The organism is Aerococcus sp. HMSC062A02, from assembly GCF_001809535.1.
GTDB lineage: Bacteria > Bacillota > Bacilli > Lactobacillales > Aerococcaceae > Aerococcus.
The window spans coordinates 84,560-199,074 of record NZ_KV797910.1 but is presented as its reverse complement, the minus strand read 5'-3'; the positions used below and the strand labels follow the sequence as shown (position 1 = coordinate 199,074).

Annotated in this window: 121 protein-coding genes (1 of these 121 cut by a window edge); 19 read left to right on the top strand and 102 right to left on the bottom strand. The window is 43.8% G+C overall.

Annotated features, from left to right (window positions below; all coding sequences use genetic code 11):
* Nucleotides 1-674: the 5' portion of a glutamate racemase gene (gene racE, locus HMPREF2626_RS01810; RefSeq protein WP_070616950.1), read on the bottom strand. 127 nt of this gene lie to the left of the window's left edge; only the first 674 of its 801 coding nucleotides appear in the window; the start codon lies at nt 672-674; the stop codon falls past the left edge of the window.
* Nucleotides 675-765: 91 nt separating this feature from the next.
* On the opposite strand from racE, the gene mgsA reads away from it, so the two are divergent.
* Nucleotides 766-1,227, top strand: a complete 462-nt coding sequence (gene mgsA / locus HMPREF2626_RS01805) for a methylglyoxal synthase (protein ID WP_070616949.1) — start codon at nt 766-768, stop codon at nt 1,225-1,227.
* A 254-nt stretch (nt 1,228-1,481) separates the two neighbouring features.
* Here the strand turns inward: mgsA and trxA are convergent, their stop codons facing one another.
* The 3 genes from trxA to zapA all read right to left on the bottom strand — a co-directional run bounded on the left by trxA (nt 1,482) and on the right by zapA (nt 5,379).
* Entirely contained in the window at nt 1,482-1,793 is a 312-nt protein-coding gene (gene trxA / locus HMPREF2626_RS01800) for a thioredoxin (protein ID WP_070616948.1), read from the bottom strand.
* An 82-nt stretch (nt 1,794-1,875) separates the two neighbouring features.
* Nucleotides 1,876-4,278, bottom strand: coding sequence for an endonuclease MutS2 (locus HMPREF2626_RS01795; protein WP_070616947.1), 2,403 nt, complete (start codon nt 4,276-4,278; stop codon nt 1,876-1,878).
* 621 nt (nt 4,279-4,899) lie between these two features.
* Nucleotides 4,900-5,379, bottom strand: a complete 480-nt coding sequence (gene zapA / locus HMPREF2626_RS01785) for a cell division protein ZapA (protein WP_168162690.1) — start codon at nt 5,377-5,379, stop codon at nt 4,900-4,902.
* Nucleotides 5,380-5,608: 229 nt separating this feature from the next.
* Between zapA and HMPREF2626_RS01780 the strand changes: the two genes are divergently transcribed.
* Nucleotides 5,609-7,249 carry an ABC transporter permease subunit gene (locus tag HMPREF2626_RS01780; protein ID WP_070616944.1) on the top strand — a complete coding sequence of 547 codons (1,641 nt, stop codon included), beginning with the start codon at nt 5,609-5,611 and terminating at the stop codon, nt 7,247-7,249.
* Nucleotides 7,242-7,985 carry an amino acid ABC transporter ATP-binding protein gene (locus tag HMPREF2626_RS01775; RefSeq protein ID WP_070616943.1) on the top strand — a complete coding sequence of 248 codons (744 nt, stop codon included), beginning with the start codon at nt 7,242-7,244 and terminating at the stop codon, nt 7,983-7,985. The genes HMPREF2626_RS01780 and HMPREF2626_RS01775 overlap by 8 nt, the downstream gene beginning before the upstream one ends.
* Before the next feature lie 45 nt (nt 7,986-8,030).
* Here HMPREF2626_RS01775 and HMPREF2626_RS01770 read toward each other — a convergent pair whose 3' ends face one another.
* From HMPREF2626_RS01770 to HMPREF2626_RS09905, 69 genes are all read right to left on the bottom strand, one after another.
* Entirely contained in the window at nt 8,031-8,915 is an 885-nt protein-coding gene (locus HMPREF2626_RS01770; protein WP_210382775.1) for a DUF368 domain-containing protein, read from the bottom strand.
* 146 nt (nt 8,916-9,061) lie between these two features.
* Nucleotides 9,062-10,867: a DUF2207 family protein gene (locus tag HMPREF2626_RS01765; protein WP_070616942.1), complete on the bottom strand. Its 1,806-nt coding sequence runs from the start codon at nt 10,865-10,867 to the stop codon at nt 9,062-9,064.
* Nucleotides 10,861-11,412 (bottom strand): LemA family protein, encoded by a 552-nt coding sequence (locus tag HMPREF2626_RS01760; protein WP_246818912.1) that lies wholly within the window; start codon nt 11,410-11,412, stop codon nt 10,861-10,863. The genes HMPREF2626_RS01765 and HMPREF2626_RS01760 overlap by 7 nt, the downstream gene beginning before the upstream one ends.
* A gap of 20 nt (nt 11,413-11,432) precedes the next feature.
* On the bottom strand, nt 11,433-12,119 hold the full coding sequence (gene tsaA / locus HMPREF2626_RS01755; protein WP_070616941.1) for a tRNA (N6-threonylcarbamoyladenosine(37)-N6)-methyltransferase TrmO: 687 nt from the start codon (nt 12,117-12,119) through the stop codon (nt 11,433-11,435).
* 61 nt (nt 12,120-12,180) lie between these two features.
* Nucleotides 12,181-13,104: a pseudouridine-5'-phosphate glycosidase gene (locus HMPREF2626_RS01750; protein WP_070616940.1), complete on the bottom strand. Its 924-nt coding sequence runs from the start codon at nt 13,102-13,104 to the stop codon at nt 12,181-12,183.
* Nucleotides 13,105-13,221: 117 nt separating this feature from the next.
* Nucleotides 13,222-14,193, bottom strand: a complete 972-nt coding sequence (locus tag HMPREF2626_RS01745; protein ID WP_070616939.1) for a diaminopimelate dehydrogenase — start codon at nt 14,191-14,193, stop codon at nt 13,222-13,224.
* 15 nt (nt 14,194-14,208) lie between these two features.
* Nucleotides 14,209-15,522 carry a diaminopimelate decarboxylase gene (gene lysA / locus HMPREF2626_RS01740; protein ID WP_070616938.1) on the bottom strand — a complete coding sequence of 438 codons (1,314 nt, stop codon included), beginning with the start codon at nt 15,520-15,522 and terminating at the stop codon, nt 14,209-14,211.
* Between the two features lie 181 nt (nt 15,523-15,703).
* Nucleotides 15,704-16,615, bottom strand: a complete 912-nt coding sequence (locus HMPREF2626_RS01735) for a magnesium transporter CorA family protein (RefSeq protein ID WP_070616937.1) — start codon at nt 16,613-16,615, stop codon at nt 15,704-15,706.
* 391 nt (nt 16,616-17,006) lie between these two features.
* Nucleotides 17,007-17,576: a serine O-acetyltransferase EpsC gene (epsC, locus tag HMPREF2626_RS01730; RefSeq protein WP_070616936.1), complete on the bottom strand. Its 570-nt coding sequence runs from the start codon at nt 17,574-17,576 to the stop codon at nt 17,007-17,009.
* Nucleotides 17,566-18,480: a cysteine synthase A gene (gene cysK / locus HMPREF2626_RS01725; protein ID WP_070616935.1), complete on the bottom strand. Its 915-nt coding sequence runs from the start codon at nt 18,478-18,480 to the stop codon at nt 17,566-17,568. The genes epsC and cysK overlap by 11 nt, the downstream gene beginning before the upstream one ends.
* 193 nt (nt 18,481-18,673) lie before the next feature.
* Nucleotides 18,674-20,950 (bottom strand): CAMP factor family pore-forming toxin, encoded by a 2,277-nt coding sequence (locus HMPREF2626_RS01720; protein WP_070616934.1) that lies wholly within the window; start codon nt 20,948-20,950, stop codon nt 18,674-18,676.
* A gap of 337 nt (nt 20,951-21,287) precedes the next feature.
* On the bottom strand, nt 21,288-22,511 hold the full coding sequence (locus HMPREF2626_RS01715; RefSeq protein WP_070616933.1) for a mechanosensitive ion channel: 1,224 nt from the start codon (nt 22,509-22,511) through the stop codon (nt 21,288-21,290).
* A 339-nt stretch (nt 22,512-22,850) separates the two neighbouring features.
* Entirely contained in the window at nt 22,851-23,387 is a 537-nt protein-coding gene (locus tag HMPREF2626_RS01710; RefSeq protein ID WP_070616932.1) for a PBECR4 domain-containing protein, read from the bottom strand.
* 280 nt (nt 23,388-23,667) lie between these two features.
* Nucleotides 23,668-25,182, bottom strand: coding sequence for a CHAP domain-containing protein (locus HMPREF2626_RS01705; RefSeq protein ID WP_070616931.1), 1,515 nt, complete (start codon nt 25,180-25,182; stop codon nt 23,668-23,670).
* Nucleotides 25,182-25,538, bottom strand: coding sequence for a phage holin, LLH family (locus HMPREF2626_RS01700; RefSeq protein ID WP_070616930.1), 357 nt, complete (start codon nt 25,536-25,538; stop codon nt 25,182-25,184). The genes HMPREF2626_RS01705 and HMPREF2626_RS01700 overlap by 1 nt, the downstream gene beginning before the upstream one ends.
* A gap of 15 nt (nt 25,539-25,553) precedes the next feature.
* On the bottom strand, nt 25,554-25,691 hold the full coding sequence (locus tag HMPREF2626_RS10080; protein ID WP_168162689.1) for a hypothetical protein: 138 nt from the start codon (nt 25,689-25,691) through the stop codon (nt 25,554-25,556).
* Entirely contained in the window at nt 25,684-26,085 is a 402-nt protein-coding gene (locus HMPREF2626_RS01695) for a hypothetical protein (protein WP_070616929.1), read from the bottom strand. The genes HMPREF2626_RS10080 and HMPREF2626_RS01695 overlap by 8 nt, the downstream gene beginning before the upstream one ends.
* A gap of 17 nt (nt 26,086-26,102) precedes the next feature.
* A complete protein-coding gene (locus tag HMPREF2626_RS01690) occupies nt 26,103-26,366 on the bottom strand; it encodes a hypothetical protein (protein ID WP_070616928.1) in 264 nt (87 codons plus the stop codon).
* Between the two features lie 320 nt (nt 26,367-26,686).
* The gene (locus HMPREF2626_RS01685) at nt 26,687-27,007 is read right to left on the bottom strand and encodes a hypothetical protein (RefSeq protein ID WP_141744560.1); all 321 of its coding nucleotides are present in this window, start codon (nt 27,005-27,007) and stop codon (nt 26,687-26,689) included.
* Nucleotides 27,008-27,160: 153 nt separating this feature from the next.
* The gene (locus HMPREF2626_RS01680; RefSeq protein WP_070616926.1) at nt 27,161-27,439 is read right to left on the bottom strand and encodes a hypothetical protein; all 279 of its coding nucleotides are present in this window, start codon (nt 27,437-27,439) and stop codon (nt 27,161-27,163) included.
* A 250-nt stretch (nt 27,440-27,689) separates the two neighbouring features.
* Complete coding sequence (locus tag HMPREF2626_RS01675; RefSeq protein WP_070616925.1) at nt 27,690-28,274, bottom strand: carbohydrate binding domain-containing protein; 585 nt, start codon at nt 28,272-28,274, stop codon at nt 27,690-27,692.
* Between the two features lie 11 nt (nt 28,275-28,285).
* Nucleotides 28,286-28,585, bottom strand: a complete 300-nt coding sequence (locus HMPREF2626_RS01670) for a hypothetical protein (protein WP_070616924.1) — start codon at nt 28,583-28,585, stop codon at nt 28,286-28,288.
* An 11-nt stretch (nt 28,586-28,596) separates the two neighbouring features.
* Nucleotides 28,597-29,538, bottom strand: a complete 942-nt coding sequence (locus HMPREF2626_RS10365; protein ID WP_070616923.1) for a collagen-like protein — start codon at nt 29,536-29,538, stop codon at nt 28,597-28,599.
* Complete coding sequence (locus HMPREF2626_RS01660) at nt 29,528-29,827, bottom strand: hypothetical protein (protein ID WP_070616922.1); 300 nt, start codon at nt 29,825-29,827, stop codon at nt 29,528-29,530. The genes HMPREF2626_RS10365 and HMPREF2626_RS01660 overlap by 11 nt, the downstream gene beginning before the upstream one ends.
* Entirely contained in the window at nt 29,808-30,170 is a 363-nt protein-coding gene (locus tag HMPREF2626_RS01655; RefSeq protein WP_070616921.1) for a hypothetical protein, read from the bottom strand. Before HMPREF2626_RS01655 ends, HMPREF2626_RS01660 begins: the two co-directional genes overlap by 20 nt.
* Before the next feature lie 12 nt (nt 30,171-30,182).
* A complete protein-coding gene (locus tag HMPREF2626_RS01650) occupies nt 30,183-30,596 on the bottom strand; it encodes a hypothetical protein (RefSeq protein ID WP_141744558.1) in 414 nt (137 codons plus the stop codon).
* A 3-nt stretch (nt 30,597-30,599) separates the two neighbouring features.
* Nucleotides 30,600-32,585 carry a DUF859 family phage minor structural protein gene (locus HMPREF2626_RS01645; RefSeq protein ID WP_070616919.1) on the bottom strand — a complete coding sequence of 662 codons (1,986 nt, stop codon included), beginning with the start codon at nt 32,583-32,585 and terminating at the stop codon, nt 30,600-30,602.
* Nucleotides 32,585-35,833, bottom strand: a complete 3,249-nt coding sequence (locus HMPREF2626_RS01640) for a glycoside hydrolase family 73 protein (protein WP_070616918.1) — start codon at nt 35,831-35,833, stop codon at nt 32,585-32,587. The genes HMPREF2626_RS01645 and HMPREF2626_RS01640 overlap by 1 nt, the downstream gene beginning before the upstream one ends.
* Nucleotides 35,834-37,156 carry an NlpC/P60 family protein gene (locus HMPREF2626_RS01635; protein ID WP_070616917.1) on the bottom strand — a complete coding sequence of 441 codons (1,323 nt, stop codon included), beginning with the start codon at nt 37,154-37,156 and terminating at the stop codon, nt 35,834-35,836. It abuts the gene before it with no gap.
* 12 nt (nt 37,157-37,168) lie between these two features.
* Entirely contained in the window at nt 37,169-39,025 is a 1,857-nt protein-coding gene (locus HMPREF2626_RS01630) for a distal tail protein Dit (RefSeq protein WP_070616916.1), read from the bottom strand.
* Between the two features lie 19 nt (nt 39,026-39,044).
* Nucleotides 39,045-41,741, bottom strand: a complete 2,697-nt coding sequence (locus HMPREF2626_RS01625) for a tape measure protein (RefSeq protein WP_070616915.1) — start codon at nt 41,739-41,741, stop codon at nt 39,045-39,047.
* A complete protein-coding gene (locus HMPREF2626_RS01620) occupies nt 41,734-42,003 on the bottom strand; it encodes a hypothetical protein (protein ID WP_246818911.1) in 270 nt (89 codons plus the stop codon). The genes HMPREF2626_RS01625 and HMPREF2626_RS01620 overlap by 8 nt, the downstream gene beginning before the upstream one ends.
* A 164-nt stretch (nt 42,004-42,167) precedes the next feature.
* On the bottom strand, nt 42,168-42,533 hold the full coding sequence (locus tag HMPREF2626_RS01615) for a hypothetical protein (protein ID WP_070616913.1): 366 nt from the start codon (nt 42,531-42,533) through the stop codon (nt 42,168-42,170).
* Between the two features lie 14 nt (nt 42,534-42,547).
* On the bottom strand, nt 42,548-43,051 hold the full coding sequence (locus HMPREF2626_RS01610) for a phage major tail protein, TP901-1 family (RefSeq protein ID WP_070616912.1): 504 nt from the start codon (nt 43,049-43,051) through the stop codon (nt 42,548-42,550).
* Between the two features lie 16 nt (nt 43,052-43,067).
* Nucleotides 43,068-43,475 carry a DUF5072 family protein gene (locus tag HMPREF2626_RS01605; protein ID WP_070616911.1) on the bottom strand — a complete coding sequence of 136 codons (408 nt, stop codon included), beginning with the start codon at nt 43,473-43,475 and terminating at the stop codon, nt 43,068-43,070.
* 8 nt (nt 43,476-43,483) lie between these two features.
* Nucleotides 43,484-43,876, bottom strand: a complete 393-nt coding sequence (locus HMPREF2626_RS01600; protein WP_070616910.1) for an HK97 gp10 family phage protein — start codon at nt 43,874-43,876, stop codon at nt 43,484-43,486.
* Nucleotides 43,876-44,190 carry a hypothetical protein gene (locus HMPREF2626_RS01595; RefSeq protein ID WP_070616909.1) on the bottom strand — a complete coding sequence of 105 codons (315 nt, stop codon included), beginning with the start codon at nt 44,188-44,190 and terminating at the stop codon, nt 43,876-43,878. The genes HMPREF2626_RS01600 and HMPREF2626_RS01595 overlap by 1 nt, the downstream gene beginning before the upstream one ends.
* Nucleotides 44,187-44,549 carry a phage head-tail connector protein gene (locus HMPREF2626_RS01590; RefSeq protein WP_070616908.1) on the bottom strand — a complete coding sequence of 121 codons (363 nt, stop codon included), beginning with the start codon at nt 44,547-44,549 and terminating at the stop codon, nt 44,187-44,189. Before HMPREF2626_RS01590 ends, HMPREF2626_RS01595 begins: the two co-directional genes overlap by 4 nt.
* A 9-nt stretch (nt 44,550-44,558) precedes the next feature.
* On the bottom strand, nt 44,559-44,858 hold the full coding sequence (locus HMPREF2626_RS01585) for a Rho termination factor N-terminal domain-containing protein (protein WP_070616907.1): 300 nt from the start codon (nt 44,856-44,858) through the stop codon (nt 44,559-44,561).
* 50 nt (nt 44,859-44,908) lie between these two features.
* Entirely contained in the window at nt 44,909-45,949 is a 1,041-nt protein-coding gene (locus HMPREF2626_RS01580; RefSeq protein ID WP_070616906.1) for a major capsid protein, read from the bottom strand.
* Between the two features lie 15 nt (nt 45,950-45,964).
* Nucleotides 45,965-46,270: a hypothetical protein gene (locus HMPREF2626_RS01575; RefSeq protein WP_070616905.1), complete on the bottom strand. Its 306-nt coding sequence runs from the start codon at nt 46,268-46,270 to the stop codon at nt 45,965-45,967.
* Between the two features lie 17 nt (nt 46,271-46,287).
* Complete coding sequence (locus HMPREF2626_RS01570; RefSeq protein ID WP_070616904.1) at nt 46,288-46,896, bottom strand: capsid assembly scaffolding protein Gp46 family protein; 609 nt, start codon at nt 46,894-46,896, stop codon at nt 46,288-46,290.
* Nucleotides 46,897-47,382: 486 nt separating this feature from the next.
* Entirely contained in the window at nt 47,383-47,715 is a 333-nt protein-coding gene (locus HMPREF2626_RS01560; protein WP_070616902.1) for a YjcQ family protein, read from the bottom strand.
* Between the two features lie 31 nt (nt 47,716-47,746).
* The gene (locus HMPREF2626_RS01555) at nt 47,747-47,926 is read right to left on the bottom strand and encodes a hypothetical protein (protein ID WP_070616901.1); all 180 of its coding nucleotides are present in this window, start codon (nt 47,924-47,926) and stop codon (nt 47,747-47,749) included.
* Between the two features lies 1 nt (nt 47,927).
* Nucleotides 47,928-49,607 (bottom strand): minor capsid protein, encoded by a 1,680-nt coding sequence (locus HMPREF2626_RS01550; RefSeq protein WP_070616900.1) that lies wholly within the window; start codon nt 49,605-49,607, stop codon nt 47,928-47,930.
* Nucleotides 49,591-50,979 carry a phage portal protein gene (locus HMPREF2626_RS01545; RefSeq protein ID WP_070616899.1) on the bottom strand — a complete coding sequence of 463 codons (1,389 nt, stop codon included), beginning with the start codon at nt 50,977-50,979 and terminating at the stop codon, nt 49,591-49,593. The genes HMPREF2626_RS01550 and HMPREF2626_RS01545 overlap by 17 nt, the downstream gene beginning before the upstream one ends.
* A complete protein-coding gene (gene terL / locus HMPREF2626_RS01540) occupies nt 50,980-52,173 on the bottom strand; it encodes a phage terminase large subunit (RefSeq protein ID WP_371440385.1) in 1,194 nt (397 codons plus the stop codon).
* A 27-nt stretch (nt 52,174-52,200) separates the two neighbouring features.
* Entirely contained in the window at nt 52,201-52,395 is a 195-nt protein-coding gene (locus tag HMPREF2626_RS10250) for a hypothetical protein (protein WP_070616897.1), read from the bottom strand.
* A 17-nt stretch (nt 52,396-52,412) separates the two neighbouring features.
* Entirely contained in the window at nt 52,413-52,877 is a 465-nt protein-coding gene (locus HMPREF2626_RS01530; protein WP_070616896.1) for a transposase, read from the bottom strand.
* Nucleotides 52,878-52,941: 64 nt separating this feature from the next.
* Nucleotides 52,942-53,271, bottom strand: coding sequence for a hypothetical protein (locus tag HMPREF2626_RS01525; protein ID WP_070616895.1), 330 nt, complete (start codon nt 53,269-53,271; stop codon nt 52,942-52,944).
* Between the two features lie 217 nt (nt 53,272-53,488).
* Nucleotides 53,489-53,914: an ArpU family phage packaging/lysis transcriptional regulator gene (locus HMPREF2626_RS01520; RefSeq protein WP_168162688.1), complete on the bottom strand. Its 426-nt coding sequence runs from the start codon at nt 53,912-53,914 to the stop codon at nt 53,489-53,491.
* A 29-nt stretch (nt 53,915-53,943) separates the two neighbouring features.
* Nucleotides 53,944-54,174, bottom strand: coding sequence for a glutaredoxin-like protein NrdH (gene nrdH / locus HMPREF2626_RS01515; protein ID WP_070616894.1), 231 nt, complete (start codon nt 54,172-54,174; stop codon nt 53,944-53,946).
* Nucleotides 54,171-54,962 (bottom strand): MazG-like family protein, encoded by a 792-nt coding sequence (locus HMPREF2626_RS10395; RefSeq protein WP_371440384.1) that lies wholly within the window; start codon nt 54,960-54,962, stop codon nt 54,171-54,173. The genes nrdH and HMPREF2626_RS10395 overlap by 4 nt, the downstream gene beginning before the upstream one ends.
* Complete coding sequence (locus HMPREF2626_RS01505; RefSeq protein ID WP_070616893.1) at nt 54,952-55,326, bottom strand: helix-turn-helix domain-containing protein; 375 nt, start codon at nt 55,324-55,326, stop codon at nt 54,952-54,954. The genes HMPREF2626_RS10395 and HMPREF2626_RS01505 overlap by 11 nt, the downstream gene beginning before the upstream one ends.
* Nucleotides 55,311-55,595 (bottom strand): hypothetical protein, encoded by a 285-nt coding sequence (locus HMPREF2626_RS01500; RefSeq protein ID WP_070616892.1) that lies wholly within the window; start codon nt 55,593-55,595, stop codon nt 55,311-55,313. Before HMPREF2626_RS01500 ends, HMPREF2626_RS01505 begins: the two co-directional genes overlap by 16 nt.
* Nucleotides 55,596-56,393 (bottom strand): winged helix-turn-helix domain-containing protein, encoded by a 798-nt coding sequence (locus HMPREF2626_RS01495; RefSeq protein WP_070616891.1) that lies wholly within the window; start codon nt 56,391-56,393, stop codon nt 55,596-55,598.
* Nucleotides 56,390-56,734, bottom strand: a complete 345-nt coding sequence (locus tag HMPREF2626_RS01490) for a nucleotide modification associated domain-containing protein (protein ID WP_070616890.1) — start codon at nt 56,732-56,734, stop codon at nt 56,390-56,392. The genes HMPREF2626_RS01495 and HMPREF2626_RS01490 overlap by 4 nt, the downstream gene beginning before the upstream one ends.
* Nucleotides 56,735-56,762: 28 nt before the next feature.
* Nucleotides 56,763-57,239, bottom strand: a complete 477-nt coding sequence (gene ssb / locus HMPREF2626_RS01485) for a single-stranded DNA-binding protein (protein ID WP_070616889.1) — start codon at nt 57,237-57,239, stop codon at nt 56,763-56,765.
* A gap of 121 nt (nt 57,240-57,360) precedes the next feature.
* Nucleotides 57,361-57,609, bottom strand: a complete 249-nt coding sequence (locus tag HMPREF2626_RS01480) for a hypothetical protein (RefSeq protein WP_070616888.1) — start codon at nt 57,607-57,609, stop codon at nt 57,361-57,363.
* A complete protein-coding gene (locus HMPREF2626_RS01475) occupies nt 57,606-58,058 on the bottom strand; it encodes a RusA family crossover junction endodeoxyribonuclease (RefSeq protein WP_070616886.1) in 453 nt (150 codons plus the stop codon). Before HMPREF2626_RS01475 ends, HMPREF2626_RS01480 begins: the two co-directional genes overlap by 4 nt.
* Nucleotides 58,051-59,055, bottom strand: coding sequence for a Lin1244/Lin1753 domain-containing protein (locus tag HMPREF2626_RS10075; RefSeq protein ID WP_070616884.1), 1,005 nt, complete (start codon nt 59,053-59,055; stop codon nt 58,051-58,053). Before HMPREF2626_RS10075 ends, HMPREF2626_RS01475 begins: the two co-directional genes overlap by 8 nt.
* Before the next feature lie 12 nt (nt 59,056-59,067).
* Complete coding sequence (locus HMPREF2626_RS01465) at nt 59,068-59,991, bottom strand: PD-(D/E)XK nuclease-like domain-containing protein (protein ID WP_070616882.1); 924 nt, start codon at nt 59,989-59,991, stop codon at nt 59,068-59,070.
* Nucleotides 59,984-61,012 (bottom strand): recombinase RecT, encoded by a 1,029-nt coding sequence (locus HMPREF2626_RS01460; protein ID WP_070616880.1) that lies wholly within the window; start codon nt 61,010-61,012, stop codon nt 59,984-59,986. Before HMPREF2626_RS01460 ends, HMPREF2626_RS01465 begins: the two co-directional genes overlap by 8 nt.
* Complete coding sequence (locus tag HMPREF2626_RS01455) at nt 61,012-61,302, bottom strand: hypothetical protein (protein WP_070616879.1); 291 nt, start codon at nt 61,300-61,302, stop codon at nt 61,012-61,014. Before HMPREF2626_RS01455 ends, HMPREF2626_RS01460 begins: the two co-directional genes overlap by 1 nt.
* 47 nt (nt 61,303-61,349) lie before the next feature.
* Complete coding sequence (locus tag HMPREF2626_RS01450) at nt 61,350-62,276, bottom strand: hypothetical protein (RefSeq protein WP_070616877.1); 927 nt, start codon at nt 62,274-62,276, stop codon at nt 61,350-61,352.
* 278 nt (nt 62,277-62,554) lie between these two features.
* Nucleotides 62,555-62,695 (bottom strand): hypothetical protein, encoded by a 141-nt coding sequence (locus tag HMPREF2626_RS10070; RefSeq protein WP_168162687.1) that lies wholly within the window; start codon nt 62,693-62,695, stop codon nt 62,555-62,557.
* Between the two features lie 2 nt (nt 62,696-62,697).
* Complete coding sequence (locus HMPREF2626_RS10065; RefSeq protein ID WP_168162686.1) at nt 62,698-62,868, bottom strand: hypothetical protein; 171 nt, start codon at nt 62,866-62,868, stop codon at nt 62,698-62,700.
* A gap of 2 nt (nt 62,869-62,870) precedes the next feature.
* Nucleotides 62,871-63,068, bottom strand: coding sequence for a hypothetical protein (locus HMPREF2626_RS01440; protein WP_070616873.1), 198 nt, complete (start codon nt 63,066-63,068; stop codon nt 62,871-62,873).
* Between the two features lie 99 nt (nt 63,069-63,167).
* Nucleotides 63,168-63,341 (bottom strand): helix-turn-helix domain-containing protein, encoded by a 174-nt coding sequence (locus HMPREF2626_RS09905; RefSeq protein WP_083294285.1) that lies wholly within the window; start codon nt 63,339-63,341, stop codon nt 63,168-63,170.
* 118 nt (nt 63,342-63,459) lie between these two features.
* Between HMPREF2626_RS09905 and HMPREF2626_RS01435 the strand changes: the two genes are divergently transcribed.
* Nucleotides 63,460-63,669 (top strand): hypothetical protein, encoded by a 210-nt coding sequence (locus tag HMPREF2626_RS01435; RefSeq protein ID WP_070616871.1) that lies wholly within the window; start codon nt 63,460-63,462, stop codon nt 63,667-63,669.
* A gap of 194 nt (nt 63,670-63,863) precedes the next feature.
* Here HMPREF2626_RS01435 and HMPREF2626_RS10060 read toward each other — a convergent pair whose 3' ends face one another.
* Both HMPREF2626_RS10060 and HMPREF2626_RS01430 read right to left on the bottom strand, forming a co-directional pair.
* Complete coding sequence (locus HMPREF2626_RS10060) at nt 63,864-64,022, bottom strand: hypothetical protein (RefSeq protein WP_168162685.1); 159 nt, start codon at nt 64,020-64,022, stop codon at nt 63,864-63,866.
* A gap of 16 nt (nt 64,023-64,038) precedes the next feature.
* Nucleotides 64,039-64,269, bottom strand: coding sequence for a helix-turn-helix domain-containing protein (locus tag HMPREF2626_RS01430; protein WP_070616869.1), 231 nt, complete (start codon nt 64,267-64,269; stop codon nt 64,039-64,041).
* A 151-nt stretch (nt 64,270-64,420) separates the two neighbouring features.
* On the opposite strand from HMPREF2626_RS01430, the gene HMPREF2626_RS01425 reads away from it, so the two are divergent.
* The 5 genes from HMPREF2626_RS01425 to HMPREF2626_RS10320 all read left to right on the top strand — a co-directional run bounded on the left by HMPREF2626_RS01425 (nt 64,421) and on the right by HMPREF2626_RS10320 (nt 69,395).
* Nucleotides 64,421-65,146, top strand: coding sequence for an XRE family transcriptional regulator (locus tag HMPREF2626_RS01425; protein WP_070616867.1), 726 nt, complete (start codon nt 64,421-64,423; stop codon nt 65,144-65,146).
* A 53-nt stretch (nt 65,147-65,199) separates the two neighbouring features.
* A complete protein-coding gene (locus HMPREF2626_RS01420) occupies nt 65,200-66,570 on the top strand; it encodes an SNIPE associated domain-containing protein (RefSeq protein WP_246818910.1) in 1,371 nt (456 codons plus the stop codon).
* Nucleotides 66,571-66,765: 195 nt separating this feature from the next.
* Nucleotides 66,766-67,620: a hypothetical protein gene (locus tag HMPREF2626_RS01415; RefSeq protein WP_070616865.1), complete on the top strand. Its 855-nt coding sequence runs from the start codon at nt 66,766-66,768 to the stop codon at nt 67,618-67,620.
* Between the two features lie 676 nt (nt 67,621-68,296).
* A complete protein-coding gene (locus HMPREF2626_RS01405; protein WP_083294283.1) occupies nt 68,297-69,205 on the top strand; it encodes a site-specific integrase in 909 nt (302 codons plus the stop codon).
* A gap of 10 nt (nt 69,206-69,215) precedes the next feature.
* Nucleotides 69,216-69,395 carry a tyrosine-type recombinase/integrase gene (locus HMPREF2626_RS10320; RefSeq protein WP_371440383.1) on the top strand — a complete coding sequence of 60 codons (180 nt, stop codon included), beginning with the start codon at nt 69,216-69,218 and terminating at the stop codon, nt 69,393-69,395.
* Nucleotides 69,396-69,445: 50 nt separating this feature from the next.
* On the opposite strand, the gene guaA is transcribed toward HMPREF2626_RS10320, so the two are convergent.
* Nucleotides 69,446-70,987 carry a glutamine-hydrolyzing GMP synthase gene (guaA, locus tag HMPREF2626_RS01400; RefSeq protein ID WP_070617117.1) on the bottom strand — a complete coding sequence of 514 codons (1,542 nt, stop codon included), beginning with the start codon at nt 70,985-70,987 and terminating at the stop codon, nt 69,446-69,448.
* Nucleotides 70,988-71,202: 215 nt separating this feature from the next.
* Between guaA and mvk the strand changes: the two genes are divergently transcribed.
* From mvk to fni, 4 genes are read left to right on the top strand one after another with little or no spacing between them, the layout of a single operon-like run.
* Entirely contained in the window at nt 71,203-72,165 is a 963-nt protein-coding gene (gene mvk / locus HMPREF2626_RS01395; protein ID WP_070616862.1) for a mevalonate kinase, read from the top strand.
* A 10-nt stretch (nt 72,166-72,175) separates the two neighbouring features.
* Entirely contained in the window at nt 72,176-73,165 is a 990-nt protein-coding gene (gene mvaD / locus HMPREF2626_RS01390; RefSeq protein WP_070616860.1) for a diphosphomevalonate decarboxylase, read from the top strand.
* Between the two features lie 28 nt (nt 73,166-73,193).
* Nucleotides 73,194-74,279, top strand: coding sequence for a phosphomevalonate kinase (locus tag HMPREF2626_RS01385; protein ID WP_083294281.1), 1,086 nt, complete (start codon nt 73,194-73,196; stop codon nt 74,277-74,279).
* Between the two features lie 22 nt (nt 74,280-74,301).
* Nucleotides 74,302-75,366, top strand: a complete 1,065-nt coding sequence (gene fni / locus HMPREF2626_RS01380) for a type 2 isopentenyl-diphosphate Delta-isomerase (RefSeq protein WP_070616858.1) — start codon at nt 74,302-74,304, stop codon at nt 75,364-75,366.
* 61 nt (nt 75,367-75,427) lie between these two features.
* Here the strand turns inward: fni and HMPREF2626_RS01375 are convergent, their stop codons facing one another.
* The 4 genes from HMPREF2626_RS01375 to murB all read right to left on the bottom strand — a co-directional run bounded on the left by HMPREF2626_RS01375 (nt 75,428) and on the right by murB (nt 79,193).
* Nucleotides 75,428-75,745 (bottom strand): AzlD domain-containing protein, encoded by a 318-nt coding sequence (locus HMPREF2626_RS01375; RefSeq protein ID WP_070616857.1) that lies wholly within the window; start codon nt 75,743-75,745, stop codon nt 75,428-75,430.
* The gene (locus HMPREF2626_RS01370; RefSeq protein WP_070616855.1) at nt 75,742-76,455 is read right to left on the bottom strand and encodes an AzlC family ABC transporter permease; all 714 of its coding nucleotides are present in this window, start codon (nt 76,453-76,455) and stop codon (nt 75,742-75,744) included. The genes HMPREF2626_RS01375 and HMPREF2626_RS01370 overlap by 4 nt, the downstream gene beginning before the upstream one ends.
* Before the next feature lie 15 nt (nt 76,456-76,470).
* Complete coding sequence (locus HMPREF2626_RS01365) at nt 76,471-78,141, bottom strand: ABC transporter ATP-binding protein (RefSeq protein WP_070616853.1); 1,671 nt, start codon at nt 78,139-78,141, stop codon at nt 76,471-76,473.
* A gap of 152 nt (nt 78,142-78,293) precedes the next feature.
* Nucleotides 78,294-79,193, bottom strand: coding sequence for a UDP-N-acetylmuramate dehydrogenase (gene murB / locus HMPREF2626_RS01360; protein ID WP_168162684.1), 900 nt, complete (start codon nt 79,191-79,193; stop codon nt 78,294-78,296).
* A 178-nt stretch (nt 79,194-79,371) separates the two neighbouring features.
* Between murB and HMPREF2626_RS01355 the strand changes: the two genes are divergently transcribed.
* Complete coding sequence (locus HMPREF2626_RS01355) at nt 79,372-79,614, top strand: hypothetical protein (protein WP_070616850.1); 243 nt, start codon at nt 79,372-79,374, stop codon at nt 79,612-79,614.
* A 71-nt stretch (nt 79,615-79,685) separates the two neighbouring features.
* Here HMPREF2626_RS01355 and HMPREF2626_RS01350 read toward each other — a convergent pair whose 3' ends face one another.
* From HMPREF2626_RS01350 to HMPREF2626_RS01285, 14 genes are all read right to left on the bottom strand, one after another.
* The gene (locus HMPREF2626_RS01350) at nt 79,686-80,225 is read right to left on the bottom strand and encodes a GNAT family N-acetyltransferase (protein ID WP_070616848.1); all 540 of its coding nucleotides are present in this window, start codon (nt 80,223-80,225) and stop codon (nt 79,686-79,688) included.
* Between the two features lie 2 nt (nt 80,226-80,227).
* Nucleotides 80,228-80,695: a tRNA (adenosine(37)-N6)-threonylcarbamoyltransferase complex ATPase subunit type 1 TsaE gene (gene tsaE / locus HMPREF2626_RS01345; protein WP_070616846.1), complete on the bottom strand. Its 468-nt coding sequence runs from the start codon at nt 80,693-80,695 to the stop codon at nt 80,228-80,230.
* A gap of 123 nt (nt 80,696-80,818) precedes the next feature.
* A complete protein-coding gene (gene pta, locus HMPREF2626_RS01340) occupies nt 80,819-81,799 on the bottom strand; it encodes a phosphate acetyltransferase (protein ID WP_070616844.1) in 981 nt (326 codons plus the stop codon).
* Nucleotides 81,800-81,895: 96 nt separating this feature from the next.
* Nucleotides 81,896-84,325, bottom strand: coding sequence for a phenylalanine--tRNA ligase subunit beta (pheT, locus tag HMPREF2626_RS01335; RefSeq protein ID WP_070616843.1), 2,430 nt, complete (start codon nt 84,323-84,325; stop codon nt 81,896-81,898).
* A gap of 8 nt (nt 84,326-84,333) precedes the next feature.
* Complete coding sequence (gene pheS, locus HMPREF2626_RS01330) at nt 84,334-85,380, bottom strand: phenylalanine--tRNA ligase subunit alpha (RefSeq protein ID WP_070616841.1); 1,047 nt, start codon at nt 85,378-85,380, stop codon at nt 84,334-84,336.
* A gap of 427 nt (nt 85,381-85,807) precedes the next feature.
* Nucleotides 85,808-86,149 carry a winged helix-turn-helix transcriptional regulator gene (locus HMPREF2626_RS01325; protein WP_067975730.1) on the bottom strand — a complete coding sequence of 114 codons (342 nt, stop codon included), beginning with the start codon at nt 86,147-86,149 and terminating at the stop codon, nt 85,808-85,810.
* Between the two features lies 1 nt (nt 86,150).
* Complete coding sequence (locus HMPREF2626_RS01320; RefSeq protein ID WP_070616839.1) at nt 86,151-86,690, bottom strand: HD domain-containing protein; 540 nt, start codon at nt 86,688-86,690, stop codon at nt 86,151-86,153.
* Between the two features lie 23 nt (nt 86,691-86,713).
* Complete coding sequence (locus HMPREF2626_RS01315) at nt 86,714-87,472, bottom strand: TrmH family RNA methyltransferase (RefSeq protein WP_070617115.1); 759 nt, start codon at nt 87,470-87,472, stop codon at nt 86,714-86,716.
* Nucleotides 87,473-87,476: 4 nt separating this feature from the next.
* Nucleotides 87,477-88,871, bottom strand: coding sequence for a dipeptidase PepV (pepV, locus tag HMPREF2626_RS01310; RefSeq protein ID WP_070616836.1), 1,395 nt, complete (start codon nt 88,869-88,871; stop codon nt 87,477-87,479).
* A gap of 204 nt (nt 88,872-89,075) precedes the next feature.
* A complete protein-coding gene (locus tag HMPREF2626_RS01305; RefSeq protein WP_070616834.1) occupies nt 89,076-90,803 on the bottom strand; it encodes a muramidase family protein in 1,728 nt (575 codons plus the stop codon).
* A gap of 253 nt (nt 90,804-91,056) precedes the next feature.
* Nucleotides 91,057-92,739, bottom strand: coding sequence for a putative polysaccharide biosynthesis protein (locus HMPREF2626_RS01300; RefSeq protein ID WP_070616832.1), 1,683 nt, complete (start codon nt 92,737-92,739; stop codon nt 91,057-91,059).
* 320 nt (nt 92,740-93,059) lie between these two features.
* A complete protein-coding gene (locus HMPREF2626_RS01295) occupies nt 93,060-93,923 on the bottom strand; it encodes a pyridoxamine kinase (protein ID WP_070616830.1) in 864 nt (287 codons plus the stop codon).
* 11 nt (nt 93,924-93,934) lie between these two features.
* The gene (leuS, locus tag HMPREF2626_RS01290; protein ID WP_070616829.1) at nt 93,935-96,349 is read right to left on the bottom strand and encodes a leucine--tRNA ligase; all 2,415 of its coding nucleotides are present in this window, start codon (nt 96,347-96,349) and stop codon (nt 93,935-93,937) included.
* A 357-nt stretch (nt 96,350-96,706) separates the two neighbouring features.
* Nucleotides 96,707-98,677, bottom strand: a complete 1,971-nt coding sequence (locus tag HMPREF2626_RS01285) for a muramidase family protein (RefSeq protein WP_070616827.1) — start codon at nt 98,675-98,677, stop codon at nt 96,707-96,709.
* Nucleotides 98,678-98,853: 176 nt separating this feature from the next.
* On the opposite strand from HMPREF2626_RS01285, the gene HMPREF2626_RS01280 reads away from it, so the two are divergent.
* The 4 genes from HMPREF2626_RS01280 (at nt 98,854) to HMPREF2626_RS01265 (ending at nt 101,299) form a co-directional block, all read left to right on the top strand.
* Entirely contained in the window at nt 98,854-99,438 is a 585-nt protein-coding gene (locus HMPREF2626_RS01280) for a tRNA 5-(aminomethyl)-2-thiouridylate-methyltransferase MnmM (protein WP_070616825.1), read from the top strand.
* Nucleotides 99,425-100,105, top strand: coding sequence for a hypothetical protein (locus HMPREF2626_RS01275; protein WP_070616822.1), 681 nt, complete (start codon nt 99,425-99,427; stop codon nt 100,103-100,105). Before HMPREF2626_RS01280 ends, HMPREF2626_RS01275 begins: the two co-directional genes overlap by 14 nt.
* A 114-nt stretch (nt 100,106-100,219) precedes the next feature.
* Complete coding sequence (radC, locus tag HMPREF2626_RS01270; protein WP_070616821.1) at nt 100,220-100,918, top strand: RadC family protein; 699 nt, start codon at nt 100,220-100,222, stop codon at nt 100,916-100,918.
* A gap of 180 nt (nt 100,919-101,098) precedes the next feature.
* Nucleotides 101,099-101,299 (top strand): cold-shock protein, encoded by a 201-nt coding sequence (locus tag HMPREF2626_RS01265; RefSeq protein WP_067975685.1) that lies wholly within the window; start codon nt 101,099-101,101, stop codon nt 101,297-101,299.
* Between the two features lie 106 nt (nt 101,300-101,405).
* On the opposite strand, the gene glmS is transcribed toward HMPREF2626_RS01265, so the two are convergent.
* The 8 genes from glmS to HMPREF2626_RS01225 form a co-directional block, all read right to left on the bottom strand.
* Nucleotides 101,406-103,214: a glutamine--fructose-6-phosphate transaminase (isomerizing) gene (gene glmS / locus HMPREF2626_RS01260; RefSeq protein WP_070616819.1), complete on the bottom strand. Its 1,809-nt coding sequence runs from the start codon at nt 103,212-103,214 to the stop codon at nt 101,406-101,408.
* Nucleotides 103,215-103,513: 299 nt separating this feature from the next.
* A complete protein-coding gene (locus HMPREF2626_RS01255; protein ID WP_070616817.1) occupies nt 103,514-106,153 on the bottom strand; it encodes a valine--tRNA ligase in 2,640 nt (879 codons plus the stop codon).
* Nucleotides 106,154-106,439: 286 nt separating this feature from the next.
* Nucleotides 106,440-107,084, bottom strand: coding sequence for a DNA-3-methyladenine glycosylase (locus HMPREF2626_RS01250; RefSeq protein ID WP_070616815.1), 645 nt, complete (start codon nt 107,082-107,084; stop codon nt 106,440-106,442).
* Nucleotides 107,084-107,479: a rhodanese-like domain-containing protein gene (locus HMPREF2626_RS01245; protein ID WP_070616813.1), complete on the bottom strand. Its 396-nt coding sequence runs from the start codon at nt 107,477-107,479 to the stop codon at nt 107,084-107,086. Before HMPREF2626_RS01245 ends, HMPREF2626_RS01250 begins: the two co-directional genes overlap by 1 nt.
* Before the next feature lie 6 nt (nt 107,480-107,485).
* Entirely contained in the window at nt 107,486-108,460 is a 975-nt protein-coding gene (locus tag HMPREF2626_RS01240) for an ROK family glucokinase (protein ID WP_070616811.1), read from the bottom strand.
* Between the two features lie 31 nt (nt 108,461-108,491).
* The gene (locus HMPREF2626_RS01235; protein ID WP_070616809.1) at nt 108,492-109,154 is read right to left on the bottom strand and encodes a rhomboid family intramembrane serine protease; all 663 of its coding nucleotides are present in this window, start codon (nt 109,152-109,154) and stop codon (nt 108,492-108,494) included.
* 140 nt (nt 109,155-109,294) lie between these two features.
* A complete protein-coding gene (gene rpmG, locus HMPREF2626_RS01230; RefSeq protein ID WP_067975665.1) occupies nt 109,295-109,450 on the bottom strand; it encodes a 50S ribosomal protein L33 in 156 nt (51 codons plus the stop codon).
* Between the two features lie 93 nt (nt 109,451-109,543).
* Nucleotides 109,544-111,631 carry a penicillin-binding transpeptidase domain-containing protein gene (locus HMPREF2626_RS01225; RefSeq protein WP_070616807.1) on the bottom strand — a complete coding sequence of 696 codons (2,088 nt, stop codon included), beginning with the start codon at nt 111,629-111,631 and terminating at the stop codon, nt 109,544-109,546.
* 160 nt (nt 111,632-111,791) lie between these two features.
* On the opposite strand from HMPREF2626_RS01225, the gene HMPREF2626_RS01220 reads away from it, so the two are divergent.
* Nucleotides 111,792-114,470, top strand: a complete 2,679-nt coding sequence (locus HMPREF2626_RS01220) for a YfhO family protein (RefSeq protein ID WP_083294279.1) — start codon at nt 111,792-111,794, stop codon at nt 114,468-114,470.
* Nucleotides 114,471-114,515: the final 45 nt, after the last annotated feature.

Here is a 114,515-nt window from a genome sequence, read left to right as displayed (position 1 = left end):
TCTGCCAAGCCCAGATAGTCCAACAAAATCGATAATTCTGACACGGCTTCCGCCCCTGAATCGATCAAAGTAACTTCTTTCCCCATAACATGTTGGATGGTTTGTTCTAATAGAGGAAAATGGGTACAACCTAGGATCAGGGTATCGAGATCTTTTTTGCGCAAATCTGCTAGGGTCTCAGCCACTAATTTCTTAGCTAAAGAGGACTGGTATTGGTGACTTTCGACTAAAGGGACAAAAGCGGGGCAAGCCAAGGGAAAAAGCTCTAAGTGGTTATTTTTAGCCCATAAAGCTTCCTGGTAGGCCCCGCTTTCGATCGTTCCCTGGGTGCCCAAGATCCCGATGCGTCCCTTACGTGTGGCTTTATTGGCGGCTCGGGCACCAGGCTGGATCATCCCAATTACCGGGATATCCAAGCGCTTGCGCACCTCTTCCAGACACACCGCAGAGGCCGTATTGCAGGCAATAACGAGCATTTTAGCCCCCTGCTTGACCAGGAAATCGACCAATTGATTGGTAAAGAAAGAAACTTCCTCCTCAGGTCTCGGGCCATAGGGGCAACGAGCATTATCACCGATATAGATTAGGGACTCATTGGGCAGTTGACGCATGGCTTCTTTAACAACCGTTAGGCCCCCGACCCCCGAATCCAGAAAGGCAATAGGTAAATTCATAAACTTCTCAAATCCTTTATTTTCAAATTCGTGTTACAATTGATTAGAAGATGATTATAGATTTTTTACTTAATTGAAAGGTGGCTTTTAAATGAAAATTGCTTTAATTGCTCACGATAGCAAGAAAGATCTTATGATTGCTTTCACGACAGCCTACAAGGAAATTTTACAGGAACATGAGCTTTTTGCAACCGGCACGACAGGAAAGAAGATCCAAGAGGCAACAGGACTCAAGGTTCATCGTTACCAATCTGGCCCCCTCGGTGGTGACCAACAGATCGGTGCAGCGGTCTCGCAAAATGAAATGGACTTAGTGGTATTCCTTCGCGATCCCCTAGCTGCCATGCCCCATGAGCCTGATGTCAATGCGCTAATTCGTCTCTGCGACGTCTACAATGTGCCGCTAGCAACTAACATCGGAACAGCAGAAGTTCTCATCCGCGGCCTTGAAGCAGGTTACCTAGACTGGCGGACCCAATACGACCAAGGCGCTATCAACAAAGACATCCGCGCCAACCTCGCCCACGGCAACCCAGACCGACCAATCAAATAAGCAAAGGGTGTGAGCAAGAGCGCTTAGACTTGAATGATTGGAGGCTCATCGAAAAAGGCTGACGGTAGTCAGACGTTTCGATGAGCTGAAATCACTTCAAGGCTGCTCTTGCGAACCCAACTACAGGGTATGAGACTAGCCTGCCTCCCTCGCAAGAACAAGCGAGCTATCACTAAGGGACCTTATCAAACAATCAATCATATTTAAGCACATGAGCGGTTAGGCCTAGCCCAACCGCTCAATTTTTGCTTATCTTATAGATATTGTTCTAAGATTTGTTCCAATTTTTCTTTTGGTGTATAACCAATTAAAGTCTCAACTGCTTCGCCATCCTTTTTAATAAGAAGGGTTGGAATCGACATAATGCCAAATCGACGAGCTGTTTCTTGGTTTTCATCCACATCGACCTTAGTAAATTTCACTTGGTCGCCCATTTCATCATCTAATTGTTCAATGACTGGACTTTGCATTCGGCAAGGGCCACACCAAGTTGCCCAAAAGTCAACCAGGACCAGTCCGTCTTGAGTTTCTGCTTCAAAGTTTGCATCAGTTAGTGCTTGTACCATAAGATACCTCCTTAGTATTTCTTTGCTTGTATAATTTTAGTATAACATAGGCTGCTGATTTTTAGATAAGTTTTGCCTGGCTTTAGTCTTCCTTAAACTTAACAATAGTCGCACCGTTGCCGCCCATATTATAGGGAGCAAAGTGGAAATCCACCACCCGAGAATGGCGTTTGAGATAGTTTTGCACGCCCTTGCGCAAGGCCCCTGTCCCATGGCCGTGGATAATCGTGACCTGGCCATAATTAGCCAGGAGCGCAGCATCAATATAGGCATCCAAACGTTTCATGGCATCATCATAACGTTCTCCCCTCAAGTCGAGGCTGGATGACACTGACTTAGCTTTAGAGGCTTTAACACTAGCTCTTGCTGGCTTGTCTGTTGCTGCCTGTTTGCTCTTACGGAGGAGTTTAAGATCCTTGCGTGGCAGGGTCATCTTCAAGATCCCCATCTGAACTACCCACTCATCATCTTCCCTTTCTTCCATAACGACGCCTTCTTGACCATAAGGAATCACCTTCACTTCATCGCCAACTTCTAAAGTTTTAGCCGCCTCTTGGGCCGCTTTTTCTTTTTTAGCTTTCTTAAGCACCTTATTCTGCTGCAATTGCTGTTCTTCGTAGGTTAAATCGTCAAGAGCTTTCTTCTTATCGATCATCTCATGTTCTTTGACCTGTGATTTGCCTTGATCAAGCTGCCATTGGCGGATATCTTGCAGGATTTTATCGGATTGTTTCTTACGTTTTTCCACAATCTCATTGGCTTCTTTTTTAGCCCGCTGTAGGTATTTTTCCTTATCTTCCCGCATGGCTTGGTAGGCTAATTTTAAATCATGGAGGAGGTCATCGGCTTTCTGCATGTTCTGATTGAGTTGCTTGGACTTGCGTTCAAACTTCTGCCGCTGTTCATCCAAGGAGAGGAGCATATCATTAAGATTGTGGCTATCGCTAGAGATATAGGAGCGAGCTTCTTGGATAATGTCCTGGTCGAGACCCAAACGACTAACGATATCAATGGCATTAGACCGTCCGGGTTCCCCGATCAAGAGTCGGTAAGTTGGACTCAAAGTCTTCTCATTAAATTCGACACTGGCATTGATGCTGGCTGGGTGTTCATATGAGAAGGCTTTAAGTTCTGGATAGTGGGTGGTTGCCATCACCTTGGCTTGACTATCTGATAAGCGGTTCAGAATCGCCATGGCCAAAGCTGCCCCTTCTTGAGGATCTGTCCCAGAGCCCAGCTCATCGACTAAGACCAAGCTTTGGCTATCCACTCGCTCCAAGATCTGAATAATATTGGTCATATGCCCAGAGAAGGTACTCAAGTTCTGTTCGATCGACTGCTCATCACCAATATCAGCGAAGATTTCATCAAAAACTTCAAGCTTTGAACCTGGTTTAGCCGTAATGAATAGACCAGACTGAGCCATTAACTGAATCAGGCCCACTGTTTTAAGGGTGATGGTCTTCCCACCTGTGTTGGGTCCAGTGATAATAATCATTCGATAGTCCGAACTGAAGTAAATATCATTGGCTACGGCCGTATCGGCATCTAGGTAGGGATGGTAGGCTGCCTTAAGGGCAAGCTGGTCGCTTGCTTGTGCAAGTACAGGTTTACTGGCCTGGTAGGCTTTAGCCAATTGAAATTTAGCGTGGATAAAGTCTAAGTGGCCAAGCAGCTCGTTATTAGACGCTAAATCCGCAAGAACGGGGACTAAGTTAGCACAGAGTTCGGCCAAAATCCGCTCAATTTCTTCCTTCTCTTCTCTTTTGAGAGCCTGCAAACGGTTGTTGCTTTCCACTACCACTTGGGGTTCTATATATAAAGTTTGTCCACTAGCACTCTGGTCGTGGACGATCCCCCCAAAGGCATGGCGGTAGGAATGTTGGACAGGGAGAACATAGCGATCATTTCGAATCGTTACCAGCTGGTCACTCAAATAGGCGCTTTTATTGGATTTAATAATTTGGTTCAGTTGGCGGCGAATATTGTTCTCCTCGTTGTGGAGTTGGCGGCGGATCTGCATTAAGCGGCTGCTTGCCCCATCCTTGACAGTACCATCAACTTCAATGGCCGCTTCCAAGGCCCGTCTCTCTTCCGCCAAAGCGACTAACTGGTCCAGGTAAGTTTGGATCCATTCAAAGGCTTCCTCCTCTTCCTGGAGCCGTCCTTGGAAGTTAAGCAAGCCCTTAACTAGGGTCAGTAGCTGTAGAATTCCTGCTAGCTCTTGGCCATTTAAAGAAGCTTGGATCTCCAGGCGCTTTAGGCTAGGACGGATATCGTTCACCCGACCCAATGGCATTTCCAAGGTCAAGGCATCCAAGCGGCAAAATTCTTCAACTTCATCGAGCGCTTGTTGGATTTCCTTTCGATTTGTCATGGCTGTAAGAGACTGGCTCTTCTCGCTAGCTAGCGGGTGTTGGCAATATCCCTTAACCTCCTGACGAATACGATCAAATTCAAGTGTTTCAAATATTTTATGATTCAAACAGAGCATCCTCCTTCGCAAACACTAGAGATTTAGGGCTAATCCATCAAAAATAAAAGCAAACATCCACTGACTTAAAAGGGGACTTTGGAATAAAAGTCTAGAAACCAAAAAATCGTCGCCTAAAAAAGTCTGCACTTGTGGGAGCCCTATGAAAGTTAGCAGCTGTAAGCTGAAAAAAATTAAAAAATAGCTATCTAGCAAGGCATAAATCCCCACTAAGCTTAGCTGGGACTTGCTTAGCTGCGCCGACTGCTGACTCGAAGTAAGAACAAGTAGAGGCCTAGTCAAGCGGCGCAAAAGAAGTAGAGTAAAAACGAAAACGAAACAAAAAGCCGCTAATCTGAAAAAAGCTGTATCCAAGTTAGGAATCAGTTCTCTTGGATAAAAAGCGTAAGTCGTATCTAAGTCATGGCCTGGCAGAGGAAGGAAAAGTTCCAAGGGGCCTACTAAAGTTGGGCTCAAAACACGAGCCAGGCTAAAGGCGGAGGCCAAGGTCAAGGCATAGGCCCCTGCTCCCCAGCCTCCCAATAAATAGGGTCTTCGATAATAGGCTAAGCCCTTGATCAAACTAAGCAATAAAAATAAGATAAGAATCATAGCCAGATGCGCTCCTTTGCACTAGTGGCGGCGGGTCTTAGTCAAGCCTCCCTGTTTGCGATCCGATGAAGCGCTCGGCTGACTCGCTGTCTTTTCTTGGCTTTGGTCGTGACGATCAACTGGACTGACTGACTCAGAAGTATCCCGCTCTTTTAACAAACGTTGAAAAGCTTTAGCAAAATTTTTATGGAGAAAATGAATTTCCTCTTTTAAAGCTTTGACTTCAGCTTCTAACCCTCCAATATCGCTGGCCGTTTCTTGGCTCTGATTACGATTTTCAACTGACAGCTCAAGGTCTAAGCGGTCAGAAATAGCATTGACTGCCGCTAAGAGGGCTTGTTCTTCAGTTGAGATAGCATAATGGCTAGTCTGCATCTCCTTCATTTGTTGGTTAAGAATTTCAACTACCTGGTCGACATGCGCACGCGACTTATCGCTGACAATGGTATAGTCTTGGTTAGCAATTACGACTTGATGACGCATTTTTTTATTCTTCGTCATAGGCATCCTTTCTCTCCTTAACTGGTCATTCTTTATCTATTTTAGCATGAGTCGATTAAAGGCGCTAGTCAGTCGCTTTTATTTCCATTGTATTTATCCTTTCAGAAATCTCAGCTTTTATGATTTTTTTTGACAAAAACCTGGCGTTCCATGGTATCATTGAGAACGACATACTAGATGTCAACCGCTTCTGTCGGTTGAATTTTCATCAAGATTGGAGAGAATACATATGACAAGAAAGGTATTGTCCTTTTTTGCTGTTTTTATGACAGTTTTTCTGGCAATTGCAAGTGTCTTGCCCCAGCCAGCCCAAGCTGCTGAATCAGAAGCTAGCACGCAGTTTAACCAAGAAAAAATTGAACAGGGTTTGGAAAGCCCGGGGATCCTAAGAGTCGGAATGGAAGCTAACTACGCGCCCTTCAACTGGACCCAAACTTCCGATGCCAATGGTGGTTTTGAAATTTCTAATGCAGACGGCCAATTCGCCAATGGCTACGACCTACAGATTGCTAAGCGCCTGGCTGACAAGCTAGGGCTCAAGCTGGAAATTGTCAAACTGGATTGGGATGGCCTTCCCCCAGCCCTGGAATCAGGCAAGATTGATGCGATTATCGCGGGCATGTCCCCAACGCCTGAACGACTCCGCCAGATTGACTTTTCAGATCCTTATTATAATTCGGATATCGTTGTCGTCACCCGCAAGGACAGCCCTTATGCCAATGCCAAGAGCTTGGAAGACTTCAACGGCGGCCGCCTTACTGGCCAATTAAATACTTTCCACTATAACTTAATCGACCAGGTGCCAGGTGTTAAAAAAGAGACCGCCATGGATTCCTTCCCTACCATGATCTCATCCGTACTCAGTGATAAGATCGATGGCTATATCTCCGAACGGCCAGGTGCCCTAGCTGCCTTAGCAGCTAATGATGATTTAACTATGGTGAGCTTTGAAGAAGGCCAAGGTTTTGACCTCGGCGACCAATCCAGCTCAATTTCGGTTGGCTTGCGCAAGTCCTCCCCTCTCACTTCAGAGATCAATGCCGCGTTAGCGACTATCTCTGAAGATGAACGAAACCAAATCATGGAAGACATGGTTGATCTCAACCAAAGAAACCAAGAAGCAGGTTTCTGGGGCGAAGTCGCTGGGATCTGGAAGACCTACAGTTCCCAATTCATCAAAGGGGCAACAAATACCATGTTCATTGCCCTCGTTTCAACCTTAGTGGGCTTCTTCATTGGCCTCTTAATCGCCATCTACCGGACCATTAAAGTGCCTAAACATAATCGTTTGGGGCAAACACTATATAAGATCGTTGACTTTATTATCATGGCCTATATCGAAATCTTCCGTGGCACGCCAATGATGGTTCAAGCCATGCTGATCTTCTATGGGTCCAAGCTCTTCTTCAATATTAATATGAGCTCCATGTTTGCTGCCTTACTGATCGTGTCTGTGAATACCGGAGCCTACCTAGCCGAAGTTATCCGGGGCGGGATTATCGGTGTTGACGATGGACAGAGTGAAGCTGCTAAGGCAATCGGGATGAACCATTTCCAAACTATGACCTATGTGGTGCTTCCCCAAGCTATCCGCTCAATCTTACCTGCCCTGGGTAATGAATTTGTGATTAACATCAAAGATACCTCTGTCCTTAACGTAATCGCTGTAACGGAGCTCTTCTTCGTGACCCGTTCAGCCGCCGGGACAACCTATCTTACCTTCCAAACCTTCTTCATTACCTCGATCATCTACTTCGTCTTAACCTTCACCACGACCCGTATCTTGCGTCTCGTCGAACACAAGATGAGCGGCAGCGACTCCTATACTGTTTACCAATCATCAACAAGTGAGGTGGAAATTCATGACTAATGCAATCTTAAATGTTGACCACTTAAAGAAAGCATTTGGCGATAATGTCGTACTTAAGGATATCGATTTCTCAGTCAGTTCAGGTGAAGTCATCTCCATTATTGGTTCATCCGGATCAGGTAAATCAACCCTCTTGCGCTGTCTAAACCTGCTTGAAGAACCCACTGAAGGAGACATTCGATTCCATGACCAATCAATTCTCGCCAGCCACTTTGACCAAAATAAATTTAGAGCCAAAGTTGGTATGGTCTTCCAGCAATTCAACCTCTTCAAAAATATGAACGTTCTTGAAAACTGTGTGATTGGCCAAGAAAAAATTATGAAACGCAACCGCAAAGATGCGGAACAAGTGGCCTTAGCTAACCTGGAAAAAGTCGGCATGGCCCCCTACCGTGATGCCATGCCCCACCAACTTTCGGGGGGACAGCAGCAGCGGGTAGCCATTGCTCGGGCCCTCTCCATGGATCCAGAATTACTTCTCTTCGATGAGCCCACTTCTGCCTTAGACCCGGAAATGGTCGGCGAAGTTCTCCAGACTATGACCCAGCTAGCCGAAGAAGGACTGACTATGATCGTTGTTACCCACGAGATGGCCTTTGCTCGGGACGTCTCCAACCGCATCTGCTTCATGGATAAGGGGTACATCGTAGAAGATGGCGAACCTGACCAGGTGATCAACCACCCTAAACATGAACGAACGAAAGAATTCCTAACCCGCTATTTAGCTGAAAAATAAGAAAAATTGGCAGTAGCTAGTTTAAAAACTAGGACTGCCAATTTTTTATTTGGAATATTTAGCTTCAATCTTGGCGAACCACAGGGAGAAAAGCACCCCTGCAACCAGCATTAAAACGGATAAAAGTAAGTTGGAGAAGAAGCTCAATCCAGAAGCTGCCAGCCCCCCCGCGGTAAAGGTTGGAAAGACGACAGTCGGGAAGATCGCCAGCGAAGACCCGATGACTGTTCCTAAGATAAAGTGGTACATCTTGGAATAAAAGTGGGCAAAAAGCCAATTGGCGACTTTAGCTAGAGCCAATACACAGAATAAGCCCCCTAAAGCGAGAGGGATAATCACTGAGAAATCCAAAGCTGCGATACCCGCAGACATCTTCTCATAGAGACCAAAGTAAATCAAAAAATTACTTGGGCTCATCCCCGGTACAATGACACCTAGACCAATTAAGGCCCCAGACATTAACCAGACAAAGAAATTCGGTTCAACCGCTGTGAGCGCGCTCCCGCCAACAACCATCAGCAAGAAGAGTAAGACCGCGCTGACCCCCATAATAGCCAGGTCAGCTGTTGACCGCCCTTCTTCCCCAGCTTGCCGGTAGAGGGAAGGAAAGGTACCGATCACAAAACCGATAAATAAGCAGGTAAAGAGCCCTTCATAGGCTCCAAAGGCTTCCTTAACCACAAAGGAGAAAAGCAAGATCCCCAACACAAAGCCAATCCCAACTGGAATAAAGTAGCGGACATTCTGCCAGAAATTCTTGGTTAGGTTGCCTAAAAAACTCAAAATTTCATCATAGAGCCCAAAGATAACTGCGAGGACCCCACCCGATAGGCCAGGCAGGATGCCACCGATCCCAACTAGGGCACCTTTGAATATCCTAAAAAACCAATCTTTAGAAAATAAATCATTACTTATCTCTTGATTTTTCACATTTAAACCTCCATAATCTTTCACTTAACTTCTCAATTATACATGAAAGCTAGATAAATTTAATTAAAGAAGACTAAAATTTTATAAGCTAAGAAAAACTCCCTTCCTTAGACCTAGGCCTAAGAAAGAGAGCTCAAAAGACAGGCTTAGCGGACACCTCCGCCGCTACCGCCGCCGAAGGAACCGCCACCTCCTCCGATACTAGTAAAGCCGCCGCCCCCAGAGCTAGAAACTTCGCTCATGCTCGTTGCCTTCACATAAGACTGGTTGATGGACCGGCTGATCCAGTAATAATTCATTAGAGGGACTTGGTTGAAGCTAGAATACTGGTAGTAGTTAGGATAAACTTTTTCAAATTCCTTTTCTACTTCTTCCAAGATCCCATAGGCGCCGGCATAAAGCATCATTTGGTCCCAGAGACCAACTTCTTTAGCCCCTCTTTCATTGAGCAAGGAGTAGTCGGCAAGATAATTCTTAAAGCCTACGACTTGGTCTCTAAAGACAAAACCTTGATCAGTCAGTGGCAGGTCTACCAAGTCATCCGCCTGGTCGCGTTCTGTCTTTTCCTTGGCTGCTTTAGCTCGTAATGACTTCAAATAGCCAGCTTCCTTCAGATAGGACTTACTGTGGGTCTTCATCTTAGCCAAGGCCTGGATGAATTTTTCTGGGTTATTCTCCACATAATGGCTGAATTCTGACTGGCTGAGCTGGTCTCTCTTACCTTGAGCCTTAGCCATTAGCTGGTAAATACTCCCAGCTGGTCCAGATGGTGTCTGGTCAGCAACTAGGCTAAAGAGACTCTCTTCCTTGCTTCTAAAGAGACCAGATTCTAGGTTGGTCTCTATAAGTAAGGCCCCTGAAGCAACCAGGTCAAGCAAGGCAACGGTGAGATAATTTGCCTTGAGGTCTTCAACTTCCATATCTTCCAATAAGGCATAGATTTGATAGACATCCTCCGCCGGTGTTTCCCGGTGGTAGTGGCCCTCCAAACGCTCTTCTGCCTGGGCCATGGTCGGATAATAACGAGCTTTCAGTTTACGCTGCTTGTAGATATGGTAAGCGCCCATAGCTCCAGATACTCCGACAAGGGCAAGGCCCGCTAGGATGATTTTCCCTAGATGGCGGTCCATAAAGCGGTCAAAGGCTGAGGGCCCTTTAGCATTCAAACTCCCGGTTTGGAGATCTTCATAAGTAGCTTCCGGGTCGTAGTCCTCATAGTTATAATCACTGCCCTCAAAGGCGGTCTTGAGATAGTCTTCAAAGGACTTGTCCACTTTGAGGCCGGTCTGATAGGTCCCAGCCGGAATACGAAGGAGGAGAGTAGCATAATTAGAGCCATCGAAATCTCCCTGACTGCTAGCTATGATCTTGCCATTTTCAAAGGAGAGTTTTCCCCTAAAACCAAAGGCCCAGGCTCGATAGCTATTCTCTAAGGTCAGAGGCTCTAGATCTGACTGCAGACTAATTTTAATTTGCTCTGGAGCCGGCGACATAGAGTCATTGACCAACTTCCAGAAGACCATCTGTTCGGTCTGGCTCTGAGCGACAAAGTTATTAATTTGATAGGAGATTTCATAAGTATGAGGCCCGTAAGCCCCTATCCCCCAGTTTAATTCTCCATCTGCTCGACCATAATGGCCTGACTTCTCTTCTTGGGAGCCTTCCACATCCCAATTTTCTTGGTAGGTCAAAGGCTGGCCGTCAACTTTAACTTGGTAATCGACTAGTTCTTGGTCGTCCAGCATGGTCATTGGTTTATAGAGCTCCGTCCCTTCATCGACAACCATATCCCAGACTTCTCGGATCCTGGCACTGCCATCTGGCTGGAGGGTCACGTCGACCTGGATCCCCTTATTCTCATTGGCCCAGACTATTTCTCCAGGCAGGACCATAACAGTAAGGATAAGGCTGACTAAGAAGAGGAGGAAGCGCTGGTGTCCAGGCTTTACCATTGTGGCATCTCCGCCTTGTCAGGACTAGACTTGAAGTAATCCTTAGGCTGAAAACCAGTTAAGTTAGCAATAATGGAATTAGGAAAGACCTTGATCAAGCGGTTAAACTTAGTCACCATGTCATTAAAGACCATACGCGACTGGCGGACATTGTTTTCATACTTGTCGACGTTCGACATGGTCTGTTGGTAAACACCTGATGCTTTAAGATCTGGGTATTGTTCGACTACCACGTCAATGGCCCGCATGGCTCGTTCGAACTGGGCTTGGTCTTCTTCAATTTGGCTGACACTCGACTGGCGGCTGACCCCAGAGCGTTCGTGGACAATTTGCTTCAAAGTGTCCGCTTCGTGGCTCTGATAGGACTTAGTAGCTGAAATTAAATTGCTCAAAGCATCCCAGCGCGATTCCACTTGAGCCGCAATTTGGGCCATGGCATTGTCTACCATTTCAGCTGTGCCAATCATTTGATTATAGCGTCCAATAGCCCATACCACAACTAAGGCAATAAGTGCTAAAACAACGAGTCCAATTATCATTCCCATAATGATCCTCTTTCTATTTCTTAACGTTCAGGTAATTCTTGTACTTCGATCACTTGTAACTTGCCATCTGCGACTGTAAAAATAATATTCTGTTCATAATAACGCATGCCGTAGCGCTTCTCTTTATGTTGCTGGTAAGCTGGCCGAGGATCCAAGGCTAAGGCCTGGTAGGCACCCGGTCGCTTATCTTCAGGAATCTTTTCTAATTCGGCTAGCGGAAAATTGACATCTAAGCGCTCAAAACTTGCTTGGTCGACGAAACCCGAGGCAGCTTGACTATGCGAATCTGCTTCAACTGAGTAAGGTTTAATATCGTATACCGGTGTTTCAGACACCATATCCACCCCTTTGACATAGAGAAGGGGCCCCTTGTCTTGAGTCCACTCGATCCGGTCCAAGCGCACAGAAGACAAGCCTAGACGGTTAGGGCGAAAGGGAGATCTCGTCGCAAAGACACCCAAGCGCTGGTTGCCACCGAGTCTAGGTGGACGCACCGTTGCTTTGGTCTGCTCAGCTGCCACTTGAGAAAAGCCCCAAATGAGCCAGAGATAATCAAAGTCCTCAATGCCGCGGATATAGTCCTTCTGCCGGTAAGTTGGGGTAAATTCAATCCGGGCCTCCAAATCAGTCGCCAAGGAGCTCTGTCGGGGGGTTCCAAATTTCTCTTTGAAAGCTGTGTAGATGTAAGCGATTGGTTGAATTTCCATTCTGATGCTCCTTTACTTGGAAAAAGGGCTGGGCCTCAATGCCCAGCCCTTATGTGATGGCTTATGAATTTGCAATTTCATTATAGGCAACCGCAATTTGGGCACCTAGAACCGCATTGTTATAAACCAATTTAATATTGGCATCTAAGCTGCGTCCATCTGTTAATTCAACAATCTTAGCTAGTAAGAATGGCGTGGTATCCTTTCCTTTAACACCAGCTTCATCCGCTTCACGAATGGCTTGGTCAATAATTTGGTCAATTTCTTCGTGAGGAATTTCGTCTTCCTTCTTAATTGGGTTAGTTACCAACATCCCTTGCCCCAATTCAAGATCACGTGAGATCTTCATCATACGGGCAATTGCTTCAGGAGAATCAGCCCGTGTGTTGAGCTCATAATCAGAGCTTGAAGAGAAGAAAGCGGGTAGTTTATCTGTTTGGTAGCCAACCACTGGCACACCTTTTGTTTCAAGATATTCCAAGGTTCTTGGTAGGTCCAAGATGGCCTTAGCCCCAGCACAAACAACAGTTACAGGCGTTTGGCCAAGTTCTTCCAGGTCAGCGGAAACATCCATATGTTCATTATAACCACGGTGAACCCCACCGAGACCGCCTGTCACAAAGACATCGATGCCTGCCATGTGGGCCCCAATCATAGTAGTAGTTACGGTTGTGGCACCGAGACCGCCCTTGGCAATAACTTCTGCCATATCCCGGCGAGAAACTTTAGCCACGTCTTTTTCACTAGCAAGACGTTCCAAGTCTTCTTCAGTCAAGCCAATTTTGATCTTACCATCCATAATCGCAACGGTAGCTGGGGTAGCTCCGTGGTCACGGATAATTTGTTCCACTTGCTTAGCCATTTCCACATTTTGTGGATAGGGCATGCCGTGAGAAATAATCGTCGATTCGAGAGCAACAATTGGCTTCCCTGCAGCTTGTGCTTCTTTCACTTCAGGACTAATTGATAGATAAGTCTCTTTCATATATACGCCTCTTTCCAAGTATTATCAGCTTTAGAATAACATATTTTTCTAGCAAAAACCATTATAATTCCTTCATCTGATAAGGATAAGAGCAAGTTTTCCAACTTTTATCTGGGATTATAAGAGCTCTTGGCGCAGGGTCTGACCATCTTTAGCTGAAAGATAGGCAGGTGCAATATCGAAGACGGTCTTGGCCCCATATTGCCCCTCTTTGGCTAAGCGAGCTGCAGCCCGAGCGTAGGCCACGTTAACAGCCGCCGTAAATTCTGGATTAGAGTCTAGTTTGAGGGTAAAGTCATAGACCTGCTTATGTTCAGGACTCGTTTGTCCCTGGCGGATAACCGTCCCTCCGTGTGGAATCCCTGAGTGGTCACGGTCTAGTTCTTCTTGGCTGATAAAATGAACGTCCACTTGGTCATAAGGCGCAAAGTAGTCTGGCATGTTGACAATTTCTTCTTTTACTTGGTCAGCATCAGCACCTTCTTCTAAGACTGCATAGACTAAACGACTGTGGGCTGTGCCTTGCTTGTAGTCAATGCTTTTCCCAGCATGGAGGGCTTCAATGAGGGCTTGGTTAGGGATAGTGTATTGGACAGCATCCTTGACGCCTTCCACCCGGCGTACCGCATCAGAATGGCCCTGGCTGACCCCCTTACCCCAGAAAGTATAGGTATTGCCTTCAGGGAGGATGGCCTCACCGAGTAAACGGTTTAAGGAGAAGAGCCCAGGGTCCCAACCTGTAGAAATCACAGCGACAGTTTTATTCTCCTTGGCTACCTGGTCCATTTGGTCAAAATACGCAGGGATTTCCGCATGGTTATCATAGGCATCGACGGTATTAAATTTAGCAGCTAGGGCTGGCCCCTGTTCTGGGATATCTGAGCGCGAACCCCCGCAAAGGATTAAGACATCAATCTTATCAACAAATTGACTGATATCAGCTAAGGCATAAGCGGGGCTTTCGGTGTCCAATTGTGCTGGGTCGCGCCGGCTAAAAATACCTACTAATTCTAAATCTGAGGCTGACTTAAGAACTGCTTCAACACCACGCCCTAAATTTCCATAACCTACAATTCCAACTTTCGCCATTTTTATCACTACTTTCTATTCATCCATTTCATAGCTGAGATCATTCCGCATCATATCGGCATAAGTCTCCCGTTTAACCGCCAAGCGATCCTTAGCATCTTCCACAAAAACCACTGCGGGCCGTCCCATCCGGTTATAGTTAGAACTCATACTATAGGTATAGGCTCCCGTATTGGGCATTAAGAGCAAGTCACCAGCTTCCGCTTCGGGCAGAGCTGCTGCCTTCAAGAGGACGTCCCCGCTCTCACATAACTTACCGCCTACCCGGTAGGTCGCTTGAACAGGATCTTTTAAGCGATTGGCTAGTACTGCTTCATACTCTGCTTGGTAAAGGGCAGGTCGGATATTATCGGACATCCCACCATCCACAAAGATAAAGGGCAGACCTGCTTTTGTCACTTTGACTTGACCGACAGTATAAAGGGTTGATCCGCTGGCATTGATCAAGGAACGTCCCGGCTCAATACTGATCACTTGAAGCTCGCTTAAGCCTTGCTTAGCAGCTTCTTCCTTAATATATTTAGCATAGTCGGTTAAGAAACTTGCATAGTCAAAAGGCTGATCACCTTCAGCATAGTAGACACCGAAGCCGCCACCCAGATTCAACTCCTGGACCTTCATCCCGTAATTTTCAGACATTTTCTTAGCAAAAGAGATGACACTTTCAGCTTCTTCAAAGAAGAAGTTTTCCTTGAGAACTTGAGAGCCAATATGGCAGTGGAATCCCGCCAAATCAACCTGGGGATCAGCCAGCATATTCTGGATTAGGCCTTCGATTCTAGAATCCGTCATTGACATCCCAAACTTAGAATCTTCCGTGGTGGTTTGGATGTACTGGTGGGTTTCTGCCGCAATGCCTGGATTGACCCGGAGCAGGAGGCGGATCCTTTGACCAGCTTCTGCTGCGACCTCTCTAAGGTGTTGGTAGTCGGCAATAGAATCCACCACATAGGTCCCCACGCCCGCTTCCAGTGCCTCACGGATCTCACTAGCTAGCTTATTATTGCCGTGGAAATAGATCCGCTCAGCCGGCATACCAGAGGCGAGAATCGTATAGAGTTCGCCCCCACTCACCGCATCGATATGGAGTCCTAAACTTTTGACTAATTGGACCATATACTTATTCAAAAAGGCCTTTGAAGCGTAGACCACTCGACAGTCCAGTCCATCTACCTGGAAATTATCCTTAAAGCAAGAAATCTTCTCCTTTAAGGCCTTCTGATCAATAATTTGAAGAGGTGTGCCATATTTTTCTTTTAGTGTTTTAACCCCTATTCCACCAATAAACAATTCATTGTTTTTTTCTTCCATTGTGCCCGTTAAATCCACTCAGACATTCCCCCTCTTATTATTTTCTAATGTTAAAAGATTATCAATTATTTCCTAGCTTGTCAATTCTTAGGACGGCAAAGTTAGCATCTGACAATACCGATATAAGATCATTTTCATATGTAATATTTATGTTTTATCATTTATTCATAAGTTGAATAGTAAAAGGACTAGCACCATGCTAATCCTTAAAGTAAAACTTGATCAAAAGATGAACGATAATGCCGATGACTATACTGAATACAATCGTTCCTATCCAGCTCAGTGGCGAATCAACACCAGGTAGAGGCATATTCATTCCAAAAAAGCCCGTTACAATAGTAGATATAGTAAGAATAATGGATAGGACAGTCAGTACCCGCATGGTTTCGTTCAAATTATTATTTAAGACATTATTAAAAGTCGAGCCCAGTTGTTCCAAGATCTGTGAAGAAAGCTCGGTCATTTCGACCAGCTGCTTGGCTTCGATTTGAACGTCTTCTAGTTCATCCACTTCATCGTCCGTTAAGCCCCTAACGACTCGACCAAGACGGAATTGTTCAAGAAGTAAGACGTTTTGCTTAGCAGAAGTCAGAAAGTATGCAGTCCCTGTTTCAACGTCAGATAAGGCCAGCAAATTATCCTTAGTCGTCCGCTCCCGTAATTCTTTAGTCAAACGGTTACGCTCTTGGACCATAGATTCAACAATAGGGAAGTAGGAGGTGGTGATAAAGTAGAGACACTCAAATAAGAAAGAATGAATGGAATAATTCTTCTCTGCCGCTAAAATTTCCCGCATGCCATCTATAATATATTGGTTTTCTTCATTAGAAATAGTAATAATTCGTTGATCCTTAATAAAGAAAGTTACTGGAAAAGTCTCATTAAAACTATTAGACAGACGGCGTTTGGGCGCATTATAAATGAGAAGCAAACAATCATGGTCATCGTCGTATTCGACCCGAGCCCTTTCATTGCGGTCTAGGGCATAGGCTGCCATTTCAGCATCGATTCCATAAGTGACAAGGTGTTTTTGTAGGACCTTGGGAGATTCAACCTGGATATTCACCCAAGTATTAGCCTTTTTCGGTCCAAATATTACTTTACCAATCATAGATAGCCTCCTTTACTTACTTGATTATAGCATATCCACCTACTGATAACATCGATTAATAAAAGCGGAGCCAGGACGTAGCTAGCTCCGCTTGTTAAGTCTATTTATTTAGGGGGAAAGGCGAGAAGTCAACGCTCTTGCTGGCCCCCTGTAACCGGGTTCGAGGATGCAGAAAGGGCTCATCTTCGTAAAAGTCCGTCGAAGGCCTATAGCCTTCTCTATCCTTTTACTCCAGAGCTTCCTTTCTCTCGCATCCTCTCACACCCTTGTTAGTTGGGTTCGCAGTTGCAGACTTGAAGTGACTTCACCCAATCGGAACGATCGGCTAAAGCCGCTCTTTTCCGTTTGGGCTCCAGTCATTCAAGTCTGAACGCAACTGCTCACACCCTTGTTAAATTTCGTATTCGCCAATTCGGTTCCAATTTTTATCGTGGAGGATGATGCGAGCGGGAGCTCCTACTGCTGTTGCATAAGGTGGGACGTCTTCTAGAACAACTGCGCCAGCCCCTACTTTGCTATGGTGGCCGACCGTTACATTACCTAGAATAGTTGCACCTGTTCCAATTTCCACATAGTCCTTAATTGTTGGATGGCGCTTACGTCCTTTTTCTTTACCGGTCCCACCCAGAGTTACGCCATGATAGATTTTAACCTGGTTACCGATCTGAGCAGTTTCCCCGATGACAATACCCATGCCGTGGTCGATAAATAGATTATCACCTATCTCTGCCCCAGGATGAATTTCAATGCCTGTTTCCCGTTTGCTTTTTTCAGACAGGCGACGGGCTTCAAATTGTTCCCCTTCTAGGTAAAGGGCGTGGGCCAGGGCATGGTCACGCAGGGCTCGGATGCCGGGATAGAGCTCATAAACCTCTTGCCAAGATGTTGCCGCTGGGTCTTCCTTATAAATATATTGAGCGAGTTCTATCCAGCGCGTCTCGTCCAGATCCTTAGTCTTCATTGCTATAAGCTCCAGATGATAAGTAACGTTCACCTGTATCTGGTAGGACAGTCAACACATGGTGGTCAGGACCTAATTCTTTAGCTAAACGCTGGGCAGATACATAGTTAGCCCCGGAAGAGAAGCCAGCTAAAATACCATATTTATGTGCTAATTCAACAGCCCCTGCAATAGCGTCTTCATTAGACACTTTATCAATATAATCGATCACAGATTGGTCAAGGATCTTAGGAATAAAGTTAGCCCCCAAGCCTTGAATCTTGTGAGAGCCTGCCGTCCCTTCAGTAAGGAGTGGTGACGCTTCAGGTTCAACCCCCCAGACTTTAGCATCCGCCTTCTCTTCTTTAAGCACACGGCCAACACCCGTTACAGTCCCTCCTGTACCGATCCCAGCTACGAAGCCATCAATCTCTGGCAAATCTTCTAGGATTTCACGGGCTGTTGTTTCCACATGGGCTTGGACATTGGCTTCACGTACAAATTGTCCAAAAACAGGAGCACCAATTTCTTTAGCAATCTCTTCGGCCTTGGCCCCGGCTCCCTTCATCCCTTCAGCACCAGGAGTGAGGATAAGTTCAGCACCATAAGCTTTCATCAGATTGCGACGTTCGATACTCATGGTTTCAGGCATAACGATAATCACACGCAGTTTTAAAGCCGCGCCTAACATGGCTAGAGCAATCCCAGTATTACCAGAAGTCGATTCGACAATGGCCCCGCCTTCTTCGATTTCCCCGCTATCAATCAAGCTCTGTAAAATATACTTAACCGGACGGTCCTTGACAGAACCACCTGGGTTACGGGATTCGAGTTTAACATAGATACTAGCGACATCTTCTGACGTTTGATCTAATTTAATGACAGGAGTATGGCCGATTGCTTCAGATACATTATTATAAATCATTTAGGTCACCTCATTAAGATTAACTTATTTTTTGTTAGTTGTCCTTATTGTAGATGGGATCTTCCATCAGGTCAAGGCAAAAGCCCTCAAATCTTGTTATGATTTTTTTCCGAACGTCCCTAATCGCCACAAACAAACAAAAAACTAGCAGACCGATTCTAGGAGAGCGGTCTGCTAGTTGGAAGCTGATCAATTATGCGAGTTCAGCTCGGGCTGCAACGAGGGCTTGACGAAGGGCATTAGCTGCTTCATCAACTTCAGCGTTGCTGGCCTTCAAGCTGAGGCGAGTTCCTACAGCCTTGGTGATCACTTTATTTAAATTATTGTAGGCATTGAAAGAAACCTTGCCGAGCAATTCGCTATCGCGGATGCTCCGAACTTCACGGATCAAGTCACGAAGTTCATGTTTTCTTTCTTTAGAAGCACGGGTATTTAAGGTAGCTTGTGCAATTTCACGAGCCTCATTTACTTGCGTCTTAATTTCACCCATCACGGCTTGAACATCGACTGTTTTAGCATGAAGGTCTAATTGTAGGCCAACAGCCTTAGTTAATGTTGCATTGAGTGCCGTGTAAACTTCAGTTGGGACATTAGCTAAGAATGACCCATCGCGTTCCAAGCGGGTGTTCCAAATAAGGTCTTTCAATTCGCGTTTAAGGGCATTTGGAGCGATTTGTTGGTCAGCTGGGATGCTTTCTAAGTAAGAAACGGCTTCCCCGTAAGCTGCCTCAAGTTCAGCAACCGCGTCGTCAATTTGATAAACGCGCGTTTCTGAGTATAATTGAACTCCAACAGCTCGTGTAATGGCCTTGTTTAGCTTGTGGTAAACTTCAAATGGTACTTTAGAAAGAATGTATTCGTCACGTTTGAAGCGGGTGTCCCAGATAGCCTTGTCCAATTTTTCCTTGATATAAGTCGTAGCAATATCTTTAGGGGTGATATTCCGGTAAGCATTACCGAAGACTTCTAAGGCTTCTAATTCATTTAAACGCTTAGTCAAACGTTCTGCGGTTGAGAAAGGATCAACAACAGACATAAAGGCATGAGTAATTTCTAAACCAGCTTTTGAGTGAACGATTTGTGGCTTCATCCGCCATTCTGTCGTAGCTGTTTTAATTAATTCGGCACCCTTGCGCAAGACGCGAGCGCGTAAACGGAAGGTGTTTGGGTTATAGAAGCTGCCTGGGTGGTAGCTAACAACCATACCGTCTGCAACGCTACGGCCGATATCCATAGCCATTTGCCCTAACTTATCTAAAACATAGTTCACAGGTGTCCCATTGAAAGTCACTTCAGAAGGAATTAATTCAGCAATGGCACCGACTACTTCTGTTGAAAGATAAACATCTTGACGAACAGCTTCGGCCTTAAGTTCAGCGATACGTTGGATTAATTCACCGATCTTAGTGAAGTTTAAGTTAACAGGTAGGATCGAATCCATGATCGCCCCGATACCAGCAGCAGGCCGTTCCCCTTTTTGTAAGTTTTCTAATAGGCTAAGGACACTATCTGTTGTCCCAGTTACCTTGCCCACTAATTTCTCAAAATCTTCAAAGCTAAAGGCAGGTTTGTCTTCACCAGCTGCATAGAAGGAGAAGCCAGAAGCCCGGCTAACATTTGGTTGGCCTTCCACAATATGGTGAACTTCACTTTCATCTGGACCTAATTCGCCGTAACGGATCACAAATTTAGAAAGTTCTTCTAGAAGTTCGTGATCTAATTTATTATCTACGAGAACTTCCCCTAAGGTCTTCAGAACGTCTTCACTAGCCGCACGGTCTTCGTCTTGAACTGACACAGCAATAGCAACAGATAGAACTTTATTGAAACCTTCAGGATTTTCCTTAGCGAAATTTTCTAATGCAGCAAAATTAATAGCCTCTTCTTCTGCAGGCGCTTCGTCAACGTCTACTGTTTCTTTTTCACTTTTTGCAGCTTCTTCACTGCCATCTTTACTTTCTGCTTTTGATTCCTTGTTTGTTTCTTTGTCAGCGTCTTTGCTGTCAGCTTTTTCACTAACTTTATTTTCTTCTACTGAATCTGTAGCTTCCTTGGCTGGAGCTTCAGGATGAGCTGCGTCTTCTTTTTCAACTGCTTCAGCAGGAGCTGCTGGAGTTTGGTCTGAAACAGTAGCTTCAGATACCTTTTCTTCTACAGGATTTTCAGGTGCCATTTCAGCTAATTCTGCTTCCAGAGCTTTAAGCTCTTCTTCTGGTAGAGCTGTTTCAGCTTTTGCTTCTGCTTCAATGCTTTGCTCTTTTTCAGGAACAACGGGGTTAACAGTTTCAGCAGGCTCAACTTCAACGCTTGATTCCACGTCCGCTTGTCCTGCGCCAGCTTGGTCAACTTCAGCTGCTAACACAGCCTCTTGTGAAGCAAAGAGTAAACCGATACCGAATGCCAAAGATGCGGCACCCAAACTTACCTTACGACTTAACATAGTATGTGAATGAGCTTTAGATTTATTCATCTTCATCTTCCTCCTAAATTCACGATAAACTAAGTGACAACACCAGCAATCACCCTAAGCGCTTACAAGGATGATATAAAACAAAAAAGAAACAATTTATGTATCATTTCTTATCTATAGTCTATGCCCTTAAAATGCTTTTGTCACCCTTTTGGCAAAAATTATTTTAAAAATTATTAAAGAAAGCTTTAATATCAAGCTTTCATAATCTTATAGGAAGACACTATTGTATTTTTTGTACATGGTCAGGAACTAAATGTCGAACAATTAATGTATTGTTTTTATAAAAAAAGCCGGTGCACAACTTGTGTGCACCGCACTCTTCTTCATTTGTCATTTACTTTTCATCTTTTTGGTTGATTTTGTAGTCGAGACGTTCCAATTGTTTGCGGGCAAAATCGCGTCCCCCTAAACCGAAGGCCAGTGCAAAGGCAACCGAAGCTCCGCCCACAATTAGCATGAAGCCAATATTGACAATAGAGGCGGCGAATTGTAATTGGTCTAAGGCCATAAAGATGGCTAAGATGACCAAAGCGTATTGAACAGTATTAGCTAAAAATTTAGACCCTGTCGATTCTCTAAGGAAATTAGCCAACAAGTTCCCACCAATGACGCCCAGACAAAGGATAGCAATAGCAGACAGAACTAAAGGCAAGTAGGCAATCACCGCTTGGCCGATCTGTGAGAGAACATCAAGCTGTAAGACATTTAGGGCTTGAACTAAGAAGAAAATACCAATAACAGCCTTTACTGCATGCCCTAAGATAGCACTAAGCTGAAGGGAATGGGCATCTTCCTTAACATTAAGATACTTGGTGAAACGGTCAATATTAGCCGCACTCAGTAAGTTTTCCACTAAGTCTCCGATCAACTTGGCAAGTAGAGCACCTACACTCACAAGGACCAGGGCAATTAAGATATTCGGAATAGCAGCCAACATGGTATTGAGTAGGTTAACGATTGGTTTCGCAATCGATTCAATCCCTAAAACCTCTAACGCAGCCGTCAAAAAGGGGATAAAGAGTAAGACATAAACCAGCATAGCTAGACCCTTAGCCACTTGTTGGCCCTTGCTGCGGGTCTGCCCTTCTTCAGGATCAGTCTGCAGAAGCCCTGCCAACTTACCATCAATATTGACCCGCTCTAAGAGATTTTGTACAATATCGCGGACAAAACCGCAGAAGTAGAAAGCTAATACTAAGATCAGAATCGAACCAATGATATTAGGGATGAAGGCAAAGAACTTATCGAACATATTAGTGATTGGTTCCATGACCCCTCCAATATTCAAGCCTTGTAAGATGGCAGGCAGGAAGAAGACAAAAACTAAAAAGTAAGCGACCTTGGCAATCGTCTGGAGCAAGCCCCTAGCATCCCCTTCATCCTGGGCTACTCCCCAGCTTAAGAAGCGTTGGTCAGCGTGGATAGCTTCCAGCCCCTTGAAGGTTAACTTACGAACAATCACAGCGATAATCCAAGCGACCAGTAAGAGTAAAACCGTTCCTAAAATATTAGGAATCGCCGAGAGAATCGGCTCTAAAAAAGCATTTATAGCATCCATTTCTTATTCCTCCTATTCTTATGATAGTTTTAGTATAACAATTATTAAGAAAGTTTTAAAACGAAAGCGCTTCTTTTTTATATCTATTATTTATCCAATCTATATAGGCAGAGAAAAAAGATCAGCTAATAGGGTATAGCACCCTCTAGCTGATCTTTGGTGAATATGGTTCTAAATTCTTATTCCCATTCAATCTTTAGAGCGTAATTATTTATGTTAAATGCTGATTTATCAAGGTTCTCATGTTTTCTATTCCATGTATTTTATGGCCGAAATTCTGTTAAAAAACTTTTTTAAGCCCAATTTAAGCCCACAAGGAGACCGCTAAGCCCTCTTTTTTTATATCCATGTAATATTTTTAATCTTAGTCATCCTAAAATGACTATATTTGTTTTCTTTAGTCTCAAAAAACGTTCTTGGATAATAAACATTACTATTTTTAGCTTTGCTTAGCCCGAGAACATAAACATGACGATTTCGACTTTCTTTATCAAACAAGATGATATCTAAGTCTTGATTCATTTTTGAAGGCAATTTATTGTCTTTTTTTAGTAAGCATGCCTCCATCCCTTGAAATTGGAACATATTTTCTAATCGAGTAAATCCCCTAATTCTGGGTTTAATTTGGTGATAGCGATCATGCTTTTCAATGGTTCCTAGAGTTACCTTTTTGTTTCTTATATTATTTACTCCCCTGGCACCACCGGCTTGATTAACCTTTTGAAAGCCCAAAAGATGAGGTAATTGATTTGCATCGAATGAAATTTGAATTAAGGATAATTCTTTATAATTAGTTTCAATTAAACAGTTATTCTGGCAGAAAGTAGCTTCGTAAAAGTTTAATAATTCAATTAAGTAGTTATCTTTGTCAATCACTCATTCTGCCCTCCATTAATAAAATAAAAAGGAGAATTCCAAGAAGGAACTCTCCTTTAGGGAAGGAACGTGAGACGTCCACGTTCTCGACCGACGATCAGATATAAGGCCTCTGTCGGGCAATGTAACTTCCCCCTGTTACATCTCTATATATTTAGAATAGACTTGTGCTTGACGAACTGTGCTAGCACATACGGAATAGCGAGACAAAGGGCTATTCATTGATATTGTAAAGTAAAAAGTTTCATTTTGTCAACTTTAAGTGTTATTTTTTGAAACTTTACTTCTTAATAATCTTCCAAACAACCCCATCTAAAACTACTTCGTTATCTGCTAATTCCGGCTCATCCCCACCGATTGGCTGCTCATCAGCTACTTCAACTTCTTCAGGTTCTTCCTCGGATTTTCCTTGCTTGATCAGCTCATTGACCTTGTCTTGGACTTTCACTGCATCATACCCTGCAGCACTCAATTTCTGGATTCTCTCCGGATTATTGCCCCACTTACCATCTAGGACTTCCTTAGCGATCTCCTCATCTGACTTGTAAGGTTCAAAACCAACCACGTCCTGCTCTAGGAGCCATCCAATGTAGTAGCTACCATCATGGAGCAGGTAAGCCTTACGCGACTTGGATTGGCTAACAGCCTTCTCTTGGACAACAGAGAATTCTTCACCTTTAACTTTAGGATCGATTTTTTCTCCTGTTTGCCAGTGGGTAGCGTAGTCTGCAATCTTCACTTTCTTGCCAGTTGTCTCTACTGCACCATCAGCATAGCGTGGACGGGCATAGCCTTGGATGTAGACTGAGTTCCAAGCATAAGTTCGTCTCCGGACGGCGGAAACATTACCTACTGTTGAATTTCCTTCGATCGTAGTAATGTTGTTGCCATTCACTGACTCCACATAGCCGATATGGTGGGCAAAGCCGCCTCTATTACCGTTCCATTCAAAAGTGACAATATCGCCAGCCTTAGGATACTGCAGCCCTCGCCAAATCCCCATGGACTTAAAGATTCCTTTGTGGCGTTCTACACCACACTCGCGGCCAATTAAATCTGTTGCTCCTGCCATAATAGCCACGTAGGTCACGAAGGCATCACACCAGTCATCATCATAGGTTACTGCATAACCAACTGGTAGTGGCTTAGTGGCATTGTATTTATTAATAATCGCCTTGTGACCAGAGGAATACTTTGTCACCCCAAGTTGGCCGCGAGCAATATCTAGAACCTTCTTTGCACTTGCTACCACTGTATCATCGTCCTTTCCTAAATACTCTTGATCTAACTTGTCTAAGGCATTATCGTTTGCAGCATTAATTGCTTGCCGCCTTGCGCTCATCCCTTTCAGGTATAGCTCATAACGTTGCTGACTGGTGGACACGTTCATCGTCGCATAGTCGTACTTAGCGCCACCTACAACGAATAAGCCTTTAACCGCATACTTAAATTCGTCTTCTTCATAGACGTTGTAATAGCCGTCAGGACGAAGAAGATAAGTCCAGTCCTGGATGAAGTCCGACAGGCTAGCGTACTTCATGTAGTGACCACCCTCTGCAGCTGGTCGAGGACTTCCTTTAGATACGGTGATACCAGATAGCCGCTTTGCCGTTCCAGTCCAGGTCATGCCCCCTAAATTGTTATTTAGCCGGGCGACCTCAGAATTTCCCCAGAGACCCTCATAGTGCAGCTGCGTAATCAAAAAGCTAGGGAGAATTTGATACTCCCTAGCTCTTTTTAGAATTGCATTGAGCGTTTCTTCTTTCAGAACAGCTCCGTTATAAGTAAGTTCCATTATTTCGCCCCTTTATCTAGCTTCCCTTGGGCTTTATCCAGCTCTAGGCATGCTGCCTCAATGGATGTCTGCAAGTCCTCCCAGGTCACTGGAATGCCCTTCTCAGCTAAGATGCCTTCAGCACGAGTTTTGGCCATTTCGAACTTCTCTTTGCCAATCCGGTCCCATCCCTGCTTTTCGGCGTAGGCAACAGCATCTGTAATAACTTGCTTAATAATCTTTTGTTGCTCTAGAGTTGTGTTCGCTTGGTAGTACTCTTTAGCATAGCCTGAAACTTTCCGGAAAATAAAAACGACTGCAATGCCTGCAATCGCCAATACTGCTTGTGTAATCACTGATGTAATGTATGCATCCATAATTTATCCTCTCCTTTACTCGCCGACAAACTCGGCATAGCCTTCCTTCTTCAACGCCTTAGCTACCGCTTCCTTAAGCTGAACTGGGACCTGCTCCCACTTGACCCATCCTTTCGGAATGTAGAAAACATAGAATGTAATGAAACTATCCATTAGTTGTTCCCTCCTCTGTTACTTCTTCTGCTGCTTCAGGTGTCTCTTCTTTTGACTCGAGTCGGCCCTTCACTGCTTCAAGCTCCATTCTTAAGCCGAAAATCTGCTCAGATAGCCCGGCAACTATCCCCACATTAACCTGTGTTGCGTCTTCCAGTTTCTTCCGGGCTTCGTCGAGCTTAACGATAGCTTCATTTTGGAATTTGTCACTCAGCTCATCAGCGTAGAACTTTTCAATCAACTTTTTGATCTGTTCCTCTTCCGGAAGGTTCCGGACATCTCCTCGAACGTCTCTCCGGAGAACCTCTCCTTGGCCATTTGTAATGGTAAGTTCAGTTAGTGGTGTATCTGTGTCAAAGTTCTTTGGAATTGCGGATTCGATTTTCCATGTCATAAAGCACATCTCCTTTTCTATATTTGAACTGCGATTTGTTGAGTATCAAAGTAGCCTGTATGTTCGATAAGCCTGTCCATATATTCTTTAGAAGGCTCATTGCCTTCACCAAATGAAGCTGTGAGATCTAACATCATAATATCCTTTATTTTTGACTTCTTACCATTGATATAAATGTAGTATCTTTTATCAGTAGTATTCTTTTCAATAATATATGAAACAAAAGAGTAGGCATTGCCTGGGACGCTCGACTCAAAGCTTTTTACTACCCCATTAAACATTGAGGGCCTTACTTCTGATTCAGGATTAAGACTGTAACAATAGTAATAAATATGTCCAAGGCTAATATCTCTATGAGCTTCTATCCCAGAGGATAATCCTCCATTGACTGGACCTACCTCCCATACTTCATTATTTAAAGTCGCTTCGGTGTATAAATTTGATTTCTTAAATAACCTAGGATTGACTAAATTATTTAATATTTTTGGAATACTTATTCCCCCCCCCCCCCCCGATTTTTTTAGACTTTAAATAGCCAATCGTTACAACGTCTTTATCTTGCTCAGCTGGCGATAGACTTCTCGTCATATGTCTTTACCTCCTACAATTTGTAAAGTTGAAAATGCTTTAGAGTGATAATATCTCCCACTTCAGATTTGATGGGAGTATGAACTATCCACTCTCTCCTTAAATATACTTTTTCTTCAAAGTATCCTCTTTCAACAAATAATCCCTTTCCACCTCCGTGGGTATCAATAGTCTGCCTGGGAAAATCTCTAAGTTCTAAAGGCTCCCCATTACGCTCTATTATTCCACAAACAAGAAAAGCCCCTTCCCCACCATAGTTTTCACTCGACATTTGAAGGGTTAAGTACGCATCTTTTAATTTCACTCTATATTCAAGCTCTTTAAATTTATTCACGCTCATATCATGGTAGGGCTCGTACTGTTTTGCCTTACTATAATCAAAAAGATTAGTAGCTAATCTGCCCCCCCCCATTTTTTATTTGGGTAATAAAACCAACTGTTGGAATATCCGTTTTCGATTTAATTTTAGATAAGTTCCTAACCATCTTTAACTCCTTTCTAAAGCTGAAATTCTTTTTTCAATTGAATTTTTCCATGCTTCAATATCCTCCGGAGATGGTGTCCAAGGCGTAGCTATTTCGCCTTTCTCAAATTTCATACGTTCTCCACTAGGATAAGATACCTTTATAAAATCAACCCCGGCAGGCACAATAAAAGGTAATATCGGATCAGAAGTTCTAGTATCTCCAACTAAAATAACCTTTATAATTCTCTTATTTTTGTCAAAACAGGCTATTCTCCAAGCTTCCTTTGCATCTCCATGCATGGTATAGTTTTCTCCGCTTTTAACTGGAATAAAATAGTCGGTAGTTTTCAATCTCTTGTTAATATAAAATGCGCTATCAGCCTGATTATAGAACCCTACAATTGATTGAGTATCTATAATTAAGTTTCTATTTTGAAGATAGAGATTTATTTTCCCCCCCCATTTTTTATATACCCTAAAAATGCAATATTTGGAATATCTTGTATATTTTCAATTTTTGACAAATTTCTCGGCATATTTATGATCCTTTCTACTTTACTAAATCACTCCAATTGAGGAAATATGGCATCTTTGCATCCCCTTCATCTAAGCGATACCCTGCCACATATAACTTTCCACCAGTATTCCCCTTCTTCTCCAGTCGACACTTGGAGAGTGTGTCGGCTTTTGCTGTAAAAGTTACCCCAAAGCGCTTAAAGTGTGTATCGACCGCTATCCGCTCAAAGTATGGATTGATAGAATTATCCCCACCATCTAAGTAAAGGTCGACTTGTACGCTTTCCGGATTGTCTATCTTTGCATAAAAGCTAAAGGTATAAGTCTCTCCTTCAGCCACACTGTAGGGTTGATATAAGCCAAACCAAGCCTTATCCCTACTCATCACTTTAAGTCCTCTGTATGTCTCTTTTTCCTCGACCCATTGAAATAAGTTTACCCATCGATCACCGCTAAAATCTAGGGTTCCATTTAAGAGATTACCTCCCAAAATCATTTCTATATCAATGCTTTCGCCCCCCCCGAACTTTTTAGACTCTAAAATAACTAAGTTGTCTTTAGCGTAGTTTTGAGTGATAACATCATTTTCGTTTTTGATTGGAGATAGGTTTCTTGCCATAATTTTCCTCCTCAGATTTGCTTTCCTTCAAAAACTGTCCAAGCTGTCCATGTTTTATTAATCGCGTGGAAATATCTTAAATATATTTTTGGTATACCATCTCGATTTGTTAGTCTTTGTTCCACATAACCATCTATATTTACAACATACATAAAAGACCACTTATTAGCAGGACTATACTGTGAGCCGATGTGATAATAGCCACTCTCTTTGCACTCATCTAAATTACCTAAAAAAGGTTGTATCTTATCAACGTATTTCTTAGGCACAATATCCTTTTCTTTTTCAGCTGCACTTAGAAGTCTCGTCATCTCTCCACCCCCTATCCAATAAACGAAACAATGAACTCACCTTGCTTGGGTGGCTCCGCAAATTCTAAGACCACTGCATTAGTATTCTTAAAGTACATAGTCACCTCTACCTTGTCCCAGGGATCAATCGTAGAAAAGACTTCGGTATGTGGTCGCTGAACGCCCAGACCATGCTGGACAGTGATTGTCGTTGACCGGCCATCGCCGATCGTCTTCTCCACCATCCGGAGAGCACGTATCCCAGTATCCACCGCCCCAATCTGCCAGGTCCCCCGACTATTGATTGTCGGCGTATCCCCTCTAGGCCCAGTCGGTCCCTGAACGCCTTGAGGGCCTTGTGCCCCTCTTGGACCTTGCGGACCGGTAGCTCCTTGAGGGCCCTGGCTACCTGTATCCCCTTTTGGTCCCTGGGGCCCGCGTGGGCCGGGGTCTCCTTTTTCGCCCTTCTCACCTTTGATTTTATTCAGGTTAGCTTGAATTAAAGCATTAATTGACTCCTGAATAACATGAGGCTTATAGCTATCTGGATTGATATCAATCGATAAACCTAACGCTGAAGGATCAATGCGTAGATAAGCATCCACATCATTTTTATCCGATGGGAAGATTCGTGACCCTACACCATCCGGCTGTAGCTCAATCTCAATACGATATTCGCCGACAGGAAGCACTTCAAGAATTCGGAATGTTGCAATGTTATGTTCTCCAATCGTTGCTTTAGTCGAGTAAACCGTTTTTTCAATTTCTCCCCGAGTAATGATATAAGCCTTCCCTACTTGGCCAGACAAGTCGATATCATCGTCAGCGTCATGGTCTAGCACCTGGTACTTTAAAGGAGTGGTATCTCCTTGTTTAATGATGCCGCCTCGGTTTTGGTTGGATAATTCCAAGACACCAATATCGCGGTCATCATTATTCAAAGTGTTTCGCATAAGTAGAAAATTATTCGCCATTGGTCTCCTCCTCCCTTTCAATATTGGTTTCCATCTGCTGGATAATTTCTCGAAGCTTTTGGATTTCTTCTAAAGCCTGATTGACTTTTTCCTTCATCTCATCATTTTCTTGCTCGAGCTCATCTATTTGCTCTTTAGCTTCTTGATACAGCGCCTTATACTCAGAAAGAATTTTTTCTTGTTCTTCTAATGTTTGATTCCGTGTATCAGATTTGTTTTTTTCGTATACTCCATAAGCTGTTACTGCTCCAGTAATTAAGGCAAGTATGCTATCGATGTTTATGTTCACGCCAATCCCCCCGTCTGATTGATATCAATGTAAATATCGCTATTGCAAAAGCCATCAACCAAGAACTATTCGAATGGGGATGCGTAACATAGTGACCAAAGTAAAGACCACCAATCCCAGCCCAGAGGCCGGAAGTAAGCGCCATAAGATAGCCTAAATAATTTTGTCGCTTAAAGATAATGGTCAGTAATGCAAGTAACGGTAAAACGAGACATGCTGCAATTAAAAAGTATCGAGAGGGAGGATCTAAAATTCTGACATAGGGATTCTTTTCTAGCACAAGTGTTAAACCGAAAATGAATAAAGTTGTAATTGATGTTAAAGAATTTAAGTAACGCTTCATTGGACTCCCTCCTTACCCTTTTAGTTGGCTTAAAATTGCTTTTAGCAGCTCATTGTTTTTAGTCAGTTGATCTTTAAGTTCTTTATTCTCCTGCCTAATTTCAGTTAACAATAACTTATTATCGTCTCTTGGAATATTAGGCACTTCTTCAAAAATAGCTTTTTCTCCGGATAATTCAGAAGGGTCATCAACTCTCTCGATTTCTTGACCAGTATCATCACTTGATCGAATATAGTCGATGAATTCAATACTATTATCAAATACATTGACTACTGGATATGGAGCAGTGTATTGCTTACCTTCTTCAATATCATTCAAATCAAAAAGCAACTGGTTATCATCCCAAGTTGCTTCGACTAAATTATCACAAATTCTATACTTAATGCTTCTCTCATTAGATACCTGTAAAGTAAAAATAAGGTTCATCACTTATCCTGCCTCCCCAAATGCCCACAGTACAACCGTTAAATTGCCATTTCCTATTGGGTTTTCGTCATAGTTAATCCGCCACTGGTCAATATAAACATGAAGTCTTAGTTTAGCTGCATCAGAGCTATCGGCGTACGAAGAGTTAGAGGTTGACAAGCCACCAAAAACAGTCCCTTTTAGCAAAGCAGGCATAGCGAGTTTTGTATCCGAAAATTTCCAAGGATCATTTCTTTTAATGGCATCCCTATCATAGGTGAATGTTCTCCAGACGATGCGATGGCCACTCGGGAGGTCAATATAATCACCGATGTGCTCTCCGTTATTCTCAACTTTATACCCGATAGACTTAGTTAATTTCCATGTGCCAGGAGCGCTTGGCATCCCTGCACGATTATAAACATTACCAGCGTAATCATAATAAGTTTGGTAGAGAGCTAAGTTTGTCCGGACAACTCTTAACAAAAAAGCTGCTCCGGAGGGGGCATTTTGACGTTTATCGTTAGCTTCCCCTACATCACTGTAATAAAATCCATCTTCGACTATTTTATTCAAGTCAGCGCCTGCGGAAAGTTTTTCGGCTTTCTTATCCTTGATTTCAGGGATAATTAGCTCCTTGCCATTCTGGATGATTTTGCCTTCAAAATAGGAATCTCCTTTAACATCCAGAACGCGATCATGCTCTACAACCTTCCCGACTCCAATTCCTCTAGATCCAAGAGATAACACTGCTCCTGCAGTCGAAACGTCACTTCTTGCAACAGCTTTTCTGCCTCGACTATCTGTAACAGTCAGCGTCAAATCATACGATGTTGTTTCATTATAATTCGTCCCTAATTTAAGTTTACCTTGGAAGGCTTCGTTATAACTGTAATCGTAGACTGTAACCCATTGCGTTTCAGCTCGTTCTTTCCGTTGAACTGTAACTTGAATACTTCCACCACCGGAAACCTCGACTTCTGCAGTCACAGTAGTTCCGGACCGATGAGGCGTAAAAGTTTTGATGGTTGGAGGTGGGACAAGCGTAATCTCCTTCGAAGCTTGGTAGGGGTCAGATTGTCTCCCTCGACTATCGATAGCAACAATCGTCCAGCTATAAGTGCCTGAATCCCCAGTAATATTCCAGACAACATCAGCACCGTTAACTGTGTTGCCGCCACTTTCTGTTTGTGTAACACGACTAATTGTTGAGCCATATGAACCTGCAGCAGATACAGTAATCCGATATTTGCGTTCAGACTCTTCCGTAATGGAGACATTAGTTATAGTTGGCTTGATATGATCTGGCACTGTAATCGCTGCCCAATGCGCATCCGTACCTAGTAATTTTCCAGATTCATCGAAAGTATTACACCAAAATTTAATACTAGCCTGGTCAGTGGTAATCATCTGATTCATTAGATGTAATGGGATTTGGTGTGTTTGGCTATTCTGTTTGACGTTATTTCCAACAAAATAAGCCTTCCCCATAAAATCATAACCATAGCTATTAGTAAAAGATGAGGTGTTCCGATTGATTCTAAAAGTGACATACTCACCAAACTGAACATGATCTGGTTGGCTTCCGGAGTTAGTCTCCACTCGGAAAGTATCATAAGTGGATAAACGTGCAAGGTTAATTCTCTGACCTGCTGTTAAATTTTCTACGCGCAAGCGGCCGCCCCAGTAGATAGCTAAATTATACTTAGCAGACAACTGGACACTAGCCGTTCCATCGCTATTATGGTTCACCCATACCGACCGTTTAGCTAGTGAATATTCACCTGTTCGATTAACAGCCTGTCCATTAGCTGTAAAGGCAATAACAGAATCGCCAACTGTAATACTACCGTTAGCGTTGGCTGTATAGGAAATGGGTCCATAGTCCACTTTTAAGATCACATTGACATCAATCAAAGTACGGTTATTACTATTATCTTGTCTGGCTGTATTCCAATCGATCACGATATAGGGAAGTGTCCCTGATTTATTTCCAACAATTCTTGGCATTAACTACCACCTACCAAATCAAATATTGTAATTTTCGTGCTGCCATAAGCTGCATAAGCCTTGTGATTACCGAAAGCTAAGCTGTTGATGAAAACCCCAGATAGAATCCATAGCATCTGGCCACTAATAAAAGCTACCTCTTTACCTGAATCAAGAAAGCTTATTTTTTCGTTGTCAATATTAACTTTCAACGGATTGTCTTTACGTCCGAGCTGTAGTCCTTCTTCAGCGAATGAGAGATTCGTTTTGATAGCTTCAATGAATAATTGACCAGCTCCGACATTGGCCTCAATGACCTTCAGCCGATGTTCCAAATCTGCTTTGTCAGATTCTCTCGCATTCTCGAGGTGTTTCAACTGAACTTCTGCTTGAGTGAACCGATTTTGGAGGCTATAAAGCTCCTCTCCGGACGGAAGCTGCTCAACAATAGCGGATACACCGGAGATACGTTCCTGGGCCTCTGCCAGAGAAATTTCGCTAGCCTTGCTATTAATCTGATTCTCCATCTCTTCAGGAATCAAGCTCCAATAGTAATCGTCCTTATCAGTTGATTTAGAAGGCGTTGACTTATTGTAAGCATAGCCAATGTATTTCTTGTTTGTTGGGTCGTCGCTCATCCCATTGCCGTTTGGATCATCTGCATACTTAATCCAGGTCCATCCAGATTCACCGGGAACACCCTTTTCACCTTTTGCCCTAAACCAGTAGTAATCTTTAGGATTATTCGATTTTCGTTCAGAGCTATTATTTTCAGAGATCCCAATATAAGTTTTACCAACAGGACTATCTGACATCCCTTCGCCATTAGGACCATCAGAAAACTTAATCCAAGTCCATGACTTATCACCAGGAATCCCTTTAGGCCCTTGATCACCCTTCTCCCCTTTGATACCTTGTGTACGCTGCCAAATATAAGCAGAGGGATCGATTGGGTCACTTTTGTTATTGGTAATCGCAGTCCCCATATAAGACCGACCACTGGCATCACTCGTGCTGAAGCCTTGTCTTCCATCGGCTGAATTTGCCCAGGCGGTATGGATATAGCTGGACTCCCCATCATCTCCTTTAGGACCAGGGAGCCCATCCTCGCCATCTTTACCCGTGTATAAGGACCATTCATACTTACTGGGGTCATTACTGTCTTCTTTAATATGGTCAGAATATACGCCGATATACTTTCTGCCAGGCAAAGCCTTCCGCGTAAACCCTTCTCTCCCATCCGCACTGTTGGCATAGGCCCAGTGAGCATAGGCCGGTTTACCGTCCTGTCCATCTCGACCGTCTTTACCAGGGGCACCATCCTCCCCATCTTGACCAGGAGGACCTGGCTTTAGTTCGATCTCTTCGATTGCTTTTTCTAATTCGATTTGCGTAATAACCGGAATGAATTCGCCATTCTTTTTAATTTGTAGTTCATTAGTCTTTGTGTTCGTCCAGAGTGCTCCTTCGGGTGCGTCTTTAGGCTCTTCTGCTTGCTCATAACGTGCCATGATAAAGTTTTTAATCGTCAAAGTATCGGAGATGACTCCTGATTCTTTGGTTTGCGTATTATAAGCTATACAGTAAAACTTGGCTTCGTTATAGATATCCGCAGTGGATATTGAAATTTTTGGCCCTTTGTTTTCATGAACCCTATTCCAAGCGGCATCTTCCTGGCCACCCTGGCGGATCCAGTCAAAACGGTCAAACTCTCTTGTTCGGTCGACACCATTTTGCATAATAGTTGACTGTAATTCTGTATCGACAATGTTGTCTTTAAAAATCGTTCCGTTTGAAGAAGTAATTCGGTTTTCATAAGGAATTGCTTCCCAAGAATTGGTATCTGGCATGAAAGTTAACTTTTCAATTGTACCGTTATCATTCATCTTTAGCCATTGTTGACCTGGCGCAGGATCATCAGGCTCGAGCTGGCTGGCGACAAAGGACTTCACATTAGACAAGGTGATTTGAGCAGTCTCTCCACCCCAAGTGACTTCAAAGGTCGACCGGTTTTCAATATCGAAAGCATTCACACCAATTGCTGGTCCGGTCATAAACCAGGAAGGATCTTCAATGCCGTTTTCATCATAGCGACGCCATTCAAAATTATCATTCAGATAGTTATCCGTAACATCTAGGCTTCCCTTGCGAATCTTGGCCCGTAGCACGGTATCTGCTTTGTTATTGATAAAGGAGGTGCCAGCACTCGACTCAATAGAGAGCATGGCTGGATTCATTTCAGTCCAAGTTTGACGAATGGTTTTAAGTTCTTTTTGCAGAGCAATGATCTCCGGATCAATTTTAGATTCAAGAACTTCATAGTTCCCAATCTTAATCTCATTAAGCGATTCATTGGTTTCGGATTCAGCAATTTCAAGAACCCTAGCCTTGATATAAAGAGCCGGGGAGAAATCGTGATCAACAATCCGAATCCAGTCGCCTTTCTCCAGGCCATCCTTAATTTTGCTCACTTTAATCGTGAAAACTAAGGACGGATTGCTATACTTCTTAAGGTAATTCAATCCCTTCTGAAATAGCTTCTCTGGGTCATCGTCATCCGTATTGAGGTAATCCATAATATAGCCGCCAGCGGTCGGTTTTAGCCGCCGCCATCTTTCGTGGCCTTCTCGGTCATAAATACGGCTCTCACCTTTCTTAGTAAAAAAGCGCCCATCATCGTAGACGATATCTTTGATACCGACATACTGTTTTGGCGCTTCATTATCAATAACTAATTTTTTCTTGGTGTCCGTTTGACTAGTGGTTTCGGCTTTTGGAGCAGTCGACTGACTCGATGAGTTCGTCTTTTTATCGAATCGTTTCAGATTGTAAGTGTTAATGATATTAATCAATTTACTGGCATAGCGGTGATCGGTGGCATAAGTCCCTTGTAAGGCCCGACATTGAGCTTCAGGACTATTAGCGCTCAATACATGACGATAGTGATTCTTAAGCCATGTACTCGAGGTGAACAAGTTCTCATGGTCAATGACGCTACTCTCTGTATTCGGGTAGCTTCTAAAGCCAGCGACTGTATTGTAGTAGTACTGACCATTTGATTCTGATGTCCCTAAACGAACCGTTTTTCCGTTATAACTCCCCTTAATGCCGAAGTGGTTGTTATACTGTCGAGCAAGACTAGACCGCCCCCAGTCACTCTCTAAGATGGCCTGGGCAATGGTTACAGAAGGATAAATATTCTTGGCCACCTTCTGTGCTGCTGTACCAATCTTATTGATATAGTCCTCTTGAAATCCGATTTTACTCACCTACTCTCCATTAATTCGATAAAATCCTGTCACGTTAAAATACTTCAAATTTGAGTAACAAATTTTCTGTCCGGGTTGAGGGGCATGTAGAATCTTGTCGCTCACTGATAAGGGTTGGAGAAGCATCACCACATGGTTGACGCCATTAACGATTACCACATCACCTCTAGTCGCTTGATTACGGCTGATCTTGTGCCAGCCTTGTTGACCATGAATGGTATAAGTCGTTGTCCGTCCTCGAAGGCCGTAGCCGGCTTGTTTAAAGCCATAATCAAAGAGGCCAGAGCAGTCAAAACCACCTTCCGCCCGGCTCTCACCACCCCAAACATAGGGCCATCCGAGCTGTTGTAAGCAGTTTTGAATGGCCTTTTCTTTTTTATCAGAAATGCCATAAGGGTTCTTTTTGTTGCCGCCCCCTCCACTACTGTTATTGTTACCACCTCCAGAACTTGGAGCATTGTCAACTTTGGTTGTTTTTTGTTCCTCAATGACTTCTTTATATTGAGGAATCTCTTTACCAGCCAGTTCTACGCCTGTAATGACCCGGGTAATATCCACAATCTTAGTGGCATCAATCAAGTCGCGATCAGCATCATAAATAACACCAGTATCCTTGCCAATTTCTTTGTAGAAATTACAATACATTTTCTTCACTTGGCTACCGTCAAAATCAACAGTAAAGTCATAGTCGCACTCAAAGACTTGGCAGATACTGTTTAACCGCTCTAAGCCTGTTTGGTATTGCTGGGACTCAAACTGACGCTCTGATGTTTGAAGTGATTCATCAATCTCGCCAATTTCCCAACCTGTGTCATAGAGCACTGTCTTGATGAGGTCTACAAATTTTCTTCGTTTATGAATCACGATTTCCTTTTGAGGTGGAACTGAGTCATCACTTTCAAAGCCCTTACTTTCAGACGTCTTCAAGGCCTTTTCTCTCTTGGCGTCATACTCCTTTTGAGCTTTCTCGCTCTCTACTTTGTCTTTTTCATTAAGAACTGGAGGATAAACTTCATTAATGAGGTCCATGCCTGCATCTTCTGCATAAATTTTCTTCTCCATTTTGGCGGAGCCTTCTTCAACTTCCATAATCTGAAAAAGCAATTGCTTACCGGCTTTGTTCTTCTTGGTAATATAGTTGCCTTCACAGATTTTAGAAATTAAGTCTTCAAACTTTTTCTGCTTCTTAATGACCACATCAAAGGTTTTTATACCGCCTCTTACCTTTGTCCGGATTACATCATCATAGTAGTGAAGGGTACCTTCGCTGGTATTATCTAAAACGCCAACAACCTGGTGCCCTTGATCAAGAATAAAAATCATTGCTCCACCTCCTTATAACCATCTTTTTCGGTATTTAATTCGAATAAAGGGATCTCGAGCCCAGCCGCTATAGCCAAACTGTAAGTCTGTTTTACCTGTGGGAATTTCAAAAAAACGAGAACCAATGTCCAGTGAGCCATAATGCGGCAAGCCAGACAAGGTCACATCACCTGTTTGATTATCGATGACTAATCTTTCTCCTAAGCTAAATTCATTAGGGATATCCTTCCACTTATCTGTGTTGTGGTAATCAGCATAGACCCCCATAATATCGTTATAGCGATAAGAATTAGTATCTCTCAGCTTACCTGCAGCGATTTGGTAGTAAGAGACCACACGCGCCAAAAAGGAAGGTAGAGTCGTCTTATAGTAGAGTGTCTCATTGGAGCGTTCATTGTGAATTTGCCAAATTAATTCAGCTCCCATCTTCCACATTTTAATCGTACCTTTGAAATCAAAGAAGCTATCTCTAGAATATCGTCTGGCACTGCCATTAGGATAGTGAATCCAACATTCCACATTAATCGATCGATAATTAGTCGAAACATCGATAATTTTAATCGACATAATTGCTTTTTGGTTATTATCTAGTAAATAATGCTGCTGAATTCCGGTTTCACCCCAACCTTTCGCTTCATGAGACAGCTGGCACCGACTATAAGTACTCATTCGAGTGCCTGCTTTCTTAAAGGCTTTAGTAATCACTGCACCATGCCAAGGACGACTCTGTGTCCAGGAACCATCTGAAGCGCTAGCCCCTTGGACAGAGCCTCTTTCTGTCTTCACAAAGCGATTAATTGTTGGATGTTTAGGATCAAAATCAATCGTTAGATCAATATTGCCACTCGAATTAGCAGAGAAATTAGCCAGCCACTGAACGCTATTCACTCGCATATTTCGTAAATCAAAAGGAACACTCTTAGAATGACTTGTTCCATTTAAACGAAGATTTAATCGCGGTGAATAATTATGCCCTGCTGGATAGAGGTTATAGGCCCCTCGCCTTGTTGAATTACGATAAAGCCCAATACTTACTTTAATTTGACCATCAGAAATGCTATAGAGGGCAATTAAACAAGTTACACCATCACTAAGTCGATATTCAAAGCGCCCATTCTTGGCCGGGATAATCGTCGCACTCGTACTAGATGAGCTTCCTTGATTAGGATTGGTTACTCCCCATTTATTTGTTCCAAACTTCCCTGTCGGGCTAAAGTTATCGAGCTCACAGGGAATGTCTGTTCGCCATCCGGAGATATTATCCATTTCTTCCGCCATGACTTTCTCGGAAGGAGGAATTGCTTCTAAGTCTTGCTCTTTGTGATTACCAACTTGGATAATTCCATTGGGGCTAGCTACAGCAACAAAACCACAGTCACTCATAAAGTCGAATTCAAAACGAGGGAGCGTTGGTGCGGATCCCTCGTTTTGAAATGAAAACCGATGCGTCCCTCTTGGAACTTCAACCGTGCTCTCCCAGATTGCATAAGCAAAGGGATCTAAGCAAAGGAATGTAAAGGTTCCATTAGCTAGAACATCTAAAATCTCATCAAAATTTGATGCTCCTTCAACGATACCTAGGTAATATCGATCCGGCTCATCACCTAAAATAATTTCCTTAGGCTCTCGAGTATCGAGCATGTATGCTAAAACTTGCCGGGCATCTTGCAGCTTCTCATTATGAATAGTGAAAGAAATTTTAATTCGACGTGCGCCATAAGATTCACCATCAAAGAATTCACCATTTCGCCGGTCAATCTTGTAACTATCAACAGCATGTGGAGGTAGAAGCTCCCGATCAACTTTAGTGATACGACATACCGAGTTTAATTCTTCTCCATTGAAATATACTTGAAAGGTTTCAGCCATTCTCTACCTCCCTAATCATTTAAAATCTCTTACCAATAAATCTATTTTCCCGTTTCTCTAGGGTATCCAGTGCATCACGAGTATATTTAGCCGTAGTTTGTTGGAACTCTCGACCATCAATATCAATGACATTACGAATATAAACATCACGGTCCTGCTGAATAATCGTTGTCCCAGAACCTCCAGACACCTCATAATTCCCTCTAGGCATGATATTGTGATAACTGTAGGGATTTCCATTAGGAGAAACAACAGAGCCAATACCGCCGCTCCCAGAGCCTCTGGAGCCACCCTCTATACCTTTTCCGCCTTCAGGAAGAGGTGGTGACCCTTCAAGATTCCAACCAAACCCCATTTGGAAATTATCTGGAAGCATCTTCCGAATTTCTTCAGCAATGTCAGAAACAAAGGCCATAACATCTTTAAAGGAATCTTTCAACCCAACTAGGAAACCATCTAGGATAGCATTACCTGCTGGAATCAGTAGCTTTCTATCGTACTGGATTGGCCCTTTGTTTTCTCGAATCCATGAGCCGATACCACCAATAAAGCTTTTTACATTTTCGAAGGCTGCTTTAAGGCCATTCAAGAAGCCTTGGATAATAGCAACCCCTATATCATAAAGGTTGATATTCCTTAACTTGTTAAAGGTGCTCTTCACACGATCAACAATGTTTCGGACACTAGTCACTAATTGGTTCCAAGCACGAACAGCGCCATCTTTAATTGCGTTTGCTATTTCAATAACTGAAGCCTTCATAGCAGTAAATTTAGCGATCACAGATCGAATAAGACTCGAGGTAATCGACATAAAAGCGTTCTTGAGGTTATTCCACACTTGCTGTCCTAATGCTAAGATGCCATTCCAAAGGGCTGAGAGAGTAGATTTGACCCCATTCCAAGCGGTTGAGAAATCTGACTTAACGTTTTCTAACCAACCTGAAAAGTAAGTTTTTAGCCCTTCCCAAATGAGTCGAGCTCCTTGAACAATCGAATCCCAAATCAGCTTAAGATCTTCCCCTAACTGTGTCCAATCACCGTTTAGAATATCGATAATCACAAGGGTTGCTCCCATAAATATTGCCTTAATGATTTCCCAAACACCTTGGAACATCATCTTGATGCCTTCCCACAATCTAGAGAAGTTTTCTTTAAACGTATTCCATCGCTGCATCCCATATTCTGTGATCATTTGCCATACCTGCATCAGATACTCAGAGATTGGTTGCCAAACAGCCACTAGGGTTTCCTTGATACTTGTCCAAGTCTCACTGATCCATTGACCAAAGCTTGCGATACCTTGCTTGATTGCTTCCCAAGCTGTAGCTAGGCCTGTCTTAAGCGTCTCCCAGGCTTGATTTACGCCATCCCGGAACCATTCAACGTTGTTATAGGCCCAGACAAACCCGGCAACCAATGCTGCAATAGCAGCGACTACCAAAATAATTGGGTTAGCCATAAGCGTTGCCCATAGACTAGAGAGACCTCCTTTAATTGAGCCAACAGCAGTAGAAATGGCACCACTGACCCCAGGCATAGCAGCTTTTAATCCACCGAAAGCCCCCTTAAGCGAGCCAACTTGGCTTGCCAGTTGAGGGACTCCAGTAATTGCTTTAAAGGCTCCCTTCAGACCACCAACTGCTTCAAGCCCTTTAGTCACCCCGTTAATTCCATTGGTTACACTGCCCAGAACTCCAGTAACTACCCTTGTCCCGAGGAAGGCACCAATTACAATTTTAATGAGTGGTTGTAAAGGACCTAGAGCATCCCAAATGCTCCTTAGTTTTTCAATAACACTTTGAATAGCTGAAATCACTGTTGGAACATGTTGAGCGATTGTAGCAAAGGTATCACTAATAACACCTTTAACTTTGTCGAAGTTATCAGCAATTGACCCGAGCCCAGCATCTTGTAAGCCTGTATCAATCGCCTCAATCACACTGGCAATACCTTTAGCAGTTGCATTCTTCATGTTTTCAAAGGATGTTTGAATCCCTTGCGATGCATCTAGGGCTTGATCTCTAAATCCTCCTGCTGAGGTGTCTAATTCAATGAACTTCTGGTTCATCTCTTCCATGGTGATCGTGCCATCTTGTAAGGCATTAAAGAGATCATTCTTGGCCGTTTTACCAGTAAAACCAAACGCTTCAGCTACTTGTTGGAGAGCTGTTGGCATGGTTTCCATTAAGGTTCGCCAGGACTCTAAGTCAACTTTACCTGTCGATAACATTTGGGTGTATTGCTGGAGGCCACGAGACGCGTCCTCTGACGATGCCCCACTAGCTAAGAAAGCATCATTTAGAGCTAGAGTTGTATCAACCCCAACATCCATATCACCAAGTGTCGAGATCATTTGTTGAGCATTCCCAGTCACATCATCTAAACGAGTCGGCAAGCCATCAATCCCTTGACTCAGTCGGTCGATGGCTGCTTTTGATTCATCTGTTGAATACCCCAAGTTAGACATAACTTTAGGGAATTGGTTCATCGTATCGAAGCGGTTAATCGCGCTATCCATAGAATTGGAAATAGCGCTTATCGCCATTGTGACCCCTTGTGTTGCGAGCTGAGCGATACCGAACGCTTTCGCCATTCCCATAATACCAATGGAACTTTTATCGCCTAGACCATCTAGTAAATCCTGGACTTTTTCTACAGATTCTTGTAAATCATTTGAATCTCCACGAATTTCAACGCTCAACGTGTAATCAGCCATCGGTTACCTCCTCTCGTTTTGGTGGTTGCATGCCATTTGCTTCGTAAATCCGGCTTACCCAGTCCTTGCCTTCTTTTTTCTCGGTTTCAAGAACAACACTAAGGTCAACTTGAGCTTTTTCTTTATCTAAAGGTTTTTGAGCTTTCTTCCATAGATCAACAAAGCGTTTGTTCTTCTTCCGCAGTGCATTGCTGACAGCATTCAGAACAGCGTTGCGAATATAAGTGGTTTGTTCAACCGTCTTATTCTCATACGCTTTCATAATAAAAAGCTTTTCAAGCTGTGTCAGGGCTTCGTAATCTGCTTTTGAATACCCAAAATTCACAGCAAAAAAAGCAAAATCAATTTGAGTCGAATAGTGCTTTCTTTGCTCTAATTCTTTCTCATCGATTTTGCTTTGATCCGTTGAAAAATACTCAAACTGGACTAAGCTTGAGGGAATAAAAAAGCGCAGTCCTCCGAAATTTTTGTTACAACTAAACCATTTAGTTTGATATAGCCATAGTCTTCAGATAAGAGTAAAGCATCGAAATATTTCTTAGCCTGTTCCGGAGATACCTTGCCCCCATCGACTTTATAAAGGGCTTGGGTGAATAGCGTCCGGAGCTGGCTAATCGATAAAACAGCCTCTTGTTTATGTAAGAGGTGTAAAACAGAATCACCTAGTAAGTTCTCAATCGCTTCAATCCGTTTCAAGGTATAGCGAAGTTCGTAAGACTCATCATTAACAATAATTAAATTGTCTTTTTTCTTTGTCTCTTCAGTTTCAACCTGGATATTTTTATCAGTCATTTATCTTCCTCCTCTTAAGACGCTGGCATAACGTCACTAGTGCCTTTAGTTGTTGTTAAATCAGTTAGAGCGCCATTACCATCTAAAGTAATGCTGTAAGTCATCCCATCATCGTAGGGAGCTTCTAGTGTGTAGTCAGTTACATAAGCTAAACCACCAAACATCCCTTTCTTACGTTTTCCATCAATCACTTTGATGCAAACAGGATCACCATTTTCGAAAGCAGTACCCAGTTGTTGGTGGGCCTTGTCAGATTGGACGTAAAGACCATCATTATCAATAGACCATTCCTTCATCCCAGCAATCTTAGACTTCCAACCACCTTTAGTATCTTTACTAGACACCTCGATTGAATCAGCGGTCCGGTTAATGGTTAAACCTTGCTGGCCAGCAATCGCCAATAAAGCAGCGCCTGTTGCATCAAATACAGCGAGCAAGATATCTTTACCAGCAATAGCTTTAGTCGCGGTACTATCAAAATCACAATACAAGTTATTATCAAATGCATTCTCTGCCATTTAGTTCCCTCTTTTCTTAAATTTTAGTTTTAAACCCATAGGAAATACGAATTTCATAATCAATGATGCCATGCCACTCATTGGTTTCATCCAAGTTAAAGCGATAGACACCATTCTGACGCTGGTCTAAAATGTCGACCCCTGGAATCTGCAACTCAATTGTCATGGCTTCTTCCAGTGCTTGGACCATGTCATAGACCTGTTCCTTGCTTCCGCTCGGTTCAGCAATAGCATGCAGAGAAATCACAACCGTTTCTCTAAACATCGTCTTAGTTGATGTATCTCTTTTCTCTAGAATCTCAACATAATAAAAGGGCGATTGCTCATTCAACTGAATGTCATCAATCACCCGGTAATCTGTATGCTTTTCAATCGTTTCTTTGAGTGCTCGATAGAGGTCAATGAAACTTAATTTTTTAATCATTGCGACACCTATTTCTTCATAGCCTTAGCAAGTCCTTCAAGAATATCCCGACGATAAATCGGCCGCTGCTTTAATTGGTTATTGTAAAGGTACCTTTGACCGCGAACATACCCTCCGGACCTTGTTCGATGGCCAAATTCCACATGAGGGGCATAGCTAGCTGTATACCCAAATTCTCGCCTCCAGGAAGTACTAGAAGCACTGGCCCTAGACAATCGTTTACGTCGTGAATTCCGTAATTGTCCTTTATCAATCGGTGTCCCTGGTTTTCTAGCCGCTCGGTTAAAAATCTGTGTGATATTTTTATCAGCTATTTTTAGATAGTCTACCCGACTTAACCCTTGAAAAGCTTTTTCAAGAATAGACAAATCGGTTGGATCAAACTCTACTTCAAAATCCATCAGGTTCGCCACCTTTCAACATAAAGAACAACCCAACGACCGACTTGAGTCACATTCTTAATTTTTAGTTTATCCGTCTTACTATCTATAGCAATATAATCAGCTTGATTAGCAAGGTCGAACCTAAAATCGGTCAGTACTTTTTGAGTGGATTCTGTGAGCTTTCGGTCAAGTAAATTCATCTCTTGGACCGTCCAATTCGCTAGCCTGGCTTTACCTTCAACCAACTTAACTGGTGTATAAATCGTGTTTCCCATTCGGTCTTTTTCTCCGGAATCGACATTCAGATACAAAGTGGAAGGATAAAGTCTCATATGAACTTAATACCCCCTCCTCTAACCTTAGCTTCTTCTGGGATAAGTGTTTGCCGAAAAAGGTCAATATCTTCCAAATAAGGCTTCAATAAGTCTTGAATAAACTTCATTGAATAAACATCAACCTTTTCATTATCGACCCCTTCATGGTGTAGCTCAGCTTTATTAGACATAGCAATCACGACTTCAACCACAATGCTATCTAAAGCGGTTGGAAAGTTTGTTGGACTATAAGGCGCTAACCTTAAATTAATCCGGTCCTGGACAATTTGAATAAAATCCTCAAGTAATTCATCCGGAACATCCGAACCAATTCTAAGCCGAATACGTTCTAGGATTGTCCGCTTAACTTCTGACATGACGATCACCTAGTCTTGAACTGCTTCAATAGCTACAATTAGCTCAGCCTTTTTCATTGAGCTGAAATCATCAATACCAAGAGCTTTTGCTTTTTCTTTTAATTCATCTACTTTGAGCTCACTTAAGTTAACCTTTGCTGAACTCTCTTCTACTTTGTCAGTTCCTGCTTCTTCAACAAAAGCTTGGTGATATTGGTTATTCGAATTCAACAAGGCAAGATGAAAGTCTTCATCTTTTACCTTGTCTCCAACTTCATAGTTAGTCGAAGTTTTTAAGCCGCGAAACGGCGTAATCACTTTGTAATTCATTCTTTAGCCTCCTTATTAAAAGGAGCCTTCACAAAAGCGAAGGCTCAGACTTACATAGTTGGTGCTAGAACATCAGCAATGTGGACTTGATCAGCTGCTTCAAAGGATGGTAAGGCCATTGCAACAGCTTTAGTGTAAGTGGCCACAGGATCCACAGCTTCATCGTATACCATAGCAATTACATTCCCCACCTTAGACAAATCTACTGCTGGGTTTTGCGCCAACCGAATTTCTTCAGGCGTTGGAGCGTAAACAGTATGACCAACGGCTGTGCCAGGCAGGAACACCATCTTGTTATCTGCAAAGTAGCGGTGAGTCGTTAACCGGCCTGCTGCGTCTTCAGCTCGATAAACGCGGTCTTCAGTTCCGATGACGGGAAGACCTTGGGAAGTGAAGAAGTTGTTCAGCTCATTTTGAGAGAGGCGGCGAGAGTTGTATTGGCCGAGAATTTCTTTTTGGAGCTTCTCATTTTTAGCCAATAAGGCAACTACCTTCCGTGAAGTTAGGATACGTTGTGGTTGATCACCTTCAGCAACCATCTTATCAACAATGGTAAAGATATCATCTAGGATATTCGCATTCGGATCGTCCCACTTCGTCGCAACATCTGTTTTCTGTTTGTCTTCAAGGCCATAGTTGATTTCATACTTCACATTATTCTCATTCAAAACGATCTTACCTGTAGCCAAAGCTTCATAGCGCATCCGTTCAATACGAACATTAACAGCGTTCACCATGGCATCAATATCGTTGTAGATCTTATCAATTACCGCTTTATAAGCATTAGAATCTTGCCGCAAGCTATGAAGTTGTAAAATGAGTTCTTCATCAACTCCAATTTTACGTTTAATCATGGCCACCTTACCAGCAACTTCCTTCAATCCTTGACGGCTACCAATCTCAGATTCAGTATTCAAGGAGTGGACACTTGCTGATACAGGAGCGCCGTTACGCCCTGTAATGTACTTGAAGTCCATTGATTCCTGACGTTGAGCAGGGAATAAAGCTTCGCCAGCTTGTGTTGGATAAGAACGGGTCGTTGTATAATCCAGCACACGTTGTGTCGTTAAGATATCAGTTACTAATGACATAAATTATTCCTCCTTTTAGTAGAACTTAATTTCGGCTAACTGCGCCTTGGCTTCTGCGCTTGGTTTCTCTGGTAAACGCTCTTCTAGAATGTAACCCTCTACAATAATAGAAGCTTCTTGTGCACCATTTGAAACGTCAACATCCTTATAAACAATCCCCTTAGCAGTCGCATCATTTGCTGGGAAGATAGTACCTGCTTTAACCGTTTTCTTGTCTTTGGCCATTTCTTGAGTCACTGTATTTGTAAACGCCTGGAAATGAGCACTCTTCAAGAAATTAGGTGTATTATCATACGTTTTTGGTTGTCCAATATAAGCCATTTAATAGCCCTCCTTCATTAATCCCAATTCGATTTGACTTTTTGAGCCTTGTCACGATCATTCCGAGCCTCTGCAGCTGTTACGCCCTCGCTCTTAGAAGGGTTAGCTGCAGGAGCAATAATGGGTGAATCACCACGTAAGGCTCGTTTAACTTCAGCCTCTAAAGCTTCTTTATATAATTGAGTGAAGCTTTCAATGTTTTTCTTGGTTACTTCAGCATCGTCATCATTTACTAGTGCCTCAATGATTCCGCCAGGTAATTGGGTTTCTAGTAATTCAGCTTGCTCCTCAGCAACCTTGATCATATTCTGATGGTTCTCTTTTGCTTCATACTCAGCAATTTGCTCTTCCAAAGTTTTTACCTTGTCAGCGTTATTCATCGCCTGATACTTTTCAGATTCTTTCGCCTTTTCATATTTCTGACGCTCGCGTTCTAAGCGGTCAGTAATCATAGCATCTAATTCTTCTTGAGTAAAAAGCTTTTCTGTAGTCTCTCCTTGAGTCTCAGCTTCTTTATTGTCAACATTTTCTTCAACTGAATTAATTTCTTGTTCTTCAACTTCAGGTTCATGACCTTCTGCTGCAAAAAACTGTAGGTCCATTGGTAAAATCGAATTCTTTTTCATTACACTAACTCCTTTTTTATAGTCTTTGTTGACTGTATTCCTTGCACCTTTTAACGCCATGAGCATGTTTTGGGCGAAATAAAAAGCCGTATTGCTACGACTTCGCACGATCCTCTCACAATTATCTAGAGATAGAAATACCTTTGTATCAACATTTTTCGAGTTATTTATAGAGATAGTCTCGAGATAGACTCACGATTAGCTAAATATTCTTAGTAAACTTCCCACACTTTTTACAAGTCGCAAAGCTTTCACGACCGATACCATATTCTCGCCAATGCCAGTCATGAATGCATAGAAAATTTTGCCTAATCCATTTAAAAATTTTATATATTTGATACATTCTTCCTTCAGCCCTTTGCTAGTCAAGATACATACTGGATCACACTGCCTTTCTAGGTCACCTGATAGCAATAAATAGGCATTGCCTCACCTCCTAAAATTAGGCATAAGAAAAGCACCTAACCTTTTTATTGGTTGATGCTTTTAAAAACCTGGTACCATTTCTTTAATATCTTTTAATGTTCGTTTAGCTTTTGCTATCAGATTATTATCGAATAAATACTCAATTCCTTTTGGCGTAATCACCGTATCATCTAAATTGATAAATGTTTGCCCTAATTTACTATCTATCGGACGTAACCCAGAGATGAATCCTTGATGGTACATACTCGAGAGAATATATGAAAAATAACTATCGACAACGCCGAAGTACGCTGAAGTAAGTTTCTCTTCTTCTATGGCTTTCCCTTTTTTCAAAGAATCATAAAGGTATTTCAATATCTGATAAACAATAACAAAATAGTCGTCTTTTGCCATTGACATCTCACCTCTATTCGCGCCGCTTTTATCAACGTATTGGTTCTAGATCTTTTGCAAAAGATCTTAATTCTCTATCGGCTTTTCGGACTTCTTCTGGAGCGTCTTCTTTCAGTTTATATGAATACCCTTCAGAATCAAGCTCGAACAATAAAATCATGTAAGGCTCTATAACGTCGTAAAGCTCGTCAGCTCTTTTATGCAGATCCATTTTATCGTTCCCCTTCCTCTAGATATTCTAATAAGTCCTCGTTAGATAGTATGCATTTTACGAAAACTTCAGCATAAACCTCGTAATATTTACCGTATACAAAACTTGTAGAAGCGTATTTGCTTACGTCTTTATTCAAATTATACTTGTTCTTTGTCAGTTTCTCAACTAGTCTTTTGGAATTCGCCATTTCTCTAGACAGTATCTCTTCATGCGTAAAATCAGGATTGTTAGCCTTAATCTGCTGATACTGATACCAATGCCCCAATTCATGAATAATCGTACTCAACGGATTACCATTCATAACTAACGTATTATCTTGTACATCTAACATGCCAGCATTTGAAGTGATATCCCCACGAACGAACAAAGTATTATCACCCGGCTTGTAAGAAGCAAGAACTCCTGTTGAGAACTCACTCTTATCGCCAATAATAATCTTGGGTTTCTCAAATTGACTGGCTATATCTCCGATAAGGTTATAGGCTTCAGAAAACTGATTATCGTAATATCGGATAGCCTTTTTCTTAGACTTCAAGCGGTCAGAAACATAGATATTTTGATTTTTAGTTCCTTTGACTCGTTTAACTTTCATGTCCTTATTATGTCTTGTAAAGGTCTGAGAGCTGCCGCTATAACTAATTCTAGAGTTTCGCCGGTCTTGGCTGATAAAACCATTCTTCTCTAGGATTTCATCCACTTCTTCTTGCGTCCAACCTGGTTCATTGGCCAAGGCTTCAATCTCTTCTTTAGTCCAGCCTTCCCATTCGTCAGGAATCACAATAGTGAAGGTACACCGACAATGGGGATGCATAGGTGGGAAGTTGAGACCAGGCATGCGGTCCTCAATTTTAAAAGGTTGATTCTCCAAGCCACCACAAATCGAACAGGCCTTAGAATCCTCAACAGAAACAAATTCATATTCACCGTAATCACTATCTTCAAAAGCCGACATCATTGCTTCATTCGCTGCAAAGGTTCCCTCTGTTCGAATCAAACGGTCAATTTCATACTTGCTTCGATCCTTGAACTTATCTTTGAGCCTCTTGCCTAGTTCCTCATATGTATCGCCACGAATAAAACCATCTGTGAATTCTCTATGGAGATATTGCATTAGCCTAGCTTTGTTTTGCCAGATACTGTCTGAGTAGTTTCCGCTTTGTGTCCAGTTACGGCTCACAAGCTTCTCAGCAGCTGCATCATCCATCATATTAAAAAGGCCACCCTGGAGTAACTGGCTAGTCTCTCCATAGATGCCCTGGACTTGATTCTTCAGATGATTCGTTAATTCTTTTTCTTCAATAGCTCCCATTTCGAGAAGTTTCAGTTGAACAGATAGATCCAATCCCTGGAGTCGGTTTAATTTATAAACACTCTCTCTAATTGGAACTAAGTGACTGTACTGAGGATACTTATTAGTAAATTCGGTCATATCTTCAAATAAGAGACGACGGTCACTATCATCTAATGACTGGAACAACTCAGCATACTCAATGACATTGTCTTTGCCATACTTCGTGTAATAGGCCTGAATCTCACGGCCCAATTCATTAGCTTGGCGGTCGTAAAAACGATAGAGGCGACGCTGGAGGCTTTTTTCAGACCGTTCTAGACGTTTCCAGAAGTCCTTAGACCGATCCTCCCAGTAGTCTGGATTAGGTAGGCTATGGCGTGATTTCATCACCCTCAGCCCCTTCTATTACATGCTGACCAGCATCTAATCCCATTTTCGAATAAATATCCATAGATATAGAAGTTTGATCCTTAAGTTTTTGCAGTTCTTCTTTTGGATTATCAATAAAGGATAGACGCGTTAGCAAGGTTTCATCACTCACGATTCCCTTAAGCAGCTTTACAACTTGAGCTTCGGATTCTGTGTCCTGAGGAATGTTCCGGAAGAACTTAAATTCGATCTTCATCCAATCATCTTTATTACCAACCATAGGAATCTTATACAGTAAACGATAGCGTTCCTGCATGGATCTTTTAAATTTCCGTTCTTTCATGAGGACCATATTCGACATTTGTTGGAAGCGCCACTCCTTAGCCTTCCCTGTTTCAGCCCCTACGCGATCTGCGTTAGGGTTGACAACATTGGCTAGTTGGAAAATCTTATCTTCTAAGCGATCAAGCAAATGCTCTTGGGTAACATCAGCGTTAGGTTTTTCCAAGAATTTAGCGTCTGCATATTGCGAATCAGGACCATAAGCGTTAATAATTCGGTTTAGTCGCAAGATTGATCCGGACAGCGTCTCCGGCAACTCAAAGCCTTTGATGAATAGGTAAGCGTCAGCGAAATAATCCACATCATTAGCCTTTTCTGACAAGGCCTTATTGTAAGCATTAATACCAGTCAGCACAGGCTCAAATAGACCAATACGCTCTTCATTCTGCACCCATTCAATCATAGGAACTTCACCAAAGGGATTAACTCTAGGGTTAGGAACTTCGCGAGTTGACTCTCCTAAGACCAGTTCCCCACTATCATTTTTCTCGTACCAACAAATCAGTTCAGAAGTTGATACCGTGACCACCTCTTGATCACCGACGATATGGACAGAAAACATTTTTTCGCTATCTGCTGTATTGTCGTAAACAATAAACGATTCTTTAGGGCTCAGCCGAACCACTCTTACTTGAGAATCTCTGTCTAAATACATTAATTCATTAGCTGTTCCATAGATACTGGCCATCTTTGCCAGTTCGGAATCTTCATCCTCGATATTGTTCAACTTATCGAAGTTGTCTACAGTTTCTGCTACGCGTGTATTCTGACTGATTTTTTGTACCGGCTTGCCAATAAAATAGCCGTCAGCCATATTGACTAAGTAACGGCCATGAGGAGCAACAATTCGATTATCCGGTTTGCCTTGATCCTTTTTCGGCGCATACAAAATAGGAGCGTTGGCTTGATACTCATTTTCTAGTGCGTCATATTGTTGAATGACTGCTTGATGTTGCAATAAATATTTTTTGACCAAATCTAGGTTCACTTCATCATTTTTTGAACAAGTGAATTTCTTGCTTAGTTTCTTATCTTTAGTTTCAGTCACCTACAACCCTCCTTTAAAGAATTTTACTTTTGCTCCGCCGTTTAGGATCTGTTCCGCAACACCCGTTAAAGCATCCGGAGCATCGTCATGCTTGTTCCGTCCTTCTTTTTGGAAGGAGTTTAAAGCTTCATATAACTTTGGCCACTTGTGACGCCAGTTCTCCGGGAAATAGATATGTTCCATTACCCATGGCGAATTAGACAGAATTCGAGCAATCTTATTGTTAGTTTGAGTAAATAAATTAAAGCTTGTGCGATTAGTTCGATATTCATTCTTCATAATTCGTTCAACGGCTCGGCCGAAGCCCCGACCACCATTATTGGACTCAATCGCTGCTTTGTTGACTTTATGTTCGTACAACTTTTTAGCTAACAGAGGTTCTGTTACTTCCATCGGCTCTTGCGTATAAATGACATCCAGAATATAGGCTTCATCGTCCTTCGTTCTAGCATAGATAAAGGTCGATAAGTAGTCCGAACCGGTATCAGCCGTATCTGTGTACGAATCAATCGAAACGATATTACTTGGCAAATCAATATACTCTTTAAAGCTCGAATACAGCTTACCCTTGATATCAATTGGCTCCTGCTGATAGTTGGCTGAAGCAATTTCTGGAGACATGACTGCTTGACGTTGCTGGAACTCTTTGGCGCTCAGAACATCCTCACAAAGCATGGTGCCATCTTCTTGCATGGCCTTCATGTTAATATGTTGGACCTTATAGTTCAGGTCAGGGAAATCTTTTAAAATGCGACCAGCTAAATCATTAGAATGCCAGCGCGTCATAATGATGATTATCTTTCCGCCAGATTCTAATCGAGAAAGCATAGTATCAACAAACCAGTGATACTGCTTCTTTAATTCTGTTGCATTCATGGCTTGCTCAGCACTCTTGATCAAGTCATCGACAATGATTAAGCTGGCACCGAACCCTGTCGCTGTACCACTTGGAGAAGTGGCCAAGTAACTGGTTGATTGCCCTTCTAAGCTCCACAGATTCATCGCAGCATCGCCATATTTGATCTGTGTCTCAGGGAAAATATCATGATAGACCGTAATGTCATCTTGGGCCTTAACCTCTTGTATGGCATTTCTGACCTGCTTAGAGAAGGCTGTTGATAGGGTTTCGTTATAAGACCCTGTCATGATTTTCTCTCTTGGATTAATTCCAAATATCCATAAAGCAAAGTTCACTGCTGTAAAGCTCTTACCATGGCGAGGTTAAGGAGGGATGTTAATAATCAGAATGTCATCCTCGCTCTTTTGGTAAAACTCCTGTAGCTTGTTACAAAGCGTTACTAAGTAGTTTCGTTCAGGTTTATAGAAGTCGCCATGTAATAAACGACAAAAAGAAAAGAACTCACGTCGAGCGAGTTCTTCCCTGGCACCTTGCCGAATCAATTCTGATTTATCCATCCCTACCATCACCTCTTCTAGTCATCTTTGGCTAACTGCTTCAACTCTTCAATCGATAACTCCGCATAAGGATTCTTATTTTCAACTTCAACACCACCACTGATTTGGGTTTCTTTCCGATCTCGCCACTCTTCAGGCTTGCGGTTCTTCAGCCAGAAAATTTGAGCCGTTGTATTCGGGGGCACTTCTTTTTCAGTGACCTTGACCGTCTGTGTTCCATCCGGGTTTGTCGTAATTGTCCGCTCTGTCGTTGTATAGCCGACTGCTGATTTCAATAAGGCACTCTCAACTTGACGGTCAACAACCTCTTTGCCCTTTTTAAGGGCGGAAGAAATAGAAGAAAACCTCTTCTTCCACGTCGAAAAGGTTCGTTCAGACACATCACAATTATAAGCAATTTGTTTATCAGTGAGACCATCGCGAGCCCAACCTTCAATTTTAATTAAGCCTTCTTCGGTAATCCAATCATCGTACTTTGCCATAGCCTCACTCCTTTTCATAAATCAAAAAGGCTCCTTAGTTTATCGATAAGAAGCCTTTGTTTGTTTATTTATCATCAAATAATTCTGGTATAGTCATCAATAAAATCACAGATCCTAAGTCACTTAAGCCCTTATTCTCAATAGTAGTAAGAACAAAAACTACTAATAAAATGAGTACTTTCAAGTTCCTCAAAGCATCTAAAAGTTTCTCGTCACTCTTACCTGTAAACAACTTTAAACCGTAAACTATAATATAAAGCAGTATCGCGAGACTAACCATATAATTGGAAAAATTCCAATTAGTTGCGAACATAAGACTAAATACAACTGCAATTACAGAAATACTAAGAAATGCAATTAATATATATTTTTTCACATTATACTTTGAAATCATTATTTACTTTCTCCTTTTTTATTTTATAAAACAAATTATACTATTTTAAAAGCCGCCTCACAAGGGGGGGATGAGGCGGCGATGCATTAATAAGAAAGGAGGTTCAACAAGGATACTGTAGACCTATCCCCTTCGGCCTACTTCCTTCACTACCATAATACTCTACTTTTCCTCCGCGTTATCTCCGGACTTTCTCCTGACTTCCTTTGTGTTTTCTTTACGTTTCCTCCGCGTTTCCTCCATTTTTCAAAACAACAAGACTACCTTTTTCATAAGCATTTGCGAACTTCAATTTAGCTATTTCTAACTTTTTATAATAGGTGGATTCGCTCATGCCAATGCGGTTATAAATCGAAACATCTTTCTCCTCTTTGAGATACTTTCGAATAATTATTTGTCTTGAATCCCAATCCAGAATATCAATAGCCTTATGAATGTGATTTAGAATCTGCTGATAACCTATACCGTTAATCAATTTATTCTCGTTCGTATTTTCTACAGTAGACCCACTCGGAATATCAGAGAAGCTCGCCACCATTTTTTGCTGAGAAACACCAGCAAGCAGGCAACACCTATCATAGTTCGATAGCAATTCTGTGACATTTTTCAATGTTTTTTCTTTGTCAATTTCCGGAAATAACACAGGCAAGCCTCCCTTAAAATACAACTTACTTATAAAGTTTCAATAATCTTCTCCAATTTATGTGGTTGGAAGCCATAAAACGGCTCATAGCCTTCCGCTACAACAACAGGCACCGCCTGGAAGCCCATCTGTTGGAGCTCCTCAGTGAGTGTAGGGTCAGCGTCTACATTCTTTAACGAATATTCGATCCCGTGTTCATCTAGCCATTTCTTTGTAAAGCGACACTGCATGCAGTGATCTTTTGTATAGACCGTAATCATGATAAATCCTCCTCTTTAACAAAAGTTCCATTAATCATCTCTCCTTTACGGTCCTTAATCTCTTGATATGCAAAATTAAGGCACTCCGCAAGGTCATGATCAATTACACCATGATATCTTAGTTGTTGATTGAGGATAACGAGGGTGACAAATACATCACCGAACGAGTCTACAATTACTTCTGGTTTATTTTTAGCCATTCCTTGTGCCAGCTCTCCAACCTCTTCAATTACTTTTAGAAACTGAGCCTTATAATCTGATTCATTTAATCCTCTCTGGTTCGACCACTCTTCAACATCACTAATTAATTTATCCATTTGAATTTCTTCCTCCTGTTTCAACGGATTAGGAATTTTTTCTATTTCTTCAACAATGTAAGCGTTTCTTTCACTCTGATTAACTATAATTGATATAGCATCATAAATGACTAGGTCTACTCCATCTTTTTCATCTTCACTAAAAATACGATCTGAAATAGGTTCCCCATATGCGTATGAAAACTCGTCCCAAAAACAATTATCTAGCCAATCAAAAAGCTTCCGACCTAAGTCTTCGGGGACTTCTGGAACTCTCGTTATTCCAACAGAATACGTTTCGACTTCATAAGGATTAAAATCGTAAATGCCTTCAATTTCTCCTAATTCACAGCCGAAAATATCGCTTCCATCATTGTGATTTATCAAAGCTTTATTCGCTTCATGAATCGCCTCCTCCTTAGTATCGAACATTTTCCCGGGCCAGGTTTCTTGATCGCATATATTTACCATGTATTTGTTACTACATCTCATCGTCACTCATCCTCTCAATTTTCTTACCGCAATAAAGGCAATAATTAAACTCTTCTATAGACTTGGTACTATCGTCTATCCACACCTCGCCGCAATCAGTGGCGTACATAGAGGCCCAACTAAGACGGCGAGCACTTTTTGACCACTCACAATATTCTTCCTCTAGTAAATCGTCTACTGTGGTGCCTGCTAGGTCAGCAATTGCTTTAAGGCGCTTATTGTTCGGTAAAGATATGCCGTTTTCCCACCTAGATATGATCCCAGGCTTAACGGGTGGATTTCCGAGAATTTCCCCAAGCTGTTGCTGCGTCCAACCCTTGGACTCTCTGACACTTTTTATCTTCTGTCCTAGTTCTCTGCCCATTTACTTTCCCCTCCATCAATAAACTCTCCAAAATACCGCTCCTCCCCATCGATTCTAACCATCCAGATCTGCAAGTACCTCACCCGGTCTGCATCGTCATCCAGGGTCTGTACTGCTACCTTTCGAGGCGTACTTTCAATTTGCGGAGGTGTTTCTGGCTTTAAAGCATTGTAGACAGTACTTCCAATCAGCCACCAAAAGAGAACGACTGCCAGTACAAGCCAACCGCCCATCGTTAGCTTAAAAAATCTCTCGATTAGTCTTTTCATCTACATCACCCCTTCTTCCCTAAATCTTTTTATGCGCTGCGCAATTGTCCCGATAGAGAAACCTAGTGCACTTGCAATTTCTATATAAGGTAGCCCTTTATTTTCCATTTCAATTAAGCGCTCAGTGTCCCCATCGCTCCATTCTTTTCGTTTCTTTCTTTTTTCACGAATTCGAGGTCGTTTCCACATACGTCCTTCTTTACGTAGTTGCTCCAGCTGTGACTTAGTTCCATAGTAAGTTCGTCCTAGAATTTCACTAATTTCTTTGAGAGATTCCCCTTTTTCATACAGTGCTACTAGAGTATCTTTTTCTTGGTCTGTCCATCCTTTATTTGATAAAGATTGCCCTTCAACATTTGGTTTCCAAGTATATCCGTCGTCTGGAATTGGAGTATCATCGTTTAGTTGACGCAGTATCTCTTCGATTGGCTCATCGCTAGGCTCTCCGGAGACGCGTTCTTGGTAGTCCATGTAGTACTCCTTGAGCTTACCAACGATACTCTCTTTATCACTCCCCTGATAAGCATCTTGTTCAATCAGCATGACGATCCGAGATGAACGATTCACCCGGTCTGCTGCAGCTGGGATAGTCAGCTGGCACTGTCTGCGTAGGTCTTTTAGCTTGGCGCCCGGACTTTTGGCATTTTGTTTATCCTGCCAATCAGGGGCCGAGATTTTATAGATGAGTTCTAAATTCTTATTACTTTCGACTAGCCAAGTATATTTAAGCTCTTTAATCACTGTTCCCCTAACTGTGTAGCCATTAGGTGACAAGCCTTCGATCTGTTCTCCAATCATAAATTATCATCCCTTAGAGCTTTTAGATACTCACTCGTGAACATATACGGATATGGTTTAGAAGGCTTAGGGCTCGCTGCTACTGGTTCTGATTGTTGATTATCTAACCAGTTCACAGTCATCGCAGCATAATTAGCTAAATCAATCAACGTATCACGGATAGACTCATCCTTTACTTGCTGGTCTGTGTGAATTAAATTTTCAAAGCGATTCAGCTTATCACCTAGACGTACAGCACTAGCTACTAGTCCATGCTTATCCAAGCTCTGGTCGAAGCTATTACCATAGTCATTATTCTTTTCCTCGTACAAAGCAATCATTTCATCAAGTACGTGGTCCATAATATCTCCTCCGTTTCATCTTGCATCCCTAGAACGGCAAATCATCATCTTTTATCTGAATTTCTTCTGTTGGCCGGAAATTTGATTGTTGGGGTTGACTCGTCCACCCTGTAGCTGTAGATCTGTTAGGTGCTTGATAACCCCCAGTTGATTGGCCAGTCCCCATCCGACGCTTCTCCGTCACTTCTTTTGGTTCCAGCAAGCTAAAGTTGCTAACTAATACCTCCGTTACATAGACGCGCTGACCCTGGTCATTTTCATAGTTTCTGGTCTGGATGGACCCTTCAACGCCAATCAGCGATCCCTTTGCTGTGTACTTCTCAAGGCTTTCTGCTGCGCCTCGCCAAATGACACAGGAGATAAAGTCAGTTTCCTTCTCTCCGTCTGCATTACGGAAACTCCGCTCACAGGCTAAAAGAAAGTTGGCCACAGCCACACCACTTTGGGTATAGCGAAGGCTAACGCCTTTGGTGAGCCTTCCAACCAAAACAACGTTGTTAATCATAGACAATTCCTTTCACAATTTACCCGGATGCCTACTGGGTAGAGGGGCTAAGTTTGACAGTAATGAGCACGATAGAATTTTGAGAGTTTAGCCCCTCTCCAGTAGGCATCCGGTAATTTACTTAGCGATTTTCAAAATCGGCTTTACGCTGCCACTCCATGCGGTAGCAATCTTCACAAACGATATAGGCTAAGCCGACTTCTGTATGAACTTCTCTTGAGCAATAGCCCAGGCCGTACACCATCGGCTCTCCACATTGAGCACAGGTTACTATGCGGTCCATATCCTCTTCGTAGAGACTGCAATTCTCTCCCGGAAGCTCATAGGGTTCATATTTTTGCTTTTCGACAACCCACTTCTGCGCCATCATGAATCAACCTCCCTTAACTTGTTGATAAGCTCTAATTCTTGCGTTGATAGTTCAATTTCCTGAAGTCTTAAGGCAATGCCAACTACTGGAGAGTAGACCTTCACAACATGCAATCTGCAGACCTGGCTATCATCGGCAAAAAGAATGCCATTTCCAGCGTCTAAGACTGCTTTGACATAGTTATCCAAATCAGGTCTTGAAATCGGCCAGAGATCCAAATTCAAAGCCTCAGCGGTCTTTTTCTTGGTGAAGCTCTTCAAGAACGGCCGACCAATCACCAGGGTGACTGACAAAGGCCCCTCCATGGGTTCTTTAACTGCTCGCCTAAAGTACAGTTTCAGCTTAGCTTCATAGGCCCTGGTTTTCTTAGGGGTGTAGGCATGGCCAGCCTTCGTAAAGCGAGGCCGACCTTTAGGCACACACTCCCCAGGGATGACCAACTCAATCATCGATAGTCCCCCTGTCTCGGTTGGCAATCATCTCTTTCAGGCGCTTTGCCCCCTCTGTATCCGCCTGCTTTGGTTGCTCAGGTGTCTTCGACTGCCGCTCCTTCTTCTGGTTTTCTAGCCATTCTGGAGTGTCTTCTTCACGCTTCTGTCTGCCATATTTCTTGGACTTCTTGCGCTCAAAACTCTTATCAGCAGCTTCTGCCTCTTTTACAGTTGTCACCCCTTGTTTTTGCCAGTTCTTCAGGATTGTATTGGCATAGTTAATGGGCCGATCTACCTCAATCGCTTTGGTTAGAGCATGAATGACCAAGTCATCGCCATAGTTCTTAGCCATACTTTGGACCGTCTGCATAGCCAATGAATTTTGGAAAAAGCCAAAGTTGTCCTGGTAGAAATCCAGAGTTTTTTGACCCAATACCGGTGGCAAATCATCATCAACAACATCCACATCATCCGAGTTTTCGCCCGGATTTTTATTTTCAGGTGCACTAAAAGAACTAGTTTTTGATGTTGATGATATATTATTTAATTTACTTTGATCTCTTTTACTTTCTTTTCTTTTACTTTGTGGATTAATGTTGTCATTAACTCCACTTGAGTTAGGGTTATTGTCTACATCGAGTAAGCAATAACGACTCATATCGATATTTTTGCGCCGGCTGGTGGCTAAACGGTAGTTTTCTTGGATCCGTACTGAAGTGAGTACCTTAGCCGAGTTAAACAGGTTTTTATCAAAGGTTCCCCATTCAACTAAGCGGTTGACCACTTGTTCCAAAAATCCAATACTTGCTCCCTGGACGCGTTTCAAGAGCTGCATCTTTAGCAATTCATTCCATACAACGTAGTATCCTTCTTTGTATACCGCGCATAACAGTTTGATTACTAAGAGCTCACCCTTGGCTCCAAATTCACCAGCAATGGCTTCAATCTTTGCATTTTCAAATATATCGACATCTAGAGGAAAGTAATCAAGACCATCTTTCGTTGGCCTAGCCACTTATCTTCCTCCTTAATCAATGAGCTCATCACTATAGATAAACCCATCTAACACTTTTCGTTCACGACAATATTCACATTTACCACACATCTTAGGTTCAACTTGTCCGGTCTTAACGGCTTCAAAGTGCTTAACGCGTTCTTTAGTGTTGGTCAGCTCAAAATCCTTTTTATAGTCATCAATCCGGATAGCTTCTACATCACAGGGATCTTGCTTCGATACGGCATAGATGAAGCCTTCAAATGGCTTGCCATACTCCTGCTCTAGCAGGTACTCATAGATAGCAATCTGCCGGACATAGCCAAACGCTTCAACAAAGCTTACCCAGCCCATATACCGTTTGTCCCAGTATCTACGGCTGAAATCAGCATTCGTCTTCAAATCAATAAAGATACCATCTTCTACGTTGAGTAGGTCAATCTTACCTTTCCACTGGACACCGCCAAACTCACCAATGACCGGGACTTCTTTGTCACCCTGCCAAAGTAAGTCAAAGAGGGGTTCTCGTTTGACACGTTCAATCATCCGGTCAGCCACCTTGAAGGGGCTGAGTAAGCCCCCATGTGGCATGGTATGGTCCCCGTAGAGCTCAATGAGTTCATCTTTCTTAGCAGACTTCTTATAAGAAATATTGAGGTCGTCCAACCCCTCTTTCAGCTCTGCTACCGTTGCTGGTTTAAACATCGCCTCGTTGTTGGCGTTTTTGAAGGCTGCATGAGCTTCCGGAGACTCGAAGTAGGAATGGACGTAGTTACCAACTAAGAGCGCTGTAGGGTCACTAGTCGGCTGCCAGTCCTCTTTTAGCTTAGCCAGGGCTGCTGCTTCACACTCCAGGAAGTCTTTATACTGAGAAGCGGACATGTACTTCCAGCTCGACTCGTTTGAGTAGTAATAGCTATCATCGTTGAGCTTTTGTAATTCTTCTTGCTTACTCATAGAAATCACCAATATTCTTGCCAAACAGATCTACTTGCTTCTCTTCCGGAGCATCCTCTACTTGCTCTTTGGCAAAGGCTTCTGATTGCGCTTTGAGCTCTGCTAATTCATCCTCTGTAAGTTCTCCGGAGGATTCAGATTGATCAGGAGTTTCCGGTTCATCCGGAGAGTCTTCAAGAATCTCTGCTTCAATTACTTCATCCGGAACATCATTTTTAGGTTGTTCAACTGACTCTTTAGTTTTAGCTTGTTTTTTCTCTTTCAGCTTTTCGATCAGTTGATCCCCCTCTCGATCTGGAGCACTATCAGTGACATCTTGACGACGTTTCTTTTGATCGTATTCATTTTCAGTCGTGTCATTAATTGCATTCACAAGATAATCATTGTCTGTTGACGTATTTAGGATATTCTTAGCTGCACGATTAATAACTGTTCGCTTGGCCATTTCTTGGGGGAATTTTTGTTGGACATTTTTTGTCTTTCCCTGGGACCAGGAGGCATCAATTTCTTTCTTAGTCATTACTGTTAGCAGGCGCCCTCTCGATCTAGTATCCACAATGGCATAAGCTCCAACAATTTCACCATCACGATTTTGCCAATTCGTCTTATGTTTTACAAAGCGTTCAACACCTTTTTCATCAATTGTCATTTCAAACTCGTCATCTTCATAAATGACATTGGCCCATACATCGTCCACTTCGTCTAAACGCTTAATTGCTGTTTGTGTGCCGAAGTAGGAACGCTGCATCTGTAGCGTATTACCATATGGGATGAAGTAGACCTGTGTCTTCGCTGGGCTTAGGCCTTGAATCACCATGTTCAGCAAAGCTTTAGCCACTGATTGGGGCGTTACCTTATTGAGAACGCCGCTTTCTTCTAGTTGCAGGTAAGCAATGTTCAAGGCGTTAGCTGGTGAGTAATCGCTAGGAATCACTAATCCCTCTTTTTCCATTTCTCCTACACGATTAATAATGCCTGTCGTTAGTGTTTTCTGAGACGCTTGTTGTACTTCATTTGCCATTATTCTGCCTCCTCATATAAATCCATTGCTGTTAATAATTGGCCATTAGCAACAGCTTCAGCCATCAAATCGACTGCTGCACCCTCATCCGTTTTATAGATGTAGATGAGATAGTCACTCAGCTCAGTAACATCAACATACTCACCAGGGAAGTAGCACATGTAATCCTTCCCATCATCCAGGTAAATCGTATTACCCTTCCAATCTTGACCAACAGGGATATGCTTTAATTCTCTAGGCTCTGCAGGCCTTCCCCATCTATCGTGTAATTGTGATTCATAAATACTCATGGTATAATCTCCTTGAAAGCTTTTTTATTTCTGTCGACTAGTTGCCGCTAGTCGGCTTTTATTTTGTCAACCTTTAAAAATCTATTTAATATCATATTCAGTCTATTCAAATACTCTTTGGTTACCTCCTCCATTTCTAACTCCCAATCTGAATCGTAATCAGAAAATCCATGGGTGGTAACGAACTCTTTTATTAAAGCAATTTTTCCGTTTATAGTTTGGTTAATTATTTCATTTTGCTTAATAAAGTAATGAAGTAATAAATTTTCAATCTCACGATCTGTATTAGGGACCGGAATATCACCATCAGTAGCCTTTGCCAGCTCTATAAAGAATTCTTTAATTTCGTGAAAATCTATTGGAGACTCATCACTACAAGATAAAGCAATGATTCGATTTACATCACAAGAGATATGCATAAACTCTCGATCAATTTCTACATCAAAACTTCCATCCTCTTTGCTAATAAAAACAGGCTTATTTAAATATTCAATAACTTGCTTTTGAAATGATTCTTTAGTCATCATCGCATACACAAATATTTTTCGAATCCTTGTTTCTGATAGTTCACTCTTTCTTTCGGAGTTAATTATCTTCAACTGGGCAGCCAATTCATTAATATTCATTTTTACGAAAAAATGATCACGCCACGGTTTGGAGGGACGTACCACAAAAGGAGGAATTTCCCACTTGGGCCCCGGTACATGATCACTAGAGTGAGCGCAATCAAACCCTATATACCAGGTTGTGCCACCTTTTAAGAATCCTGTATAAGTAACCCCTCCGTGAACTTCTAAGCTTTGTATATCTAGATCATCACAGTCGCCTAACCATAGTGGATGCCCCTTCTCTATACCTATATAACCACATAGCGTGTTTTGATCATTAATTCGGATAACACAAGGATATCCAAAAGTCGTAAATTCCATCTCATCTCCATGTTCATATCTAAACCCTTCCCACGGTGTCATCATATCTCTTCATCATCCTTTTCTCCTGAAACATCAAATTTAACTCATAATAGAGTCTGCCATAATGCGACTTTACGTCCTGCAGGTACTGCGGATCTTTTGACTTAATGGCTCTATCGATGGACTTATTAAGCCATTCCTGTTGAAACTTAATCTTGTCCATTAGCTTCACACGTCAATCGATCAATGTAGTACCATCCAGTAAGAAAAATGTTGATTGTTGTTTTTATAAAGAATTTCATACTAGTTATCCTTTCCAAATCTTTTAGAAAGTTAAATTACTATTTGACTTTCCCGAGCTGTAACCCATCTTTAGTAAATTTCATATTCTTCACAAGAGAATTCTTTTTCTTCTCATGCACTACCCAGCACGCTACCCCAATAGCGGCTAGAGGTAGTGCTATTTTAATTGCTTTATTCATCCTTATTCCCTCCAGTGCTCCCCAGTCTGCACCTCAAAGATGCTCACAAACCACGCTGGCAGCTTCCCATACGTCTCCTTGTATAACTCCAGGAACAGTCCTGCTAAAGCCAGTACAGCAGCGGCTAGCATGCCTGTGATGAGAAATACACCTAGTACATCTAGTAAATCCATAGTTAAACCTCCCCTCCTGCATACATTCTCTCTTGAAAATACTTAATATTAACCTTTCCTCTGACGGTCAAGTAACCCTTCTTATCAAGCTCAGCATTAAGCTTTCGAATAATCTCATAGGCTTTACTTTCCCCAATACCTAAGATCTTTTGAACTTCTTCAACGCCATAGTTAATGGGCTCTATAGTTGGATTAGCCATATGATCACCTCCTTATTGAATTATGGTTAATAATCCTCAGATTCTCATCCCTCCTCCTTGTTAAGTTTTTTGTTCCTCTACTCTAAAAGCGTCTCTCAATTAATTGATATCGATTCCTAAACAGTCCGCTAATTTAAAACCTGTATCTAAAGAAGGATTGCATATATTTCCATTCATATATTCATAAATATTTTGGTTTGGTATGCCAGCCTTAATAGCCACTTGTCGTGCGGTCATTCCACTTTCCTTAATTAGTCGTTTAAATTTATTCATGTTTCCTCCTTCCTACCCAATGGAAAGCTCCCATTTTATATTGCATTTTCTGTTATAATTAACACGTATGTCATTTTTTAAACAGATTGACATAACTATGGTGAAGGGAGGTGTCCCAATGCCTAAACGTATTCCTGAACAAAATTTTGCTTTAGCGGCTCTGTCTAGCTCAAACATTGATGGAACGCCAGAAGAAATCGCTAATAAATCGTTAGAAATTTATCTATCAGCTTACGAAAAAGCTGAAAAATTTAATGAGGTACTTAATGAGCATAATGACAACGATAATTCGGTAGATTACAATACGCTTGTTAAATTTTTTAAATAGCCCTTAATCGTCAATATGGCTATGAATATATAAGAAGATTTGGCAGGCTATTGCTAAGTCTTCTTTTTTGATATTGTTCTCGACCATGAAAATCATTAACAACATGTAGTTTTTAATTGGCCTTAGCTCATCGTTTCGCTCTAGCAAATCGTTTAATCTCATTTATTCCCCTCCCTAATTTTTTTAATTAGACTTCAACGAAGAGTTAAAAGCTCAATTACTGAATTAACGCTATCCTCTTGGCTGATACTTGCCCACTTTTTCAACACTATATTTTGATTTACTTGCTTTACGGCAATAACAGTTAGCTTGGCTGCTGCTAGTAAAGCAAGTATTTTTATTGCCTTGATCATTAGATTTTCCTCCTGGTTAAGCATGTAACTTCGGTTTTTCTGAAGTGTTTTCTAAAAAAAATTGACTTAGTTTAATATCCAATACATCAGCTAATTTTTGAACAGTATCATATGACGCTTTACCAAAATTTGTAACATCTTTTTCATAATTAGCAATTGTTCTTGCGGTCACCCCTACTCTAAATGCTAGTTCTTCTTGACTCATGCCGCGCAATTTACGCCATTGGGCTAATGTATATTTTTCCATCGAATCACCGCCTTTCTTGACTCTAAATCTATTATATACTTCGGTTTTTCTGAAGTCAACAGTTTGTTTCAGATTTTCTGAACTTTTATTCTGTTTTCTATTTCATTATTTCTGAAATAATGATACTATGTTAGTAAATAGGAGGTGCGAAATGTTTAGCTCGAATTTAAAATATTTACGGAATAAATTTGGTCTTGAACAAGTAGAACTAGCAAATAAATTAGGTAGAAAAAGCGGTTCAACGATTAGCGAATGGGAAAAAGGGACTTATACTCCAAAAATAAAAGTATTATCTGAAATTGCTTCAATTTTTAATGTAGATTTAGATGACTTAATGAATAAAGATTTAACTACAAATGATGAAGAAACAATTATTGATAAAATAACGGATACTGTTAAAACCCTCTCTCCCACTCGACAGAGCAAAGTCTATTCATTTGCTAAAGCACAGAAGCGAGAGCAGGATGAAGACGTAGTGAGGGAAGATTCTAATACCTACCATTTATCCGACTACCAAGATCTCTTATTCTGTGGTCCAGTATCTGCAGGTACGGGAGAATGGTTAGATGGAGAACATCAGGAGACTGTTTCTTTACCAAAAAATATTTTACCAAATACTGCATTTGATTTTGTCGTCCAAGTCAATGGGGATTCAATGGAGCCTATGTTTAGGGACAATGAATACATCTTTGTTAGAAAAACAACTGATATCCGGAGCGGACAAATCGGTATTTTTATAATTGATGGTGAAGCCTATCTCAAAAAGGCGTATACAGAAGAGGATCAGTTACGCCTAGTATCATTAAATGATAAATATGATGATTTAATTTTTAAGGATTACAATGCCATCAAACTTGTTGGCACTATCGTATTATAAAATCACCAAAACTAATGTACTCCAAATAAATAATTAGAAAGGAATAGTAAAACGTGAACCAAAAAAATGATAAAAACAAAAATCAATCTGAATCAAACGATAATACGATGCTAGGATGTGGAGCCTTTTTATTATTTGCAGCTTTTGTCACTAATCCTGTCCTAGGAGTTGTTTTATCAGTCATTGCACTCATTTACTATATAGTTAAAAAATATATGGGCAATCGGCTTGTGCCTAAAGAATATAGAGAAGCTTATGAAAGTGATTTAGAAATTCAACGGTCAATAGAGGAGAAAAAGAAAGAGTTTGATAAAGAATGTGCTGATAAGAAAAACAAAGTAGAAACGCAACTTCAATCTATTAAAAAACAAATTGAAAGTTTAAGAAAAGAAAAAAGATCAATACTTGAAGAAAACAGAACTCTTAACGCAGATACCTTTTATGAATTCACTAGTTTTGATTATATGAAAGAACTGACTTCCAGTGAATTAAAAAATGAGTTTGAAAAGATAAAGCTAAAAGAAAAAGAAATTTCTAAGGGTATAGCTAATCAGAATACGCCTAATAAAAAGCACAATAAACAAATTACACGAGCATTTAATGCAGAAGCTGATCATCAGATTTCTAATGTAACTACTAAAAATATCGATACGGTAAGAAAACGAATTGTTAGAAGTTTTGAACAACTGAATAAACTTTATGAAATCGATTCAGTTAGTCTTCCAAAAAAATTCCTGGATATAAAATTAGAAAAGCTTGAGCTAGCATATCGTTATCAAGTAGCACGAATGACAGAAAAAGAATTACTGAAGGCTAAAAAAGAAGAAATTCGTGAGCAGCAACGTGCTGAGCAAGAATTGCAAGCTAAGAAAAAGAAGATTGAAAAAGACGAAAAGCAATTCAACAATGAATTATCTCGACTAATGAAATATATGAGTCAGTCCAGTAATGACGTAGAAACTCAAATTTATGCTGATAAGATTAAGGAACTTCAAGCAAAAATAGATGAATTAACCGCTGAAAAAGAAAAAGTTTCTAACTTAGAAGCAACCCCTAAAGCCGGGTTTGTGTATATCATTTCAAATATTGGTTCATTCGGTGAAAATATCTTTAAGATTGGCATGACAAGACGACTAGAACCAATGGATCGAATCAATGAACTCAGTAGTGCTTCAGTCCCCTTCCCCTTTGATGTCCATGCCTTAATCTTCACTGAAGATGCGCCAGCACTTGAAAACTCATTGCATCAATATTTTAGAGACAATGAAGTAAATAAAGTAAACCATAGAAAAGAATTCTTCAAAACAGATATTGAGTCCATTAAAGAACTTGTACATAAAGAATACGATCAAACTGCTACTTTTATTGAATCTCCTGAGGCTGAACAATATTATGAGACTTTAAACATTGAAAATAACTCTTAATGCCAACTACGATGACCTTATTTTTAAAGAAAACGATGATATCAAGTTTATTGGTAAAGTGGTGTTTTAAGGAAATTACATCCAGCTATATATTTAATTAAACTTCTGCTTGGAATTTACTTAGAAAATAAACAAATGTTGATATGGCGGTATTATTAGCACGTATAGAATTTACTAAGAAAGAAGGCAACATCAGTGAAGAAAGAAGTATTATTTTATCAATTGAATATGCCTCGTCAGAATCAATTATCCTTATTTGATGACCATAATAAAACAATTGTTGATAAGGTCTCAGATTTCATCCAGTCATCACAGAGCGATAACAAAGATGATTTTAACGAAGACAATTTTTATGTTGACAACGATTCTTCCTCGATTACACAAATCAATAGAATTTCTACGGACTATCTATTTGGAAGCTACGGGAAACTAAATAGAATTAAGGACAGCAATCTAATGCGAGGAAGAGAAAGCAAGGGCTTTAAGGTAGTCCCACTTAAAGACCTTTTAGAAGATTTCACATATTTCTTCTTGGATTTGACTTCATTAAAGTTAGTTATTATTAAGAATTCGAAAATCCACAACATAAAGAAGGGATTTCCAAATTTCTTAATGAACCATTTTCGATTAACTTCACTGTATGAAAAAATTGAACTTGTTAACTTACTTTCAGATGAGATTACAAATTCACTAGGTGCAAAGCATCAAGTGACAAAAATAAAATACTCGTATCAACCAGATAAACTTCCAGATAACGAATTTGTCACATTTAGAGAAATTTCCGAAATCGAAACTAAACAAATTAAAACAGCTACTGTTTCAATAGAATTTAAAACCAATACTATTATCGATGGCATCAGAGAGTCCTTGGATAGGTTTAAGGATCACAAAGACAAGTTTAAAGAAATGAAACTTGATAACGATCAAGAGACAATTAATTTTATGGAAAACCAGGTATCAAAAAAGGCCTTCTTAGAGTTAAAAGAAGACCAGTTAGAGGACGAGGATTACATATTTAACCAATTGAAAAAATTTATTGAGAATGCTTAGTTTCAGCCTTACCATAGATATACTTGGTAACTTTGTATAACCATATCGACAATATAAGAGTTTCAGAAAACGTTACAATAAATAAATAAGTTTGAATAGCATTTAAAAATTCAAACAAAGAACATAAGATAGATACTAAAGAAGAAATTACTCCAAGTAAAAGTGTTCTCGATACAAGTTTATTATGGCCATATTTCTGCAGCAACTTTGTAAAATTGGTATCAGGTAGTGCTGTAATTAAACCAAATAATGTTAGTAAGATTCCTAAAAAAGATAACTGAACATTTAATATATTGCTTAAAAATGGCCCTATCTCTTCAAGGGGGAAATTAAAAAAAAGATAATATACTAGTGACGATACTAGAGGTAACAAGAAATAGCTGTGTAATACTGTTTTTTCGAAAACTATTCGAGATATTCTTATATTCTTTCTCTTCATATTGTCACCTACCTTCTATCTATTAGAGTATATCATCATTAAATTTTCATTTCTTATTTTCTAGAAAATATTTATTTTGTTTTTTTAATCATATAGTAGTACTGAAGAATATTGCAATAAAAAGCCCTACTCCCTCTGCTTTGGCCGGCAACGAGGAGTAGAGCTGGTACCAAAAAACACACAACAGGTGTGCACTTTTTGCATACCTAATTTTAGCATAGAAGGGATGATTTGCCTATGCCAGCTTACAAAGATGAGAAGACCGGAAAATGGATGAGCCGTTTTTACTACGAAAATCATAACGGAGAGAGAAAGCAAAAGAAGAAGCGAGGCTTTATCACTAAAAGAGAAGCACAAGAATTCGAACGTGAGTTTCTCCTTCAGCAGCAGGGGAATCCTGAAATGAAGTTGGAAACTTTGGCGGAAGAATATCTAAAAGATGCTAAAGTTAGAGTGCGAGATACCACTTTTTACCGTAAGAAAAATATATTTAAAACCCACATCATCCCATACTTTGGTAAGAAGCCTGTTAATGCCATCAAAGTAAAGGACATCAGAAAATGGCAAAATCACATGATGGAAAAGACTAACAAGTACAGTAAGCCTTACTCCCAAACCTATCTCAAAGGCGTTAATAATGAGCTGTCTGCCCTTTTTAACTATGCTGTGGATGTTCATGAGCTGAAAGCTAATCCTGTTCGGCAAGCTGGAAGTATGGGCAGAAAAAATAGAGAAGAAATCACTTTTTGGACTATAGATGAGTTCAACCAATCTATGAATCAGCTAAATGCTCAAGATTCAACAGAATTTATGTACCTCTTCATCTACCACTTATTATTTTATACTGGTATGCGAATCGGAGAACTACAAGCCTTAAGCTTAAATGATTTTAATTTTGAGACTAAGACCATCAGCATCACAAAAACATATGTCACTGCAAATGTTAAAAATAAAATTCGCAAGCCCAAAACTGAAAACTCGATTCGAGATATCGTGGCTCCGGATTTTATATTCGATATGCTTAAGCAATATCTAGATACTTTATATGGTTACGAACCAAACCAAAGACTTTTTACAGTTGTGAAATCTAGCATTGGCAATAAGTTAAATACCTTAGCCAAGCATGCAGGTGTAAAAAAAAATTAGAATCCATGACTTGCGGCATAGCCACGCCAGCCATCTCATCAACTTAGGCGTTAATGCATTAACTATCCAGGAAAGGCTTGGTCACAAAAATATTGAAACAACTTTAAATACCTATTCCCACCTTTATCCTACTAAACAAGCCGAAGTTGCTGCTTTATTAAATAAGTCCAAATTAAGCCCAGGGCAATAAAAAAAGACCTAGAAAGCCTTTTATATCAGGATTCTAGGTCTAATTTAATGTTATTCCCATTCGATGGTCGATGGTGGCTTACTGGTGATATCATAGACGACGCGGTTGATCCCGGAGACTTCATTGACAATCCGACGGCTGATGGTATCTAAGAGTTCATGCGGTAAACGGGACCATTCGGCTGTCATCCCATCAATAGATGTGATGGCCCGGATACCAATCGTATATTCATAGGTTCGCTGGTCGCCCATGACGCCAACGGATTTGAAGCCTGGCAATACCGTAAAGTATTGCCAAACATCGCGTTCCAAACCATTCTTAGCAATTTCTTCACGTAAAATAGCATCGGATTCACGCACAATATGTAATTTTTCTTCCGTAACTTCTCCAATTACACGGATGGCTAGACCAGGACCTGGGAAGGGTTGGCGCCAAACAATTGGATCTGGCATACCTAAGGCTGTCCCTAAAGCACGGACTTCATCCTTGAAGAGGGTATTCAGCGGCTCAATTAATTCAAAGCTCATATCTTCTGGCAAGCCACCAACATTGTGGTGGGATTTAATTGTTTGAGCGGTTTCTGTCCCTGATTCAATGACATCGGTATAGAGGGTCCCTTGGGCAAGGAAGTCTACCCCATTGAGCTTGGTCGCTTCGTCGTTAAAAACTTCAATAAATTCATTACCGATAATCTTACGTTTTCTTTCAGGGTCTTCAACTCCAGCTAATTTGCCAAGGAAGCGGTCTGCAGCATCCGCTTTAATGATGTTTAAGCCAAATTTGCCACCTAAAGTTTCCATCACTTGGTCAGCTTCACCCTTACGCAGGAGCCCATGGTCCACAAAGATGCAGACAAGCTGGTCGCCAATAGCCCGTTGGAGAAGCACACCTACTACGGATGAATCAACACCGCCAGAAAGTCCCAAGAGCACCTTGCGATCGCCCACAAGTTCTTGAATTTCTGCTGTCTTGATTTGAATAAAGTCTTCCATAGACCAATCCCCTGAAGCACCGCAGATATTGAAGACAAAGTTACGTAACATTTGGTTACCGTTTACAGAAGCGCGAACCTCTGGGTGGAATTGGAAACCGTAAATCTCTTCCGCTTCATTCTCAAAAGCAGCGGCTGGGCTATGGGGAGCAACCCCAGTAATTTCAAAGCCTTCAGGAATTTCAGCAATCCGGTCTCCATGGCTCATCAATACTTGCTCTTCCTCTTCTAAACCAGCAAAGATTTTAGAAGCTGTTTTCTTGATGGTCATTTCTTGTTGGCCGTATTCCCGCTTATCGGAAGCTTCAACTCGGCCACCCAGTTTTTGGGTAATCAATTGCATCCCGTAACAAATACCGAGGATAGGAATACCTAAGTCAAAGATGCCAGCATCGACATCAAAGGCTCCATCAGCATAAACAGAATTAGGTCCTCCAGATAAGATAATCCCTTTGACATTACCTTCTGCTTGGATCTCTTCTGCCGACAAGCGATGGGATAGTAGTTCTGAATACACACCAAACTCACGGATGCGACGGGTAATTAACTGATTGTACTGACTGCCGTAGTCGAGCACAATAATTTTTTCTACAGCTTTCATACTTTCATTTACTGCCACTTTTCCACTCTCCTTTATTTCCTGGACAGCTCAATACATAAGCGTCTCATTATAATGTAGTGTATACGTTTAGCCACGAAGATGCAATAAATCTTTTTTAATATTTTGATGAATTCAATTGAGATTCACCATTCCCCTTCGTGTTTTGCTTACAAATATTGTACAATAGATAGGAATGGAAATGGAAGTGAGACAAATTGAAAAGAGGAATAGGTAAAGCCCACGGTAAAATTATTCTAAGCGGTGAGCACAGTGTGGTCTATGGCTATCGTGCCCTCGCCCTACCGATTGAAGCCGTCACCATCCAAGTTAGCCTAGAAGAATCTTCTGGGCCGACTTTTCTTATGAGTGAACTCTACCAGGGGCCCCTAACAGCGGCACCTAGTCATTTAGATAACCTCCGTCAACTCTGGCAAAGTCTACAGGAAGACCACAGCGACCGAGCTAATTTTTTGATCCGCATCGACAGTAATATTCCCGCCGAACGCGGTATGGGAAGTTCCGCAGCTGTTGCAGTAGCCTTGATCCGAGCCTATTATGATTTTTACAATGAGGGCTTAGACCAGGAAAGTCTCTTGGCTTATGCTGACCTGGCAGAGACGATTAGCCATGGTAATCCCAGCGGTCTAGATGCTCGTTTAACTGTCTTAAACCGCCCCCTCTCCTACCAGAAAGGACAAAGTATGGAAGTTTTTTACTTCCAAACACCTTATTATTTGCTGGTAGCTGATACCGGGATTCCGGGAAATACTAAGGAAGCGGTGGCAGGCATTCGCCAAGCTCTGGACAGCGAGCATCCATCCCGCCACTTAGCCGCCAAAGCAGCTCTAGAAGAACTCGGCCAAGCAAGCGAGGATCTCTACCAGCACTTAAGCGGAAAGGCTCCAACTAGCTTAAAAGCTATTGCGCAAAGTATGCAGGCTTCCCAAATCAACCTCCAAACCCTCCAAGTTTCCAGTCCCGAACTAGATATGGGCATTCGCTCTTGCCTCGACCACGGGGCTGCTGCCGCTAAGCTCACGGGAGGAGGCAAGGGAGGCTGCTTTATTGCCCTCATGCCAACACAAAAAGAAGCAGAAGACCTAGGCCAAAGCCTAGTTGTTAAAGAAATGATTGTTGACTACTGGCTTATCCCACTAGCCAGTCCGGAACCAAGCTAAGGAGGATATTATGACGACTTACCAAGGCATGGCGCGTGCCCATACAAATATTGCACTGATTAAATATTGGGGAAAGGCGGATAGCGAACTCTTCATCCCCATGAATAGCTCCCTTTCCCTCACCTTAGATGCCTTATATACGGATACCAAAGTTTGCTTCTCAGAAGAGTTAAAACAAGATAGCTTCTGTCTGAATGGGGAAGAACAAGCTGAAGGGGCCGTCGCTAAAATTAGCCGCTTTTTAGACTTCTTCAGAGACCTAGCCCAACTTGACCTGCCTTGCCGGGTGGAGAGTGTCAACCATGTGCCAACAGGCGCAGGCCTAGCCAGTTCGGCTTCCGCCTTTGCAGCGCTAGCAGCCGCCTGTCGCCAGGCTTTGACCTTAGACCTGACCGACCAAGAACTATCAACTTATGCTAGACGAGGGTCAGGTTCAGCCACCCGCAGCATCTTCCCAGGCTTTGTCAAATGGGAAAAAGGAGACCGCCATGAAAACTCACGTGCCGTCCCGCTGGATCCAGCTGACTGGGGGGTAGCTATGGTTATCCTAGCCCTCAATACCCAGCACAAAAAAATCCCTTCTCGACAAGGCATGGCCCATACTATTGAGACCTCTGCCTTCTATCCCGCTTGGCCCAGTCTCGCCGAGAAACATCTCAAAGAGATAGAGGCTGCTATCCAGCGCCGCGACCTAAAAGCTATCGGACAGATTGCGGAAGCCAACGCTATGGCTATGCATGCGACCATGCTCGCTTCTGACCCGCCCTTTACTTACTTTGAACCGGCTAGTTTGGAGGCCATGGACCAGGTCAGAAGCCTGCGTGACCAAGGCTATACAGCCTACTTTACCATGGACGCAGGCCCTAATATCAAAGTCCTCTGCCCGGCTTCTGAAAGTCAAGATATTGCCCAGGCTATGGAAGAAGCCTTCCCAGAGGCCCAAGTGATCACAAGCCAGGTAGGCCCTGGTATCCAATCCCTTGACCACTGGCCCTATTAAAAACATTTTTATTAGAAAGGATTTGTTTATGAACACTTGTCATGTTAAAGTTCCTGGAAAATTATTCTGGGCAGGAGAATATGCCGTGACCAAAAGCCAGCAGAAGGCCCTTGTTGCAGCTGTCGATGCCTTTCTCAAGTTAGAAATTGAAGCAAGTGACCAGAATGAAGTCTTCAGCGACCTAGCTGCTGAAAGGCTCACTTGGTCCAGAACCAATGCTGGTAAAATTGTCAGCACCAGTCAAGGAGCCGATAAATTCGACCTCATCTGGGAGGGCATTCGCCTGGCTGAACAGTACTTGCAAGCTAAGTATCCTGATCTCGAACTTGGCAGCTACCGGCTCCGCATAAAAAGCCAGCTCCATGATCAAGAAGGCCACAAGTATGGCCTAGGCTCTAGCGGGGCTGTTCTGGTAGCCTGTCTCTGGGGGATCCTCCAAGCCTTCTCTGACATCCCAGAAAGTCCGTCAGCCGCTGACCGGCTCAAAGTCTTTAAACTAGCAGCCATTGCAGAGTCTCGCTTAAAGATGAAAGGCTCATTCGGCGACTTAGCTGCCGCAAGTTATGGGGGCCTCCTCCTCTATCAAAATTTTGACCGAACCTGGTTCCGCCGGGCCAAGAAAACAACTGGACAAGATGTTCTCAAATTATTAGATAGCGACTGGCCTGGCCTCACTATCCAAAGCTTAGCCTTCCCCGATGATTGGGCCTTCTATGCCTTCTGGGTGGGGCGGGAAGCCTCAACTGAAAAGCTCCTTAAGCGCCAGCAGACCCAGCTCAGCCAGGACTTTTTGGACCGGTCTCAAGAACTTGTCGAAGCCCTTGCCCAAGACTTAGAAAAGGGAGATTTCCCTAACTTTAACCGCCACTTAAGTGCTAACCAAGACCTGATTGAAGACCAATTACAGAGCCAGGGCTCCTTCTATGCCAGCCCGGCTTTAGAAGAGGTTGTCAACTCAGCCAGAGAAGCTGGCCTAGCTGCCAAGGTATCGGGTGCCGGCCAAGGCGACTGTGCCATCGCTATCGCTCCCAATCGCTCCAGTGGACAGGCCTTCCTTGAAAAGGCTCAGACAAGTGGCTTGAAACATTTAGCCTTAGATATCTATTCCATATAAAAAGATAGAGGTGATATTTACAATGACTAACCGGAAAGATGACCATGTCAGAGAAGCTGCTGCCAACTATAAAGAAGAAAAGATCAGCGATTTTGACCATGTACGTTTCGTCCACAACAGTATCGGTCAACTGTCAGAAGAAGACATTGACCTGTCCAGTCACTGGTTGGGTCAAGACTTCCCCCTCCCCTTCTACATCAATGCTATGACGGGGGGAAGCGAATGGACCCGCAAAATTAATGGACGATTAGCTCAATTAGCCCAGGCTCTCAAACTCCCTATGGCTAGCGGATCTTTGTCAGCTGCCCTCAAGGATCCTCAACAAGAAGCTTCTTTTCGCATTATTCGTGAGATATATCCGGAGGGCTTCATCTTAGCCAATGTGGGAGCTGACCGGAATGGCCAGGACGCCAAAAAAGCCGTTGAAATTCTAGAAGCAGACGCCCTCCAAGTCCACCTAAACCTCCCTCAGGAAATTGTCATGCCCGAAGGCGATCGCGATTTTCGGAGGATCAGGGACCACTTGCTGGATATCAAAGACCAGGTAAAAGTCCCCATCGTCATTAAAGAAGTGGGATTTGGCATGAGCCGAGAGACCATTAATGAACTCTACCGATTAGGCTTCTCGACCATCGATATTAGTGGGCGAGGTGGGACTAACTTTGCCCAAATCGAAAACCAGAGACGACCTGACCAAGACTTTGCCGAACTTTTTGACTGGGGACAAAGCACCGTGGTCAGTCTCTTAGAAGCCAGCCAGGCACCCTCTGACCTCACCCTGCTAGCTTCGGGAGGGGTACGTCAGCCCCTCGATATGGTTAAGGCACTGAGCCTAGGCGCCCAAGCAGTCGGTATGAGCGGCTACTTCCTCCAGCTCGTTCTCAACCATGATCTAGCAGACAGCCTGCAATATGTCCAAGAATTCACTGACAAGCTGAAGCTGATCTACCTCCTGCTTAACTGCCGCAACAGCCAAGATCTCAAACATTTAGACCTAGTCCTCAGCGCTGGGCCTTGGCACTGGGCCCAAGTCCGGGGTATTGACGTCCAGGCCTTAGCCCAACGCTCACAGCAGAGAGACCTCTAATTCATAGACAAGCAAAAATGCAGACCTTAGAGTCAAAGTCGACTCCAAGGTCTGCATTTTCTTAAAAAATAAAATAAAGTAAACTAATCGTAAGCACCCCGGCTAAAACCGTTTTGATTAAGTCTTTGGTCCTATATGCCACAATAATAGCAAGCAGCGAAGCGATGAGCTTGAGATTGACCAAGGGATTCAAGCTAAAGTCTTCCTCCCAGAAGAAAATATCACAAGTAATCATAGCTGTAAATAGTGTAATCGGTACATAGGGCATAGCCAAGCGAATAGACAAGGGTAAGTTAGCCTTACGGGTCAAAATACCCGGGATGACCCGCATCAAAACCGATAGGACTCCGATGATTAGAATAAGAAAAGTTAGCTTCATAAGGACAGGTCTCCTCTCTCTTCCAATAAATGCCGGTCTATGCGATAAGCCAGGTAGCTCGCTAAAAGCGTCACCAGGACAATCACTAGACTCGAAGGTGCCAAGAACCTTAAGACCAGACTCATCGCTAGACTGATGAGGGTTATTGAGAAAGTCTTGCGGCTCTTAATCTGAGGAAGCAAAAGGCCAATAAACATGGCAATGAGCACATAGTTTACGATAACCGTTGGGAAGGCAAAGAACTGACCCAAGATAGCCCCCGCAACCGTCCCACACAGCCAGGTGAGATAGGTGGTCAGGGCAAGATAGAAGGCCTGGTCGAAGGTCCACTCTCCTTGCCCCTGGTCAGCTTCTTGGAAGTTCACAACGTTGAGGGCATAGGATTCGTCAGCTGTAAATTGACTAAGCCAGGCTAACTTCCAAGTCTTTTCCTGAGGTAAATAGGAAGCTAGGGAAGAGGTCAGAAGCATCTGGCGGGAGTTAAGCAGTAAGACTAAGCCGATAATCACCCAAGTTGAGGCGCCAGCTAGGACCAAAGAAGCTAGCATAAATTGTGCTGACCCACCAAAGATTAAAAGAGAGCTAAGAGCAACCTGCCAGTAAGACAAACCTGCACTGGCTAAGAGGACCCCACAAGCGATGGACAAAGGAATATAGGCAATGATAACTGGCCAAGCCTGTTGGACAGCCTGCTTGAAGTAATGGTTCATACAATCCCTCCTCCTCTAACTTTGTTGGACTTCACGGTCATAGTCCATAAATTTACGGATAAAGGTATAGGGATCCACAAGGCCGATGCGCTTGGCAAAGACAGAAAGAGAGCTTTCCCTCAAGGCTGCTTGGTCGACTAAATCCTCGTTAGAGGTCACATAAACAGGATCTGTATCTGCAATGATTTCCCCTTCTGACATCACGAGACAGCGTCGGGTATAGGCTAAGAGCACTTCCACATCATGGGTGTTCATAATCACAGCAATTCCCTTTTCTTGATTGATCCGGTAAAGGCTACCCATAAAGTCAACCATATGCTTGTAGTCTTGGCCCTCCGTCGGCTCATCAATAATAATGAGCTCGGGGTCCTTCAAGAGCACACAAGCCAGAACCAAGTGTTTGAGCTGGCCATAGCTTAAAAATTTCAAGGGATAATTCTTAAGATGGTCAAAGCCAATTGCAGAAAGAAGCTGGTTGAAGAGGGCTTCCTTATCTAGTGAGAGCTGGCAGCCAGCTTCTTGATAGTTGGCATAGAACTTCTCCAATTGCTCCCATGGGGTCGCCCCAACAATCAAAGGCCTAAAATTCTGAGGCAGATAGGCAATCTTATTTTTAACCTCTTGCCGGTTAGCGGCGGTTACTTCCTGCCCATGCCAGAAGACCTGTCCTTGGTCTGCTTCTAAGCACTGACTGAGAATCCGACTGAGAGTTGTTTTCCCCGCTCCATTGGCGCCAACTACACTAAGCATTTCCCCCTGACAAAGCTTCAAATCAAGGTTTTTAAGGGCATGGTTTTTATGATTGTAGTGGTAGGAAACATCTTCCAAGCGGATAAGTTCTTCCGTCGATTCTTGATAACGAAAACTAGGAATAGAGAGGGCCCAGTCTTCCATAACGTCTTTTAATTTAGGGCCAGATATATGGTTGACATGGGCGATATGATGGACTTGGTCGAGGGGATAGCCGGCATATCGCATGGCTGTCACATAGAGGGGCTCCCGCACATCAAGATTGGCTAGGATCGCATGGTGGAGTAAGTCTGATAAAGAACCATCGAAGACCAGACGGCCGCCTAGTAAGACCAGGACGCGGTCAATATGCCGGTACATCATCTGTTCTAAACGATGTTCAACAACCACAATTGTCGACTGAGTTTTCATATGGAAGTCATCCAAGGCATCGACAAAGTGCTCCGCCGCTCTCGGTGCCAAATTTGCCAGGGGCTCATCAAAGATATAGACCTTCTTATGGTCCTTGATATGGTCCATCATCCGGTAGAGGTCTTGCTCGCCAGCAGACAAATCATTGAAGGAACGTTCTTGGGAATCCTTAGCCAGTAAAGACCAAATTTGCTTGGTAAAATCTCCTTCGTCTTGAGGGGCTAGGTCCACTAGCTCTTGGTCGGCTGAATCTTCTGAAATAAAGTCAGCGATATCCTTCCCTTTAAAGCTTTCCACGTTATGGTCACAGTAGCTCACGCTGCCTTCGATCTTTCCAGGATTAGCCGCTGTCCCTAATTCTTGGTTCAAAGCCTTAAGAAAACTTGTCTTGCCTGACCCATTTGCCCCCAAAACAAGGACCTTTTCTCCCTTTTCAATGGTCAAGTTAATGTCTTTAAGGGCTGGAAACTGTGCCCCAGCATAAGTAAAAGAAAAATTATTAAATTTAATCCAGGCTTCCCCCATCCTTGCCAACTCCTTTCGCCAAATACTGCCAAGGCCTTATTCCTCTCCAGCAGTGATTTAAAATAAAAAACACAAATAAACTTCTCCATGTATTTTAACATAATTTTAACACAGAAGAAGTTTATCTGATTGATTCATGTTAAGTTTTATCTCTAGTCGCGGCCAATAATCCGCACTTCTGTCTCTAAGTCGACGCCATAGCGGTCCTTAATCACGTCTTGAACATGGGCAATGACGGCTAAATAGTCAGTCGCCGTGGCCTGGCCGATGTTCACGATAAAGCCCGCATGTTTTAATGAAACTTGGGCCCCACCAACCGTATAGCCTTGGAGGCCGGCCTCTTGAATCAGCTGACCCGTGTAATGCCCCTCAGGCCGTTTGAAGACACTGCCACAAGAAGGCAGGTCCAGCGGCTGCTTGGATTCTCGTAAGTGGGTCAATTCAGCCATCCGCGACTCAATAGCGTCTGAATCAGCCGAATGGAGCTGCATATGCACCCTAACGACAACCCCGCCATTCTCCTGAAAACAGCTATGCCGGTAAGCAAAGTCAAGTTCTTGAAGAGTGAGCTGACGCAGACTGCCTCTTTGATCGACATAGTCCACACGGGATACAATATCAGCCATCTCGCCGCCATAAGCGCCCGCATTCATAAAGACGGCGCCACCCAGACTCCCCGGAATCCCACAGGCAAATTCTAGCCCACCGAGGCTGTGGTCGGCAGCTAAGCGGCTGACATCAATCAAGCGAGCTCCCGCTTCAACAACCAAAGTCTGGTCTTGGACCTCAGCTGCCTTCATATCTGTTAAGATCATGACAATCCCTTCAATGCCACCATCCCGAACAATTAAATTGCTGGAATTGCCCAATACCATGATAGGAATCTGTTCGGTTTTAGCGTATGACACAAAATCTTGAACCTCCGCAATGGTCTGAGGAAAAACCAGGATATCCGCCGGCCCCCCTGTGCGTGTATAGGAATAAGAGCTCAAAGCTTCATCGAACTTAACCCTTGCTTGAGGAAAATGCTCAAGAAATTTTTCTTTCATCACTTAACGATCACCTTTCCCGCCTAATCGATACTTTCGTCCCTCCATCATACCACAAGTCCAAATAAATGAAAAGATAGCTTAAATATTTGGCCCATCCTAGTCTTAAGCCTTATAATTTGCTAAAATAGATGCATTGACCAGCTCTTAGCCAAAATACTATAAGAAAGGACAATGACTCATGACCAAAGAAAGACGTCAGGCCCTCTTGATGACTGCCCTCAGTCTCTTCTTTTCAGCTAAACAATTGATGGCAGACCCCCAGTCCTTGAACCACTGGAACCTCATTTTGAGCCTCCTCATCCCCATCGTGGGCATCATTTTCTCACTTAATGACCAGGCTGCTCGTTGGCGCTGGGGCCTCGCCCTCTCTAATCTCTTCTTATTTCTCTTCATGCTCGCTATCACCTTTAAAGCATGGTAAAAATAGCCAGGACCCAAGTCCCCTCCGACTTCAGAATGAAGTCCAAGTTGGACCCGGTCACTGGCTATTTTTTATTGGTCTTCGCTGTCATCCACCCGACGTCCCATCATCAAGACATCCTGGTAACTTTCTTGACAGAACATTGCAGCGGGGGTCTTTCCAATCAATTCAAAATCAAAGTGTTCATAGAGCTTGATGGCACGAATGTTCTCCGCATTCACTTCCAAGCGCAGATAGCGTAAGGAAGGGCTCTCCTCTGCCCACTCGATCATATCTTCCATCATCACCCGGCTGAGACCCATGCCCCAGAAGCGACGGAGAAGGCAAATGCCAATCTCACCGACATGACCTGTCTTGGGATTGGTCGGTGCACCAATACTAGCGACCCCGATAATCTCCCCATTAAGGCTAGCCAGCAAGAGACGATTATTGGTCGTCTCTTGAATTTGTTTTAGATAACGTGTCTCCTGTTCTTGGTTAATCCCTAAACCTTCTTCATCGAAGGTCAAGTAAGGGCTCTCAGCTCCAACTTGGCGGTAAAAATCTAATAATTGCTTGGCATGCTTGGCTTGACCATCTTCAAAAACAATTTCGATTTCTTCTTTCTTCATAACTAGCAATACTCCTCTTCTATAATCCGGGCCAGTTGCTTACCCCGCGGTCCAAAGCCTTCAAAGTGGACTTGGCGGTCATCCTCCTGGCCCTTGCTAATGGTTAACCACAAATAATTCGTCGATAAGTCCTCTTCAATAAATTGTGGCCACTCGATAACCGTTAAGCCGTCCCCTTCTAGATACTCTTCCAGGCCCATACCCTCAGCCCCTGTCTCTTCCAAGCGATAAGCATCCATATGGTAGAGCGGAAGCCGGCCAGACTGGTATTCACGGATAATAGTAAAAGTTGGGCTCTTAATATTCCCAGAAATTCCCAGCCCTTCTGCTAAGTAACGAGTGAAGGTGGTCTTTCCTGCTCCTAGGTCTCCAGCCAAGCAAATAATATCGCCCGCTTTGACATAGGAAGCTAAATAATGGGCAAAGGATTGCGTATCAGCCTCTCCCTGCCAATTCAAAGTCGCAGACATCCTATCCACTCCTTTCATTAATTGTCGATTAGTCTTATTTTATCACCAAAGCTAGAAGGGAGCAAAAAGTAAAGGGACTGGTCCTTTAATCCCAGTCCCTTTTGTAAATTCTTATCAGCTCGCTTAGTCATCCAACAAAGCTTGGTTAGCGGTAATGATTGAAATCTTATAAACATCTTCTTCATTACAACCGCGTGAGAGGTCAGAAATTGGTTTAGCCATCCCTTGTAAGATAGGCCCAATCGCTTCGAAGCCGCCGAGTCTTTGGGCAATCTTATAGCCAATGTTACCCGATTGGATTTCTGGGAAGACAAAGACTTTTGCTTGGCCTGCTACCTTAGAATCAGGTGCTTTTTGTTTGCCGACAGATTCAACGAAGGCCGCATCGAATTGTAATTCACCATCGATGTTGAAGCGTTCAGGCGCTTTTTCTTGGGCAATCGCCACTGCTTCAGCAACTTTCTCTTGTTGGGGAGCAGAAGCAGATCCCTTGGTAGAGAAGCTTAGCATAGCCACATTTGGTTCAATATCGAACAATTCAGCAGTCTTTGCAGATTCAATGGCAATTTCAGCCAGAGCATTCTTGTCAGGATCAATGTTAATAGCGCAGTCTGCGAAGACATAGCGTTCATCGTCACGAACCATGATGAAGGCACCTGAAGTGGAACGAACGCCTTCTTTAGTCTTAACGATTTGGAGGGCAGGACGAACGGTATCCCCTGTTGAGTGGACAGCCCCAGATACCAAGCCATCAACCTTGTCTTGGTAAACTAACATTGTCCCGAAGTAGTTTTCATCTTTAAGGATTTCACGAGCTTGTTCTTCTGTTGCTTTGCCACGACGGCGTTCCACGAAGGCATCTACCATTTCGTCAAAAGCATCGTAGTTATTGGGATCTACAATCTCAATTCCAGACAAATCGAAGCCAAATCCTTTTGCCTTAGCTTGTAAGTCATCAGGATTACCTAATAAGATAGGTTCAACTAAACCATCTTGCTTCAAGCGGACAACGGCTCCTTGGATGCGCTCTTCGGCACCTTCAGGGAAAACAATGCGCACTTTTTTGTCTTGAATTTTAGCTTTTAAGCTCTCAAACATATCCATTATTTTGACCTCCTAATTTATTATCATATGTCTACTTTTATCTTATCATACTTTGACCAAAATTCCTCTTGAAGTGGCCTAATTCTCACTCAATTCTTAGCGAACTTGGGCTCCCAATTCCTGACTTAGGGCTTGGATAATAGCGTCCACATTAGCCGTAACCTCGTCGTCTTGGAGGGTGGCTTCTGGGTTCAGGTAAGACAGTTGATAAGCTAAAGATTTCTTGCCTGCTTCAATCTTGTCGCCGGTATAGAGGTCAAAGACTTGGATATCACGCAGGTATTTGTTCCCTGCCTCTTGGATGCAGGCTTGGATTTCAGCGTGACTGACACTTTCATCAACGAGGAGGGCAATATCCCGCTTAATGCCTGGGAATTTTGGAATACTTTCTTGGACAATCCTTTGCTTAGGTAGGTCAAAGAGCCGGTCTAAGGACAGTTCAAAGACGTAAGTGGCTTGAGCCAAGTCATAGCTATCCGCCGTTTGTGGATGGAGCTGGCCGATAAAACCAAGCACCGTTTCTTTTTCCCCAAGATCAGCTAAAATACGGGCAGTCCGTCCAGGATGGGTATCAGCGATATCATGCGCAGCCTGGTAGCGGATGCTGCAAGCCAGGTTCATGGAAGCGAGTAAGGCTTCAACGATCCCCTTCATCGCGAAGAAATCAACTGCCTGGTCTTGACCTTGCCAAGATTGGTCGATGCGGTTACCAGTCCAAACGGCTGCCAAGTGATTTTCTTCAACTGCCTGGCCATCTTCCCAGTAGGAAATGCGGCCGCTCTCATAAATGGCAACATTTTTGATATTGCGTGCGACATTGTAACGGGTGATATCGAGATCAGTAGTCAGCAGATTGGTCCGCATGTAACGGTGGTCTTCACTCATCGGGAAGTCCAGCTCAACGGCTGCTCTTTCTTCTAATTGCAAGACATTTAAAGCCTCCGCACTGACCAAGTTATAGCCAATGACTTGGTTGAAGGAGAGAGCTTGCATGGTCTGACGAGCCCGGCGATCGAACTGTTGGCGCTCAGTCAGGCCAATTTTGTAGCCTTGGGCATTAGGAAGGTGGGAAGGAATCTTGTCATAACCATAGATGCGGGCAACTTCTTCTGTTAGATCAGCCGGAATATGAATATCCCAACGGCGTGGTGGAACAGTTACAGTGAAGTGGTCGGCATCCCCTTCTAAGCCAAATTGCAAGTCGGCAAAGACTTGTTCAATATCCTGGTAAGTTAATGAGGTCCCTAAGACACGGTTAATATAAGCCAAAGAAGAAGGCACTTTAACATCCCCATGATCTAATGTAGAAACTTGGGCAAATCCTGGTTCTAAGTCTCCCGAAGACCAGGCAACCATTAATTGAGCGGCATAATAGCCCGCTTCTGCGATCGTCGCTTGGTTGACCCCGCGTTCATTACGCATACTAGATTCACTTCTCAAACCTAAGCGGCGGGCCGTCTTACGAATATGAATGGGCTCAAACATCGCTGCTTCAAGCAAGACATTTTGTGTGGACTCATCAATTTCCGTATCATAGCCCCCCATAACGCCCGCTAAAGCAATCGGTTTTTGGCCATCTGTAATCACGATATCCTCTTCCGTCAATTGCCGTTCTTCGCCGTCAAGGGTTTGCAGGGCCTCACCCGCTTGGGCCATCCGTGTTTCAATCTTGCCTGTTCCTAATTTATCGTAGTCAAAGGCATGTAGAGGCTGGCCGTATTCGAGCAAGACATAGTTGGTCGCATCTACAATATTATTGATGGGACGAATACCTGACTTCATTAGGCGCACTTGGACGGCTAATGGGCTGGGCTGGATCTTCACATTGCGTACCAAGAAGGCATTGTATTCAGGCACCATATCTGAATCATCCACTTGAATGGAGACATGTTCTGCCAGGTCCGATTGCTTGGCGAATGCGTCAACATCTTCACTAGGAAACTCAGGCTGACGGCCATAAATAGCAGCCACTTCCCAGGCATTCCCTCTAACTGACAAGGCATCTGCCCGGTTAGGCGTCACATCCAAATCAAGAATCGGATCATCGAGCTTGAGATAGTCAACAATCGAAGTTCCGACTGGTGCATCTTCTGGTAAGACAGCAATCCCATTAGCAAATTCTTTAGCTACAACATTTTCATCAAAACCGATTTCTTCTAAGCTACAAATCATCCCTTGGGACACTTGGCCGCGCAGTTTCCCTTTCTTAATCTTTACATTGTCTTTAATCCGTGAGTTAGGGAGAGCGACGATGACTTTTTGATCGCTGGCAATATTAGGCGCGCCACAGACGATTTGATAAGGCTCTTCTTCACCAACATCGACTTGGCAGATATGGAGGTGGTCTGAATCTGGATGGTCGACAACTTCGAGGGTATGGCCGACAACAACTTTCTTCAAGACACTCCCCAGATTTTCCAATCCATCAACTTCAATCCCTGTCCGCGACATCTTATCAGCGAGTTCTTCCGCTGTAATTCCCTCTAGAGAAATGAGTTCATTTAACCATTCAATTGATACTTTCATTTACTTGCTTACCCCTTTTCTTGGAACTGTGTTAAGAAGCGTAGGTCATTTTGGTAGAAGTGACGGATATCTTCAATTCCGTACTTCAACATAGCCACCCGGTCCGGCCCAATCCCGAAAGCAAAACCAGTATATCGCTCGCTATCTACGCCTGACATTTCTAAGACATTTGGATGGACAACCCCTCCACCGAGGATCTCAATCCAACCACTCTGCTTACAGATATTGCAGCCCTTACCCCCGCACTTGAAGCAAGAAATGTCGATTTCAACAGAAGGTTCAGTGAATGGAAAGTAAGATGGGCGAAGACGAATTTCCCGGTCTGCACCAAACATGTGTTGAGCGAAGACTTCGAGGGTCCCCTTCAAATCAGCCAAACCTACATTTTCAGCCACTACCAAACCCTCAATTTGGTGGAATTGGTGGGAGTGGGTAGCGTCATCATCATCACGACGGTAAACCTTACCTGGACTGATCATCTTAAGTGGGCCCTTGGAGAAGTCGTGCTGGTCCATGGTCCGTGCTTGGACAGGTGAGGTGTGAGTCCGCAAGAGGACGTCCTTATTGATATAGAAGGTATCCTGCATATCACGGGCCGGATGGTTTTCTGGTAGGTTCATCCGCTGGAAGTTGTAATAGTCGGATTCAATTTCTGGACCTTCGACAACTTCATAACCCATGGAAACAAAGAGAGTCTCAATATCCGACATAACTTGGGCAATAATGTGCGGCTTACCGAGCTGAACTTCTTGGCCAGGCAGGCTAACATCGATTGTTTCAGCTGCCAAGGCTGCTTCTAGGGCTTCAGCTTGGAATTTTTCCTCTTTCTGGTCCAGTGCGTCCGCTAACTTGGTCTTTAATTCATTAGCGAAGGCCCCCACTTTAGGCCGTTCTTCATTGGACAAGTCCTTCATTCCCCGTAAGGTTTGGGTCAATGCCCCCTTCTTACCGAGATAATCAATCCGTAATTGTTTAACACCATCAAGATCCGTTAGCTGGGATAATTGATCATGCATTTCCTTCTCTAAAGCTTTCAATTGTTCAATGATATCCATGATAACTCCTTTTATTCAATGCCATTTAATTTAATAGAAAACAAAAAAGCCTTCCATCCCTCAAAGGGACGAAAGACCGCGGTACCACCCTTGTTTCAGCTGACAAAAATTACTGCTGACACTCAAAGCCTTTAACGCTGGCTTGCGGACACCTTTTCCATCCGGTCCCGGTGCCTACTCAAGAAGTGAAAGGGCCTAGTCCGTGTAGAAGAAACTCTCAGTCGCTGATTTCTCTTCCTGGCTACACTTGTGACTATTTCCGTCTTCTATCAACGTGATATTACAACTTATTATAAGCAAAATTCAACTTAGCGTCAACTCAAATCCTGTATAAAGCCATTACCAGGCCAAAGTTTTAAAACAGAAGCTATAAGCAACTCTGACTAGAAAAGGCTGAAGCATTTTGCCCCAGCCCTTGATTTTTATATTAAATTTTATCATCTTTAGCCATCCACTCATCAGCCCATTGGTGAAGATTGTTAAGAACAGGTTCTAGCTCCAGACCTTTTTCGGTCAGGCTATAGAGCGCCACCTGGTGGGAATCAATTTCTGTAGTTTTGCGACAAACGATACCTAAACGGCCCAGTTGGCGCAAGCGCTCGATTAACACCCGGTCAGAAATGCCATTGATACTGTCACGCAATTGCCCAAATCGCAAAGGCTCATTTAATAAACTTTGGATGATTAGACCGTTCCATTTCTTACCAATCAACTGAAAACCACGTTCAAATTTAGGACACAGTGTCGGCACGTGTTTCTCTGTTGTCATCTTAATCTCTCATTTCTTCTCTCAGGTCTAAGCCCAAGAAGTATTTATAAACTTTACACTGGAAGCTTGTGCTAAAGTTACGGAAAAGCGGATAAGCAAAATCTTCGCAAGCTACCCACTTATCAACCATGGTCACCACATAAGATTCCCGATATTTAGGAAGTGCAGCCGTTGCCAACCACATATGCTTAACAATAATATCTTCTTCGATTGGATTGAGGCTCGTTAAAGCACGTGCATTCTGCAAGGCAATGTAGGGATGGTTGCTTAAGTGATTGCCGTGTGAAAATGATAACTCGCCAGGCATATAATAGAACAAGTCATGCATTAAGCCTGCACGTGCCACCGACCGGTAGTCTAAACCTAACTTACGCGCAATCTTATAGCTCTTGTAGGATACTTGAAAGGAATGAATCATCCGGTTTCCATGAATATGTTGGGGGAAGCGTTCCAAATCTTTAATAAATTGATGGTCTTTAATATCGGCTACGAGCTCTAAGTAGTCGCTGTCAGATTCCCATGGTCGTGTGTGTTTGTGCATTCACTCATCACTCTTTCTACTTTCTAAATCACGGGACGATATTCGTACATCATAATTGCAGCTGCAATGGCGACATTTAAGGATTCAGCCTGCCCTGTCATAGGAATATGCAGACTGACATCCGCCAATTCAATACAGTCAGGGCTAACCCCATTACCCTCATTACCTAATATAATGCCCCATTTTTTGCCATCTGTCAAACGGTAATCCCTGACACTCTGTGAATCACTGGACAGGGTGGAAGCAGCGATCTGGTAACCCTGGCTCTGCAATTGAGGGATGGCTTGGTCCAAGTCAGCCTGGACAAGTTGGAGTTTGAACTGGCTCCCCTGCATGGCGCGCAAGGCCTTACTATTATAAGGATCAACGCTCCCTTTACCAAGGATCAGGCTGTGGTAACCCAGGGCATCTGCTGTCCGGATAATGGTGCCCAAATTACCTGGATCCTGGAGGCCATCGAGAAGGAGAATGGCAGAAGATGTCAATTGTTCAAGACTAAGCGGCTCAGGCAAGGGCATCACCGCAAAAACCGCCTGAGTGCTTTCCGTTTCTGCCAGATAGTCGGCTAACTGTGGACTGATCAATTGATAGTTATAGTTCGCATAATCGGCCTTAAAGCTAGCCTCCGTGCACAAGATTAATTCAGGCTGTTTTCCCGCCTCTAGGGCCATTTCCAGTAAGTGAGGCCCTTCCAGAATATAACGCTTCGCCTTCCGTCTCCCCTTCGCTTGTTGCAATTTCTTAATGGCTTTAATCTGCGGGTTCTGTTTGGATTCAATCATCATCTTATTTGATTAAGCGGTAAATGGCTTCAGCATAGATAGCCATCGCCTTCTCAAGGTCTTTGAGGCGAGCAAATTCATTGGCTTGGTGCATGGTATCTGGTGAATCAGGGAAAAGCGCACCGAAGGCCACGCCACGTTCGAAGAGACGCCCGTAAGTTCCGCCCCCGATCACTTTTTCTTGGCCAACTTCACCAGTATATTTCTCGTAAACATCGAGTAAGGTAGTTACCAATGGGTCATCAGCTGGCACATAGTGGGGAGCCTTATTCGACTTGCCATCTTCCCGGCTAAAGGCATAGTCTTGGCCGAGCTCATCCAAACGGCTGCCGATCTCTTCATAGCTAATACCTTGTGGCACCCGCATGTTTAAAGTGACCTTAACTTGGTCGCCCTCAACTGCAAAGACACCTGGATTAAGGGTGAGATCTCCCATCACGTCATCATGGTGGGCAAAGCCTAATTCTTTCCCATAGAAGTCTTCATGAAGGCGGTCTGCCGTAAAGCTGATAAAGCGATTCTTAGCTAAATCGTCACTCAGTCCCTGCAAGAAAAGAGCCAGGTAAGTTGCTGCATTTTCTCCTTGAGAAGGGTCCATAGCATGGGCTGCTTTCCCTTCACAAGCGACAAGGATTTGTCCTTGGTCTGTTGCTTCAACCGTTAAACTGGCAGCTGGATGATCATTTTGGAAGTCTGCTGCAGCAGCTTGAACTCGGTCGAGATCTTGGTTCGCCAAACGGGCTTGGGCTTCAGCAGGCACCATGTTCTCACGTTGCCCACCTTCAAAGCTGACTAAGTCCCCTTGGAAAGGTGAAAAAGTGAGATGACTGGTGTACTGGCCCTTTTCCCCATTAATAATAGGAAATTCAGCATCTGGCGAGAAGCCAAAGTCCGGTTTCACTTCGCTTTCGAAATAGCGGTCCATGCACTTCCAATCGCTTTCTTCATCGGTCCCTACGATAAAGTGCACCCGCTTAGAAACAGGAAGTTCCAAGTCTTTAATAATCTTTAGGGCATAGTAGGCAGCCATGAGAGGCCCCTTGTCATCACTTGCTCCCCGGGCATAGAGCTTGCCGTCCTTAATCACAGGATCAAAAGGATCCGTCTCCCAATATTTATCCACAGGCACCACATCCACGTGGGCTAAGATACCCAGGATTTCGTCGCCCTCACCAAATTCAACCCGGCCGGCAATATTATCGATATTAGCTGTTTGGAAACCATCGCGCTCAGCCATAGAAAGGAAGGTCTCTAAGGCCTTTTTAGGGCCTGGTCCAACCGGTGCTTCTGCACTAGCCTGGCTGTCATCTCGTACACTATCCACTTTCAGTAAAGTAAAGAGGTCTTCATAATAAGCCTCATAGCGTTTCTGTGCTTCTTGTGTCCAATGAATTGTCATAAGGTAAACGCCTCCATCTTTTTTATCAATTATAGCATATTTCCTTTCAGTTTAAAGCCACTTACTATATGAAAGCTTTAAAAACTTTATAATTTTTATCTTTTTTATAAAAATAAAGAGGCAAGTTAGTCTGCCTCTTTATCTGAATCAGGCTGAGGAAAAGCTCCAGCCTCCTATTAATTAACGAACTTTTGTTACAGTCTCCTATTTAATCACTAATTGGTCACCAATTTGTAGGAAATCAGATGTCAGATGGTTCCATTCCTTCAATTGGTCGACACTAACACCATGACGAACCCCAATCAACCAAAGCGAATCCCCTGCTTTGACGGTATAGTTCGTCTTTTCGGGGCTAGTATCAGCCATCTGTTCTTTAACTCCTGGCTTCATTTCCCAATCGATCACATAGTGGCCATTATCCCAGTTGACATAGAATTCTTTGTGGCGCTTGTAATCAAAATTTTGACGGCCGTAGCGGACTGCATCATTAATGCTTTGGAAATGCTTGGCATCTCTGACATAAGGACTTGTACTCTTTTCTGCTTGAGCAGGTCTTTGATTCTTTTGGGTGGCTGCTTTCTTAACAATCAGTTGGTCACCAGGATGGATCACAGAATTGGCATCCAGTTGGTTCCACTTCATCAGATCATTAACCGTTACGCCTTCTCTTTGACTAATGGCCCAGAGTGAGTCGCCTGCTTTGACTTTGTAATTGTCCTTGCCTTGATGGCTTGTTTTCACTTCTTTTGGCTTGGCGACTTGATCCTTCATTTCCCATTCGAGAACATAGCGGCCATCCTTGCCTAAGTTTACATAAAACTCTTTGTGCTTGGTGTAATCAAAGTGGCCCCGTCCATATTGAACCGCTGTCTTCACATCATCAAAACGTTTAGGATCAACTAAGCGTCCTTGTGCTGTGACTTCAGGAGCAGGAGTGGGCTTTGCTTGATGATTTGCAGCTACTTGAGGGGCTTGAAGGACTAGCTTTTGTCCAGGATGGATAACACTTTGAGCGGTTAAATGGTTCCACTTCATCAGGTCTTGGATGCTGACACCATAACGTTGGCCAATTGCCCAGAGTGAATCTCCCGCCTTCACAGCATAAGTGGCTGCGCTTGGGAGCTTCTTATTATCTTGACGAAGGTCAGGTTTTTGTCTTTGACCCGCTTGCATTTCCCAATCGACCGTGTAAGTGCCATCTGCTTGCCAATTCACATAGAATTGTTTATGGCGCTTGTAATCAAAATGGTCGCGGGCGTATTTAACTGCTGCATTGACATCCTTAAAGGTCTTTTGGTCACGAACATAAGGCTTTCCGGTCTCTTCAGCAGCTTGTTCTGTTTCTTTATTACTTGCTATTTCTTTGCTTGGTGCTTTAGCCGGAGCCTTGACCACGAGTTGCTTACCAGGAAGAATCAGGCTGTCCGTCTTGAGTTGGTTCCATGCCAATAAATCCTCCAAGCTGACCCCATTATTCTTAGCAATCCGCCAGAGCGAATCGCCTGCCCTAACTTGGTAAGTTGTTTCCGCAGATTCAGCTTGTTTTGCTGTCTCAGTTTTTGGCGCAGGACTTGTTGGTGTGCTCGTGCTAGCTGGTGCTTGATTTTCTAGCTGGCTAGCAGGCTTTGCGGGTTGACTAGCTGGCTCTTCTGTCTTAACTGCAGGGTTTTGGTCTTGAATATACAAGGTATCCCCTGGGTGCAAGACATAGTTATCCTTCAGTTGGTTCCAGTTCTTCAATTGGTCAATGCTGACGCCATAAGTATTCCCAATCTTCCAGAGCGAATCTCCCGCTTGGACCTGGTGTTGGTTAATTTCATCAGCTTTTACACTTTCTCGACATAATTGATAAGCGGTAGTAGATACTAAGGCAAGTGATGCAAGTGATAATTTCTTAATAACTTGTCCTTTGTTCTTTGTCATTGCTTCCATTGTTAAAACCCCCTCGCTTTAACATTTAATCTTCTAAGTGCTTCTATCATACCGCTAACCAAGAGGAATAGGAAGGCTTTTGTTACAAATGTTTCATAGTTATTGTAACATTTGTAACATTAATTAAATTTATAGGGAGACTTCCCTTCCTATCCCTATTATAACGTAAAGCAAAATTTAATGCTAGCGCTTTCATATTTAGGATAAATAAAAACACAGCGAACTTTAGAAGTAGTTCGCTGTGTTAAAAAAACTAGCTAAGCCCTAACTTGCGGCGCAGGTCTTCAGCGCGTACACCGAGAACCAGGTCTAACTTGTGGCTCTTAAGCATTAAGAGGAGGTACACCCATACCGCAACGGCAACTACCAAGAGGCTAATGACAATTGAGCCGAGCAGATTAGGCATGGGCAGGAGATAAGCTAGAATCAAGTAGAGCAGCCCTGCCACAAGGAACATAATAAAGGCAGAGAGAACAATCGGTAAACTTTCATTTAGGAGTTCCCGGTAGCGGAAGCCAACTAAACGATGGATGTGGTAGAGATAGTAGAGGGAAATCGTTGTGAAAGAAATAATCGTTGCTAGCATAGCCCCAGGTGTTCCGAGGAAGAAAATCAAAGGATATTGCCATACTAACTTCATCACCAAACCCAAAGCTAGGCCGATTACCGCTTGCTTATGGTGGTCCATTGCCTGTAAGACGGAGACTAGGACCGAGTAAGCGCCCATTCCCAGAGCGGTGAAGCAAGAAATTCTCAAATACATGCTCCCCAGGGCATCCGGCCGATAAACTAAATTATAAACGGGGCCGGCCAAGATAAAGAGACCTAGCGCTACTGGCAACATAACCATTAAGAAGAGTTGCAAGTTATGAATGACCAAGTGGCTAGTCTCGCTTAGAATAGGTTGGCTAGTTGATCGCTCCTGGTGGTCTAATTCCCGTGAATAAGTATTCGCAATCACTGGGATAGATGTTGCTCCAATAGCCAGGGCCAGGGAGACAAGGACAGTCACTAATTTATTAATATTAGCGGAAAAGATCCCGTATTCGTAAATGATATCAGCCTGCCCTAAATTGCTCACCTTCTCCATGATAGGCATGAAGGTATTGGTATCGATCAACTGGGTTAGTTCGATACCAGAGCCTGTAATGATAAAAGGAATAGCGATCATAATAATTTCTTTGATCATCCCGGACGTTTTGACCTGGTAGCTGGCCTTCTTAGTCAGTGACACCGGATACTCCTTGCGGTGGCGCAAATAATAGAAAGCTAGGGTCAAAATGGCCACTGCCCCACCGATAAAGGCGGCAAAGGTCGAATGGCTAACCGCCGTGACAACAGAGCCATCGAAGATGCGACGGATGACATAAACCGAAGCCAGCATATAAGCCACACGGAAAAATTGTTCCGTAATCTGGGAAATGGCACTTGGCTTCATATCCTGATGTCCTTGGAAGTAGCCCCTAAAGATAGAAAGTAAGGGGAAGAGAACCAAAGCAGGCACTAAAGACCGAATAGTAAGAACAGCATGGCTGACCTCCCGTGTTGGCGTCGATTCTGCCAGCCAGGGCGCTGCGAAGAAGAGGACGAGGCCCGAAACGAGGCCCATCACTAACATTAGAATGGTCCCACTCCTGAAGAGCTGCTGGCTCGTATCATATTGCTTACGAGCATTGTAGTAGGCCATCTGTTTAGCGATGGCTGAAGGCACACCGGCTGTAGAGATGACCAAAAAGATTGAATAGTATTTATAGCCGATATCATAAAGGGCATTGGCTTCGGCCGCGGTTTGGGGATCTCCCATCCAGCGGACCCAAGGAATAATATAAAGCAAGCCGAGTAATCTGGAAGCAAAGGTCCCCACTGTCATCCAGGCTGAGCCCGAACTCATGCGCTCGGCAGCATCCGAACGAATCGGAGCTTGTTCGTTTTCCATTTAATATTCCAACTCTCTTTCATTGGATGAACCAAAGTTAATTTAAACATTAACTACATGATATATAATTCAATTTCACTTTGCAATAACTTGCCTGTCAAATTTACAGAATTATAAGGTCAAGAGAAAAGATATGAGAGTGTGACAAAAGTCGATCAGGCCTGAACCACTGGAGCGAACTATGAGAAAACGTTTACTAACGATTTCTCATAGTTCGTGAAGTGGATGTCAGGCCTGACTTTTGGAGCAGGTTTTTGAGAAACGTTCGCTATTTAAAAAGAGGTTGGAACTTTTGTCCCAGCCTCATCATCTCATTTAAGTTATGCATTTGCTTTTTTTTCTTGGCGGACCATGGCAGACAGGTCACCGAGCAAGGTCTCAAAGGCCAAACCTTCCCGGTCCACATCAGGTTCATCAATGGAACGGGCCAAGGCCTGACTAACCTTCCTGACTGCTAGAGCAGAAGCATCAGCCAAGCTAAAGCCATTGACCAAAGCTCCCACCAAGATACTACCAAAGATATCCCCTGTGCCATGAAGTTTGCGACCAATAAAATCAGACTGTTTGAGCCCTTCTTCATCCTTATCGGCATCATAATAATGGGCACCGGTTTGCCCCTCCCCATCATAGCCTGCCCCCGTTAAGACCAAAGAAGTCTTCTTAACCTGGTTGCAGGCATGGACGAATTGCTGGAAGAGCTCATCTTCAACTAAGCCTTCTTGATAAGGCAAGCCATAAATCAGGCTGGCCTCCGTCTGGTTGGGCATAATCAAATCAGCAATATCGCATAAGCTGCGCATCTTATCGGCATAAGCCTGGTCAAAACCAGGATAGAAAGCCCCATCATCGGCCATAACTGGGTCTAAGTAGAACTTCCCCCCTTCAGTCAGCAGGTCCGGAAGGGTCTCTAGTAAGAAATCGATCTGCTGGATATTTCCCAGGTAACCGACATAGACTGCATCGAACTTAAGGCCGTAAGTCTGCCAATTTTTAACAATTTTAGGCATTTCCTGGCTGAGGTCGAGATAGGTATAATTCTCAAAACCAGGTCCAGTATGGGTGGACAAGAGGGCCGTGGGAAGGATAGTCCCAGTCAACTCCATACTAGAAAGGATAGGCAAGGCAACAGTGGTTGAACACTTACCATAGCAGGAAATATCATGAACAATTAAAACCTTTTTCACACAATCTCCCCTTAGTTGGCCACAATATTAACCAGTTTATTTGGTACGGCGATCACTTTGCGGATGGTTTTCCCTGCGATCTCAGCTTGGATCAGTTCGTGAGCTTGAGCACGTTCAGCCAATTCTTCTTTCGGCAAGTCTGCAGGCACTTCATCATGGGCCTTGATCTTACCATTGACTTGATAAACCACTTCAATTTGGTCGTCTGCCAAGAGGCTTTCATCATATTCTGGCCATGGCACATAAGAAATACCAGCTTGGCCAGTCAAACGTTCCCAGAGCTCTTCGCCCAAGTGAGGGGTAATTGGTGCAAGTAATTGAACAAAGCCCTTCATGTATTCAAAAGGTAGGGCTTCTGCCTTGTAGGCTTCGTTAATGAAGACCATTAATTGGGAAATTGCTGTATTAAAGTGCAATTTCTCAAAGTCTTCTGTGACCTTCTTAACGGTTTGATGGTAAACCTTGTCTAGTTCGCCCGTATTAATGGTTGTGATCCGGTCGCGCAGCTCGCCTTCTTGGTCGATCATTAAACGCCATACCCGGTCTAAGAACTTGCGGGAACCTGCTAAGCCTTCTTCACTCCAAGCGATAGAAGCATCTAGAGGGCCCATAAACATTTCATAAAGGCGGAGGGTATCTGCCCCATAAGCTTCCACCACATCGTCAGGGTTCACCACATTGCCTTTTGATTTAGACATCTTTTCATGGCCTTCACCCAGGATCATCCCTTGGTTGAAGAGTTTTTGGAAGGGTTCCTTGGTTGGGACAATGCCTAAGTCGTAGAGGAATTTATACCAGAAGCGGGCATAGAGCAAGTGGAGAACCGCATGTTCTGCCCCACCGATGTAGAGGTCCACATTGAGCCAGTAGTCAGCTGCTTCTTCGCTAATCACGGCTTGGTCATTATGAGGATCACAGTAACGTAGGAAGTACCAAGAAGACCCTGCCCACTGTGGCATAGTATTGGTTTCCCGTTTGCCCTTCATCCCTGTTTCTGGGTCTGTGACATTGAGCCAATCTTCAAAGTTAGCCAGAGGAGATTCACCTGTCCCACTTGGTCGAATATTTTCGCCCTTAGGTAAGAGCACAGGCAGGTCTTCTTCCTTAACTGCTGTTGTCGTTCCGTCTTCCCAGTGGATAACAGGGATGGGTTCGCCCCAATAACGTTGGCGTGAGAAGACCCAGTCGCGTAGACGGTAAGAAACCTTGGCTTCGCCCGCGCCTTTTTCTTCCAAGACTTCAATGGCTTTCTGGATGGCTTCTTCCTTATCTAGACCATCTAATTCAGCGGAATTGATATGTTTACCGTCACCGGTATAAGCTTCTTCATCGATATTGCCGCCTTCAATGACTGCTTTAATCGGAATATCGAACTGCTTAGCAAATTCATAGTCCCGGCTATCGTGAGCAGGAACAGCCATAATAGCACCGGTCCCGTAAGACATCAGTACATAGTCCGCAATCCAAACTGGAACCTCTTCTCCACTCAAAGGATTTATCGCATAAGCACCCGTAAAGACGCCGGTTTTTTCCTTAGCTAGGTCAGTCCGTTCCAGGTCCGCCTTGTGAGAAGCTTCTTCCACATAAGCTTCAACTGCTTGGGCTTGGTCAGCCGTCGTAATCTTCTTCACTAAGGGATGTTCAGGGGAGAGCACACAGAAAGTTGCTCCATATAGGGTATCTGGCCGAGTAGTAAAGGCTTCAAAACTTTCATCACTATTCTTAATTTGGAAGTTGACTTGGGCCCCTTCTGACCGACCAATCCAATTGCGCTGCATTTCCTTGATGCTTTCTGGCCAGTCGAGGTCATCTAAGTCTTCTAATAAACGGTCCGCATAAGCCGTAATCCGTAGCACCCATTGTTTCATAGGACGGCGCACGACTGGGTGGCCCCCCCGTTCGGAAAGTCCGTCGATGACTTCTTCATTGGCGAGCACAGTCCCTAAGGCCTCGCACCAGTTGACCATAATTTCATCTTCATAGGCCAGCCCCTTCTCATAGAGCTTAGTAAAGATCCACTGGGTCCACTTATAGTAATTGGGGTCCGTCGTGTTCACTTCACGGTTCCAGTCATAACTAAAGCCGAGTGATTTAATTTGATTCTTAAAGGTTTCAATATTTTGTTCGGTAAATTGGGCCGGATCATTCCCCGTATCCAAGGCATATTGTTCAGCTGGCAAACCGAAAGCGTCCCAGCCCATAGGATGGAGCACATTATAGCCCTGGGCCCGTTTCATCCGTGAAACAATATCTGTGGCTGTATAACCTTCTGGGTGACCCACATGGAGGCCAGCCCCAGATGGGTAAGGGAACATATCCAAGGCATAATATTTAGGCAAGGAATGGTCCTCTAAAGTCTTAAAACTGTCATCTTCTTCCCAATAGTCTTGCCATTTCTTTTCAATTTCTAAATGATTAAATGTCATCTTCTTCTCCTTTTCTATATCGATACAAAAAGCCCTAGCAAATTTTGCTAGGGCGTCTTTTACGCGGTACCACCTAAGATAAAACAACTTCTCATGGCCTTAACGCGGACGAAACGCCATAGCTTCGCCAGTCGCTTAGCTATGGAGGTCTGTTAGATGAGTTCAACAAATGCCATGATATGCTCCCAGCTAACGCATACTCTCTTGACATGGCAAAATTGCCTACTACTTCTAACCCTTTTATCATATGGACTCATTGTATCACAGGATCGTCTCCCATGCCAAGGCCAAGTTTCTTCTCATAAAAAAGCCAAGCCCAAGTTAAGGACCTGGCATCACAACTTCTCTCGCCTCAGCCTATTTACCAGGAATGGTTAAGCTTTGACCAGGCAGGATCAGTGAATCTTGTTTCAAATTATTAGCTGCTAAAAGCTCATTTAGCCCTACCCCATGGTTAACTGAGATCCGGTAGAGATTGTCTCCCGCCTGGATAGTGTAGGCTTGGCTTTGAGCTGCGGCTGGACTGCTACTTGTTTGGCTTGGGCTGGCCGCATTGACTGACGCTTGGGCTGGAGTCTGTGCTTGGCTACTTGCTTGAGCTGGAGCTGCCTGGCTAGTCACTGCTTGAGAAGCAGGAGCAGCTTTAGCAGGCGATTGGCTCAATTTCAATTCTTGGCCGACATAGATGTTAGCCCCAGTGAGTCCATTCAATGCCTTCAATTCTTGGACCGTCATGCCATTAGCTGAAGCAATCCGCCAGAGGGTATCACCCGCCTGAACCTTATGCCCGATAGCAGCCGGTGTCGTTTGGCTAGATGGTGCTACAGGACGGCTTGTCGCTGGTGATTGTGTCGTTTGCTTAGCGGTCGTCTGACCACCAGAAGTGGAGAAGACTTGGCCTGGATGGATTAAGTTAGACGATAAGCCATACTGCGCTTTAAGAGCTGAAACAGTCGTTCCTAGATTACGAGCAACGGTGTAAAGGCCATCACCTGGCTTAACCGTATAGGACTTGCCAGTCGACTGGCTACTTGCTTGCTTAGGCGTTTGCTGACTTGGCGCTGGCTTAGACGCTTGGCCGGTATTGGCAGACCCTACACTGAAAACTTGACCTGGATGGATTAAGTTTGACGTTAAACCATATTGGGCCTTGAGGGCAGAAACGGTCGTCCCCAAGTTTTGAGCGACTGTATAAAGGCCGTCGCCTGGCTTAACAGTGTAAGATTTCCCAGTAGATGGCGTATTTGTCTGCTTAGTAGCTTGACTACTTGAAGCTGGCTGAGCCTTTTGATTGCTAGTGGAGGCTCCCACGCTGAAAACTTGCCCTGGATGGATTAAGTTTGACGTTAAACCATATTGGGCCTTGAGAGCAGAAACGGTCGTCCCTAAGTTTTGAGCGACTGTATAAAGACCGTCGCCTGGCTTAACAGTGTAAGATTTCCCAGCAGATGGCGTATTTGTCTGCTTAGTAGCTTGACTACTTGAAGCTGGCTGAGCCTTTTGATTGCTAGTGGAGGCTCCCACGCTGAAAACTTGCCCTGGATGGATTAAGTTTGACGTTAAACCATATTGGGCCTTGAGGGCGGAAACAGTTGTCCCTAAGTTGCGCGCCACTGTATAAAGGCCATCCCCTGGTTTAACCGTATAAGACTTGCCAGTACTTTTCTTTTGACTAAGGTTTTGACGGGCTTGGGTCTTAACGGAAGCTGTACTGCCTCCTTGGTCATAGGCAGTCAGGCCATACGTTTCGATCAAGTTGTTTAGCTTGGGACCATAAGAGGTATCCGTCGCATAGCGGCCGGTTAGCCAAGCTGTCGCATCACGATAGGAGTTGGTATTCGATTTCCATGCCCCACTGTAGAAATTAGAGTTAAAAGAAGGGCCGTTCTTCAAGAGACCCACATAGTCAATTAAGGACTCACGATAAGATGGATAAGCTCTAAAGCCGTCACGGATCCCATAATAAGAACCTGAGCCATTATCTTCAAGGGTATTCATCACGACTGAATTGCCTTGGTAGTTTCCTTTGATACCGAAGAGATTGTTATAAGGTGCTTGAGATAAACTACTTGATCCCCAGCCTGATTCAAGGACGGCTTGAGCAATCATCACAGAAGCATAGAGATCATTTTGACCTGCAAGTTCGGTGGCGTGGGGAATCACTTTGTTTAAGAATTGATTGCTTCTGGTCGAAGTGGCTGTGACTGCGACTTGGTCTGCAGACACGGTTTCTGTTAGGTCGGCACTGACTGCTGCCACAACAGCTGCAGACCCACAGATTAAGGCACCAGTTTTCAAAAGTTGAGCTTTATTTAATGTCAATTTCAACGTGTCAGCCTCCTGTTTAAATTTACTTGTTTCTATTATAATTCAAATCTAGCTAAAATGGGGTGAATTTAATAAAAGTATGGACTTTTAATATTTGTAACCTTTTTGTAATCTAGGAGGAAATGCTATAATAAGCCTAAGCTTTGAACTCCAATTTAGAATCGAGGTTGCAATTCATGCATAATATTATCCAAATCTACCACCACATCATAGAAGAGAGCCTAAGTCCCGGTATGACAGCGCTCGATGGCACTGCTGGAACAGGCCAAGATACTGCCTTTTTAGCTCGTCTAGTTGGCCAAGAGGGTAAGGTCTATGCCTTCGATATCCAAGCTGAGGCGATCCAACGCAGCCAAGAACGCTTAGAAAAAGAAGCATTGGACCAGCAAGTGACTCTCATCCAAGCGGACCATGCCTGCTTGGACCAGTATTTGCCAGAAGGCCTTGCTGTCGATCTGGCTTGCTTTAATCTAGGCTACCTGCCCGGTACGGACAAGGCCATTATCACGCAGGGCCAATCAACTTGTCAAGCCTTGGATCAATGTTGCCAGTATCTTAAAGCAGGGGCTAAGATTCTTGTCGCCGCCTACCTAGGACATCCAGGAGGTATGGAAGAGTATGAGACGGTCTGCCAACACCTGAGCCAGTATCCTCAGGAGGCTTTCAATATTAGCCAAGTTCAGTTCATTAACCAACGCAATCTCCCACCCCGGCTGATTATTATTGAAAAGAGAGGAGGAAATGCGCATGACAATCATTAAAAAGCTAGCTAATTTTAAGGTCTATAGCTTGGTTTTAGCCAGTCTATCAGCCCTAATCCTGGCCTTCCAAGTGGACCAGTGGCGCTGGCAAGCCTGGGCCTTGATTTTGCCCTTCCAATGGCTCTTAACCGAACTTTTCTATTGTTTTACAGACGGTAAAGAACTTAGTCTAGTCAAGAACATCAAGGGGCTCATCCTTGCCGAAGTTCTTGTCTGGCTGCTCTTCATATTGGCCTATTTTGAATTTGGTTGGCCGGTTCCTCGCCTCCTCATCCTCTCCTACCTTTTAGTCCACTCCAGCCTACTCAGCCATAAACTGGTCAAGTTAATGCCCCACCTGGCCTATGTTGCTAGCCTCATCATCTATACTTACCTTATTCTCTATACGAATAGCCAGCTAGTTAGCCACCAATACACCGCTTTCTACCTCGCCCTCTTTCTAGGCCTGGCTGCTCTCTTCACGCGCTCGGAAGTCCAAGATCCTATCTTTGTTGGTGAAAAGAGCTTCTATCGATTCTTGGGCATTCTTAGCCTCATCTCGAGTTTGATCCTGGCTAGCTTTCTTCTTCCTCAAGGCGCTTGGTTTATCCTCATCGCCTATCTTCTCGCCCTCCTTATCCAGTACGACCACAAACAGGCTCTCAAAAAGAGAACTGCTAATCAATAAAAAGTTTTGGGTCTCCTCAGCCATAGCTGGGGAGATTTTTGTTTTTATCTTTTTGATATCTCACTTGATGAATTAATGGATCGATGGTTTATATATCTATAAGGAGGCAGAAAAATGACAGATAACTTACCCCTCATTCTTCAATTCAAAGACCTTGATAAAGAATCCCGGCCCCGTGAACGACTGATTGCTGGTGGAGCTGAACGCCTTGCTGATTATGAATTGTTGGCTATCCTCTTAAGAACAGGAAGCCGCCAAGCCTCGGTCTTAGACTTAGCCGTGCGCGTCCTGAAGTATTACGAAAATCTCTATGACCTGCGTTATGCGTCCATCGAAGAGCTCACTAAGATTCCTGGCATTGGCCAAGCCAAGGCGGCCGAACTTCTGGCTGCCCTTGAATTTGGCAAGCGGGTCAACCAAGCCCAGTGTCCAAAATTTGGTCAGATTGGTTCTAGCCAAGAGGCAGGCAACTGGTTGCTCAATGAGATGCGCCACTACAAACAAGAACATGTCTTGGTCCTCTTTCTAAACACTAAGCATGAAGTAATCCGCCAGCAGACCATCTTTATTGGCTCCTTAAACATGAGCGTGGCCCACCCCCGAGAAATCTACCACGCAGCCGTTCGCTGCTGCGCAGCTCGCATTATCGTTGGCCATAACCATCCTTCAGGCAACCCCTCTCCTTCCCAGGCTGATATCGACTTTACCCAGCGGCTCCTAGACTGCGGCAGCTTACTAGGCATTGACCTACTCGACCATATTGTGGTAGGGAGTGAAGACTTTGTCAGCCTACGCGAGTTCGGTATTTTTTAAAATAAATCTAAATTGGGGTCTTATGATTTGCCCAACTTATAAACTACTGATATAATACTAGTCAGTGACCTTTAGGATTTTAATTTAAAAGTTTTAACTAGCATTAAAACGGCTAATTTTTCCTCTTAAGCTTCACTAAATATTTTATTGTGCCAAGGCACAGGGAGGATTTTATATATTATGGAACAAGGAACAGTTAAATGGTTTAACCCAGCAAAAGGTTTTGGCTTCATCGAACGTGAAGGTGCTGACGATGTCTTCGTACACTTCTCAGCTATCAACGATGAAGGCTTCAAAACACTTGAAGAAGGTCAATCTGTTGAATTTGAAATTGAAGAAAGCGACCGTGGCCCACAAGCGGCTAATGTCAACAAATTATAATTCTTCAAAAGGGCTCTCAGGAGCCCTTTTTTATGCCCAAAAAGGCCGCAGGAGAAGGTACTAAGCCCTTTCCTGCGGCCTTTTTCTAAATTTATTGCTACCTCGTCTATTCAACGGTTACGGATTTGGCTAAGTTTCTTGGTTTATCCACATCATAGCCTCGTTCAATGGTGGCGTAATAAGCGAGAAGTTGAGCGTAGACAATGCTCACCAACGGCAAAAGACACTCTTCTACCTGCATCACCAGCAATTGGTCCCCCGGTTTTTGGCAATTTTCGCTGGCAATATGGATAACTTGAGCCCCGCGCGAGCGGACTTCCTCCACATTACTCCGCACCATTGCAGCCGTTTTCTCTTGGCTAATCAGCGCAATGACCGGCGTTCCTTCCTCAATTAAGGCAATGGTCCCATGCTTCAATTCACCAGCCGCAAAGCCCTCAGCTTGGATATAAGAAATTTCCTTTAATTTAAGGGCTGCTTCCAAGCTAGAATAATAGTCCAATGACCGCCCAATATAAAAGGCAGTCGATTGGTCGGCAAAATACTGACGGGCTAGGTCATGGCAGCGGTCTTTCTCACTCACAGCTGCTTCCATGGCCTGGGCCACCCGTCCCAATTCCTGCTTCATGTCGAAGGCGAGCTTTTCGCCTTTTGCTTGGGCCAAGGCATCGGCAAGAATGGCCAATACCGCAATTTGTGCTGTGTAAGCCTTAGTCGAAGCAACCGCAATTTCTGGTCCCGCATGGAGGAGGAGGGTATCGTCCGCTTCACGCGACAAGGTAGACCCTGGCGTATTGGTAATCGTTAAAGAAGGATAGCCTTCTTCATTAGTCTGAACCAAAACTTGCCGGGAGTCAGCAGTTTCCCCAGATTGAGAGATATAGATAAAGTAAGGCTTCTCACTCAATAAGGGGCGGTCATAGGCAAATTCCGAGGCGATACAAACCTCAACCGGAATCTTAGCCAAGGATTCAATCAAGGCCTTACCCATTAAGCCAGCATGCATCGAAGTCCCCGCCGCAATGATATAGAGGCGGTCGGAAGCTTGGATCTTTGCCAGAATATCAGAATCTACACTTAAATTCCCCTGGTCATCACTGTAGGCTTGGACAATCCGGCGTAGGACTGCGGGTTGTTCATCGATCTCCTTGAGCATGTAATAAGGATAGGTTCCCTTCTCCAAATCATCCGCATTGAGACGGGCAGTGTAAGCTTGCCGTTGGACCGGCTGACCAGCTGCATCTTGGATATGGTAGGCGTCGGCTTCCAGGTCAATGACCTCTCCATCATGGATTTCTAGGTATTGGTCGGTCAATTGAATGGCCGCCATAGCATCAGAAACCAAGCAATTAAAGCCTTGACCGAGCCCCAATAAGAGTGGACTCTTGTTCTTAGCCGCGTACAAATGATCAGGATTCGTTTTATCCAAGAGCACAAAGGCATAAGAGCCCTCAACTTCTTTTAAGGCACGTAGGAAGGCTTCCTGACCGGACAGCTGATCTTTTTCGGCGAAGTAAGCGATCAGTGCAACGACCACTTCCGTATCCGTTTGGCTCTTAAAGGGATAATCTGCTAGATATTTTTCTTTGACTTCCTGGTAATTCTCAATCACTCCATTGTGCACGAGGCTAAAACGACCATCCGCAGATTGATGGGGATGGGCATTGGCCTCGCTAGCCACACCATGGGTCGCCCAGCGGGTATGCCCAATCCCAGCACTTGCTGACGGGCCAGCTTCGACCTTATCCCGCAAGGCTTGGATCGGTCCAGCTGCTTTAAAAAGCCGACCTTGACCTTGAGAATTAACAGTAAAAATCCCCGCTGAATCATAACCTCTGTACTCCAGACGTTCTAGCCCGTTTAAGAGGGCCTCTGTGACGTCCCCCTGACCAATAAATCCAGTAATTCCACACATATAAATTTCCTCCTAAAGTTTAGAATAACTAGATCTTCCAGCATCTGGCCTGCCCCTTGTGTATTTGAGGGCCTGCCTATAGACCATGCAGCCTCTGAACCATCCGCCGATTATTCGATAAGTTCAGTCCTCGTCACCTATTCCTAGGCCTGGCGCTATCCCTATAGGATTTCCTTAAATGAATTAGAAGATCCCTTCTATTTTATACTAAGCTTTTTTAGCTTGTCAATCAATTGCCATAAAGCGTATTAATTGAAAAGGCTGGGAGCTTCTGTCCCAGCCTTTTCATTATTATAAATCTAAGCTTTTAAATCTTCGATACGTTCCAGGGTAGCTTGAAGTTTTTCTTGGTATTGGCTACCTTTTTCCCGTTCCTTAGCGACAACTGCTTCAGGAGCATTATTAACAAAGCCTTGGTTGGCTAATTTCTTCTCAACTCGGGCAACTTCATCCCGCCATTTATCGGCTTCTTTTTCAAGACGGGCAATTTCTTCGTCGAGATTTAAGAAACCAGCTAGAGGAAGGTAGACTTCCCCTGCATCAAAGAAGAGAGTCATGGCCTTATCGGGAACTTCTAGGTCTGTCGCAATGGTAAGGTGGTCAGGGTTCAGGAAGCGGTCCAGATAGGCGCCATTAGCCTCTAACGTGTCCTTAGTGGCCGGACTATCCGCCTTAATTTGGATATCGATCGCCTTAGAAGGTGCCACATTATTCTCATTCCGTGCATTACGGACCGCACGGATGAGGCTGATTAGAGCCTCCATTTGCTTGGCTGCTTCTTTATCGATTTGATCCGCTTGAACTTCGGGATAGGCCGCAGTCACGATGCTACTACCTTCATGGGGCACATTTTGCCAAATTTCTTCCGTAACAAAAGGCATGATCGGATGGAGCAAGCGCAGGATTTGGTCAAGGGTATAGGCAAGAACTGACCGGGTCGTTAACTTAGCGGCTTGGTCATCGCCGTTCAAGACTTCCTTACTCATTTCAATATACCAGTCACAGAAGTCATCCCAGATGAAGTGGTAGAGTGAGCGTCCAGCTTCTCCGAACTCAAAGTTATCGAAGTTGCGGGTGACTTTTTCAATGGTTTCATTTAAGCGGGTGAGGATCCACTTGTCGACGATGTTCGTCACCTGGCTCAGATCAATCTCATCATAGCTGAGCCCGTCCAGGTTCATCAAGGCATAGCGGCTGGCATTCCAAATCTTATTAATGAAGTTCCAGGCAGCCTCTAGTTTTTCTGGATAGTAACGGATGTCCTGACCAGGTGTCGACCCAGTTGCTAGGAACCAGCGAAGGGCATCTGCTCCGTATTGGTCCACCACATCCATTGGGTCAACCCCATTACCCAGAGACTTAGACATCTTGCGGCCTTCTGAATCGCGGATCAAGCCATGGATCAAGACATTTTGGAAGGGACGGCGACCAGTAAATTCCAGGGATTGGAAGATCATCCGGCTGACCCAGAAGAAGATAATGTCATAGCCTGTTACCAGGGTGTTGGTTGGGAAGTAGCGTTGGTAGTCCGCTGCATCTTCATCCGGCCAGCCCATAGTAGAGAATGGCCAGAGCGCACTGGAGAACCAGGTATCGAGGACATCTTCATCCTGGGTCCAGTTTTCTTCGTCAGCAGGAGCTTCCATGCCGACATAGATTTCCCCTGTTTCATTGTGGTACCAGGCTGGAATTTGGTGGCCCCACCAGAGTTGACGTGAGATTACCCAATCATGGACATTCTCCATCCAAGAAATAAAGGTTTGTTCAAAACGTGGAGGATAGAAATCTACGCGGTCTTCCGTTTTTTGGTTGGCCAAGGCTTTCTCAGCCAGCGGCGCCATCTTCACAAACCATTGGGTCGATAAGCGTGGTTCAACAACGGCATCTGACCGTTCGGAGTGCCCCACACTGTGGACCATTTCTTCAATTTCAACCAAGCTGCCATCCGCCTTAAGGTCCTCAACAATGGCCTTGCGACACTCTTCCCGGGTCATGCCCTGGTACTTGCCGGCCTTTTCGTTCATGCTACCATCGGCATTCATCACATTAATCCGCTCCAGCTGGTGGCGGTTGCCGACTGCGAAGTCATTCGGATCATGGGCTGGTGTAATCTTAACCACCCCGGTCCCAAATTCGCGGTCTACATAGCTATCTGCGATCACAGGAATTTCCCGACCGACTAAGGGTAAAATGACCGTCTTCCCGATATAGTCTTGGTAACGTTCATCGTCAGGGTGGACAGCTACAGCCGTATCCCCAAGCATGGTTTCGGGCCGGGTAGTTGCTAGGCGGAGGCTGCCAGAGCCATCAGCCAGGGGATATTCCAGGTGGTAAAAGGCCCCCGCATCATCCTTATAGACCACTTCGATATCGGACAGAGCCGTCTGGAAGACCGGGTCCCAGTTGATAATATATTCGCCGCGGTAGATCAGTCCCTTCTCATAGAGGGTCACGAATACCTTACGAACTGCCTCAGATAAACCGTCATCTAAGGTAAAGCGTTCGCGGTCATAATCAACTGAAATCCCCATTTTGGCCCATTGCTTACGGATGGTTTCAGCATATTCTTCCTTCCACTCCCAGGTCTTATCGATGAAGGCTTCCCGACCTAGGTCATAGCGAGAGACATTTTCTTCCTCGCGCAATTTTTGTTCGACCTTAGCCTGGGTAGCAATCCCGGCATGGTCCATCCCAGGTAGCCACAAGGTGTCATAGCCTTGCATCCGTTTCTGGCGGATAATCATATCTTGGAGGGTCACATCCCAAGCATGGCCCAGGTGGAGTTTACCCGTCACATTGGGTGGTGGAATCACAATCGAATAAGGCTCTACATCAGGATTGGCATTGGGCTCAAAAACCTTGGTATCCAGCCATTGGTCATAACGGCCAGCCTCAACTTCATTGGGCTGGTACTTTGTTGGCATATCAATTTCTTGCATGACAGACTTCCTTTCTTACTTGACAAGTTCTCCGACAGGCAGGTGTCCCTTCATAAAGAAAAACACCCCATCCTCCGAAAGGGATAGGGTGTAAGTTTACACGGTGCCACCTAATTTTTTGACTCGAAGATAACGGCCTTAAACCGGACAAATATGTCAGTTTGCAAGCTACACCCTAAAGATCTGCCATGGGTTTCCACCAAGCCCCACTCGCTTAGGACAGATGATTTTAAGGCCTCTTGCGCATTACTTTTTTCATATCACTATGCTAAATTGTAACAGTTTTTTAGTTATTTGGCAATTCTTCTTTCCAGGCCTGGGCCAAGTTGGACTGGCGCTTGGGCATTTTAGAGACAGCAGGATGTCCCTCGACATAAAAGCGTAAGTGCTTATCTGTCCAGTCCCCTTTATTAGGAATCCCAATACGAGCTGATGAGGCGATTCGCCGAGGATAGCGCCGCTGATCGAGGTCTATATAGAGAGGACGCTCTTCTACTGATGTGCCATAGTCTCGTTCTTTGTCAACTGCAAGCGCTTGGCAAAGCTTCCCCGGGCCATTAGCTAATTCAAGGCCTGTTTTCTGACGGCGCTCGGTCATAAGGTCAAGCCCTTGTGCTGGCTCCAGAGCACGGATTAAGACTCCTTGTGGAATGCTTGGAGATTGGGTGATCATATTTAGACATAATTGACCGTGGATATTATAAATATAGAAAATGCCAGCCTCGTGGTAGAAGGCTTCCGTGCGCGCTGTCCGCTTACCTCCATAAACATGGGCTGCTCGGTCGTTATGACCCAAATAGGCCTCCGTTTCCACGATCCAACCCGCAGTCCGTCCCTCTGCTAGGTCGCTAACCAATAGGCAACCGAGGAGGTCTTGTGCTATGTCAATCGTCGTCAGATTAGGATCTTTAAAGAAGGTCGCTTCTCCCACTATGCATCACGGCGTTTAATCCGCCCGTCCCATTCTCTGAAGCCCCCTTGGAGGATATAGAGATCAGTAAAACCGGCCTTATAAAACTTAGCTGCAGCTCGGCCGGCTAAGGCTACCCCATCATCATAAAGATAAATAGGTTGGCTCTTGTTGAATCCTGGAACCCCTTGTTGGAGACTGGAATAAGGGACATTCCGTGCCCCAGTAATATGGGCCGATCGAAACTCATTAGCTTCACGCACATCCACCACTTGGGCCTGGCGCATGCCGGCTTCAAAATCTTCCTGGGATAGGGTAGTTGCTACCTGTTTTCGCTGCCACCACTGGTAGGCAAGGTAGATCCCGTAGCCTAGGATAATGGCTAATAAAATGTATAAAATAATATTTTGACTCATAGTATCTTACTCCTTTAGATCATTTTGGATAAGGGAAGCTGCTCCGATCATTCCCGCATCATTGCCCAGGCTGGCAATCTTAATCTCAACGCTTCCCTTAATACCTGGGTAGAGACCAGCTTCAAAGGCCGGTTTCAGTCCCTGGATTAAATAATTTCCGGCTTGGGCCACCCCGCCACCTAAGAGAATACATTGAGGATGGACGGAGTTAGCGATTTGACTGAGGCAGCGCCCTAAATAAGTGAGACATTCTTCCACAACTGCCTGAGCAAAAGCATCCTTAGCCCTAGCTTTTTCAAAAATTAACTCGGCATCAATTCGGTCAGGATGGGCTTGGACAAAGCTCTTGAAGGAACTTTCAGGGCTTTCCTCTTGTTTGGCACGGGCCAAAGCTGTTTGACGGAAGCCGGTTGCTGAAGCAATGGTTTCAATACAACCCCGGTTGCCACAGGTGCAGAGAAAGCCTTCCGGATTAGCCTGGATGTGTCCGATTTCCCCGGCGTTACCCGCGCCAACCAGTAATTGGTCGTTAACAATTAGGCCTCCACCAATGCCCGTACCCAAGGTGACTAGTAAGAGGTGACGGTAGTCTTTACCAGCTCCCTTGGCATGCTCCCCGAGGGCTGCCACGTTAGCATCATTTTCCAAGGCCACTTTCACCCCAGGAAAGACCTCCTGGAAGGCCCCTCTGATGTCTTGGGCTTTGGCCCAGCCCAGGTTAAAGGCCCCTTGTACACTACCGGCTTGGCGGTCAATGCTGCCAGGGGTCCCCATGCCAATCCCAATCAAATCACTCGAAGCTAACTTGTGTTCCTGAAGTTCGCTTTGGATAGAGGCAATTAAGTCAGGGATAATGGCTTGCCCGCCATTTTTAGCATTTGTCGCGACTTGCCAGCGCCCCACTTTGTCAAGCTGGCGGTCAAATAAAGCCAGTTTAGCAGAAGTGCCTCCCAAGTCTATTCCTACAATATATTCAGCCATTTGAATGTCCTCCTCTTTCAATCAACACATACTAAAATAATAGCTGGTAAATGCCAGTCTTGGCAAGAATGAAATAAACGATGGCCACATACACAGCGAGTGCTAAGACGATTTGCCAAATTTTAACTTCATTTTGCTTCTGAGCAAAGATAAAAGAACTCAACAAGCCTCCCAAGGCCCCGCCTAAGTGCCCTGCAATATCCACATTAGAAGCCAAAAGATTTAAAACAATGTTCATAGCAATAAGTGTCTTATAAGTTCGTCCTAAAGCTTCATAGTAAGGATTATTGGGATGCATGTAGGCTTTAACAATAAAGAAGGCAAAGAGGCCGAAGAGGGCCGTTGATGCCCCGGCTGAGATAGCAGCTGAGAACTGGTAGCTCATCAAGTTCCCCATCAATCCAGAAAGTAAATAAATTACCAAAAACCGCCAATGACCCACGATACTTTCGACCATGGGACCCAAGTAGTATAAGGTAATCGAGTTAAAGAGCAAATGAGTAAAGCCAATATGGATAAAGATAGGGGTCAGCAGTCGCCAATACTGGCCGCCCGCAATCAAGGCATTCACCTTGGCTCCAAATAAAACTAAAATGTCCGCTCGCTCACTGCCTCCCAACCAGGTCATTAATAACCAAACAATAATTTGGATGGCTAGTAGGCTATAAGTAACAATGGGCTGCTTTTGCTTCATAACATCCTGCCTTCCCTTTAAGGTCCATAGATTTATTATAGAGTAGCTTCTTGTGAAGGTAAAATAAAAAGAGGGAAAAGCACTCTCCCTCTTTGCACCGGCTCATCACAGAGAGGAGCACGGCATGACTTGTCTGAAACTTATTTCTTAACTTCGCGGAATAAGCAGACACGTTTTAATTTTGGACTATATTTCTTTAATTCTAAACGATCAGGATTGTTACGTTTGTTTTTTTCAGTTAGGTATAAACGTTCACCCTTGCATTCAGTATTTTCTAAAAGAATGTTAACGCGCATTGGACTACCTCCCATTGATTTGATTTCATTTGCTCTTTTTTAGCATACCACAATATTTTAGCATATGATTTAAGACTTTGCAAAATGATTTTTCTAGTTGTCTGATCCTTGGCTGGCTTCTTGACTCTGGTCTGCTTCATTTTGTTTTGTATTGTGACCAAAGTAAGCTGATAAAACATCATAGCCTACACTTTGAGCGTCGACATCCGCAGCCGATGAAGACTTGGCAGGGATAACAATTGAAATGGCAATGCGCGGATTGTCATAGGGAGCATAGGCCACAAAGGTCGAATTGACAATTCCGCGTTCATTGGTTTCTGCTGTCCCGGTCTTAGCGGCGACAGGCACTGGGAAGCCCCCAAAGAGATCATTACTCAAGCCATCTGGATCTGCTACAACCGCCCGAAAGCCTTCTTGGATGGCTTGGATGGCGGCGGGTTCGACCTGGACTTCATTGAGAAGACGGGGTTGGCTCTTGTAGATCAACTGGTTAAAGTTTTCTTTAGCGTTTTGGCTGGTATCCGTCTTTTCAATCGACTTCATTAAATGGGGGGCATAGCGTTTACCCCCGTTGGCAATGGTTGCCACATACTGGTTGAGCTGCATGGGGGTATAGGTATCGAACTGGCCGAATGACATGTCTAAGTAGTTCCCTGGAGCAGATTCTCCACCATTCAGACCGGTGGATTCATTCTGAAGATCAATACCGGTCTCAACTCCTAGGCCAAATTGAGCATAAACATGACGCAATTTGTTCCCTAAATTAGGATCAAGGTCTACCAGAGACATCCCATCTGTGTATTCTTGCATGCCACCGATCGCCATAGCCACCCGAATCATGTAAACGTTAGAGGAGATAGCTAGGGCCTTGCGGTCATCCAAAACGACCCGGCGGCTTGGATCAAAAGCATACCACCAAGACGCTTTGATTGGCGTCCCTGAGAAATTCAAGGCCTGGTCGACAAAAGTATTATCTCCCCCTGGTTCAAGAACATCATAGTAGTAGCCGGCCGCAATGGTAGCTCCCTTCACGGTTGACCCCATTTCAAAGGAAGCGTTGATTGTTCCTAAAGCATCATCGTAGAGCTTACCATCTTCACCCCGGCGCTTGCCGCCCAGAGCCAGCACCTCGCCATTGCGTGGGTCTGTTGCGACCACATAAATCTGATTATTTTCGCCAGTAGACTTATTTTCTAAATAGTCTTCGGCGATGGCTTCGACTTGCTTCTGTAAGTTGGTATCGATGGTTAGGCGGAGGGTGTTTCCGATATCGCCAGAGTATTTTTGCCGATTTTGGACCAATTCACCATTCTGGTTGACCTCGGTCTCATACTTGGCCTTGGCCCCTCGCAAGTCTGCTTCATACATTTCTTCGAGATAAGATTGGCCGACCCGGTCATTGCGGGCATAGCCCTTGGCCAGGTAGCGATTAGCCCGATGACTTGGCAGCCCCTCTTTCTCGGTCGTAACAGAGCCTAGAACACTGCGCAGGAGGTCTTTTTCAGGGTAAACCCGCTTCCAATCAATGGTTGTTGTCACCCCAGGCAGGTCAGCGCTGTGCTCGCTGACTCGAGCTACTTCTTCATTAGTCACATTCTCATGCTTAATCAGGGTTGTGCTGAAGGCATAGGCGCTATTCATTTGCTTATAGATCGCGGCAGCTTCCTTATCTTGGTCAGATAACTTGTCCAAGTCTTCTGACTGGATACGGTTGAGCTGGGCATCATAGAGTTGTCCGCCCTTCAAGCGTTTCTCCTCACTGGATAAACGGTCATTAAGTTCATCTTCATGACTTGCTGCCCAATAGTCTTTCAGGTCACGTTCGGTTAAGGCTTCCGTATCCATTTCAATGAAGTCGGCTAACTTACGTGCCGTCTTAGCCATATCTTCCCCACTGGTATTCTTGCCCCGTGTGTAGCCGATTGCCTGTAAGCCTTCATTATCAACTAATTTATGGCCATCTCGGTCGACAATATAACCACGAGGCACACCCTCTTTAGCTACATTTGTCTCCGTTAGATGGACCAATTCCTCGAAGGTCTGACCATTGACTAACTGCAAATAACCCAAACGGAAGATCAAGAGGGCAAATCCAGCAAAAACTAGGACCAAAAGAATATTCAATCGATTTAAATAACGATCCCAGTGCGTTTCTTTGCGCTTAACTTGCTGCTTGTCCAATTCTTCACCTTCTTTCAGACATTTATTATAGCAAATGGACCGTTTGAATGAAAGCCGCAGGACCCATTTTTATCTTAAGCTTAAAGGATAAAAGGTCTTGGCTATTCGCCCTGCTTATATTAAGATTAAATGAAGACGTGATTCTAAGAAGGAGGTCCCCATGAATCTGATCAGTCGCTACTACCAGACCCTGAAAGAAAATATCCACCAGCATCCCCTAGCCTGGTCCTTAGTGGCCAGCTTTGGCTTACCTTTTGTCATCCTTATGGTCTTTTATTTCTTTGGTCTAGGTCTTTTTCCTTTCGGGGATGGAAGTCTCTACACTGTTGATTTGGGCCAGCAATATATTGACTTCTATGCCTATTACCGCAATGTTCTCTTGGGACAATGGGACCAAGCCCTCTACAGCTTCCAGAAAGCCCTAGGAGGAGAAATGATTGGGACCTGGACTTATTATTTAATGAGCCCCTATCTACTTATCTTGCTCCTCTTTCCCAAGTCTTGGATGACCCTGGCCGTAGCCCTAATCATTGCAGCTAAAATCGGAACGGCTGGTGCCAGCTTCCAATACCTCCTGGCTAAGCACTACGGCGACATCTCCTGGCGGTCGCTTAGCTTTGCCTTTGCTTACGCTCTGATTGGCTATGTCTCTGCTAACCAGCTAAATGTCATGTGGTTAGACGCCTATGCCTTCCTCCCCTTAGTCGTCTACGGCTTGGAGAAGCTCCTAAAGAAAGGTTCATGGCCCGTCTATATCCTGAGCCTGGCCTATATCCTCATCGCTAACTATTACATGGGCTACATGGTCTGCCTCTTCCTAGCCCTATACATGGTCTATGCCCTCATCCGCGACTTTTCCTGGCCCAACTGGCAGGCCAGCTTGAAACAAGTCTGGCGCTTTACTTGGACTTCTCTAGCCGCAGCTGGCCTAGCTGCCCTAGTCCTCCTGCCGAGCTACCAGGCACTCAGTCTAAGCAAGGGCACCTATGCGAGTGAGGTTAACTGGGAATGGGAACTGGCCTATCCAATCCAGGATCTTTTGAGCAAATTTTACCTGGCCCCCTTTAACTTCGACCAGATGCCTGAGGGCCTGCCCAATGTCTATATCGGTAGCCTGGGCCTAATTGCTCTCGCCCTCTACTTTAGCCAAAAGAAGATTCCCCGCCAAGAAAAATGGGGGGCTGGGCTGGTCCTCTTCCTAGTCATCCTATCGATGAATGTCAAAGCCCTCAATATAATTTGGCATGGCTTCCAGCCCCCTATCTGGTACCCCTACCGCTTTAGCTTTGTCTTCAGCTTCTTTTGTCTCTTCCTGGCCTACCGGGGCTACCGACACTTACGCACCTTCCATCTCAAGACAGCCCTTATCCTCTTGGGGCTTTTCACGGCGTCTACGGTCTATGTCCTCAGCCAAGGCGAGCGTTTCGACTACCTGCAGGGGCCCTATATCCTAGCTAGCTTTGTACTCTTCATTCTCTTTAACCTGATGCTATTCTTTATCGACCGCCGTCCTACTTGGTCAACTTTTCTCATTTATTTGCTCACGGTTGTGGAACTTTCCGCTAATACTTGTCTGACTCTGTCAGCTATCTCTTATCTCAGTCATTCTGAAGTCGCGGACTACAATCAACTGACCGAAGACTTCATTGAAGAGCTCAATCCTGCTAGTAAGGACTTCTACCGCATCAGCAAGCTCTTCCAGCGAACCAAGAATGATCCCATGCAGCTCAACTATTACGGCCTCAGCCATTTCAACTCCACCATCGAAAAGTCAACCACTGAGCTCTTCCGCTATCTGGGCCTCCCAACCAGTGAAGGCTTTGTGTCCTATAATAACGGAACTCTAATTACTGATGCCTTCTTTGGTGTCCGTTACTTGGTCGAAAGTAAATCTCAGACGGCAGATCAAAGCAGTAACCAGATCCATCTCCAAGCCGCTAGTAGCCGACCTGATACCAAGCGCTATCCCCTAGTACAATCCGACTCTTATTTAATGGCTTACGAGAACGATAGTGCCCTCCCCTTGGCTTATAGTCTACCTAGGGAGATCTTAGATCTTAAGCTCCACAATGCCTATCCCATCTTGCTCCAGGACCAGCTCCTGCAAGTTGCCAACCGCCAAGCAATTAAGGATTACTACCAGTATTTCCAAGTGGCCTCTTTTGCTGGTCTGGAATTAGATAAGGTAGAGAGTGCAGATCCCAAACAGATCAACACCCACTACCGAAAGACCTCAGATAAGAGCGATGCCTGGATTCATTTCGATATCCAGCTTAATTCCAATGATTCCTATTACTTGACGGTACCTGGCCATCTGAACGAAGATGACCTAGTCTTCTACCTGGATGGCGAGCCCATGGCCTATGAGAAAAGCTTCAATAGTGTCCAAGTCTATAACCTAGCAGCCAATGAAGCTGGTCAAAGCCACCGCTTCTCTATCAAATTGCTGGCGGATGACCTGGACTTAAACAATGTCAACCTCTACCGACTCAACCCAGACCATGTTCGCCAAATGGCAGGTCGACTCCAGGCTTCCGGCCTCAAGATTGATAAGTTCAGCAACCGCCAAATCCAGGGACAGGTCGAAAGCCAGGAAAACCAAGACTGGCTGGTCTTCACCCTTCCCTACAACCAGAACTGGACCTTCTCCGTTGACGGTAAAAAAGTCGCTAGCCAGCCCGTCCTAGACGGCGGTTTCACTGCCATCCCCCTTGGCAAGGCGGGTAAGCACCAGATTAGCTTATCTTTCTGGCCTAGTGCCCTGACTACCGGACTGATCGTCTCAGCAACAACAGCAGGCCTCCTCATCCTCCTCTACTGCAGAGACAAGAAGAAATAAAAACGACAAAAGAGAGGGTGACAAAAGTCGATCAGGCCTGACTTT

Bases quoted from the DNA above. Each gene is read 5' to 3' on its own strand.
- mgsA (WP_070616949.1), top strand. From the start codon at position 766: ATGAAAATTGCTTTAATTGCTCACGATAGCAAGAAAGATCTTATGATT.
- trxA (WP_070616948.1), bottom strand. From the start codon at position 1,793: ATGGTACAAGCACTAACTGATGCAAACTTTGAAGCAGAAACTCAAGAC.
- zapA (WP_168162690.1), bottom strand. From the start codon at position 5,379: ATGACGAAGAATAAAAAAATGCGTCATCAAGTCGTAATTGCTAACCAA.
- HMPREF2626_RS01780 (WP_070616944.1), top strand. From the start codon at position 5,609: ATGACAAGAAAGGTATTGTCCTTTTTTGCTGTTTTTATGACAGTTTTT.
- HMPREF2626_RS01775 (WP_070616943.1), top strand. From the start codon at position 7,242: ATGACTAATGCAATCTTAAATGTTGACCACTTAAAGAAAGCATTTGGC.
- HMPREF2626_RS01765 (WP_070616942.1), bottom strand. From the start codon at position 10,867: ATGGTAAAGCCTGGACACCAGCGCTTCCTCCTCTTCTTAGTCAGCCTT.
- HMPREF2626_RS01760 (WP_246818912.1), bottom strand. From the start codon at position 11,412: ATGGGAATGATAATTGGACTCGTTGTTTTAGCACTTATTGCCTTAGTT.
- tsaA (WP_070616941.1), bottom strand. From the start codon at position 12,119: ATGGAAATTCAACCAATCGCTTACATCTACACAGCTTTCAAAGAGAAA.
- HMPREF2626_RS01750 (WP_070616940.1), bottom strand. From the start codon at position 13,104: ATGAAAGAGACTTATCTATCAATTAGTCCTGAAGTGAAAGAAGCACAA.
- HMPREF2626_RS01745 (WP_070616939.1), bottom strand. From the start codon at position 14,193: ATGGCGAAAGTTGGAATTGTAGGTTATGGAAATTTAGGGCGTGGTGTT.
- HMPREF2626_RS01735 (WP_070616937.1), bottom strand. From the start codon at position 16,615: ATGATTGGTAAAGTAATATTTGGACCGAAAAAGGCTAATACTTGGGTG.
- epsC (WP_070616936.1), bottom strand. From the start codon at position 17,576: ATGAAGACTAAGGATCTGGACGAGACGCGCTGGATAGAACTCGCTCAA.
- cysK (WP_070616935.1), bottom strand. From the start codon at position 18,480: ATGATTTATAATAATGTATCTGAAGCAATCGGCCATACTCCTGTCATT.
- HMPREF2626_RS01720 (WP_070616934.1), bottom strand. From the start codon at position 20,950: ATGAATAAATCTAAAGCTCATTCACATACTATGTTAAGTCGTAAGGTA.
- HMPREF2626_RS01715 (WP_070616933.1), bottom strand. From the start codon at position 22,511: ATGGATGCTATAAATGCTTTTTTAGAGCCGATTCTCTCGGCGATTCCT.
- HMPREF2626_RS01705 (WP_070616931.1), bottom strand. From the start codon at position 25,182: ATGGAACTTACTTATAACGGAGCTGTTCTGAAAGAAGAAACGCTCAAT.
- HMPREF2626_RS01700 (WP_070616930.1), bottom strand. From the start codon at position 25,538: ATGGATGCATACATTACATCAGTGATTACACAAGCAGTATTGGCGATT.
- HMPREF2626_RS10080 (WP_168162689.1), bottom strand. From the start codon at position 25,691: ATGGATAGTTTCATTACATTCTATGTTTTCTACATTCCGAAAGGATGG.
- HMPREF2626_RS01695 (WP_070616929.1), bottom strand. From the start codon at position 26,085: ATGACATGGAAAATCGAATCCGCAATTCCAAAGAACTTTGACACAGAT.
- HMPREF2626_RS01690 (WP_070616928.1), bottom strand. From the start codon at position 26,366: ATGTTTAATGGGGTAGTAAAAAGCTTTGAGTCGAGCGTCCCAGGCAAT.
- HMPREF2626_RS01680 (WP_070616926.1), bottom strand. From the start codon at position 27,439: ATGCATGGAGATGCAAAGGAAGCTTGGAGAATAGCCTGTTTTGACAAA.
- HMPREF2626_RS01675 (WP_070616925.1), bottom strand. From the start codon at position 28,274: ATGGCAAGAAACCTATCTCCAATCAAAAACGAAAATGATGTTATCACT.
- HMPREF2626_RS01670 (WP_070616924.1), bottom strand. From the start codon at position 28,585: ATGACGAGACTTCTAAGTGCAGCTGAAAAAGAAAAGGATATTGTGCCT.
- HMPREF2626_RS10365 (WP_070616923.1), bottom strand. From the start codon at position 29,538: ATGGCGAATAATTTTCTACTTATGCGAAACACTTTGAATAATGATGAC.
- HMPREF2626_RS01655 (WP_070616921.1), bottom strand. From the start codon at position 30,170: ATGAAGCGTTACTTAAATTCTTTAACATCAATTACAACTTTATTCATT.
- HMPREF2626_RS01650 (WP_141744558.1), bottom strand. From the start codon at position 30,596: ATGAACCTTATTTTTACTTTACAGGTATCTAATGAGAGAAGCATTAAG.
- HMPREF2626_RS01645 (WP_070616919.1), bottom strand. From the start codon at position 32,585: ATGCCAAGAATTGTTGGAAATAAATCAGGGACACTTCCCTATATCGTG.
- HMPREF2626_RS01635 (WP_070616917.1), bottom strand. From the start codon at position 37,156: ATGATTTTTATTCTTGATCAAGGGCACCAGGTTGTTGGCGTTTTAGAT.
- HMPREF2626_RS01630 (WP_070616916.1), bottom strand. From the start codon at position 39,025: ATGGCTGAAACCTTTCAAGTATATTTCAATGGAGAAGAATTAAACTCG.
- HMPREF2626_RS01625 (WP_070616915.1), bottom strand. From the start codon at position 41,741: ATGGCTGATTACACGTTGAGCGTTGAAATTCGTGGAGATTCAAATGAT.
- HMPREF2626_RS01620 (WP_246818911.1), bottom strand. From the start codon at position 42,003: ATGAAAGCGTATGAGAATAAGACGGTTGAACAAACCACTTATATTCGC.
- HMPREF2626_RS01615 (WP_070616913.1), bottom strand. From the start codon at position 42,533: ATGACTGATAAAAATATCCAGGTTGAAACTGAAGAGACAAAGAAAAAA.
- HMPREF2626_RS01610 (WP_070616912.1), bottom strand. From the start codon at position 43,051: ATGGCAGAGAATGCATTTGATAATAACTTGTATTGTGATTTTGATAGT.
- HMPREF2626_RS01605 (WP_070616911.1), bottom strand. From the start codon at position 43,475: ATGATTAAAAAATTAAGTTTCATTGACCTCTATCGAGCACTCAAAGAA.
- HMPREF2626_RS01600 (WP_070616910.1), bottom strand. From the start codon at position 43,876: ATGGATTTTGAAGTAGAGTTTGATCCAACCGATTTGTCTATTCTTGAA.
- HMPREF2626_RS01595 (WP_070616909.1), bottom strand. From the start codon at position 44,190: ATGAGACTTTATCCTTCCACTTTGTATCTGAATGTCGATTCCGGAGAA.
- HMPREF2626_RS01590 (WP_070616908.1), bottom strand. From the start codon at position 44,549: ATGTCAGAAGTTAAGCGGACAATCCTAGAACGTATTCGGCTTAGAATT.
- HMPREF2626_RS01585 (WP_070616907.1), bottom strand. From the start codon at position 44,858: ATGAATTACAAAGTGATTACGCCGTTTCGCGGCTTAAAAACTTCGACT.
- HMPREF2626_RS01580 (WP_070616906.1), bottom strand. From the start codon at position 45,949: ATGTCATTAGTAACTGATATCTTAACGACACAACGTGTGCTGGATTAT.
- HMPREF2626_RS01575 (WP_070616905.1), bottom strand. From the start codon at position 46,270: ATGGCTTATATTGGACAACCAAAAACGTATGATAATACACCTAATTTC.
- HMPREF2626_RS01570 (WP_070616904.1), bottom strand. From the start codon at position 46,896: ATGAAAAAGAATTCGATTTTACCAATGGACCTACAGTTTTTTGCAGCA.
- HMPREF2626_RS01560 (WP_070616902.1), bottom strand. From the start codon at position 47,715: ATGGCAAAAGACGACTATTTTGTTATTGTTTATCAGATATTGAAATAC.
- HMPREF2626_RS01555 (WP_070616901.1), bottom strand. From the start codon at position 47,926: ATGGATCTGCATAAAAGAGCTGACGAGCTTTACGACGTTATAGAGCCT.
- HMPREF2626_RS01550 (WP_070616900.1), bottom strand. From the start codon at position 49,607: ATGAAATCACGCCATAGCCTACCTAATCCAGACTACTGGGAGGATCGG.
- HMPREF2626_RS10250 (WP_070616897.1), bottom strand. From the start codon at position 52,395: ATGGATAAATCAGAATTGATTCGGCAAGGTGCCAGGGAAGAACTCGCT.
- HMPREF2626_RS01530 (WP_070616896.1), bottom strand. From the start codon at position 52,877: ATGGCAAAGTACGATGATTGGATTACCGAAGAAGGCTTAATTAAAATT.
- HMPREF2626_RS01525 (WP_070616895.1), bottom strand. From the start codon at position 53,271: ATGATTTCAAAGTATAATGTGAAAAAATATATATTAATTGCATTTCTT.
- nrdH (WP_070616894.1), bottom strand. From the start codon at position 54,174: ATGATTACGGTCTATACAAAAGATCACTGCATGCAGTGTCGCTTTACA.
- HMPREF2626_RS10395 (WP_371440384.1), bottom strand. From the start codon at position 54,962: ATGAGATGTAGTAACAAATACATGGTAAATATATGCGATCAAGAAACC.
- HMPREF2626_RS01505 (WP_070616893.1), bottom strand. From the start codon at position 55,326: ATGGGCAGAGAACTAGGACAGAAGATAAAAAGTGTCAGAGAGTCCAAG.
- HMPREF2626_RS01500 (WP_070616892.1), bottom strand. From the start codon at position 55,595: ATGAAAAGACTAATCGAGAGATTTTTTAAGCTAACGATGGGCGGTTGG.
- HMPREF2626_RS01495 (WP_070616891.1), bottom strand. From the start codon at position 56,393: ATGATTGGAGAACAGATCGAAGGCTTGTCACCTAATGGCTACACAGTT.
- HMPREF2626_RS01490 (WP_070616890.1), bottom strand. From the start codon at position 56,734: ATGGACCACGTACTTGATGAAATGATTGCTTTGTACGAGGAAAAGAAT.
- ssb (WP_070616889.1), bottom strand. From the start codon at position 57,239: ATGATTAACAACGTTGTTTTGGTTGGAAGGCTCACCAAAGGCGTTAGC.
- HMPREF2626_RS01480 (WP_070616888.1), bottom strand. From the start codon at position 57,609: ATGATGGCGCAGAAGTGGGTTGTCGAAAAGCAAAAATATGAACCCTAT.
- HMPREF2626_RS01475 (WP_070616886.1), bottom strand. From the start codon at position 58,058: ATGATTGAGTTGGTCATCCCTGGGGAGTGTGTGCCTAAAGGTCGGCCT.
- HMPREF2626_RS01465 (WP_070616882.1), bottom strand. From the start codon at position 59,991: ATGAGTAAGCAAGAAGAATTACAAAAGCTCAACGATGATAGCTATTAC.
- HMPREF2626_RS01460 (WP_070616880.1), bottom strand. From the start codon at position 61,012: ATGGCAAATGAAGTACAACAAGCGTCTCAGAAAACACTAACGACAGGC.
- HMPREF2626_RS01455 (WP_070616879.1), bottom strand. From the start codon at position 61,302: ATGAGTATTTATGAATCACAATTACACGATAGATGGGGAAGGCCTGCA.
- HMPREF2626_RS01450 (WP_070616877.1), bottom strand. From the start codon at position 62,276: ATGATGACACCGTGGGAAGGGTTTAGATATGAACATGGAGATGAGATG.
- HMPREF2626_RS10070 (WP_168162687.1), bottom strand. From the start codon at position 62,695: ATGAATAAAGCAATTAAAATAGCACTACCTCTAGCCGCTATTGGGGTA.
- HMPREF2626_RS10065 (WP_168162686.1), bottom strand. From the start codon at position 62,868: ATGGATTTACTAGATGTACTAGGTGTATTTCTCATCACAGGCATGCTA.
- HMPREF2626_RS01440 (WP_070616873.1), bottom strand. From the start codon at position 63,068: ATGGCTAATCCAACTATAGAGCCCATTAACTATGGCGTTGAAGAAGTT.
- HMPREF2626_RS09905 (WP_083294285.1), bottom strand. From the start codon at position 63,341: ATGAATAAATTTAAACGACTAATTAAGGAAAGTGGAATGACCGCACGA.
- HMPREF2626_RS01435 (WP_070616871.1), top strand. From the start codon at position 63,460: ATGCCTAAACGTATTCCTGAACAAAATTTTGCTTTAGCGGCTCTGTCT.
- HMPREF2626_RS10060 (WP_168162685.1), bottom strand. From the start codon at position 64,022: ATGATCAAGGCAATAAAAATACTTGCTTTACTAGCAGCAGCCAAGCTA.
- HMPREF2626_RS01430 (WP_070616869.1), bottom strand. From the start codon at position 64,269: ATGGAAAAATATACATTAGCCCAATGGCGTAAATTGCGCGGCATGAGT.
- HMPREF2626_RS01425 (WP_070616867.1), top strand. From the start codon at position 64,421: ATGTTTAGCTCGAATTTAAAATATTTACGGAATAAATTTGGTCTTGAA.
- HMPREF2626_RS01405 (WP_083294283.1), top strand. From the start codon at position 68,297: ATGCCAGCTTACAAAGATGAGAAGACCGGAAAATGGATGAGCCGTTTT.
- guaA (WP_070617117.1), bottom strand. From the start codon at position 70,987: ATGAAAGCTGTAGAAAAAATTATTGTGCTCGACTACGGCAGTCAGTAC.
- mvaD (WP_070616860.1), top strand. From the start codon at position 72,176: ATGACGACTTACCAAGGCATGGCGCGTGCCCATACAAATATTGCACTG.
- HMPREF2626_RS01385 (WP_083294281.1), top strand. From the start codon at position 73,194: ATGAACACTTGTCATGTTAAAGTTCCTGGAAAATTATTCTGGGCAGGA.
- fni (WP_070616858.1), top strand. From the start codon at position 74,302: ATGACTAACCGGAAAGATGACCATGTCAGAGAAGCTGCTGCCAACTAT.
- HMPREF2626_RS01375 (WP_070616857.1), bottom strand. From the start codon at position 75,745: ATGAAGCTAACTTTTCTTATTCTAATCATCGGAGTCCTATCGGTTTTG.
- HMPREF2626_RS01370 (WP_070616855.1), bottom strand. From the start codon at position 76,455: ATGAACCATTACTTCAAGCAGGCTGTCCAACAGGCTTGGCCAGTTATC.
- HMPREF2626_RS01365 (WP_070616853.1), bottom strand. From the start codon at position 78,141: ATGGGGGAAGCCTGGATTAAATTTAATAATTTTTCTTTTACTTATGCT.
- HMPREF2626_RS01355 (WP_070616850.1), top strand. From the start codon at position 79,372: ATGACCAAAGAAAGACGTCAGGCCCTCTTGATGACTGCCCTCAGTCTC.
- HMPREF2626_RS01350 (WP_070616848.1), bottom strand. From the start codon at position 80,225: ATGAAGAAAGAAGAAATCGAAATTGTTTTTGAAGATGGTCAAGCCAAG.
- tsaE (WP_070616846.1), bottom strand. From the start codon at position 80,695: ATGTCTGCGACTTTGAATTGGCAGGGAGAGGCTGATACGCAATCCTTT.
- pta (WP_070616844.1), bottom strand. From the start codon at position 81,799: ATGGATATGTTTGAGAGCTTAAAAGCTAAAATTCAAGACAAAAAAGTG.
- pheT (WP_070616843.1), bottom strand. From the start codon at position 84,325: ATGAAAGTATCAATTGAATGGTTAAATGAACTCATTTCTCTAGAGGGA.
- pheS (WP_070616841.1), bottom strand. From the start codon at position 85,380: ATGGATATCATTGAACAATTGAAAGCTTTAGAGAAGGAAATGCATGAT.
- HMPREF2626_RS01325 (WP_067975730.1), bottom strand. From the start codon at position 86,149: ATGACAACAGAGAAACACGTGCCGACACTGTGTCCTAAATTTGAACGT.
- HMPREF2626_RS01320 (WP_070616839.1), bottom strand. From the start codon at position 86,690: ATGCACAAACACACACGACCATGGGAATCTGACAGCGACTACTTAGAG.
- HMPREF2626_RS01315 (WP_070617115.1), bottom strand. From the start codon at position 87,472: ATGATTGAATCCAAACAGAACCCGCAGATTAAAGCCATTAAGAAATTG.
- pepV (WP_070616836.1), bottom strand. From the start codon at position 88,871: ATGACAATTCATTGGACACAAGAAGCACAGAAACGCTATGAGGCTTAT.
- HMPREF2626_RS01305 (WP_070616834.1), bottom strand. From the start codon at position 90,803: ATGGAAGCAATGACAAAGAACAAAGGACAAGTTATTAAGAAATTATCA.
- HMPREF2626_RS01300 (WP_070616832.1), bottom strand. From the start codon at position 92,739: ATGGAAAACGAACAAGCTCCGATTCGTTCGGATGCTGCCGAGCGCATG.
- leuS (WP_070616829.1), bottom strand. From the start codon at position 96,349: ATGACATTTAATCATTTAGAAATTGAAAAGAAATGGCAAGACTATTGG.
- HMPREF2626_RS01280 (WP_070616825.1), top strand. From the start codon at position 98,854: ATGCATAATATTATCCAAATCTACCACCACATCATAGAAGAGAGCCTA.
- HMPREF2626_RS01275 (WP_070616822.1), top strand. From the start codon at position 99,425: ATGACAATCATTAAAAAGCTAGCTAATTTTAAGGTCTATAGCTTGGTT.
- radC (WP_070616821.1), top strand. From the start codon at position 100,220: ATGACAGATAACTTACCCCTCATTCTTCAATTCAAAGACCTTGATAAA.
- HMPREF2626_RS01265 (WP_067975685.1), top strand. From the start codon at position 101,099: ATGGAACAAGGAACAGTTAAATGGTTTAACCCAGCAAAAGGTTTTGGC.
- glmS (WP_070616819.1), bottom strand. From the start codon at position 103,214: ATGTGTGGAATTACTGGATTTATTGGTCAGGGGGACGTCACAGAGGCC.
- HMPREF2626_RS01255 (WP_070616817.1), bottom strand. From the start codon at position 106,153: ATGCAAGAAATTGATATGCCAACAAAGTACCAGCCCAATGAAGTTGAG.
- HMPREF2626_RS01245 (WP_070616813.1), bottom strand. From the start codon at position 107,479: ATGAGTCAAAATATTATTTTATACATTTTATTAGCCATTATCCTAGGC.
- HMPREF2626_RS01240 (WP_070616811.1), bottom strand. From the start codon at position 108,460: ATGGCTGAATATATTGTAGGAATAGACTTGGGAGGCACTTCTGCTAAA.
- HMPREF2626_RS01235 (WP_070616809.1), bottom strand. From the start codon at position 109,154: ATGAAGCAAAAGCAGCCCATTGTTACTTATAGCCTACTAGCCATCCAA.
- rpmG (WP_067975665.1), bottom strand. From the start codon at position 109,450: ATGCGCGTTAACATTCTTTTAGAAAATACTGAATGCAAGGGTGAACGT.
- HMPREF2626_RS01220 (WP_083294279.1), top strand. From the start codon at position 111,792: ATGAATCTGATCAGTCGCTACTACCAGACCCTGAAAGAAAATATCCAC.